This window comes from Candidatus Sarcina troglodytae (genome assembly GCF_015708635.1).
Taxonomy (GTDB): domain Bacteria; phylum Bacillota; class Clostridia; order Clostridiales; family Clostridiaceae; genus Sarcina; species Sarcina ventriculi.
The window spans coordinates 461,371-576,713 of record NZ_CP051754.1 but is presented as its reverse complement, the minus strand read 5'-3'; the positions used below and the strand labels follow the sequence as shown (position 1 = coordinate 576,713).

At 27.2% G+C, this 115,343-nt stretch carries 103 protein-coding genes, 1 pseudogene, 1 riboswitch and 2 other annotated features (1 of these 107 running past the window's edge); of the genes and pseudogenes, 17 read left to right on the top strand and 87 right to left on the bottom strand.

Features of this window, described 5'->3' with window-relative positions; genetic code table 11:
• The 4 genes from HH195_RS02550 to HH195_RS02535 form a co-directional block, all read right to left on the bottom strand.
• A protein-coding gene (locus HH195_RS02550) for an SMODS domain-containing nucleotidyltransferase (RefSeq protein ID WP_055258389.1) crosses the window boundary here: on the bottom strand, positions 1 to 556 show its 5' portion. The gene continues 317 nt to the left of window position 1, outside the view; the window shows 556 of its 873 coding nt (coding positions 1–556); it begins with the start codon at positions 554 to 556; its stop codon lies beyond the left edge, outside the window.
• Between the two features lie 177 nt (positions 557 to 733).
• A complete protein-coding gene (locus tag HH195_RS02545) occupies positions 734 to 2,041 on the bottom strand; it encodes an ABC transporter ATP-binding protein (RefSeq protein WP_196371464.1) in 1,308 nt (435 codons plus the stop codon).
• A gap of 15 nt (positions 2,042 to 2,056) precedes the next feature.
• Positions 2,057 to 3,784 carry an ABC transporter permease gene (locus HH195_RS02540; protein WP_196371463.1) on the bottom strand — a complete coding sequence of 576 codons (1,728 nt, stop codon included), beginning with the start codon at positions 3,782 to 3,784 and terminating at the stop codon, positions 2,057 to 2,059.
• A gap of 164 nt (positions 3,785 to 3,948) precedes the next feature.
• Positions 3,949 to 4,114, bottom strand: a riboswitch (M-box (ykoK) riboswitch).
• Positions 4,115 to 4,228: 114 nt separating this feature from the next.
• Positions 4,229 to 4,504: an iron-sulfur cluster biosynthesis family protein gene (locus HH195_RS02535; protein ID WP_195924109.1), complete on the bottom strand. Its 276-nt coding sequence runs from the start codon at positions 4,502 to 4,504 to the stop codon at positions 4,229 to 4,231.
• Positions 4,505 to 4,692: 188 nt separating this feature from the next.
• On the opposite strand from HH195_RS02535, the gene HH195_RS02530 reads away from it, so the two are divergent.
• Positions 4,693 to 5,784: a ribose-phosphate pyrophosphokinase gene (locus HH195_RS02530; protein WP_196371462.1), complete on the top strand. Its 1,092-nt coding sequence runs from the start codon at positions 4,693 to 4,695 to the stop codon at positions 5,782 to 5,784.
• A 72-nt stretch (positions 5,785 to 5,856) separates the two neighbouring features.
• Here the strand turns inward: HH195_RS02530 and pulA are convergent, their stop codons facing one another.
• The gene (gene pulA, locus HH195_RS02525; RefSeq protein ID WP_196371461.1) at positions 5,857 to 7,881 is read right to left on the bottom strand and encodes a type I pullulanase; all 2,025 of its coding nucleotides are present in this window, start codon (positions 7,879 to 7,881) and stop codon (positions 5,857 to 5,859) included.
• A gap of 305 nt (positions 7,882 to 8,186) precedes the next feature.
• Here pulA and HH195_RS02520 point away from each other — a divergent pair, with 305 nt between their 5' ends.
• From HH195_RS02520 to yjeM (HH195_RS02500), 5 genes are all read left to right on the top strand, one after another.
• Entirely contained in the window at positions 8,187 to 9,542 is a 1,356-nt protein-coding gene (locus HH195_RS02520) for an APC family permease (RefSeq protein WP_055258376.1), read from the top strand.
• 238 nt (positions 9,543 to 9,780) lie between these two features.
• On the top strand, positions 9,781 to 10,278 hold the full coding sequence (locus HH195_RS02515; RefSeq protein WP_055258374.1) for a DedA family protein: 498 nt from the start codon (positions 9,781 to 9,783) through the stop codon (positions 10,276 to 10,278).
• 773 nt (positions 10,279 to 11,051) lie between these two features.
• Positions 11,052 to 12,233: an SAM-dependent methyltransferase gene (locus tag HH195_RS02510; RefSeq protein WP_196371460.1), complete on the top strand. Its 1,182-nt coding sequence runs from the start codon at positions 11,052 to 11,054 to the stop codon at positions 12,231 to 12,233.
• A 348-nt stretch (positions 12,234 to 12,581) separates the two neighbouring features.
• Positions 12,582 to 14,093 (top strand): glutamate/gamma-aminobutyrate family transporter YjeM, encoded by a 1,512-nt coding sequence (gene yjeM / locus HH195_RS02505; protein ID WP_196371459.1) that lies wholly within the window; start codon positions 12,582 to 12,584, stop codon positions 14,091 to 14,093.
• Positions 14,094 to 14,469: 376 nt separating this feature from the next.
• The gene (yjeM, locus tag HH195_RS02500; RefSeq protein WP_196371458.1) at positions 14,470 to 16,023 is read left to right on the top strand and encodes a glutamate/gamma-aminobutyrate family transporter YjeM; all 1,554 of its coding nucleotides are present in this window, start codon (positions 14,470 to 14,472) and stop codon (positions 16,021 to 16,023) included.
• 155 nt (positions 16,024 to 16,178) lie between these two features.
• Here yjeM (HH195_RS02500) and HH195_RS02495 read toward each other — a convergent pair whose 3' ends face one another.
• The 3 genes from HH195_RS02495 to HH195_RS02485 form a co-directional block, all read right to left on the bottom strand.
• Positions 16,179 to 16,736 carry a TetR/AcrR family transcriptional regulator gene (locus tag HH195_RS02495; protein ID WP_058992883.1) on the bottom strand — a complete coding sequence of 186 codons (558 nt, stop codon included), beginning with the start codon at positions 16,734 to 16,736 and terminating at the stop codon, positions 16,179 to 16,181.
• Between the two features lie 257 nt (positions 16,737 to 16,993).
• Positions 16,994 to 18,751 (bottom strand): helicase-related protein, encoded by a 1,758-nt coding sequence (locus HH195_RS02490; RefSeq protein ID WP_196371457.1) that lies wholly within the window; start codon positions 18,749 to 18,751, stop codon positions 16,994 to 16,996.
• Between the two features lie 165 nt (positions 18,752 to 18,916).
• On the bottom strand, positions 18,917 to 19,276 hold the full coding sequence (locus HH195_RS02485; RefSeq protein ID WP_055258361.1) for a DUF2164 family protein: 360 nt from the start codon (positions 19,274 to 19,276) through the stop codon (positions 18,917 to 18,919).
• Between the two features lie 263 nt (positions 19,277 to 19,539).
• Here HH195_RS02485 and HH195_RS02480 point away from each other — a divergent pair, with 263 nt between their 5' ends.
• Positions 19,540 to 19,842 carry a hypothetical protein gene (locus tag HH195_RS02480; protein WP_055258358.1) on the top strand — a complete coding sequence of 101 codons (303 nt, stop codon included), beginning with the start codon at positions 19,540 to 19,542 and terminating at the stop codon, positions 19,840 to 19,842.
• A gap of 33 nt (positions 19,843 to 19,875) precedes the next feature.
• Here the strand turns inward: HH195_RS02480 and ybaK are convergent, their stop codons facing one another.
• The 14 genes from ybaK to aroF form a co-directional block, all read right to left on the bottom strand.
• Positions 19,876 to 20,361, bottom strand: a complete 486-nt coding sequence (gene ybaK, locus HH195_RS02475) for a Cys-tRNA(Pro) deacylase (RefSeq protein WP_371811668.1) — start codon at positions 20,359 to 20,361, stop codon at positions 19,876 to 19,878.
• 14 nt (positions 20,362 to 20,375) lie between these two features.
• On the bottom strand, positions 20,376 to 20,885 hold the full coding sequence (locus tag HH195_RS02470) for a hypothetical protein (protein ID WP_055258354.1): 510 nt from the start codon (positions 20,883 to 20,885) through the stop codon (positions 20,376 to 20,378).
• Positions 20,886 to 21,056: 171 nt separating this feature from the next.
• Positions 21,057 to 21,902 (bottom strand): polyamine aminopropyltransferase, encoded by an 846-nt coding sequence (gene speE / locus HH195_RS02465; RefSeq protein WP_058992878.1) that lies wholly within the window; start codon positions 21,900 to 21,902, stop codon positions 21,057 to 21,059.
• Positions 21,903 to 21,929: 27 nt separating this feature from the next.
• Entirely contained in the window at positions 21,930 to 22,343 is a 414-nt protein-coding gene (speD, locus tag HH195_RS02460; protein ID WP_055258351.1) for an adenosylmethionine decarboxylase, read from the bottom strand.
• A 212-nt stretch (positions 22,344 to 22,555) separates the two neighbouring features.
• Positions 22,556 to 23,824, bottom strand: a complete 1,269-nt coding sequence (locus tag HH195_RS02455) for a murein hydrolase activator EnvC family protein (protein ID WP_196371456.1) — start codon at positions 23,822 to 23,824, stop codon at positions 22,556 to 22,558.
• A gap of 605 nt (positions 23,825 to 24,429) precedes the next feature.
• Positions 24,430 to 25,005 carry a manganese efflux pump MntP gene (locus HH195_RS02450; protein WP_196371455.1) on the bottom strand — a complete coding sequence of 192 codons (576 nt, stop codon included), beginning with the start codon at positions 25,003 to 25,005 and terminating at the stop codon, positions 24,430 to 24,432.
• 292 nt (positions 25,006 to 25,297) lie between these two features.
• Complete coding sequence (locus HH195_RS02445) at positions 25,298 to 26,590, bottom strand: alpha-amylase family glycosyl hydrolase (protein ID WP_196371454.1); 1,293 nt, start codon at positions 26,588 to 26,590, stop codon at positions 25,298 to 25,300.
• A gap of 234 nt (positions 26,591 to 26,824) precedes the next feature.
• The gene (locus HH195_RS02440) at positions 26,825 to 27,316 is read right to left on the bottom strand and encodes a shikimate kinase (protein WP_243278533.1); all 492 of its coding nucleotides are present in this window, start codon (positions 27,314 to 27,316) and stop codon (positions 26,825 to 26,827) included.
• 5 nt (positions 27,317 to 27,321) lie between these two features.
• A complete protein-coding gene (gene aroE / locus HH195_RS02435; RefSeq protein ID WP_196371453.1) occupies positions 27,322 to 28,149 on the bottom strand; it encodes a shikimate dehydrogenase in 828 nt (275 codons plus the stop codon).
• A 3-nt stretch (positions 28,150 to 28,152) separates the two neighbouring features.
• A complete protein-coding gene (locus tag HH195_RS02430) occupies positions 28,153 to 28,434 on the bottom strand; it encodes a chorismate mutase (RefSeq protein WP_196371452.1) in 282 nt (93 codons plus the stop codon).
• 22 nt (positions 28,435 to 28,456) lie between these two features.
• Entirely contained in the window at positions 28,457 to 29,527 is a 1,071-nt protein-coding gene (aroC, locus tag HH195_RS02425; RefSeq protein ID WP_196371451.1) for a chorismate synthase, read from the bottom strand.
• The gene (gene aroA / locus HH195_RS02420) at positions 29,524 to 30,801 is read right to left on the bottom strand and encodes a 3-phosphoshikimate 1-carboxyvinyltransferase (RefSeq protein WP_196371450.1); all 1,278 of its coding nucleotides are present in this window, start codon (positions 30,799 to 30,801) and stop codon (positions 29,524 to 29,526) included. The genes aroC and aroA overlap by 4 nt, the downstream gene beginning before the upstream one ends.
• A gap of 16 nt (positions 30,802 to 30,817) precedes the next feature.
• Entirely contained in the window at positions 30,818 to 31,885 is a 1,068-nt protein-coding gene (gene aroB, locus HH195_RS02415) for a 3-dehydroquinate synthase (RefSeq protein ID WP_058992863.1), read from the bottom strand.
• A 19-nt stretch (positions 31,886 to 31,904) separates the two neighbouring features.
• Complete coding sequence (gene aroF / locus HH195_RS02410; protein WP_196371449.1) at positions 31,905 to 32,918, bottom strand: 3-deoxy-7-phosphoheptulonate synthase; 1,014 nt, start codon at positions 32,916 to 32,918, stop codon at positions 31,905 to 31,907.
• A 359-nt stretch (positions 32,919 to 33,277) separates the two neighbouring features.
• On the opposite strand from aroF, the gene HH195_RS02405 reads away from it, so the two are divergent.
• The gene (locus HH195_RS02405) at positions 33,278 to 35,032 is read left to right on the top strand and encodes a 1-deoxy-D-xylulose-5-phosphate synthase (RefSeq protein WP_196371448.1); all 1,755 of its coding nucleotides are present in this window, start codon (positions 33,278 to 33,280) and stop codon (positions 35,030 to 35,032) included.
• Between the two features lie 93 nt (positions 35,033 to 35,125).
• On the opposite strand, the gene HH195_RS02400 is transcribed toward HH195_RS02405, so the two are convergent.
• The 15 genes and pseudogenes from HH195_RS02400 to HH195_RS02330 all read right to left on the bottom strand — a co-directional run bounded on the left by HH195_RS02400 (position 35,126) and on the right by HH195_RS02330 (position 45,777).
• Positions 35,126 to 35,425 carry a hypothetical protein gene (locus HH195_RS02400; protein WP_196371447.1) on the bottom strand — a complete coding sequence of 100 codons (300 nt, stop codon included), beginning with the start codon at positions 35,423 to 35,425 and terminating at the stop codon, positions 35,126 to 35,128.
• Positions 35,422 to 35,991 (bottom strand): nitrogenase component 1, encoded by a 570-nt coding sequence (locus HH195_RS12625; RefSeq protein WP_196371446.1) that lies wholly within the window; start codon positions 35,989 to 35,991, stop codon positions 35,422 to 35,424. Before HH195_RS12625 ends, HH195_RS02400 begins: the two co-directional genes overlap by 4 nt.
• Complete coding sequence (locus HH195_RS12620; protein WP_196371445.1) at positions 35,952 to 36,458, bottom strand: nitrogenase component 1; 507 nt, start codon at positions 36,456 to 36,458, stop codon at positions 35,952 to 35,954. The genes HH195_RS12625 and HH195_RS12620 overlap by 40 nt, the downstream gene beginning before the upstream one ends.
• Positions 36,459 to 36,483: 25 nt before the next feature.
• Complete coding sequence (locus HH195_RS02385) at positions 36,484 to 36,696, bottom strand: hypothetical protein (RefSeq protein WP_196371444.1); 213 nt, start codon at positions 36,694 to 36,696, stop codon at positions 36,484 to 36,486.
• 5 nt (positions 36,697 to 36,701) lie between these two features.
• Positions 36,702 to 36,896 (bottom strand): ATP-binding cassette domain-containing protein, encoded by a 195-nt coding sequence (locus tag HH195_RS02380; RefSeq protein WP_196371443.1) that lies wholly within the window; start codon positions 36,894 to 36,896, stop codon positions 36,702 to 36,704.
• Positions 36,897 to 36,912: 16 nt separating this feature from the next.
• A pseudogene (locus HH195_RS02375) lies at positions 36,913 to 37,824 on the bottom strand (FecCD family ABC transporter permease).
• Positions 37,825 to 37,924: 100 nt separating this feature from the next.
• Positions 37,925 to 38,398 (bottom strand): ABC transporter substrate-binding protein, encoded by a 474-nt coding sequence (locus HH195_RS02370; protein ID WP_196371442.1) that lies wholly within the window; start codon positions 38,396 to 38,398, stop codon positions 37,925 to 37,927.
• Positions 38,388 to 38,672, bottom strand: a complete 285-nt coding sequence (locus HH195_RS02365; protein ID WP_256437752.1) for a hypothetical protein — start codon at positions 38,670 to 38,672, stop codon at positions 38,388 to 38,390. Before HH195_RS02365 ends, HH195_RS02370 begins: the two co-directional genes overlap by 11 nt.
• A gap of 141 nt (positions 38,673 to 38,813) precedes the next feature.
• The gene (locus tag HH195_RS02360; protein WP_196371441.1) at positions 38,814 to 40,391 is read right to left on the bottom strand and encodes a catalase; all 1,578 of its coding nucleotides are present in this window, start codon (positions 40,389 to 40,391) and stop codon (positions 38,814 to 38,816) included.
• A gap of 150 nt (positions 40,392 to 40,541) precedes the next feature.
• Complete coding sequence (locus HH195_RS02355; RefSeq protein WP_195924068.1) at positions 40,542 to 40,772, bottom strand: hypothetical protein; 231 nt, start codon at positions 40,770 to 40,772, stop codon at positions 40,542 to 40,544.
• A 115-nt stretch (positions 40,773 to 40,887) separates the two neighbouring features.
• Positions 40,888 to 41,112, bottom strand: a complete 225-nt coding sequence (locus HH195_RS02350; RefSeq protein WP_196371440.1) for a hypothetical protein — start codon at positions 41,110 to 41,112, stop codon at positions 40,888 to 40,890.
• A gap of 15 nt (positions 41,113 to 41,127) precedes the next feature.
• Positions 41,128 to 42,741 (bottom strand): glycoside hydrolase family 16 protein, encoded by a 1,614-nt coding sequence (locus tag HH195_RS02345; RefSeq protein WP_196371439.1) that lies wholly within the window; start codon positions 42,739 to 42,741, stop codon positions 41,128 to 41,130.
• Between the two features lie 551 nt (positions 42,742 to 43,292).
• On the bottom strand, positions 43,293 to 43,793 hold the full coding sequence (locus HH195_RS02340; RefSeq protein ID WP_196371438.1) for a hypothetical protein: 501 nt from the start codon (positions 43,791 to 43,793) through the stop codon (positions 43,293 to 43,295).
• An 18-nt stretch (positions 43,794 to 43,811) separates the two neighbouring features.
• Positions 43,812 to 44,960: an IS3 family transposase gene (locus HH195_RS02335; RefSeq protein ID WP_196371437.1), complete on the bottom strand. Its 1,149-nt coding sequence runs from the start codon at positions 44,958 to 44,960 to the stop codon at positions 43,812 to 43,814.
• A gap of 226 nt (positions 44,961 to 45,186) precedes the next feature.
• A complete protein-coding gene (locus HH195_RS02330) occupies positions 45,187 to 45,777 on the bottom strand; it encodes an IS3 family transposase (protein WP_196371436.1) in 591 nt (196 codons plus the stop codon).
• A 118-nt stretch (positions 45,778 to 45,895) separates the two neighbouring features.
• Positions 45,896 to 46,111 (top strand) — a binding site (T-box leader).
• 51 nt (positions 46,112 to 46,162) lie between these two features.
• Between HH195_RS02330 and leuS the strand changes: the two genes are divergently transcribed.
• A complete protein-coding gene (gene leuS, locus HH195_RS02325) occupies positions 46,163 to 48,613 on the top strand; it encodes a leucine--tRNA ligase (RefSeq protein WP_196371435.1) in 2,451 nt (816 codons plus the stop codon).
• 110 nt (positions 48,614 to 48,723) lie between these two features.
• On the opposite strand, the gene HH195_RS02320 is transcribed toward leuS, so the two are convergent.
• From HH195_RS02320 to HH195_RS02265, 12 genes are all read right to left on the bottom strand, one after another.
• Positions 48,724 to 49,197, bottom strand: coding sequence for a nucleoside deaminase (locus tag HH195_RS02320; protein WP_058992843.1), 474 nt, complete (start codon positions 49,195 to 49,197; stop codon positions 48,724 to 48,726).
• A 22-nt stretch (positions 49,198 to 49,219) separates the two neighbouring features.
• The gene (locus tag HH195_RS02315; RefSeq protein WP_196371434.1) at positions 49,220 to 52,723 is read right to left on the bottom strand and encodes an SbcC/MukB-like Walker B domain-containing protein; all 3,504 of its coding nucleotides are present in this window, start codon (positions 52,721 to 52,723) and stop codon (positions 49,220 to 49,222) included.
• A complete protein-coding gene (locus HH195_RS02310; protein WP_196371433.1) occupies positions 52,710 to 53,936 on the bottom strand; it encodes an exonuclease SbcCD subunit D in 1,227 nt (408 codons plus the stop codon). Before HH195_RS02310 ends, HH195_RS02315 begins: the two co-directional genes overlap by 14 nt.
• Before the next feature lie 196 nt (positions 53,937 to 54,132).
• Complete coding sequence (locus tag HH195_RS02305) at positions 54,133 to 55,548, bottom strand: DHA2 family efflux MFS transporter permease subunit (RefSeq protein WP_196371432.1); 1,416 nt, start codon at positions 55,546 to 55,548, stop codon at positions 54,133 to 54,135.
• A gap of 98 nt (positions 55,549 to 55,646) precedes the next feature.
• Positions 55,647 to 56,216 carry a TetR/AcrR family transcriptional regulator gene (locus HH195_RS02300; RefSeq protein ID WP_196371431.1) on the bottom strand — a complete coding sequence of 190 codons (570 nt, stop codon included), beginning with the start codon at positions 56,214 to 56,216 and terminating at the stop codon, positions 55,647 to 55,649.
• A gap of 229 nt (positions 56,217 to 56,445) precedes the next feature.
• Positions 56,446 to 57,291 carry a prephenate dehydrogenase gene (locus HH195_RS02295; RefSeq protein WP_196371430.1) on the bottom strand — a complete coding sequence of 282 codons (846 nt, stop codon included), beginning with the start codon at positions 57,289 to 57,291 and terminating at the stop codon, positions 56,446 to 56,448.
• 157 nt (positions 57,292 to 57,448) lie between these two features.
• Positions 57,449 to 58,333, bottom strand: coding sequence for a hypothetical protein (locus HH195_RS02290; protein WP_196371429.1), 885 nt, complete (start codon positions 58,331 to 58,333; stop codon positions 57,449 to 57,451).
• A gap of 181 nt (positions 58,334 to 58,514) precedes the next feature.
• Entirely contained in the window at positions 58,515 to 59,168 is a 654-nt protein-coding gene (gene phoU / locus HH195_RS02285; protein ID WP_196371428.1) for a phosphate signaling complex protein PhoU, read from the bottom strand.
• 28 nt (positions 59,169 to 59,196) lie between these two features.
• Positions 59,197 to 59,958: a phosphate ABC transporter ATP-binding protein PstB gene (gene pstB / locus HH195_RS02280; RefSeq protein WP_196371427.1), complete on the bottom strand. Its 762-nt coding sequence runs from the start codon at positions 59,956 to 59,958 to the stop codon at positions 59,197 to 59,199.
• Positions 59,959 to 59,979: 21 nt separating this feature from the next.
• Complete coding sequence (gene pstA, locus HH195_RS02275) at positions 59,980 to 60,804, bottom strand: phosphate ABC transporter permease PstA (RefSeq protein ID WP_196371426.1); 825 nt, start codon at positions 60,802 to 60,804, stop codon at positions 59,980 to 59,982.
• A 1-nt stretch (position 60,805) separates the two neighbouring features.
• Positions 60,806 to 61,744, bottom strand: a complete 939-nt coding sequence (pstC, locus tag HH195_RS02270) for a phosphate ABC transporter permease subunit PstC (protein WP_082412320.1) — start codon at positions 61,742 to 61,744, stop codon at positions 60,806 to 60,808.
• A 98-nt stretch (positions 61,745 to 61,842) separates the two neighbouring features.
• Positions 61,843 to 62,679: a phosphate ABC transporter substrate-binding protein gene (locus HH195_RS02265; RefSeq protein ID WP_196371425.1), complete on the bottom strand. Its 837-nt coding sequence runs from the start codon at positions 62,677 to 62,679 to the stop codon at positions 61,843 to 61,845.
• Positions 62,680 to 62,915: 236 nt separating this feature from the next.
• Between HH195_RS02265 and HH195_RS02260 the strand changes: the two genes are divergently transcribed.
• Entirely contained in the window at positions 62,916 to 63,305 is a 390-nt protein-coding gene (locus tag HH195_RS02260; protein WP_195924051.1) for a hypothetical protein, read from the top strand.
• Between the two features lie 54 nt (positions 63,306 to 63,359).
• Here the strand turns inward: HH195_RS02260 and HH195_RS02255 are convergent, their stop codons facing one another.
• Positions 63,360 to 64,088 carry a spermidine synthase family protein gene (locus HH195_RS02255; RefSeq protein ID WP_196371424.1) on the bottom strand — a complete coding sequence of 243 codons (729 nt, stop codon included), beginning with the start codon at positions 64,086 to 64,088 and terminating at the stop codon, positions 63,360 to 63,362.
• 349 nt (positions 64,089 to 64,437) lie between these two features.
• Here HH195_RS02255 and HH195_RS02250 point away from each other — a divergent pair, with 349 nt between their 5' ends.
• Positions 64,438 to 64,791, top strand: coding sequence for a HesB-like protein (locus HH195_RS02250; RefSeq protein WP_196371423.1), 354 nt, complete (start codon positions 64,438 to 64,440; stop codon positions 64,789 to 64,791).
• A 78-nt stretch (positions 64,792 to 64,869) separates the two neighbouring features.
• Here HH195_RS02250 and phoU (HH195_RS02245) read toward each other — a convergent pair whose 3' ends face one another.
• The 5 genes from phoU (HH195_RS02245) to HH195_RS02225 form a co-directional block, all read right to left on the bottom strand.
• A complete protein-coding gene (gene phoU, locus HH195_RS02245; protein ID WP_196371422.1) occupies positions 64,870 to 65,526 on the bottom strand; it encodes a phosphate signaling complex protein PhoU in 657 nt (218 codons plus the stop codon).
• Between the two features lie 62 nt (positions 65,527 to 65,588).
• Positions 65,589 to 66,338, bottom strand: coding sequence for a phosphate ABC transporter ATP-binding protein PstB (pstB, locus tag HH195_RS02240; protein WP_055258279.1), 750 nt, complete (start codon positions 66,336 to 66,338; stop codon positions 65,589 to 65,591).
• A 15-nt stretch (positions 66,339 to 66,353) separates the two neighbouring features.
• Complete coding sequence (gene pstA / locus HH195_RS02235; protein ID WP_196371421.1) at positions 66,354 to 67,256, bottom strand: phosphate ABC transporter permease PstA; 903 nt, start codon at positions 67,254 to 67,256, stop codon at positions 66,354 to 66,356.
• A gap of 2 nt (positions 67,257 to 67,258) precedes the next feature.
• Positions 67,259 to 68,146 (bottom strand): phosphate ABC transporter permease subunit PstC, encoded by an 888-nt coding sequence (gene pstC, locus HH195_RS02230; RefSeq protein ID WP_055258274.1) that lies wholly within the window; start codon positions 68,144 to 68,146, stop codon positions 67,259 to 67,261.
• A gap of 54 nt (positions 68,147 to 68,200) precedes the next feature.
• A complete protein-coding gene (locus tag HH195_RS02225; protein WP_196371420.1) occupies positions 68,201 to 69,097 on the bottom strand; it encodes a phosphate ABC transporter substrate-binding protein PstS family protein in 897 nt (298 codons plus the stop codon).
• 367 nt (positions 69,098 to 69,464) lie between these two features.
• Here HH195_RS02225 and HH195_RS02220 point away from each other — a divergent pair, with 367 nt between their 5' ends.
• A complete protein-coding gene (locus tag HH195_RS02220) occupies positions 69,465 to 69,884 on the top strand; it encodes a discoidin domain-containing protein (RefSeq protein ID WP_055258270.1) in 420 nt (139 codons plus the stop codon).
• 92 nt (positions 69,885 to 69,976) lie between these two features.
• Here the strand turns inward: HH195_RS02220 and HH195_RS02215 are convergent, their stop codons facing one another.
• The 6 genes from HH195_RS02215 to HH195_RS02190 form a co-directional block, all read right to left on the bottom strand.
• Positions 69,977 to 70,582: a lysozyme inhibitor LprI family protein gene (locus HH195_RS02215; RefSeq protein WP_196371419.1), complete on the bottom strand. Its 606-nt coding sequence runs from the start codon at positions 70,580 to 70,582 to the stop codon at positions 69,977 to 69,979.
• Between the two features lie 87 nt (positions 70,583 to 70,669).
• Entirely contained in the window at positions 70,670 to 72,049 is a 1,380-nt protein-coding gene (locus tag HH195_RS02210) for a vWA domain-containing protein (RefSeq protein ID WP_243278532.1), read from the bottom strand.
• Entirely contained in the window at positions 72,024 to 73,133 is a 1,110-nt protein-coding gene (locus HH195_RS02205; protein WP_196371418.1) for an AAA family ATPase, read from the bottom strand. The genes HH195_RS02210 and HH195_RS02205 overlap by 26 nt, the downstream gene beginning before the upstream one ends.
• Positions 73,134 to 73,150: 17 nt before the next feature.
• Entirely contained in the window at positions 73,151 to 73,930 is a 780-nt protein-coding gene (locus HH195_RS02200; RefSeq protein WP_196371877.1) for a DUF4116 domain-containing protein, read from the bottom strand.
• Between the two features lie 225 nt (positions 73,931 to 74,155).
• A complete protein-coding gene (yjbM, locus tag HH195_RS02195; RefSeq protein WP_196371417.1) occupies positions 74,156 to 74,947 on the bottom strand; it encodes a GTP diphosphokinase in 792 nt (263 codons plus the stop codon).
• 413 nt (positions 74,948 to 75,360) lie between these two features.
• The gene (locus HH195_RS02190; RefSeq protein WP_196371416.1) at positions 75,361 to 76,533 is read right to left on the bottom strand and encodes an IS256 family transposase; all 1,173 of its coding nucleotides are present in this window, start codon (positions 76,531 to 76,533) and stop codon (positions 75,361 to 75,363) included.
• A gap of 133 nt (positions 76,534 to 76,666) precedes the next feature.
• Between HH195_RS02190 and HH195_RS02185 the strand changes: the two genes are divergently transcribed.
• Complete coding sequence (locus HH195_RS02185; RefSeq protein WP_196371415.1) at positions 76,667 to 77,545, top strand: hypothetical protein; 879 nt, start codon at positions 76,667 to 76,669, stop codon at positions 77,543 to 77,545.
• Positions 77,546 to 77,651: 106 nt separating this feature from the next.
• On the opposite strand, the gene HH195_RS02180 is transcribed toward HH195_RS02185, so the two are convergent.
• The 6 genes from HH195_RS02180 to HH195_RS02155 all read right to left on the bottom strand — a co-directional run bounded on the left by HH195_RS02180 (position 77,652) and on the right by HH195_RS02155 (position 84,489).
• Entirely contained in the window at positions 77,652 to 78,344 is a 693-nt protein-coding gene (locus HH195_RS02180; protein WP_196371876.1) for a metallophosphoesterase, read from the bottom strand.
• A 173-nt stretch (positions 78,345 to 78,517) separates the two neighbouring features.
• Positions 78,518 to 79,492: a LacI family DNA-binding transcriptional regulator gene (locus HH195_RS02175; protein WP_235804571.1), complete on the bottom strand. Its 975-nt coding sequence runs from the start codon at positions 79,490 to 79,492 to the stop codon at positions 78,518 to 78,520.
• A 257-nt stretch (positions 79,493 to 79,749) separates the two neighbouring features.
• Positions 79,750 to 80,970 (bottom strand): tyrosine--tRNA ligase, encoded by a 1,221-nt coding sequence (tyrS, locus tag HH195_RS02170; RefSeq protein ID WP_112365118.1) that lies wholly within the window; start codon positions 80,968 to 80,970, stop codon positions 79,750 to 79,752.
• 54 nt (positions 80,971 to 81,024) lie between these two features.
• Positions 81,025 to 81,282 (bottom strand) — a binding site (T-box leader).
• A gap of 130 nt (positions 81,283 to 81,412) precedes the next feature.
• Positions 81,413 to 81,826, bottom strand: a complete 414-nt coding sequence (locus HH195_RS02165) for an ATP-binding protein (RefSeq protein ID WP_196371414.1) — start codon at positions 81,824 to 81,826, stop codon at positions 81,413 to 81,415.
• A 127-nt stretch (positions 81,827 to 81,953) separates the two neighbouring features.
• Positions 81,954 to 83,090 carry a Ger(x)C family spore germination protein gene (locus HH195_RS02160; RefSeq protein WP_196371413.1) on the bottom strand — a complete coding sequence of 379 codons (1,137 nt, stop codon included), beginning with the start codon at positions 83,088 to 83,090 and terminating at the stop codon, positions 81,954 to 81,956.
• Positions 83,071 to 84,489 carry a spore germination protein gene (locus HH195_RS02155; protein ID WP_055258252.1) on the bottom strand — a complete coding sequence of 473 codons (1,419 nt, stop codon included), beginning with the start codon at positions 84,487 to 84,489 and terminating at the stop codon, positions 83,071 to 83,073. The genes HH195_RS02160 and HH195_RS02155 overlap by 20 nt, the downstream gene beginning before the upstream one ends.
• A gap of 214 nt (positions 84,490 to 84,703) precedes the next feature.
• On the opposite strand from HH195_RS02155, the gene HH195_RS02150 reads away from it, so the two are divergent.
• Entirely contained in the window at positions 84,704 to 85,756 is a 1,053-nt protein-coding gene (locus HH195_RS02150; protein WP_243278556.1) for a GerAB/ArcD/ProY family transporter, read from the top strand.
• A gap of 204 nt (positions 85,757 to 85,960) precedes the next feature.
• Positions 85,961 to 87,616: a glutamine--tRNA ligase/YqeY domain fusion protein gene (locus tag HH195_RS02145; protein WP_196371411.1), complete on the top strand. Its 1,656-nt coding sequence runs from the start codon at positions 85,961 to 85,963 to the stop codon at positions 87,614 to 87,616.
• A 150-nt stretch (positions 87,617 to 87,766) separates the two neighbouring features.
• Here HH195_RS02145 and HH195_RS02140 read toward each other — a convergent pair whose 3' ends face one another.
• The 4 genes from HH195_RS02140 to galU (HH195_RS02125) form a co-directional block, all read right to left on the bottom strand.
• Positions 87,767 to 88,465, bottom strand: a complete 699-nt coding sequence (locus HH195_RS02140) for a response regulator transcription factor (protein WP_196371410.1) — start codon at positions 88,463 to 88,465, stop codon at positions 87,767 to 87,769.
• A gap of 146 nt (positions 88,466 to 88,611) precedes the next feature.
• Positions 88,612 to 89,610: a tryptophan--tRNA ligase gene (gene trpS, locus HH195_RS02135; protein WP_058992815.1), complete on the bottom strand. Its 999-nt coding sequence runs from the start codon at positions 89,608 to 89,610 to the stop codon at positions 88,612 to 88,614.
• A gap of 551 nt (positions 89,611 to 90,161) precedes the next feature.
• Positions 90,162 to 92,141: an amylo-alpha-1,6-glucosidase gene (locus HH195_RS02130; protein ID WP_196371409.1), complete on the bottom strand. Its 1,980-nt coding sequence runs from the start codon at positions 92,139 to 92,141 to the stop codon at positions 90,162 to 90,164.
• A 220-nt stretch (positions 92,142 to 92,361) separates the two neighbouring features.
• Positions 92,362 to 93,237, bottom strand: a complete 876-nt coding sequence (galU, locus tag HH195_RS02125; protein WP_055258239.1) for a UTP--glucose-1-phosphate uridylyltransferase GalU — start codon at positions 93,235 to 93,237, stop codon at positions 92,362 to 92,364.
• 560 nt (positions 93,238 to 93,797) lie between these two features.
• Between galU (HH195_RS02125) and HH195_RS02120 the strand changes: the two genes are divergently transcribed.
• The gene (locus HH195_RS02120; protein ID WP_058992811.1) at positions 93,798 to 95,129 is read left to right on the top strand and encodes an FAD-dependent oxidoreductase; all 1,332 of its coding nucleotides are present in this window, start codon (positions 93,798 to 93,800) and stop codon (positions 95,127 to 95,129) included.
• 71 nt (positions 95,130 to 95,200) lie between these two features.
• Here HH195_RS02120 and HH195_RS02115 read toward each other — a convergent pair whose 3' ends face one another.
• Together HH195_RS02115 and HH195_RS02110 are read right to left on the bottom strand one after the other, a co-directional pair.
• Positions 95,201 to 97,105, bottom strand: coding sequence for a hypothetical protein (locus HH195_RS02115; RefSeq protein WP_196371408.1), 1,905 nt, complete (start codon positions 97,103 to 97,105; stop codon positions 95,201 to 95,203).
• Positions 97,106 to 97,296: 191 nt separating this feature from the next.
• Entirely contained in the window at positions 97,297 to 98,406 is a 1,110-nt protein-coding gene (locus HH195_RS02110; protein ID WP_196371407.1) for a glycosyltransferase family protein, read from the bottom strand.
• A gap of 394 nt (positions 98,407 to 98,800) precedes the next feature.
• Between HH195_RS02110 and hcp the strand changes: the two genes are divergently transcribed.
• The gene (gene hcp / locus HH195_RS02105; RefSeq protein WP_243278555.1) at positions 98,801 to 100,438 is read left to right on the top strand and encodes a hydroxylamine reductase; all 1,638 of its coding nucleotides are present in this window, start codon (positions 98,801 to 98,803) and stop codon (positions 100,436 to 100,438) included.
• 203 nt (positions 100,439 to 100,641) lie between these two features.
• Here hcp and HH195_RS02100 read toward each other — a convergent pair whose 3' ends face one another.
• The 14 genes from HH195_RS02100 to HH195_RS02035 all read right to left on the bottom strand — a co-directional run bounded on the left by HH195_RS02100 (position 100,642) and on the right by HH195_RS02035 (position 115,338).
• Positions 100,642 to 101,238, bottom strand: a complete 597-nt coding sequence (locus tag HH195_RS02100) for a VanZ family protein (protein WP_196371405.1) — start codon at positions 101,236 to 101,238, stop codon at positions 100,642 to 100,644.
• An 88-nt stretch (positions 101,239 to 101,326) separates the two neighbouring features.
• Positions 101,327 to 101,992 carry a hypothetical protein gene (locus HH195_RS02095; protein ID WP_196371404.1) on the bottom strand — a complete coding sequence of 222 codons (666 nt, stop codon included), beginning with the start codon at positions 101,990 to 101,992 and terminating at the stop codon, positions 101,327 to 101,329.
• Positions 101,993 to 102,068: 76 nt separating this feature from the next.
• Entirely contained in the window at positions 102,069 to 102,821 is a 753-nt protein-coding gene (locus tag HH195_RS02090; protein WP_196371403.1) for a BsaA family SipW-dependent biofilm matrix protein, read from the bottom strand.
• Between the two features lie 102 nt (positions 102,822 to 102,923).
• Positions 102,924 to 103,649 (bottom strand): BsaA family SipW-dependent biofilm matrix protein, encoded by a 726-nt coding sequence (locus tag HH195_RS02085; RefSeq protein ID WP_196371402.1) that lies wholly within the window; start codon positions 103,647 to 103,649, stop codon positions 102,924 to 102,926.
• A 55-nt stretch (positions 103,650 to 103,704) separates the two neighbouring features.
• Positions 103,705 to 104,238: a signal peptidase I gene (locus tag HH195_RS02080; RefSeq protein ID WP_196371401.1), complete on the bottom strand. Its 534-nt coding sequence runs from the start codon at positions 104,236 to 104,238 to the stop codon at positions 103,705 to 103,707.
• Between the two features lie 31 nt (positions 104,239 to 104,269).
• Positions 104,270 to 104,941 carry a BsaA family SipW-dependent biofilm matrix protein gene (locus tag HH195_RS02075; protein WP_196371400.1) on the bottom strand — a complete coding sequence of 224 codons (672 nt, stop codon included), beginning with the start codon at positions 104,939 to 104,941 and terminating at the stop codon, positions 104,270 to 104,272.
• A 10-nt stretch (positions 104,942 to 104,951) separates the two neighbouring features.
• The gene (locus tag HH195_RS02070) at positions 104,952 to 107,360 is read right to left on the bottom strand and encodes a fibro-slime domain-containing protein (protein WP_196371399.1); all 2,409 of its coding nucleotides are present in this window, start codon (positions 107,358 to 107,360) and stop codon (positions 104,952 to 104,954) included.
• Positions 107,361 to 107,724: 364 nt separating this feature from the next.
• Entirely contained in the window at positions 107,725 to 108,594 is an 870-nt protein-coding gene (gene galU, locus HH195_RS02065; RefSeq protein WP_055258221.1) for a UTP--glucose-1-phosphate uridylyltransferase GalU, read from the bottom strand.
• A gap of 109 nt (positions 108,595 to 108,703) precedes the next feature.
• Positions 108,704 to 109,720 (bottom strand): UDP-glucose 4-epimerase GalE, encoded by a 1,017-nt coding sequence (gene galE / locus HH195_RS02060; RefSeq protein ID WP_196371398.1) that lies wholly within the window; start codon positions 109,718 to 109,720, stop codon positions 108,704 to 108,706.
• Between the two features lie 167 nt (positions 109,721 to 109,887).
• Positions 109,888 to 112,386 (bottom strand): vWA domain-containing protein, encoded by a 2,499-nt coding sequence (locus HH195_RS02055; protein ID WP_196371397.1) that lies wholly within the window; start codon positions 112,384 to 112,386, stop codon positions 109,888 to 109,890.
• Positions 112,387 to 112,398: 12 nt separating this feature from the next.
• The gene (locus HH195_RS02050; protein ID WP_196371396.1) at positions 112,399 to 113,190 is read right to left on the bottom strand and encodes an LPXTG cell wall anchor domain-containing protein; all 792 of its coding nucleotides are present in this window, start codon (positions 113,188 to 113,190) and stop codon (positions 112,399 to 112,401) included.
• 58 nt (positions 113,191 to 113,248) lie between these two features.
• Entirely contained in the window at positions 113,249 to 114,046 is a 798-nt protein-coding gene (locus tag HH195_RS02045) for a BsaA family SipW-dependent biofilm matrix protein (RefSeq protein WP_196371395.1), read from the bottom strand.
• A 65-nt stretch (positions 114,047 to 114,111) separates the two neighbouring features.
• Positions 114,112 to 114,678 (bottom strand): signal peptidase I, encoded by a 567-nt coding sequence (locus tag HH195_RS02040; protein ID WP_196371394.1) that lies wholly within the window; start codon positions 114,676 to 114,678, stop codon positions 114,112 to 114,114.
• Between the two features lie 42 nt (positions 114,679 to 114,720).
• A complete protein-coding gene (locus HH195_RS02035) occupies positions 114,721 to 115,338 on the bottom strand; it encodes a BsaA family SipW-dependent biofilm matrix protein (RefSeq protein ID WP_196371393.1) in 618 nt (205 codons plus the stop codon).
• Positions 115,339 to 115,343: the final 5 nt, after the last annotated feature.

Sequence of the window (115,343 nt, the reverse complement as noted above, 5' to 3'; positions counted from 1 at the left end):
CTTTACTCCAAACTTTTATCATTTTAGACAAATTCATTAGATTTCCATTACATAACTCATCTAACTTATTAAACTCCTCAATTTCTAAAATAAATTTAGTTACCTCCCATCGTCCACTACCGCTTATAACAGGATAAGTATAACTCCCATTCTCGTTAACAAAAGTAGGTATAACTTTTAATTTTATATTTTTTCTTTGATTTATATCCATGGTAATACCATCTATATCGTAAATTAAAGGAATATCTGGATATTCCTTTTGAAGCACATCTTTTATTTCATCTATCAATCCTAATTGTCCATTACCTATAAATCTATTATATTTTTCATAATAAAAATAAGGCAATCTAAAATACAAAACATCTCCCATATAATTTCCAGTGTAAGAAATTGGTTGTTTTATACCAGCATAAATCCTATGTTTTACTGGCGATATAGAATTCCAAAAATGCCTATTTAGACAAAGAGTTACATCTATATATATATCAGCCATCATACCTTCATCTCTCATGTCTATATTTTTACAAAACTTATAAAACATTTCGCTAATACTCATAAATACCTCCATAAAAAATAAAATATATGTTTAAATACCAATTAATACCATTTTATTAATTATATATTATCATAAATTGTAATTTTTAGGAATATTAATTTAAAAATTGTTTTAAAATTTCTACAATAAAATAACTAAAAAAGAGATGTCAGATTAATCAATCCGACATCTCCTTTTTTATTCATCTTCACGTTCTAAATATAATTCTTCTGAGTCATGATCATAATAGAAAAGTTCTGCATATCTTCCCCAGTCTATTATTATATCCATCATTTTTTCAATTTCATCTGCTTGGAAATATTTTTTAAATAACTCCTTAAAAAACTCTTCTTTCATTGTATGATTGCTTTTATTGTTTAAAACATTCATTATAACTTTAAACGTTGATATTTGTTCAATTTGTTTTTTAAACAGCTCTTTACTCTCGTCTTTATCAAGCTCAACAAGTTCTTTTCCAAGAGAGGTTATAAAAATATCCCCTTCCTTAACTGTAGCAAATCCTAACATTGAAATCCCTTCTATATTAGGGAATAAATCATCTATCTCCATCATTAAGTTTCCACCTAATTGATATATATCCATCTTGCCGCCATTATCATCAATTAATTCTAAAAGCCCTTCCATTACTCCAACATGAGAAAAAGGAATAGGAACTGGTTTTTGTGGAACTTGCGATTTTGATACGGCTTTACTTTTATCAACTTTATCTTCTGTATTTTCAAGTTTTCCTTCAATTAAGAGTTTATAAACGCTATCTACTAATTTTTCAAATTCAGGTGATTTTCTATTTCTTGGATGTGGTAAATCTATTTTTATTTCTCCTGCTACATGAGTTGGCTTTTTACTAAGCATTATTATTTTATCTGCCATAAGCACAGCTTCTTCTATACCATGTGTTATCATTATAATTCCTTTAATAGGCATTCTTTTTTCTTGCCAAAGGTCTACAAGCTCTGTTCTTAGATTTTCAGCAGTTAAAAAATCTAAAGCTGAAAATGGCTCATCTAAGCATAAAAGTTTTGGTTCAACAGCTAAAGCTCTTGCAAAACCTACCCTTTGTCTCATACCACCTGATAGTTCTTTTGGATATGCTTCTTCAAATCCATCAAGCCCTATTAAACTTATAAGTTCTTCCGCCTTTCTTCTTGTATAATCTTTCGGAAATCCTTTCACCTTCAAACCAATTTCAACATTTTCACGCACTGTCATCCATGGATACAAAGCAAAGGTTTGAAAAACTATCGCAGCTTCTGAACTTACATCAGTAACTTTTCTTCCGTCTAAAATTACTTCGCCTTCATCAGGACTTATAAGACCTGTCATTGTCCTAAGAAGTGTAGATTTACCTGAACCAGATGGTCCAAGTATTGCTACAAATTCACCCTCATGCACTGTTAAATTAATATGATCTAATGTAGGTTTTTCTGCTCCCCCAAAATATTTTACTATATTATTAACTTTTATAAATTCCTTTGTGTTTTTCATGCTTACCACCCCTTTTTACAACTCTATTCTAAATTTTTCTTCCGCAAGTCTATACAATCTATTCCAAACTAATTTATTTAAAACAACAACCATGATTATCATAGCTAATGTTGAAGCTAAAAGCATAGCATAATTTCCATTTGCTGTTGATTCTGTAATTAAAGCTCCAAGTCCAATTGTAGTTACTGTTTTTCCTCCAAATGTTATATATTCAGCAATTATACTTGCATTCCAGCAACCACCTGCTGCTGTTATAAGTCCTGTAACTAAATATGGGAATATTGCTGGTATTATTAATACCCTCCATTTTTTTATTCCTGTTATTCCAAATGTTTTTGCTGCGGCTTTTAAATCTTCCGGTATTGCCATAGCACCTGCTATAACATTAAATAAAATATACCATTGAGTTCCTAAAAGCATAAGTATTACTGCTGCTATATTTAATCCACCTATATAGTTTATAAGGAACAAAATAAGCACTGGAAATAATGCTGTTGCTGGTACTGATGCCGCAATTTGAACTATTGGTTGTAGTATTCTAGCTAATTTCTTATTTAAACCTATCGCAACCCCTACTGGAACTGTCCATACTACTGCAATAAGCTGTGCAACTGTTACTCTTAGAAGAGTTGCACCCGCAGCTGGGAAAATTCCTAATAATTCATTTACTGAAAGTTGCATTATAAGTTTACTTGCATCAAAAGCTAGATAAACAAACACTATAATTGCTATTATTCTTATTGCCCATTTAATTACTGATCCGTTATTTTTTTTGTTTACAACTTTCGCCTTATTAACAGTTCTTCTATCAACTAGTTTGTCTATTCTACTACCAACAACTGTAATTACTGGAGCAAAAACTTTATCCACTAAAAAACCAACTACAACTGATCTTCTAAGCATAGTAAGTACATATGAGTGTGGTACATCTGTTTGAGTAAGTTCCATTTTAAATTTATCTGCCCATACATTTAATGGCTTCCAAACAAGTTGATCTAGTAATACTATAACTATAATTAATGATATAATTCCCCAAATTAAGGCATTTATATTATCTTGGTTTGCTGCAACTTGCAAATAAGATCCAATCCCTTGAAGAACATATGTCTTTCCATTTAAAGTGAACATTTCACAAGTCATTAAAAAAAACCATCCTCCTGCCCAAGACATCATACTGTTCCATACAAGCCCCATCATTGAAAATGGAACTTCTAATTTTTTAAATTTTTGCCATTTATTCAATCTGAACACATCAGATGCTTCTATTAAATCATTTGGTATTTGTTTTATAGAATTATAAAAGCTAAAAGTCATATTCCAAGCTTGACTTGTAAATATAAGAATTATACTTGCAAGTTCAACACCTATATTATCCATTGGGAAAAGAGCCATAAGACCCAATAATACCGCTGGTAAAAATGATAATACTGGTATTGATTGAAGTATATCAAGTATTGGAATCATTATTCTTTCTGCTCTCTTATTATGAGCTGCTATGTATCCATAGATTAGTGTGAAAATTATTGAAAGTATATATGCCGCTGTCATTCTACCTACAGATTTTAACATATAGAAAGGTATGTTACTTATATTAGTTGATATCGTACTTCCAACATCTGTTGGTTTTACATATCCATTTATAGCTGGTGTTAACGCTAAATATAATAATACTGCAATAGCTAAGAAAATGACTATATCAATTATTCCAAACTTTCTATTTACTATTGTTTTTTCCATATTCATAATTAAATCTTCTCCTTTATATTTCCTTTATCGATAACTACACCCCTCTTCCGTGTCCATAAAACCACTCCTCCGTTCTTATTTTTATCAAATAATTATATATTATAATGTCTATAAAAAAATAAAGAGTCTTTAGAGAAACTCTAAAAACTCAAAATATACGCAATAAAACCTTGTACCATGGTTTTAGCACTATATAGCTTTGAGCTTAACTCAGCTACGTTAAGTAAAGCCTTAACTCGGCAATACCTGTTGACCCATTGGCATCTTTCGATGTTTCTGAGCAGTAGCATTTATCTAATATAGGAGCCTCCCCTTAAATATTTATTTTTTTAAATCACACATTGATTATAGATTTTAAATATTGCTGTGTCAATACATATTAACAAATTATAAATATTATTTTTAATTTGTTAATACTAAAATATAATTTAAAATTGCATTTTAGTATATCTTAAATTCCCATCCTACCATTGTTTGTTTATATTCTATGATTGCATCTGAAAACATATTTTTAATATTTCTATCTAATATTATTTTTATTCCACTCTTATCTGTTATAACATAATCATCATTTTCATTTATATTATCTGGAAAAATTTCAAAATTAACTCCACTACAAGAAGAACCGTTTGCCTTTACTCTAAGCCCTTGTTTTTCGCTATTTTTAATAATTTCCGTTGCCTTTTTTATTGTATTTTCATGGATTTTTATACACATACTATTTTCTCCTTTAAATAACTTTATTTTCATATTATAATACATTGTTGTATACATTTTGTAAATTAAATTTAATTTTTTCTACAAGTAACTTTATTAATATGTATTATTAGTATATAATATTATTGTTTGAATTTGAAAAAATCAGACAAAAAACACAGGAATTAAATAGAGGAGATACATAAACTATGAATGAATTAACTCACGAGTTAGGAATAATAGCTTTACAAAGTGCTAAAGATTTAGGAGAAAAAATAGACAATTCAATAAAAGCTAGAAGAAATACTACTGATTCTTTTTTAATACCAATCAATGAAGTTAGATTTTCTAATGGTGAAGGAAAAGCTAAACTTTCAGATTCAGTAAGAGGTAAAGATATATACTTATTATGCGATATAGGAAATTATAGTTGTACTTATAAAATGTTTGGTTTTATACACAATATGGGACCTGATGAACATTTCCAAGATATAAAAAGAGCTGTATCTGCTATAAGAGGAAAAGCTAGTAGAATAACTGTTATTATGCCACTTCTTTATGAATCTAGACAACATAGACGTAAGGGTAGAGAATCTCTTGATTGTGCTTTAGCTCTTCAAGAATTAGAAAGATTAGGTGTTGATGAAATATTAACATTTGATGTTCATGACCCTAATGTTCAAAATGCAATTCCATTATTATCTTTTGAAAATATATATCCAACTTATGATATAGTTAAATCTCTTATAACAAATGAAAAAACATTAGAAAGAGATAAAGATAAGTTATTAGTTATAAGTCCTGATACTGGAGCTATGGATAGAGCTATTTATTACTCTAGTGTACTTGGTGTTGATGTTGGATTATTCTATAAAAGAAGAGACCATTCTTTAGTTGTTAATGGTAAAAATCCTATAGTTAATCACGAATACATGGGTAGAGATGTAGAAGGAAAAGATGTTTTAATAGTTGATGATATGATAGCTTCTGGTGAATCTGTTTTAGATATCGCACTAGAACTTAAAAAGAGAAACGCTAAAAATGTTTATGTAGCAACTACATTTGCATTCTTCACAGAAGGTCTTGAAAAATTCAACAAATACTATAATGATGGAATAATATCAAGAGTATATTCAACTAATTTAACTTATGCTCCACAAGAGTTACTTGATTCTGAATGGTTTATGTCAGTTGATTTATCAGATTTCTTATCTAAAATAATTAACAGATTAAATAAAGGAAAATCAATATCTCCACTTATGGATGCTACAGCTGTGATACGTGATTTATTAGTAAAATAATATTAAAATAAATTTGGATATATCAAATAACATTGATATATCCTTTTATTTTTTTATATAACTAAAATAATTTTATTTATTTTCAAAACTTTTCTTATCAACAAGAACATAAGATGTATTTTTAGGCACTATAACCTTATCTCCATTTATTTCACCTAAATTCTTAATTCCAGCACCTTCTCTATTAACTACAATCACCCAATCTTTTTTAGGAATTGTTACTTGAACTTTTTCATTATTTGCATTAAATATTACCACAATACTCTTCCAAGCATCGTTTACAACATTCCCATCTATTGTGTAAGCAACTACATTATCACTTGTAAAATTTATACCCTTTTCTAAAAAATTAATTCCTTTTTGAATATTCGTATCAGAATTCATTCTAAATGCTTTATGTGACTTCCTAAGTTTTATTAATCCTTTATAATAATTAAATACATCACTATAAGTTTCTTTTCTCTTCCAATCTATTGCATTTATACTATCAGGTTTATTATAACTATTTTCCTCAAAGCTTCCATCACTATATTGCTTTGTTCTTAAAATTTCTTCTCCACCTTGAAAAAATGGAATTCCTTGAGAGGTTAAAACTATAGCTGCTGACATTTTATTCATGGCTTTTAAATCATCTTCTTCTTGATGTTTATTAGTAGTTTGAAGCTTGTCCCATAAAGTTAAATTATCATGGGCTGATGCATAATTTATAGTTTGATACGGTTTATTTGCCCAAAATGTTACTGAATATCCTTCATAAGGTGATGGATTTATTCCATATTTAATTTGATCATGTTTTACCGAAGCCACTATTCCAAATTTTATCATTTCTTCAACACCTTTATATCCATTCACAAACCCCGGAACACTATTTTCAAAAACATGTCCTCTTATACCATCTCGCATTTCATCACTAAAAGCTGCTATTTGTAAATCTCCATATTTTATTGTATTTAGCTTAGTAGATTTTTCAGAATCCAAAAGTGGTGAATCTCCACCTGTCCATCCCTCGCCATAAATTATTATAGATTTATCTATTTTATTTAACTCTTCCCTTATTTTTGTCATAGTTGTTATATCATGAAGCCCCATAAGATCAAATCTAAAACCATCTATATGATATTCACTAGCCCAAAATATCACAGAATCAACAATCATTTTTCTAACCATAGAACGCTCTGAAGCTAGTTCATTTCCACAACCTGACCCATTTGAAAAACACCCTTCTGAATTTTGTCTATAATAATAATTAGGAACTGCTAAATTCAAATTTGAATTATCTGTTGCTGCTGTATGATTATATACTACGTCCATAACTACCCTTATTCCAACCTTATGGAGTTGCATAATCATTTTCTTAAATTCTTCTATTCTTATTTTTGCTTCATAAGGATTAGTTGAGTAAGATCCTTCTGGAACATTATAATTTTGCGGGTCATATCCCCAATTATACTGTGGATTGTCTAATTTTGTTTCATCTATCGACATATAATCAAATGTTGGAAGTAAATGAAGATGTGTTATCCCAAGTTCAACAAGGTGATCTACCCCTGTTTTTATATCTCCATTTCCAAATAAAGTAGTGCCCCTTTGCCAAACTCCATTATATTTACCCTTAATATCTAATGAAATTCCAGATGATTCATCAATTGTAAAATCTCTAATATGCATTTCATATATTATCGAATCTATCACATCAATAAGCTCTGGCTTAATATCTTTTTCCCATCCTTTTGGATTAGTTTCATTTAAATCTATTACCATAGCTCTTCTTCCATTTACTCCAACAGCTTTAGCATAAGGATCTGTAACTTCTTTTTCATTGCCAATATTATTCACCAAATAAGTATAATAAGTTCCATTTAGATTAACATTTGTCTCATAATACCAAGTTCCCTTCTCACCTTTAATCATACTTATAACTTCCTTGGGATATTTTTCTAAATTGTAATCTCCTGTATCAAACAGAGCAAGCTTTACACCTTTAGCTGTTGGGCTCCATAAAACAAATTTAGTCGAATCTTTACTACATATACTACCTAACTGCCCATCATAATGATAAAGATTTTTAAAGCTTTCACTTCCTAAAGTAACTTGCATAGCCTAAAATTCCTCCCTTTTACCATCTATTTTATTTTAAAACCAACAAATTCCTTAACTTTAATTAAATATATTTCTACAAAAATTTCCTTTTTTCCTTCTTTAATTATTTTTAAAAGAAAAATATTTTTACATAACTCATAAAATTTAATATATTACATAATACTAACTTATAATATATAATTAAAATTTTTATATTAATAATAAATTATCTTAAATCTGTTTACAATATTACTTTAGCGTGTTAAACTGATATAGTAATTAATTTTGAAATATTTATTTTTATATAAAGGACGGAAATACATATGGAAAATAAAAATTTAAAAAAGGATATCGGACTTTTTATAGCAACAGCTTTAGTCGCTGGAAATATGATGGGTTCTGGAATATTTATGTTACCGGCAACTTTAGCTGGAACATCTGGTCCTGGTTCCACTCTTTTAGCTTGGATAATAACTGGTATAGGTTCGATTTTTTTAGCTTTATCTTTTGCTAAATTAGGTTCTAAAATTCCAAAAACAGGTGGACCTTATGAATATTCAAAACTTGCTTTTGGAGATTTCATGGGATTTATGAATGCGTGGCTTTATTGGAATGGTTGTTGGATAGCAAACGCCGCCGTTATAATAACAGTTACAAGTTATTCAACCGTAATATTCCCAATTTTAGGTGTTAATCACTTTTACTCATTCTTATTTAGCTCAGCAATACTTTGGGGCGCAACTCTTCTTAATATATTAGGAGTTAAAAAAGCAGGACAAACTCAAAGTATTATAACAGTAGTTGAAATTTTACTTTTTATATTTTTTATAATAATTGCTTCTATGCACTTTAATTCAGCAAATATTACTCCAATATTTCCAAAAAATAAAGGCATTAGCACATTATCATCAGCTGCAACTTTAACTCTTTGGGCATTTATAGGTCTTGAATCAGCTTCTGTTAATGCAGGTGAAATCAAAAACCCTGAAAAAAATGTTAAAAGAAGTACTATCTTAGGTATAATAATAGCTCTTATTTTATATCTTTTAGTAAACTTTTTTGCAATGGGTGCAATGAGCCAAAGTGCGTTAGCACAAAGTTCATCACCAATTTCTGATATACTTTCTAAATACTTAGGTAGTAATGTTACAACAATTATTACAATTATAGCTATAGTTAGTGTAATTGGAACAGCTGTTGGTTGGATTTTATCAACTGCTAGAATATCTTTTGCTGCTGCACAAGATAAAGTATTCCCTGAAGTATTTGCTAAAGTACATCCAAAATATAAAACACCATATATGTCTCTTATAATAAGCGGAGTTTTAGTTAATATACTTCTTTTAATGAATTATACAAAATCATTTAATTCAGCATTTAATTTTGTAGTAGTTCTTGCGACATTATCATATTTGCCTGTATATGCATCAACTGCTGCCGCTGAAATAATGCTTTTAACTAAGCGTGATAAAAACTTTAATATTGGTAGATTTATAAAATCATCAATAATACCTCTTTTAGGATTTGTTTATGCTGCTTGGACAATATATGGTTCTGGTGCAACTGATGTCCTTTGGGGATTTATGCTAATCCTTGCTGGAGTACCTTTTTATCTATATATGAAACATAAAAATCCTGAAAAAATGATAAAAATTAGAGAAGAAAATCAATTAAATTAATATAAGCAAACAAAAATAGATGGTTACATTGGTTAATCATCTATTTTTTATTTATTTTGCTATATAATTTTATCCATAAAATTGACTATTTTATGGATAAAATGTAAAATATATTTAATATAATATTTTATATATTTTTTAATAAATTAGACATAATAAAAGTATATATGATTTTAAAATTATATCTTCATAAAAATAAGCCTTTGCTAAAAATAAAAGCTTCATTTAGGTGATAATCATGAATTTACAATTTGTTATGAACTATCTATCAGAATATGGTATGTGGTTTCTGTTTATAATAGTTTTTTTAGAATATCTAAATTTACCAGGTTTTCCATCTGGGATAATCATGCCTGCTACTGGTATATTAATAGCTACAAATAATTTAAATTTCATTTTAGCCCTTATCATCTCAGTCTTAGCTGGGCTTTTAGGAAGCTTAGTTTTATACTTCTTAGGTTATTTGCTTGGCAAACCTTTTGTTGAAAAAATTTATATTAAATTTCCTAGATTTCAAAAATCTATAGATAAAACATTCTCTTATGTAAATAAATATGGAGCTAAAGCAAGCTTTATATCTAGGCTTATTCCTGTAGCTCGTACATTAATTTCTCTCGTCAATGGAATAGCCAAAACTAATATTTTGAAATTTATTTTATTTTCAGTATTTGGCATAACAATTTGGAATTTTGCCTTTATCTATGCTGGATATGCATTTAATCATCTTTTTTTATAAATGTGCACAATATTAAATAAAAGAAACTACTAGTTAAATCAAGTAGTTTCCTTTGATAATTTTACCATTATGAAACTCTACAAATTAACTTACTAAAAATTCCCCTATAGCACTTCCTTAATTTTTCCCTGTTCTAAGTTTAATATACGCAAATAAATTTTCGCAATATCTATTATATTATCTATTAACCTTATAAAGCTATAACAATTTTTATCCATTATGCTTAACTTATCTAAAATATCATCCATTTTTATGAAAATTATTTCCCTTATATTTTAAAAGTTAATTAGCTAATGTAGTGAATATAATATGAGCAAAACTATAATTTCTATCAACTCTATTATAGTTAATGCAATAGAAAAAATTACATCTTTTTTGTATTTTTTTAAAAACTACATTATTTTATTTTCTATTTGTAGAGTTTTATAGCAAAATATTCTACTTATAAATAATATATTATCAATATTAGTTTAAATTTTGAAAAAAATCAAAATATATATAAATTTAAATCTAAAAAGCATAAATTTATTAACTTTACTTTATATACATTAAGTATTTTTGGTATTATATTCATATTTATTACATCTCATTATGTTGAAAGTAATTTTTTTCCTTTAATTTTGTAATAAAGAATAATATTTATAAATATTAATAAATTATTGGTGAAAAAATTAATTTAATTTGATATAATATTTTAGTGATATATATTCAAATAAAATGGTTATAATCAAAAATAACTTTCATTTTATAATATTAATTAAAGGAGAACTAATATGGATTTAGATAAAATGTTTTTAAAAACCTTTTTAAAGAATTTTAATGACATACCATTTACTATAAGATTTGCAGATGGTGAAGAAATAGTACTTGGAACAGAACCTTCAAAATTTAAACTTATATTAAATGCACCACTTAGAAAAAAAGAATTATTAGCAAGTACATCTTTAGCTTTCTGTGAAGCTTATATGAGAAAAGATATAGAAATCGAAGGAAATATTTATGAAGCTCTTGATTTATTTTTAAGCCATAGAAATAACTTCAAAACAGATTTTAAAGGCTTACCAAAAATATTCCATAAAGCTAGCTCTAAATCAAAACAAAAAGAAGAAGTATCTTCTCACTACGATATCGGAAATGATTTTTACAGCTTATGGCTTGATAAAACTATGAGTTATTCTTGTGCATATTTTAAAAAACCTACTGATACTCTTTATGATGCCCAAATGAATAAAATTCATCACATATTAAAAAAACTTAATTTAAAAGAAGGTCAAAGCCTTTTAGATATAGGTTGTGGTTGGGGCTTCCTTCTTATAGAAGCTGCTAAACTTTATAAAGTTAAAGGTTTAGGAATAACTTTAAGTGAAGAACAATACAAAAAGTTTAAAGAGAGAATAGCTGAAGAACATTTAGAAGATTATTTAGATGTTAAACTTATGGATTACAGAGATCTTGAAAAATCTGGTTTAGAATTTGATAGAGTTGTAAGCGTTGGTATGCTTGAACACGTTGGTAGAGAAAACTATGAATTATTTATGCAAAACGTATCAGCAGTTTTAAAGAAAAAAGGATTATTCCTTCTACATTACATAAGTGGCTTAAAAGAATCTCAAGGAGATGCATTTATAAGAAAATACATATTCCCAGGTGGAGTTATTCCAAGCTTAAGAGAAATTATAAATATTGCATCAGATATGAAATTCTATACAATTGATGTTGAAAGTTTAAGACGTCATTATATGATGACTCTTTTAGAATGGCATAAAAATTACCATGCAAACATGGATAAAATAGAACCTATGTTTGATGAAGAATTTAGAAGAATGTGGGATTTATACTTATCTTCTTGTGCTGCCGTATTTAAAAATGGTATAACAGATCTTCATCAAATATTATTTACTAAAGGCGTTAATAATGATATTCCTCTTACAAGAGAATATTTATATGAAGAATAATTAAAACAATAATAAAAAGGCATCAGTAATTCAAGTAATTATTGATGCTTTTTTTATTGATATTTACAAGTTCACAATTTTGCTATCTTTCCATTGATAAATTGCAAAACTAATTAATTAATTGAATTTTCTATTAATATTTTTTAAATATTTTATTGCTTTTTTATTTATATTATGATAAATTTATTGAAAAATATTCATTTTAATGATAATATATTAATATATTATGTTAGCGTTATAACTTTTCATGAATAAAATTTATTATATTTATTCAGTTTTATTCACATTTTATTTATTTTCCTGATTAAAAATAATATTTAACTTAATAACGAAAGGATGATTCTTTAAATGAAAGATTCAGGCACAAAAGGTGCGGTTTATAAGATATCCCTTTTAGGTTTAATTGCAATGATATTTCCTACACTATACGGTATAGGTAATCCTCAACAAGCTTACTATCAAATGGGATATGCTTCAATAATTTATATGATAATAGGTGCTATTTTCTTCTTTATTCCATATTCGTTTATGGTATCTGAAATGGGTTCGGCTTTTAAAGATAACGAAGGTGGTATTTTTACATGGATGAAACATTCTGTTGGTGAAAAGTATTCTATGATAGTTTCTATGATATGGTATGCTGCCCAACTTTTATGGTTCGTTTCTGTCGCTACTACTACTTGGGTAACAATTTCAACTGCAATATTTGGTACTGACACCACATCAACTTGGCATTTATTTGGGTTAAACAGTAGTAAAACCCTTGCTATATTAGGTATCTTACTAATAATTGGACTAGCAATTATATGCGGTCGCGGTCTTAAAAATTTAACATTTTTATCAACAGTGGCTCTTATTAGTATGATAGTTATACATATTGTTGTAATTGGCGGAGCTATTTTAGTATTTATAATGGCTGGAGGTCACTTTGCACAACCTATGATACATAGTGTAAAAGGAGTTTTTGTAGGTCCAAATCCTAATTATTCAACTCCCCTTGAAGTTGTAGCTTTCTTTGTTTTCATAGTATTTGATTACGGCGGAATGGAAGTTATAGCTGGACTTGCTGATAAAGTTAAAAATCCTCATAAAAATGTTCCAAAAGGTATTATCATATCCACTATAATAATAACTGGCCTTATGATTGGAATAGTTATATTCCTTGGAATGTACGCTAATTGGGATAAAGTTCTAGGTGGTTCTGGAGTAAACCTTGCTAACTATTCAGTTTATTTAACTGATAATTTAGGTGTTAAAATAGGTAATGCTTTAGGGATGAATGCTGCAGCTTCTGCTGCTTTAGGACTTTGGCTTAATAGAATACTTTCTTGGTCAGCTGCTGTCGGTTTAGCAATTTTACCACTTAGAGTATTCTCTCCTATTCAACAATTATTTAGAGGCGTACCAAAAGGAGTTTTCCCTGAAAAATTAGCTAAAGAAAATAAGCATGGTGTTGCAATGAACGCTGTTTGGCTTCAAACTGCTATTGTATGCTTTATTGTATTCTTATTAGGATTCACAACTTCAGGAAGTTCATCAAGCCTTTACAATACTGTTGTACTTATAATGACAGTTGCTATGACTGTACCATACTTCTTTATAGTTGTAACTTATATTAAATTTAAAAAGAATAAAAATATTAAAAAATCTTATGAATTTTATAGCGTTAAATCTGGTCTTTTCTGGGGATTTATAGCTGCTGCTGTATTAGGTTTTGCAAATTTATTTGCTATAATACAACCTGCTCTTAGCGGAAATATCTCAAGCTCAATTTGGCTTGCATCAGGTCCTGTAATATTTGGATTTATAGGCTGGATTTTATATTCTAGATATAAACGTAAAATGTCTAATTCAAAATAAAATAAAAGATATTTAAATAAAAATATCAAGTAAAGAAATCTAAAATTTAAAATTTTAGATTTCTTTTTTATTTATGAATATTAATTGTGTTCATATTTCATTTTTATTTGCAACAGTTCCATCTCCCTACTTTATATTATCATAATTTTTTTCTATTTTTATTAACATTTTATTAAATAATTATTAATTTTTTATGTTAAAAATTAATAATTACATTGATTTTTTATATTTTTTATGATAAATTATTAAATATAATACAAGTTTATAATTCTTATATAAAAATTATTATATGCATATTATCTTTTTAAAAATTCATTTTAGTTTTTAAGATATTTTAAACTGTGTTACTCTATATTTCTATGAAAGGATGATTAAATTGGAAAAACCAAATTTAAAAAATAATGTATATAAAATTTCCCTTTTAGGATTCATAGCAATGATTTTCCCTAATCTTTATGGTATCGCTAACCCACAGCAAGCTTTTTATCAAATGGGGTACGCAGCAATAATATATATGATAGTGGGCGCAATACTTTTCTTCATTCCATATTCTTTTATGGTGTCTGAAATGGGTTCTGCCTTTAAAGATAAACAAGGCGGTATTTTTATCTGGATGAAAGAATCTATGGGAGAAAAATATTCTCTTATAGTCACTATGATATGGTATGGCTCTCAAGTTTTATGGTTCGTTACAACAGCAACAATAACTTGGGTTGTAGTATCAACTGCTATTTTCGGTAAAGATATGACATCTACTTGGACATTTTTAGGACTTAACAATTCACAAACTCTAGCAATTTTAGGAGTTATCTTAATAGTAGTTATAGCTCTTGCTTCTGGCTTTGGAGTAAAAAATCTAACATTCTTATCAACAGTAGCATTAGTTAGTATGATAGTTATACATATACTTATAATTGGCGGCTCTTTAATAATATTTGCATCGTCAGGGTTTCACTTTTCTCAACCTATGATTTCATCTTTTAAAGGAGTATTCATTGGACCTAATCCAAACTATTCTACCCCTCTTGCTGCTACAGGATTTTTTGTTTTTGTAGTATTTATGTATGGTGGTATGGAGATAATAGCAGGGCTTGCTGACCAAGTTAAAAATCCTACAAAAAACGTTCCAAAAGGAATTATTTTTTCAACAATTATAATAACTGGTCTTATGGTAGGTATAGTATTATTAATTGGTATGTATATAAATTGGAAACAAGTTTTAAATGGACAAGACGTTAGCCTTGGTAATTTCTCAGTTTACGAAGTACAAGCTATGGGTATTAAACTTGGTCATGTTTTTGGGCTTAATCAAGCTGCTTCCATAAATCTTGGACTATGGCTTAATAGAATACTTTCATGGTCAACAGCTATTGCACTTGCAGTTTTACCACTTAAAGTTTATGCTCCTATCAAACAATTATTTAAAGGAGTTCCTAAAGGACTTTTACCAGAAAAACTAACCAGAGAAAATAAAAATGGTATTCCCATGAATGCTGTTTGGCTTCAAACTATTATAGTAAGTGCTTTTTTAATAGCTATAGGATTTAGCGGGGGTAGTACATCAACTGCTCTTTACAATAAAGTTGTACTTATAATGACAGTTGCCATGACTGTACCATATTTCTTTATTGTTATTGCTTACATAAAATTTAAGAAAAATAAAAATATTAAAAAATCTTATGAGTTCTTTAGCGTAAAATCTGGTGTTGTTTGGGGAATAATTACAGCAGCTACACTATTATTTGCTAATATATTCTCTATCATACAACCTATTTTAGAAGGTGAAACAAATGCACTTTCAAATACTTTATGGCTTGCAGCAGGCCCTATAATTTTTGCAGCTGTAGGTTGGATTTTATATAAAAGATATGAAATTAAAAAGAAAAGATTAGTTAATGAAAATTCAGATAATAATAATTTAACCGCCTAATATTAATAAAGAATACTTTTCTTTATTAATTTAGATATATAAAATTTTCCTTAAATATTAAGTTACACTTTAATCAGGAAAAAGAGATTACAATTAGTAATCTCTTTTTATTTTTACAAAACTATTTATATGTACAACTAATAAACAACATTTTTTTAATCATTCATTTTTATGCTGAAATTTAAAGATAAATAAAATTCATCAAAACTTATGCTATTATCCTTACATATAAAAATTATGTTATTTAAAATAAGCTTTGACAATTTTTCATCTTCAATTGTATAACTTATATCACCCTTATTTTTATGAAATACTAAAATTTCTTTTAAAATATTTTCATAAGGAACAAGTATTTTATCATTTCTATATCTATGCTCTCTAGCTCCGTTTGAAATCATCACCATAAATGTATCTAAATAATTCTTTAAAAATTCATTAACTCCATCATACATAATATACATTTTTTCTTTAAAATTTAAGTCTTGATTCTTCATTTTAGCAGCAGTTGATGCAATTATTTTTTCCCAATCAGCCTTTATAATTGCGTTAACAATTTCATCTTTATTTTTATAATAATTATAAAATGTACCTATTGCAATATCACATTCTTTAACTAAATCTCTAATATTTAAAGAATTATATCCTTTAAATATTAATATTTCCCTGCCTTTAACCATCAATTTTTCTCTCAAATTATTTATAATTTTAGGCATATCTCTTCCTCCTTGTGAACTATGTTCAGTATAAAATAGCTTTATACACCATTTAGTATATTAACTTTATACTAAATATAATTTATAACTGTAAAAATATTAACCAAAAATAACCTACTCCTTTAATTATCTTACTAAAATCCTACAAAATCAATAGAAATATTTTATTTATAGAAATTTATATTTTATTTATATTTAAAATTGCTAATTTTAGATTTTTAGCCTAAAATCAACAATTTTAAACACACTAAAATATTCTAAATTCCAACTAATATTTCATTTATTTCATCGCTAACTCTTCTTCTCTCCTTATAAACCCATTCTACATCAAATTTTAAATTAAATATTTTAGAAAAAGAATAGTACATACTTATTTTTTGATAATAATTCTCTAACTCCTCTAAGTTGCCACTAAAACATTCTGGCTTTGTCAAACTTTTTAATTTAGCGACAAAAAGTTCATCTACATATTCCAAAAATTTATCCATAAGATCTTCATTTGAAACATCAAAAGGTACTTTTAAAAGATTCCATTGTATATCTTCACGTAACCTATATCTTTTTATTTTATCTAAAATTATTAAATATTCACTTATATCCATTTTCCTATAATAACTAACTTTTTCTTCTCTACTACTCCAAAGAGCTAATTTTTCATTAAGAGGCAATGTTTTTATATTTAATATTGCATCAGAAGGACCAACCACAGCCTTTTCAATAAAATCATCAGTAGCTTCTATTTTTTCTTTTATAAAATCTTGTGTATCTCCTACTGATGCTACATAACCTATATCATAAATTCCTTTTCTCCCTGCTCTTCCCGCAACCTGCTTAACTTCTTGAGATGTTAATTCACGAACATCATCTCCATCAAATTTCTTAATTGACATAAATACAATTCTTTTTATTGGAAGATTTACCCCCATACCTATTGCATCTGTTGAAACTAAGACATTGGCTTCTTTATTTATAAATTGATTATACTGCATCTTTCTAACTTCTGGAGGAAGAGCTCCATAAATTATGCTAGTTTTAATTCCATTATCAGCATATTGCTTTGCTATTTCTAAAACCCTCTTTTTAGAAAATACAATTAAAGCATCTCCATCATTTACATCTTTATAATTAAAACTTTTATATTGAACCTCTAGTGGCGTATTTCTTTTATATTCTTTTATTTCATATTCATCACCACAATCCTCAATTATAGTTTTTAATATATCTTTTGAGTTCAAAGCTCCACATATATGAATTTCTCTACATTTTAATCCTAATAGAGCTCTAGTCCAAGCATTACCTCTTTGTGAGTCATTTATCATTTGAATTTCATCTATAACTACAATATCATAATCTTGCTTCAAATTCGCTTTTTCTATAGTACAAGACATATGAGTCGCACCAAGCTTTATAACCTCCTCTTCTCCTGTTGATAAATCACAAATAACGTTATCGTTATTTAATCTCTCAAATATTTCTAAAGCTAAAATTCTAAGAGGGGATAGGTACAATCCTTTTTTAGCACTTTTTAATTTCTTAATAGCATTATAAGTTTTTCCCGTATTTGTATCTCCTAAATGAATATAAAATTTTCTTTTAATTCTTCTAGCTAATGGATACTCATCTTTTGGATTATCAGGAAAATTTTCATCAAATTCCTTTGCAATCATTTTAGGTATATGATTTTTAGTTAAAACAGTAATTATTCCAGAATTTAAAAATACATTATAATTTCCTCTTAAAACCTCATAAAAATCAAAATCTGTTCCATTTCTTTTATTATAAGCTTCTAATATTTTTTTCCCTGTTTCTTCTAAAAGAGATTCGTACCTTTCATAAATATCATTAAAATCCTTAAAAGTTTCCTTCTTCATTGATTTTAATTGAATAAGCTTTTTTCTTATGGTTGCTTCATGCTCAAACAAAGCATTACCTTTCGAATTATGTACAATTTCTTCTATCTGCTTTATTTGATTTTTTAATTTTTTAAATTCTCTTTGTTCTGCATTTCCCTTCATACTTCTTCCTTTCTCCCTACTTCCAAAATCTTATAATATTAATATTAGTATACACCATATTTTTTAATAATTTCACAATTTAAAACTAATTTTATATTAATTATCTAGCATATATCCACAAATAAAAAAACCCCTCTAAAAATATCAGAGAGGTATACACTATAATTATTCCCTAACTTCTAAAAGCGATTCTATCTTTTCAATTACGTAAATATAAGCATCTACTATGCCTTCATTATATATCTCTGGCATAACCTTTTCCACAAAAAAATCTAAAAATATACCAAAATCCTCATCTTTTAATTCTTTATTACTTCTTTCATTAAAATACTCTTTAATATCCTTCTCTAACTTAGCCCTTTTTTCAGCTGTTAAATTTAACTTTATATTCTTATTTTCCAACCCTTTATTTTTAAAGAAACTATTACAAATAAAATTATAGCAATTCCCATCTGCATCATAATAATCTTCTTTACTTCCGTAATAACCATCTTGTTTACTATAATCATATGAATTATCACTCAAGGCATCTCACTCCTTTTCAACTATTTAGGCTATATATTTTATTCATCTAAAGCAACCATAGTTACCATAAATAAAAGTAAAAGCTATAATATATTTTATTAGTTTTTATTATGTTTTGTTCTTAATTTTGAGTTAAAAAGTTAATTTAATAATATTTATGTTTATATCATAAAAAATTGCTAATAATATATAAGAACATTTTATTTATATAGAAATGTCAAAAAGAAAGGATGGTGACTACCCTATAATTTATAGGTAAAAATATGAGCTTAAACATTGGTATAAATAACAAAAAAACACTAAAAAATCTTAGAAAAATGACTAAAATCCCTAAAAAATCTTACAACAATTATTACTCTTATAAACACAATATTGAACCTTCTTACAATAATTATGAACATGATAAAACAACAAAGCATAAGCTTTTTAATCATGATTTTCTAGGAAATAATAAATGTTGCTTAAAAGAAATGATGGAAAGTAATAAATGTAAAACCCTTGCAATTGCAGGAGCTGGAATTTCTTTAGGTCTTTTAGGCGTATACATGTTAAAAAAAAGATATTAAAAATTTAGGCTGTATTTAAATACAGCCTAAATTCTATCTTGATATATCAGCAAATTCTCCAGAGGTAACTTTAATTAAATCGTCAGGTTTTAATTGGACTTGAACTCCTATTTTTCCAGCACTAACTACGATAATATCTAAATCCTTTGCTGAAGTATCTATAAATGTCTTATACATTTTTTTCATTCCTATTGGAGAACATCCTCCTCTAATATACCCTGTATGTTTATTTATATCTTTAACAGGTATCATTTCAACATTTTTTTCTTTCGCAACTTTAGCAGCTTTTTTTAAATCAAGCTCACTCTCAACTGGAATAACAAAAACAAAAAGCTCTCTATCGCTTCCTTGTGTTACTAATGTTTTAAAAACCTCTTTAGGATTTTTATTTATTTTTTGTGCTACTGACACTCCATCTATTTTTCCATCTTTATTATCATATGTACTAACAATATACTCGATTTTCTTTGAATCTAATATACGCATAGCATTAGTCTTAACATTTCCCATTTTCATCACACCATTTCTATATTTTATAATTTTAAATAAAGCATATTTATTTTTACTATAATATTATATAATGTCTTTCCCACAAATAACATTATAAAAAAATTACCTATCATATGGATAATATCAAAAACAATTCCACTAATCCAGTATACAAAGGCTAAACTAGCACCACCAACAAAAATATATGGTATAGCATAAAATGCTCCAAATAAGAAACCAAATGTAGCAGAAAACAATGAAAGTATGAAATAATTTTCTTTTAAATATTTACTTAAAATAATAGTCATCACACATAAAAGCGGCCATATTATCAAATATCCTAAAATCCATAGACCAAATCCATAAAAAATTCCCATTAACATAATAAATAGCGTTATACTATACAAAGTTTTGTATCTGTAAATAAGAGAAAAAATTATAATAAATAAACTTACAACCTCAATGTTTGGAATAAACTGAAATATATATTGACCTAAAAACATAAGTGAACCTAACATTGATAAAGTAACCAATTCCTTAACTGTGATTTTCATGATTTTCAAATTAGAACTTTAAAATTCTAATAACCTTTCTATTTAAATATATAAAAAATAAAATAGGTACATTAATGTTGTACCTATTTTTATTATATACAAAGTTAAACTATTTATTTAAAAACAAAAATAGATTATAAGCTAAACAAAACTTATAATCTATTTAGTAATTTATTTATTAAGTAATTTTTTAACATAATTAGGTAAAGCAAACGCACCTAAATGTAAATCTGTATTATAATACTTAGTCTCTAAATTTAATGAGTTCCAATAAGTTGCATTAAAATCCTTTGTTGGATGTAATACTTTTGATGCAAATCCAAACATCCAATGTCCTGATGCATAAGTTGGCATATTATATTGATAAGCCTCTGATATTGGGAATATCTCTCTTATCTTAGAGAAACTTCTTTGCATTTCTCTTGCATTATTGCTATAATAAGGACTTTCTCCTTGATTCACAAGAATACCTTTTTCAGTTAAAGCATTGTAGCAATCAGTATAGAACTCCTTAGTAAATAACCCTTCCCCAGGTCCTATTGGATCTGTTGAATCAACTATTATTAAATCATATTCGTTAACTTTTCCTTTAACAAACTCTAAACCATCTTGGAAATATAAATTAACTCTTGGATCATCTAATTTACATGCTGTAAATGGTAAAAATTCTTGAGAAGCCCTAACAACAACCTCATCAATTTCTACCATATCTATTTTCTCTATTGTAGAATATCTAGTTAATTCTCTAACAGTACCACCATCACCTGCTCCTATTACCAAAACATTTTTTATATCTTTATTTACTGACATAGGAACATGTACTATCATTTCATGATATATAAATTCATCTTTCTCTGTTATCATTGTCCATCCATCGATAACTAGAACTCTTCCAAGTTCATATGTATCAATTATGTCAATTTGTTGAAAGTCACTTTTCTTTGAATAGACTGTTTCTTTTACTCTTGCTGAAAATTTTATATTTTCAGTTTGATTTTCTGTATACCAAAGTTCCATAGCTCTTCCTCCTTAGAAATATAACTTTTAAGCCATTGGCTTATGAACTATAATCTCATCTTCCACATTTGAAAATCTTCTTATTTTTTCAACCATACCTCTAGCTATTTCAGTTGATTCACTTCTTTCTGCTCTTAAAACATCTTCTAAATAATCAAATCCATCCCATGGATTAACTGTATCTCCACAAGTATATAAATCTACTGAAGCATATCCATATTCTGGCCATGTATGAATTGTTAAGTGAGATTCTTGTATTATAACAGCACCACTTACCCCCCAAGGATTAAATCTATGAAAACAGCTTGTAACTATTGTAGCATTAGCTCTTTCAGCAGCTTCACACATAAATTTTTCAATCAATTCATGATCCTTTAGTATCTCTCTATCACAATTATAATATTCTATTAGTATATGTCTACCTAATTGCTCAACCTTCATTTGCAAATAACCTCCGAATATGATATTAGTATTTTTTATAAATCTAAAGTATAGTATTACTAAACTTAATATCCATTTATATTAAACATTGATTTTTATTATATACTATTTAATGTAAATGTCAACACCTATATTGTGTTTATTTAGCTTATTTCCACCATTTGTTTTGTATAACATAAATGTAGGAGTGGGGTTATACCACTCCTACATTATTATTGAAGATACGGTAAAGGATTTACATGCTGCCCATTTATCCTAATTTCAAAATGTAAATGTGGTCCCGTACTATATCCTGTCGAACCTACATAAGCTATTGTTTGTCCTTGACTCACACTTTGTCCAACAGATACTGCAAAACTTGATGCATGAGCATAAAGAGTGCTTGTACCATCTCCATGATCTATAATAATCATATTTCCATAAGCAGTATTATATGTAGCTGTCGTAACTACACCTGCCTTAGCTGCCACAATAGGTGAACCATAAGAAGCACCAAAATCAACTCCCGTATGAATACTATTAACTCCTGTTACAGGATGTATTCTTGGTCCATATGGGCAAGTAACTCCTCCACCAGAAGGTTTAATAAATCCACTACTACTACCTCCAACATTGCTTATAGCTGCTGTATTATCACCACTATATCTTGCAACTGATGTAGTGCTAGTTGTATTGCTAAAATATTGCTCTAAATTTGCATTATCCTCTTTATACTTATTTATCTCATCTTGTATGGTTCTTTCTTCATCAGTCAATTTTGCCATTTCTGCACTTTGTTCTTCTTCTAAACCTTTAAGTTCATTTACCTGATTTTCATATTGCTTAGTAACTTCACTAAGTTCTGATTTTGCACTTTCTAAATCAGTTTTATCTTTTTCTACTTGAGATTTTCTATCTTCAAGATTAACCTTTTGATTTTGTAAATCTTCTTTCATTTCAGCTATTTGATTTATAAGGTCATTATCTGTTTGAACTAAAACCTTAACATTTGAAAGAACACTTATAATATCACCTAAATTATCGGCACTTAAAACAAGATTTAGAATTTCGCTTCCGATACTACTTTTATAAACTCCTCTTAATCTTTGTCCTAATATTTCTTCTCTCTCAGCAATCTCATTTTCTTTTATTGTTATGTCGTTTTCTATATTTTCTATTTCACTATTAAAATTATTTATCTGATTTTCTAAGTCACTTATTTTACTATTTAATTCATTTACCTTGTTTTGAGATTCATTAAGTAGTACATTTTTTTCATCTAATTGAGATTTTATTTCATTTAACTTTTCTTGAACCTCACTTTTTTGCCCTACAATCTCTTGTTTCTCTTCATCTAAACTATTTATTTTATTCTCATTTTCTTTAATTTCTTGTCTAACTTCCTCTGCCGTCTGTGCTTGTACTTGAATACCAGTTGGTAATAAAACTGTATTACCTACTACTAAGCTTAATACCAATGCTGTTATTCTTGTCCTTTTCATTATTAAATCACCCACCATTTTATTTTTCCATGGCTATCTACATATATTACACAGTACATTTTATCTACACAATTACTTTCAATACTTATGAAATATTCGCATTCAATATAGGATTAACTTTTTATCCTAAAAATAGATAACCATGAATCCTCATTTCATAAAATACTCAATCTTAATAACATATTTAAGATTATTTAATTGCTTTGATAAAACTATATAATTTTTGCACTTTATTTTATAACATATTATAGCATAATATATTTTTTAATACAAATTTTCATTTTTATAGGTTTTTTATATAATTAACTTAAATTTGTTATCGTTATCCTTGTGTAAATTTTTTTAGATATTTTTATTTTATAAAACTACTTTAAACCCTTTTATAATGGTAAATAACGTAAACTATAATTATTATGATTTTATTGTTTTATATCCCATAAAAATTAAACTTATTTCTAAAAAAAGTTGTGAATCCTTTGAATTATTTACAAAAAATTCACAACTTTTAAATTAAATCTATTTTTATGCAGCTTTTATTTCAAAGCTCAAATTTTAACCGTTATCTACAAATTAATATCTTTTTAAACATTATTTACAGAACTAATTTACAAAATTATATTTTGAATAAGTATATTAAGAGCCATAAGAATTAATATAACCCCACCAGCAATTTCTGCATATTTTTGAAAAAAACTTCCTATTTTCTTTCCTAAAATAACTGCTATAAAACAAATAACAAAAGTTGTTAAACCTATTATTATAGCTGCTGAACTTATAGATACGTTTAAGAATGCAAAACTTACACCAACAGCTAATGCGTCTATACTAGTTGCAATAGCTAATGCTATTATTTGCTTATGCTTTAAATCAGATTTTACCTCTTCTTCATCACCACCCTTAAGTGAATCGTAAAGCATTTTTCCTCCAACAAGTAACAAGAGAGCAAAAGCTATATAATCATCAAAAGATAATATGTATTTCTCAAAATATCTACCTAATATCCATCCTATAATTGGCATTATAGCCTGAAAAGCTCCAAAATATGCTGCTAATTTTACTGCAAGCTTTATATGCTTTTTATCACCACTTCCTCCTTTCAATGCCATACCTTGAGTTAAAGATACAACAAAGGCATCCATAGCAAGACCTACTCCAGTTAAAAAAATTGTTAAAAAACTCATTAAAATAATTCCTCCTATATAATAATTCAAAATAAAAGACCTATGGGTAGTATGTTAATACTACCCATAGGTCTCGTTATTTAATATTAAGCCAGATTTTAAAAATCAAGATGTTGACTTAATAACTCTTATCTAAAATTGAGCTAACTACTCCCCTACGGCTTTAAACCTTAGGTTATTTAATTTACTAAATTATATTAACAAACACTTGCTATTATTGCAAGTATTTTATTTTATTAAAAAAATTTAAATACCTATCTAAACACATTTTACAATAAAAATTTTATAAATCTCAAATTATCTTTATAAAAGCACTGTCAAAGCTCTTTAAGTTAATTTGTCCTTGAACCCTTGCTCCATCTAAAAGATTTTCTCCATTTACCCACTTTAAATTTATAGTATATGGTTTATCATCTATATTAACAGCAAAAACTACTTTTTCCCCATTATATTCCCTTAAAAAAGCAAATTGATTATTAGTTTGAAAAATAGTTTTATAACTTCCAATTTGTAATGCTTTACTATTTTTTCTTATTTGACATAATTTTTTGATATAATCTGATAAATAATTTTTAATAGGTTTTTCTAAACTTGGTCTTAAAACACTATCTCCTTTAGATTTTTCTCCCTCTATTGCCCATTCTGAACCGTAATATATAGAAGGTATTCCTGGCATTGCAAACATTAATGCATATCCTAAAGGAATATGGGCTTTTTCTTTTATTATAGTAGCAAATCTCGTTACATCATGATTATCTACAAAAGTATATAAAAGTTTATTTTTATATAAAGACCACCCTTCTTCTCCAAATTGTCTGTTTAAAGAATATCCAATTTCAAACATATTTCTTGAATTGAAACTTGAGTAAATTCCCTTATAACACTCATAATTTGTAACTGAATCCATCATGGTATCATTCATAATTGAATTATAATCACCATGAATCATTTCACCCATAAGCCAAAAATCTCTACCACTTTTCTTTGTCATATTGTGAACTTCTTTTATAAAGTCATGATTTAAAGAATAAGCCACATCAAATCTTATACCATCTATTAAAAATTCATCTATCCAAAATTTAATAACACTTAATAAATAATCTCTAACTTCTTTATTAAATAAGTTAAGTTTTACAAGTTCATAATGACCTTCCCAACCTTCATACCAAAATCCATCATTATAAGGACTATTTCCTGCTAAATTGATATTAAACCATTCTTTATGAGAACGATTTTTTAAAAATTCAGAAAACGCCCAAAAATTTCTTCCCACATGATTAAAAACACCATCTAAGACAATTCTAATTCCAAGACTATGCAAAATTTTACAAACCTCTTTAAAATCCTCGTTAGTTCCAAGTCTTCTATCTATTTTTAAATAATTGGCTGTATCATAACCGTGACTACTTGATTCAAATACAGGGCCTAAAAACACTGTATTAACCCCTAAATCTTTTAAATATTGTGCCCACTCTCCGACTTTTTTTATCCTGTTTATAGGTTTCATTTTAAAATCGTTAAACTGTTGTGCATTACAAAAGCCTAAAGGATAAATATGATAAATAATTGCATTTTCATACCACATATAAACTCATCTCCATTCTTCAATTCTTAAAATACCTTGCGTCTTAATAGAATTAAACATAATATTTAAAATAATTATCTCTCCATATATTTTATGTTTTTAAAATTTAATGTTTAATCCTATAAATTAAAATAATCCCACAGTACTTAATTATTTCATACTGTGAGATTCTATATTCTTCAAACTTAAATTATATTTTTAATTTACGATTAATATTTAAATTATATTGCTAGTTTAATAAATGATAGCTTCCTTTAATCGCTCTATTGCAACATCTATTGTAGAATCATTTAATATGTGTTTTTCTCCAAATGTCTTATATAAATTTATTCTTTCATTATATAAGTCATACAATCGGTCTTTTTTATCCTTTAAAAGTGGTCTATTTTCTATGTCTATATCACTTACTATTAAATCTAACGATCTATTTATAAATATAATTGTAAAATTTTTAAAATAATCAATATTTTGTTTTCTCGTTACAATTCCACCGCCTGATGATATTACAACTCCTTTTAATTTTCCCAGTTTTTCAGATGTAGTGGTTTCTATATCTCTAAAATTCTTTTCTCCACTTTTAAAAATTTCTACTATACTCTTTCCCGTTTTTTCTTCTATAAACCTATCCATATCAACAAAATCATATCCTATGCTTTTTGCTAATTTTTCACCTAAAGTTGTCTTGCCACAACCTGGCATACCAATTAATAAAACACTTTTCCCCAAGCAGTTTACACCTCTTTATTATTTAGAATATTCTTTAATCTTTCATATATTATATCTAGTATCTCATTATCTATTTTTATATCATTCCAAATCTCCTCTGCTTTCACGCCTTGTCCAACTAGCATATACAATCCATCAATACATTTTAACCCTGAATCTTTAGCTATCTTTAAGAATTTAGTTTCTAATGGATTATAAACTATATCTACGGCAACATTAAAATTAATTATTACTTTCTTGTCAACTGGTGAAAAATCTATTTTAGGATACATTCCAACTGGAGTTGTATTTATTATGCAATATCCTTTTTTCTTTTTTAAATCATCATAATCAATGACATTTACATCAAAGCCACTAAAACTTTCTTTTGCATTTTTTTTATTTCTTGAAACTAAATTTATTGATTCTGCCCCATTATCTTCAAGATAAGCAACAACAGCTTTTGCTGCTCCTCCAGAACCTAAAACATAAAAATCTTTTCCTTTTATAGAAATACTTCCTTTAGATAACATATATCCAAAACCATAATAATCCGTATTATATCCAAAAACTTTATTATCTATAATTTTAACAGTATTTATAGCACCAATTCTTTTAGCCTCACAAGATATAAATTCAATTTGCTTTATAATATCTTCTTTATAAGGAATTGTTACATTAACTCCTTGTATATTTAAAGTTTTGACACTATCTAAAGCCTTACAAAAATTCTCTTTTTTTATTTCAAATAAAGCATATGTTCCTTCTATATTTAACTTTTTAAAAATTATCCTATGTATTTCAGGAGATAAACTATGACCTAACTTCTCCCCTAATAATCCAAAATTCCTCATTTGTTACCTCTTATCCTTATCACTTAAAGCTCTTTGATAGTCTTTACTTAAATCCATAAGACAATGAAGCATTTTTTCTCCATATTTCTTTATATCTTTATTTTTTATTTTAGATAAATTTTTTTCTATAACTTGCTTTTCTCTTTCCTTATTAAATATAGGTAAATTATTTTTTATCTTATAGTCCGCCACGCTTGTAGCTATTTCCATTCTTTCTTCAAAAAGCGCTATAAGTGTACCATCTATTTCGTCTATTCTTTTTCTGCACTCATTTAAATCTTTCAAAAAATCACCTCTTTCATATAAATTATAAAAGTTCTAATACAGCTAACGCCGCTATTGCCTCTATTACAACAACAACCCTTTGAACAATACAAGGATCGTGTCGCCCTTCTATCTTTAATATTCCCTCTTCCATTGTTTTTATATTTACAGTTCTTTGTTCTTTACTTATAGATGGAGTCGGTTTTATTGCAACTCTAAAAACAACTGGCATTCCATTTGTTATCCCTCCAACTATTCCACCATTATTATTTGTATATGTCCTAATCTTACCATTTTTAATGTGATATTCATCATTTACTTTTGATGCATTTTCTTTTGCAAAGTCAAATCCTAATCCAAACTCTATTCCTTTTACTGCTGGAACTGAAAAAGCTAAATGAGCTATTACACTTTCTAAAGAATCAAAAAATGGATTACCAATACCAGGGTTTATTCCTATCAAACTACATTCTATGGCTCCCCCCACAGAATCTCCATTTTGTCTTGCATTTAGTATCTCTCTCTTTATTTCATCTATTTTCTCGTTATTTAACAAAGGCAACTCTTTGACTAATATAGAATCTAAAACTTCTTTATTTAAATTAACTCTATCAAAGCTATCATCCTCAACTTTTCCAACCCTTTGTATATGAGCACCTACATAAATTCCTTTTGATTCTAATATTTGTTTTGCTAAAGCCCCAGCAAACACTAAAGGAGCTGTTATCCTTCCTGAAAAATGACCTCCACCCCTATAATCATTAAACCCATTATATTTAACAAAACCAGAAAAATCTCCATGACTTGGTCTCACTAAATCCTTTATCTTTGAATAATCTTTAGATTTTATATCATTATTTTTAATTATTACAGAAAGTGGGGTTGCAGTTGTATATCCCTCAAAAAAACCACTTAAAATTTCAAAATTATCTCCTTCTTTTCTTTGAGTGGACAAAGTATTTCTTCCAGGAGCACGCCTTGCCATATCTTTTTTTATTTTCTCTAAATCTATCTTTATGCCAGGTTCGATACCATTTATAACAATACCAATAGCCTTGCCATGAGATTCACCAAAAATAGATAAATTTATCTTTTTTCCAAAATTCCCACTCATTCTATTTTTCCTCCTAAACTTTCGAAATCACTCCAAAAATTCGGATAAGATTTTTTAACACATTCTCCATTATCTATAACCACATTCCCTATACATACAGTAGATGCAATAGCTAAACTCATAGCTATTCTATGATCATTATGACTTGAAACTTTTCCACCCTTAAGATTTTTTACACCATTTATTATAAGACCATCATCAGTTTCTTTAATATCTGCACCTAAAGTTTTAAGTTCTGTAGCTATTGCACTTAATCTATCACATTCCTTTATTCTAAGCCTTTCTCCATTAATTATTCTTGTTTCGCCCTTCGCTACCGAAGCAACAACAGCTATAATAGGAATTATATCAGGACATTGTGATGCATCAATTACACTTGCCTTTAAATCTTTACTAACAATACTTAATCCTATTTTTTTATCTTCCTTAAATTCTTTTATTAAAGTATTGCCCATATTCTCTAAAATATCCAAAACTTCTTTATCACCTTGTTTTGATTTTTCTTCCAAATCATAACATGCAATGTTATTTCCTAATGCTCCAGCCGCAAAAAAGAAAGCTCCTTGAGAATAATCTCCTTCAACCCTATAATTAAAAGGCTTATAACTTTGATTCCCTTTAATCCTAAATTCTTTATAATTTAAATTTTCTATTTTAATTCCAAACTTATCTAACATAAATAAAGTTAAATCAATATATCCCTTAGACTCAAGATTAGTTGTTATGACTATTTTTGAATCACCATCTAAAAGAGGAAGCGCAAATAAAAGTCCGCTTATAAATTGAGAACTTATATTACCCTCTACCCTAAATTCATCAGCTTTTAAATTTCCCTTAACAAAAGTATTTAAAATACCCTCATCATAGGTATAGGCAATCCCTTGCTTTTTAAAAATATCATAATATGTTTTTAAAGGTCTTTTTCCTAAGTTACCTTCACCTAAAAACCTTGATTCTCCTTTTTTTATCAAAGCTATAGGCATTAAAAATCTTAAAGTTGACCCAGACTCATTACAATCTATAACCCTTGAATCATTACTAAATATATTTTCTCCATTTATTATAAGTCTATCTTTATCCTCAATTATATTTACTCCTAAAGCCCTCATAGCATTTATGGTTGCTATAATATCATTAGAATACTCAATATTTTCTATGATGCTATTTCCCTTGCTAAGACCTGCACATATAATAGCCCTGTGAGCCATGCTTTTTGAAGGCGGTATCTTCAAAAAACCACCTAACCTTTTAGGAATTATAGTTACTTCTTTCATTTTTCCTCCATTTTACTTAACATTCTAAACCATTAAAAAAACTAATATCTGTTTTATAAATAAAACTCTCTCCTATATCTTTTAGTAATATAACATTTAAATTACCTTCTAAATTTTTTTTATCACTCAATATAGACCTTTTAATTTCCTCGTTGTTTACTCTCTTACAAGTTTCAAAAGGAAGATTATATTTTATCAATAAATTTTTTATTTTCTCTGCTGTTTTAGGTTTTGTTAAAGCTAAACTTTCACTTATTTTAGTTATTAAATACATTCCAATGCCAACACCCTCACCATGAGTATAGCGTTCAAAACCATAGTTAACCTCTATACTATGACCTAATGTATGACCAAAGTTTAATATCATTCTTTCTCCAGTATCTTTTTCATCATTTTCAACCACTTGCCTTTTTATATCACAACAAGTATATATTATCTCATCTATATTTTCTAAAAACTCTATCTTATCTCTAAAAATACTTAATCTCTCAAAAAGACTTTTATCTTTTATACATCCATATTTTATTACCTCTCCCATACCATCATTTAAAAATTTTTCTGGAAGAGTTTCTAACATTTTAGTATCAATTAAAACAAGACTTGGTTGATAAAAAGCACCTACTAAATTTTTCCCCCTATCAATATCAATTCCAACTTTCCCTCCAACACTTGAATCTACTTGAGCTAAAAGTGATGTTGGTATTTGAATAAATTTTACTCCTCTTAAAAAAGTAGCAGCTATAAATCCTGCTAAATCTCCCACAACTCCTCCACCAAAAGCAACTATTAAGTCACTCCTTGTTAAATTAAAATCTAAAAGTTTATCATATATTGGAATAACGGTGTTAAAATTTTTGCTCTTTTCACCTGGAGTTATTGAAACTACATTAACTAAAAAGCCTTCACTTTTTAGTACATCACTTAAAAAATCTCCATATAAACTATTTAAATTATCATCAGTTATTACACATATCTTTTTTCCATTAAAAACTTCTTTTATAAGTTTTCCAAAATCTTTTTTCAAATTTTTATCTATTAAAATATTATAACTTCTATCTTTAAGATTAACCTTTAATTTTTTCAATATAAGTCAACTCTTTTCTTTAAATTTCTCTATCTACTGCATTTGCTATTTTCTTTAGTTTTTCAACCAATATTTTATATTCTTCAGGAGTTATTGATTGTTGCCCATCACAAAGAGCATTTTTAGGGTCATTATGAACCTCTATTATAAGTCCATCCGCTCCTGCTGCTATGGCAGCTTTAGATAAAGGCTCTACCATCCATGATTTACCCGTTGCATGACTTGGGTCTATTATAATTGGAAGATGACTTAATTTTTTAATTACAGGAATCGCACTTAAATCTAAAGTATTTCTTGTATAATTTTCAAAAGTTCTTACACCTCTTTCACAAAGAATGACTTGCTCATTACCCCCAGCCATTATATATTCAGCTGACATTAATAATTCCTCTATAGTTGCTGATAATCCTCTTTTTAAAAGTATTGGCTTTTTTATTTTTCCAAGTTCTTTTAAAAGGTCAAAATTTTGCATATTTCTTGCTCCAACTTGTATTATATCTACCTCTTCATTAAATTTTTCAATCATACTTGTTGACATTATTTCAGTAACTATGGGTAGTCCAGTTTTCTTTTTAGCTAATTTTAAAAGTTCTAGTCCTTGAAGTTCTAATCCTTGAAAACTATATGGTGAAGTTCTTGGCTTAAACGCCCCACCTCTTAGAAATCCTGCTCCACACATTTTAACACTAGAAGCAATATTAGTTATTTGTTCTGCACTTTCTACTGAACATGGACCTGCAATTAACGCAATCTTTTCACCACCAATTTTTTCTCCTAATACATCATATACTGAATTTAAAGGATGAAACATTCTATTTGCCTTTTTAAACGGCTCTTGAACTTTAGTTATTTTCTCAACTATTTTATTACCCTCTAATTTTTTCTCATCTATTAGAGTAGTATCCCCAACTAAACCTATTACTGATTTTTCAAATCCTTCAATTAAGGAAGCACTTACACCTAAGTCTTCTACCTCTTTTATTAATCTTTCAATATCTTCACTTTTTGTTTTGGGATTTAATTTTACTATCATTTTTGCTCTCCTTAAATTGTATTTGTATCTTTATTATTATGGTTTTATATGTACAAAATTCTATTTTTATTTTAAATAATTATTTTTTAATCATCGCAACACCCTCTCCTAATTATATTATATGTAAAATTCATTAAAATTTTAAAATCTAATAAAAAACTCTTGACTTAGAGTTAACTTTAAGTATTAAAATAAATTTAAGTTACGATGTTGAAGTAACTTTAACATAAAAGAATAAATAAGGCAATAAAACTTCATACTAAAATACTAGGTAAACAAAGTTATACCAAATGTATTTAGATTAAAAATTTATGATAAAAATAAATTTTTCAAAATATTTATAAATTGGAGGAAAAGATATGTATTTAGAAAAAATTAATGGTCCAGAAGATATTAAAAAATTAAAAAAAGAACAACTTCAAACATTAGCAGACGAAACTAGAAACGCTCTAATTAATAAAATAAGTAATGTTGGTGGACACAGCGGACCTAATCTTGGAGTAGTAGAATTAACTATTGCTATGCACTATGTATTTGATTCACCAAAAGATAAGATAGTATTTGATGTATCTCACCAATCTTACCCTCACAAAATTCTTACTGGAAGAAAACAAGCATTTATGGATTCAAATCATTTTGGTGATGTAACTGGTTATACAAATCCATTAGAAAGTGAACATGATTTATTTACAATAGGACACACTTCAACGTCTGTATCTCTTGCTTTAGGTCTTGCAAAAGGTAGAGATTTGAAAAAAACTAATGAAAATGTTATTGCAATCATTGGTGATGGTTCACTTTCAGGTGGTGAGGCTTTAGAAGCACTTGATTATGCTGGAGAATATAAAAATAATTTAATTATTATAGTTAACGATAACGACCAAAGCATAGCTGAAAACCATGGTGGTATCTATAAAACATTAAAAGAATTAAGAGAAAATAATGGTGAAAGTAACCACAATATGTTTAAAGCCTTTGGTTTAGAATATAAATATTTAGATGATGGACACAATATAGAAAAATTAATAGAACTTTTTGAAAGCGTAAAAGGAATTGATCATCCTGTTGTTCTTCATATTCATACTATAAAAGGTAAGGGACTTTCATATGCAGAAGCAAACCGTGAGTTATGGCATGCTGGAGGCCCATTTAACATAGAAGACGGTTCATCAAAAGGTGCTGGCTTCAATCTTGATCCAACAGTATTTGAATCTCTAAAACAACTGCTTGACACCAACGATAAAGCTGTAGTATTAAATGCTGGAACACCTATGGGACTTGGATTTGTAAAAGGTGTTAGAGAAGAATATGTTAAAAGAGGGCAATTTATAGATGTCGGAATTGCAGAGGAAAATGCAGTTGCTATGAGTAGCGGTATTGCTAAAAATGGTGGTACAGCTGTATTTGGTACATTTGCTCCATTCTTCCAAAGAACTTATGATCAAATATCTCATGACCTTTGCCTAAACGATAACCCTGCAACTATGCTAGTACTATTATCAGGTGTATATGGTATGAATACAAATACTCATATTGCATTATGTGATATTCAAATGTTTGCTCATATTCCAAACCTTATTTACCTTGCTCCAACAAGCAAAGAAGAATATCAACAAATGTTTAAATTTGCAACAACACAAAAAGAACATCCTGTTGCAATTAGAATACCAGCTGTATTTACACAATCTGGAATAGAAGATACAACAGATTATTCTATATATAATAAAAATAAAGTAGAAATTAAAGGTTCTAAAGTTGCAATCTTTGCTGTAGGTGTTATGTTACCAATGGCATTAGAAACTGCAAAAAAAGTAAAAGAAGAAACAGGTCTTGAAATTACTGTAGTTAATCCTAAATTCTTAACAGGATTAGATGAAGAATTATTAACCGAATTAAAAGAAAACCATCAATTAATCATCACCTTAGAAGATGGAGAATTAATTGGTGGTTATGGTCAAACAATAGCTTCATTCTATGGTGACATGGATATAAAAGTAAAGAACTATGGAATCTCAAAAGCTTTCCATACAGACTTTAAAGCAGATGAATTATTAGCTGAAAATGGAATGTCCGTAGAACAATTAACTGCTTATATTAAAAAATCTGTTCATTAATAAAAAAACAGATTTTAAATGTTATAAGCATAAACATTAAAATATTTATAGAGTAGGTAAAAGTATAACCTACTCTATTATTTTTATATTCAATTAAACTTCTTTAATCGATAATATTTTTTCTATAAAATATATAGTTCCTCTAAAACCAATAAATGTATGATATGGATTTAGCTTTACCTCTTCAAAATTAGGATTATTTATTTGTATATCAAGACTACTTTTATGTTTCATCTTTAAAGTTCCACCATCTGCTAATAACATAGCTAGTGTTTCATTTTCTAAATATTTTAATCTGTTTAATTCTCCGCTATCTACAATTACGCCTTCATCATCTACTTTGCAATTATGAATAATTTCAGCTCTATGAACATTAAAATTTAATTCTTTCATAAATTCCTTGTTACATACGGATTATATCCTTTATCTACTATATACTTTTTCCACTTTAAATCTACATTATATAATTCCCTTAATTGAATAAGTTTTAGTATCATCCCTAAATCAATTAAAAAAGATGAAGTTTCACAAGGCATCATAGGAGTATTCCCATATATAAAAGACTTTCCAAAAGTAATTTTTTTAATTTTTTCTAAACACTCATCATATTCTTTTTCCATACTCTCTAAATGTTTAATTAAATCTATACTTAACAATTCACTTATCATTTTATAATTATTATTTATTATTTTTTTCTCCATATTTTTATCAAAAAATACATAAGGAATATCAAAATTTTTCTTCATATTTTCAGCTAATTCTAAAGCTATCATATCAGTAACTATATTTAACTTAGTTTTAGGTGCTGTTTTTATTGTTTCTATCGTACACTTTGATGGTATTATAACATTCACTTTAATACCTTTAGAAGTTAATACTTTAAAAAGTTCTGTATTCTCAATGCCACCTTGTCTATGTCCTAATATATTAACCCCATCCAAATCATCTTGCTTTTGCATAATATTACAATATGACTACTACATTTATAATGCTCTGTTTGTACAACAAATATAGGTATTCCAAAATTATTTTCACTACTCTCTAAATCTTTATAATCTTCTCCTATTAATTCTGGTACACAAGTTGTTACAACCATTATTCCCGAAGGTTTTTCATATTCTATAATATGTTCTATTGCCATTTTTACTTGCTCATAAGCCCCAAAAACCACTTCTTTTTCTTTCATTACAAGAGAATAAACCTTATCCAGTCCTTTTTGTCTATTATTACTAAAAACCTTAGTATAATAACTACATTCACTTGTTCCAACAACTAACATAGCCATATCTTTAACACAGGACGCAGTTAATGCAACTCCAAATAGTGGACAATGTGTACGTGGGAAAATAGCTGAACTTAACGCTTTAATATCCTTGTCCTCTTTAATATCTTTTAATTTATTTAAAACACTTAAACTACAATTCAAAATTATTACACCTTTCATCATTTTATTAATAAGAAACTTCTAAAGGATATATATGAAGTTTATTGCTTACAGGCTCCTTATTATTAACTATTTCTTCATCCTCTTCATTCTTCATCTCATACCATCTTTTATGAGGTATTCTCCCATAATAAACTAAATCCCTAACCTTTATATCATCTGGAGAAGAATTATGTTGTGAGAGTGTAGACATTATTTTTGCTATATCACTAATCTTCATAATATCTACGTTTTTTTATCTATAAATACCTCTCCACTATTTTTTCTTAAAAATTTTCCTAAAGATTTTAATAGAGTAGATTTCCCAGACCCATTAGGACCTATTATAGAAACTATTTCTCCTTCTTTTATATTTACTGATAAATTCTTTATTATTTCTTTATTTTCATAACCTGAATTTAAATTATTTACACTTATCACTATTTTTCTCCCCTTTTTAAAAGATACAAGAAAAATGGTCCACCAAGTATAGACATAACAACTCCAACAGGAAGTTATCCCCTAGTATCGTTCTTGATATTGTATCTGCTATAAGCAAAACACCACCTCCCAATACCATAGAAAATGGTATTAAATATTTGCGATTCGAAGCAATTATCATTCTTCCTATATGAGGAACTATTAATCCTACAAAACTTATCACTCCAACAATTGCCGTACAAGTTCCAGCCAAAAATACAGATATAGCGGATAATATAATTCTTGTTTTTGCCACATTAAATCCCAAGTTAATCGCAGTATCATCACCTAGACTTAATACATTTGCTCCTCTTATACAAAATAAAGACAATATAAGTCCTATTAATGAATAAATTGCAATTATTTTAATGTCATTCCATGTTTTTGATGCAAGACTTCCACAAAGCACTTTGTATTCTATCGCTATACATTGTAGTTAACAATGATATAGCTCCTCCAAGTATTGAATTTATAGCAACACCTGCTAAAACAACTCTCATTGGATTTAATCCATTCTTCCACGCCATTAAATATACTAATATACACGCAAATACTCCTCCTAAAAAGCTATCATAGGCAATATTACAGTATATTTAGGAAATAACAAAAGTATAAATATTGCAAAAACATTAGCCCCTGAAGATACCCCAGTTATTCCTGGATCTGCTAATGGATTTTTTATTACTGCTTGTAAAAGACATCCTGATACAGCTAAACTTGCTCCAACTAAAACAGCTAATATATTCCTTGGCAATCTCATATGATAAACAATTGTTATAACCACCTTATTATCATTTTTTATCAGAGCTAAAATTATTTCATTAAAACTTAAATTTACACTTCCAACAGTTGAAAAAATAAATATAAACAGTATTAAAATTACGCTCATTACGCAAATAATTGCTACCTTTTTATTATTACTAATTTTTTCTTTAAAACTTTGTCCACCTTTTTCTTAAGTAGCATATTTTTGTTACTCTCCATTATTATTAATCTGAATTAATGTCTAAAACTTGTTCCATACTAAAGTTTACATAAGCTGAATCTGCCTCCAATTCATCTGTTATATTAAAAATTCCAATAGAATTTAATAAATCTCCAACATAAGATTTATCAGTAGCTAACATATAGCTCTCACCTTTTCCAAAAACTATTGCAACTTTAATATTATTATTATTTGCTTTTTGTAAAACCTCATCCACAGAAGATTGTAAATCTTCAGTTAATTCCTTTGCTTTACTTTCCTTATTGCCTAATTCACCAAATTCTAATATACTATTTTTAAAATTTTCAAAGGTAGTTGTGTTAAAATAAAAAGTATTTATTCCATATTGTTTAACTTGCTCATCTAATTTTTCTTTAAAATTACTATCAAGAACTAATAAATCGCTTTCTAATGAAACTACAACTTCTAAATTAGGTGAAAATGCTTGCCCTATTTGCGTTATTGCGTTAGCCCTCATATCTTTTTGGTAATTCAGTACTTATTTGAGATACTCCAACTAACTCCATTTCTAATTTATCCATAACTTGTGTTGCAGCTACTGTTCCAGATGCTATCTTTAATTCCTGAACTTCTCCTACAGTATTATTTACTTCTTTAGTACGATTATTATCACTTCCACATCCTATTGCTAATACTGACATACTTGCCAATATGGCTATATTTGATATAGCAGCTGATAAATTTGATACTGTTGTAGATTTTTCAATTCCATATTTACCATAAACATCAATTTTTTTATTTTTATTTCTAATTGTAATTTTTTATATTATAAATAGTTAATAATTAAAAATATAAATAAAAAAATAGTTAGTAATATAAATAATGTTTTATATACTAACTATTTTGTATTAATAAATTATTTCATTGTATTATTATTTAAATTTATACTTATTTATAGATTTTTTACTTTTTAAATTTAAACCTTCAGCTATTCTATCTCCAAATTCCTCATCACATCTTGTAAAATATTCTATCAGCTTTCTTTGAATTTTTTCTGGCACTTGCCAAAGCTCTGATAATATATTATCTACTAAAGCAGTTTTTTCATTTTCATTAAGCCCTCTGTATCTTTCACCAGCTTGAGTAAAATCATCAGTCTTCTTTATAGATTCTTTAGTTATATTTCCCTCTACATAAACACATTCAACTCTTTCTTCTGGTGCTTCTATTGGCTTATTTCCATTTAGTGAATTGGGTTTATAATTTACACTTCCTTTTTTGTAATCATATCTCATTAAGCCATCTTGGTTATTATTATCTACTGGACATTTTGCTTTATTTATTGGAAGTTGAGTGAAATTTATACCTAATCTATATCTTTGAGTATCTGAATATGAAAATATTCTTCCTTGAAGCATTTTATCGTCTGAAAATTCTATACCTCTTACTATATTCGCTGGACAAAATGCAGACTGTTCAACTTCAGCGAAAAAATTTTCCGGATTTTTATTTAAAGTCATCATACCAACTCTTTTTAAAGGAAACCTATCTTCTGGCCAAGTTTTAGTATCATCTAAAGGATTAAATGGTAAATTTTCAGCTTCTTCTATATCCATAAGTTGAACATAAAGTTCATATTTAGGATATTTACCACATTCTATCGCTTCGTGTAAATCTCTAACTGCAATATCTGGGTCTAAACCTGCAAGTATCTCAGCTTCATGTCTATCTATAGTTTCTACACCTTGCATTGTCTTCCAATGGTATTTCACATACCTTCTTTTTCCCCTAGAATTTACCCAAACATAAGTATTTACACCAAATCCATCTATATGCCTATAACTTTTTATAGTTCCCCTATCTGAATAAAGCCATGTTATCATATGCATTGCTTCTGGACTATTTGAAATAAAATCCCAAAATCTGCTTACATCTTTTAAATTAGTATCTGGAGAAGGTTTAAGCGAATGTATCACATCTGGAAATTTTATTGAATCTCTTATAAAAAATACTGGAATATCATTTCCAACTATATCATAATTTCCTTCACTTGTATAAAATTTTACTGCAAACCCTCTAGGATCCCTTACAGTATCTGCTGACCCCTTAGAGCCTATAACTGTTGAAAATCTAACAAAAACAGGTATTTTTGCTTTAGGTACTTGTAAAAAATCGGCACAAGTATATTCTTCCATGCATCTATAAACTTCAAAATATCCATGTGCTCCTGCACCTTTTGCATGAACTACTCTTTCTGGAATTCTTTCTCTATCAAAATGAGCCATCTTATCTATTAAATGAACGTCTTGAATAAGTACAGGTCCATTTGAGCCAACAGTTTCTGAATTAGTATCATTAGAAACTAAAGAACCTGTATTAGTTGTTAAATATGATGTACAGCAATCATTATTTATATCTTCATTTTCTTTATTTACAACATCATATTCTTCTATATCTTTATTTTCTTTGTTCCTACTTAAATTCTTCTTTGACTTATTTTTACTTCCCATAACTATTCTTTCCTAAAAATTCATTTACTTATATTATATATTTTCAAGTTAAAAATTGTTAATAAATTTAATAAATCTACATTATAGTAATAATAAAAATATTTTAAAGGCAAATTAATTTTTAATTAATTTACCTTTAAATTTATTTTTTTATTTAATGATATTTTCTAAATCATCTATACCATTTTCTATTAAAGAAACAATACTATTATTAGCTGGAATCTCTTTTGCTGCTTTACTACAATCTAATATTATATCTTTTAAAACTCCATTTATTTTTTTCAATCCTTTCCTTGTAATACCGATATGCAAACTATTCAAAATAATTAAAATTGCCATTATAGATGATGTAATTATTAAATTAATAAGTTGTAAATTCATAAAAATCTCTCCTTTAATAAACTATAAATTCTATTACTGTTTACTTTTCTTTTTACGTTTATATATTTATTGTTGATTTTAGATAAAATTTATCTAAAATCAACAAAGCTTAAATTTACTTTATATGAATTTCTATTATGAAGATAATTAAACTTAAAGCAGCTCCTAGTCCTGTCACAGACATCCACCTTAAAACTGCAAATATGCTTTGGATTTTTTCAGTAAGCCTATTTACCTTTTCATTTATTTTTAAGTTTTCAACATACAAATTACTTAATTTATCTTCATATTCTTGCAATTTATCTTCCTGTCTATATACATATTCTGTTAGCTCATCCATAATTAACACCTACGCTTAATCTTTTTTCTCAATTGATATACTACTTACTGATATTGTATGAGGTTCTAAAGTTCCTTGAGCTGAACCCATATAAACTATTATACTTATATCATCATTAACTGTTTGTTTTTGTGTATATACACCACTTATAACTGTTTTTTCATTAGCTGTAAGCTTTTGCTCATTTAAGAAATAAGGGCTTCCTACACTTGTATCTTGTATTCCAACATATACTATTCTATCTATTGTTGATGTTAAAGTTACATTGTAAGTATATTCTTGTCCACCTTCTAAAGTTAAATCAGAATAATATAGTTGAATATTCCAATTTGCATCTCCTGCATTATCTATTATAGTATCCATTGTTTTTGTTTCTGTATTAAATATAACATTTGCACTAGCTGTTGGTGTATCTATATAACTTTGACATCCTATAACATCTAAATTTTGAAAATCTGATTGTAGAACTACTTGACTATCTGATACTGGTGTAACATATGTGCTTACTGGATTTGCATTTAAAGAAAAGTTTTCTAATCCTAAATCATAAACCTTTATAGAATTTATAACCATTGATTGTGGAAGTGCTGATGTGTCTATTGTGCTTCCTCCCATTGAGCCACCAACAGCTACATTTAACATAAGATGGAATGCTTGAACAAAAGGAAATTCTTTAGTATCTAAAGGTTGTGCTAAATCTCTTTGTGATTTAAAATACTCTATTCCATCTACAAGAATTGTAATATATTCTGGAGTCCACACTAATCCATAAGTATGAAATTCACTGTAATCATCTAATATTTCTATTTGAGCTGTTTGATCTCCAGCTGCAGCTTTAAAGTTTCTAGCTTCTGTTTGAAGTGAACCATGTATATAATTTTGAGTTTTTCCTGTACATTCCATAACATCTATCTCACCACTATTTGGCCATGCCCCATAACAATCATCTGTTGGTAAAAGCCATATAGCTGGCCAAAGTCCTTCGCCCTTTGGAAGTTTTGCACTTACTTCAAACTTACCATAAGTCCATGATTTCAAACTCTTAAGTCTTCCTGATGTATAATTAAATCCATCCATAACTTGATTTTTAACTGTTATTGATAATTCTCCATCTTTTACTGATACATTATCTAAACTATTAGTATAATATTCAAGTTCTCCATTTCCCCATCCATCATTATTTCCAATATCATAACCCCAAACTTCACTGTTTGGTACTCCTTCATAATCAAAACTATCACTAAAACTTAATGTCATAGCATTCGTGTCATAAATTGGTGCATTTAAAAGTGCTATAAAGAATACACCACATGCCTTTATATTAAAAGTTATATTATAATCTTGGTTTACATTTGCTACACCTATACATTTAAATGTACTAGCTACTTTATCAAAGCTATATACTTTTACATTTTGATTTAAAAATTTACTATTTCCTTCTAATGTTGCTGAAACTTCTATAGTATTATCTGTTAAACTTTCTAATCCTTCAATTTCAAATCCATACACGGGACCTTCATAACCTTGTGATTTCATAGAATTTTCTATATTAGTTAAAATAGAATCATCTAATACTCCTACTTCTAATTCAATGCTTTCACCATTATTTAATTTTGTTGATATTATCATTTTTATACACTCCTTGTTATTTGTAATTTTTATTTGGGATTTATTTTATTTAGATTTGATGCATCAATGAATTAATTGAATTAGTAAGATCCTACTTTTTTAGAAAAGCTTATTTCTGACTTGATTTTTAAAACAGACCATTATTTAATTATGTTTTAAAACTACAATATCCATTTAAATTAATCGGGAATTCTCTTAAGAAATTTTATAAATTTAGACATTAATCTCATTGAATCTAATTTTAGACCAATTAAACTAACAAAAAGAAATTTTAATTATATTAATAATTTAAAATAGTATTAGAAATATCTTTAATTGATTTCCGTGAAATTTTTAAGAATTTATTATTTAATAATCGAAATGTTTTAAAATTTTAGTATTTGAACGTTCTATACTGATTTGCTTTCCATGTTTTTATAATACACCATTCATCGACAATAGTCAAGCATATTTTTATATTTTTTTATAATTAAATTATATAAAAGAGCATATCTAAAATTTAGCCATACTCCTTTATTTATATCAAAATTATCTTTTATAGGTAATTTTTATTATACTCTATAAAAATTACATATTTCCATATCATCTGGTAAAGTCCACACATTCTTTTCCCCTTCAACTGTAATACATGTATATTTATTATAAATTTTTTTATTTAATATCGTTACCATCTTACCCTTTTCATTTTCATAATCCTCTATTAAAGGTTGTAATATTATTTTTTCCCCTACCTTTAGTTTACCCAAATCCCTCTTTTGTATTATCTTATTTCTCTTCTTTTTCATTTCAAAATTTATTATTTCTAAATTTCTCTTAATCTTATAATTTTTTAATTTTTTATATTTTTTTTCATCAAAAAATCTCATTTGCTTCAATATGTATAAACATATTTCTACATCAACCATTTTTTCTATGAATTCATCTATTTCTCTTTCATATATGCATTTACTCAACTCTTGAAGTTTTTTTTCTGCTTGTACTAAAAAATACTCTTCTCCATAATACTTTAAAACCATTTCACACGCTTTTACATTACACATATTTTTTGCCATCTTCAATTCCTCCATAAATTAACAGTTATTACTTTTTATCAAATTCTCAAGTTCATGTGGTGTCATATAATTTATTGATGAATGTATTCTTTTTTTATTGTACCAATTTTCTATAAATTTATATAAGTTCATACACACTTCTCTAAAAGTACTATAATTTTTTAAATAAACCTCTTCTTTTTTTAAAATTGAATGAAAAGCTTCCATGGGAGCGTTATCATAAGGGCAACCTTTTTTACTATACGACTGTATTATTCCCATCTTATCGCAATATTCTTTAAATTTATGGCTTGTATATTGACTTCCTAAATCACTATGAAATATTAATCCATTTAAAGACTTTTTACCTCTACAAGCTCTTTCTAAAGATTTTATCGCTAAATCTGTAGTCATATTTTTTCCTATACTATATCCTATTATTTTTCTTGTATGTAATTCCAAGACTGAAGCCAAATAACACCATCCTCTATTTTTTATATAAATATATGTTATATCCCCTAACCACTTCTCATTTATATTATTAGTTTTAAAATTTCTATTTAATATATTAGGAAATTCTTTATTATAACACTTTTTTCTAGAATATTTATATGTTTTTCTCTTGTACAAATAAAGTTTCATTTTCTCGATAAATTTTTTAACTTTTTTTAAGCTTATATTATATCCTTTTTTAGATAATATATTTTTTATCTCTATTACTGCATACTTCTTTTTATTTTTTCCACAAATATTATATATTGTTTTCTCTAATATTTTATTTTGTTTTTCTCTCTTTGTTTGTTTTCTATTAATATTTTTATAAAACGTACTTCTATTTATATTAAGTATTCTACACATGGTTTTTATAGAGTATACCGTTTTATTTTTATTTATAAATTTGATTTTTTTTTTATTAATATGTTTATTATTTAAAATGTGCTCATGAGCTTTTTTTAATATTTTATTCTTTCTTTTTTCTAGAATTATATTTTCCTTCAATCTATTAATTTCAGCTATTGTAATTACTTCACTTTTATTTAGTTTAATTCTCCTAAACCTTTTTACCCAAAGTCTTAATGTTTGTACTTCAATCTTATAACGTTTGCTAAGTTTAATTAAGGATACCCCTGCATTATATAATGCTATTATTTGTTCTTTCTCACATTTTGTATACCTTTTGCCCCGCATTGCTTAGACACTCCATTATTTTTATTATTAATTTTATTTTAAATTAGTTTATATTATCGTGTCTACAAATTCATCTTATCATAAAAGTTATTTAAATCCTTTCAAATACCCTTTTCATCGTTATTTATCTATTGAATTTTCCTAGTGTATGTATATCAATAAAAAATATTATTTTTTATATCAAATATTTTTTATATCAAATATTTTTGACTTAAATATAACAAAGTTACATAGTTACATTGCTATGTTTTTTTAGTGTAATTGGGTATAATCTTAACTCTCTCATTATCTTTTGAACTCTTTTCTTACCTATATGTACACCTTTTTTTCTTAATGCGAAATACATTTTATTAACACCATATATCCCTTTATTTTCCATATAAACCTCTTTTACTATTTGATTTATCCATTTTTCTTTATTACTCTTATCTAACATTTTATTTGCTAAATAATTATAATAAGTGCTAACACTTATATTTAACATATCACAAAGACTTTTTATATTATAATCTTCTTTATTGTCACTTATAAACTTTACCTTCCTTTCTATATCTTTTTTTTCATAAATATCATCTAAATCTATTAAAATACTATTCTCTTCTATAAGCTTTTGTAATTCTTTCTTTAAGTCAATTATTTCTTTTACCGTTATATTTTCTTTATTGTTTATTTGTATTTCTTGGAATTTCTTGCTCCATGCAATTATATTTGATTTTGGAATATTATAATTCTCACTTATTTTTTTCACACTATTTCCATTTTTATATAACTTAACTATATTTTTTTTAAACTCTTCAGAATATTTTCTATTTGCCACAATTACCACCACCCTAATTCTCTATTATAATTTCACTTTCTATGTTTTTCTACAATTATAACATTTTATATTTTATTGTTGACTTGGGATTTATAAATACTATATAATATTTTATACAATATTAGCTTTGAGTAGGAGTAGTAATTCAAAGATTAAATTTTAGAGAGCTATGAATTTGGTGCAACATAGTATTTGTCTTTTTATGAACTTGCCTAGGAGCAATATATGTTAAAAGCATATACGTTTTATCTTCGTTATCAGATAATTAAAGTGAGAAAGACATTTTATCTTTCTAAGTAGAGTGGTACCGCGAAATTATCCTTTCGTCTCTTCAAGTTTAGAGATGGAAGGTTTTTTTATATTTAAATAAAAAGGAGGAACTTTAATGGGAAATTACAGTACTGCCATAGATAAAAAGTGGCAAAAAATATGGGAAGAAAAAGATTTATATAAATTTAATCCAAATAGCGATAAGGAAAAACTTTATGTTTTAGAAATGTTCTCTTATCCATCAGGTAGCCAACTTCATGCAGGTCATTGGTTTAATTATGGACCAGTAGATTCTTGGGCTAGATTTAAAAGAATGAAGGGATATAATGTTTTCCAACCAATGGGGTTTGATGCCTTTGGTCTTCCAGCTGAAAACTTTGCTATAAAAACTGGAATACATCCACAAGATTCAACAGTTAAAAATATAAAAACTATGGAAACACAACTAAAATCTATGGGCGCAATGTTTAACTGGGATAATGAAGTTGTAACTTGTATGCCAGACTACTATAAATGGACTCAATGGTTATTCTTAAAACTTTATGAAAAAGGATTAGCATATAGAAAAAAAGCTCCAGTAAATTGGTGCCCTTCTTGTAATACAGTTTTAGCTAATGAACAAGTTTTGGCAGATGGTACTTGTGAAAGATGTTCAACTGAAGTTACTAAAAAAGATTTAACTCAATGGTTCTTTAAAATAACAGATTATGCTGATGAACTTTTAGAAAAACTAGATGGATTAGATTGGCCAGAAAAAACTGTTGCTATGCAAAAGCATTGGATTGGAAAATCAACTGGTGCAGAAGTTAACTTTAAAATAAAAGATTCAGACCTTGATTTTAATGTATTTACTACAAGAGTGGATACACTTCTTGGAGTTAGCTATGTTGTTTTAGCACCTGAAAATCCATTAGTTGATAAAATAGTTACAGATGCTCAAAGAGAAGCTGTTGAAAACTATAAAGAAGAAGCTAAAAAGCAATCTGATATAGAGAGACAATCAATTTCTAGAGAAAAAACAGGAGTGTTTAGTGGTGCTTATGCTATTCATCCTCTAAACGGAAAAGAAGTTCCAATATGGGTTGGAGATTATGTTCTAGCAACTTATGGTACTGGTGCAGTTATGGCAGTTCCTGCTCATGATGAACGTGATTTTGCTTTTGCTACAAAATTTAATCTTCCAATTAATAGAGTAATAAATTCTAAAAAGGGTGAAGAAGAACTTCCATATTGTGAACATGGAATTTTAGTTAACTCTGGAGAATTTGATGGATTAACTACATCTGAAGCTAAAGTTAAAATAGTTGAAAAATTAGCTGAAAATAACTTAGGTGAACAAAAGGTTAATTATAGATTAAGAGATTGGTTAGTTTCAAGACAAAGATATTGGGGAGCTCCAATTCCTGTTGTTTACTGTGAAGATTGCGGAATAGTTCCTGTTCCTGAAAATCAGTTGCCAGTTGAACTTCCTTATGATGTTGAATTTACTCCTGATGGAAAATCACCACTTTCAAAATCTGAAAGCTTTGTAAATACAACTTGTCCTCATTGTGGAAAACCAGCAAAAAGAGAAACTGACACTTTAGATACATTTGTTTGTTCTTCTTGGTACTATTTAAGATACCCGGATAACAAAAATACAGATGCACCATTTAATCCTGATATTATAAATAAAATGCTTCCTGTTGATAAATATGTTGGTGGTCCTGAACATGCTTGTATGCATCTTTTATATGCTAGATTTATAACTAAAGCATTAAGAGATATGGGATATTTAAACTTTGATGAACCATTTAAATCATTAACTCACCAAGGTTTAATCTTAGGACCAGATGGGCTTAAAATGAGTAAATCTAAAGGAAATACAATATCTCCTGATGATTATATAAAAGAATATGGTGCTGACGTATTTAGAATGTATCTAATGTTTGGATTTGGATATGTTGAAGGCGGTGCTTGGAGTGATGATGGAATAAAATCTGTAAATAGATTTGTTGAAAGAATTGAAAGAACTTTAGATTCTGCTAGAGAAGCTATAAGCTCTAATAAAAACAACAAAAATTCATTAGATTCTGCAGAAAAAGAACTTAATTTTTGGAGACATAATACTATAAAGTCTGTTACTTCCGACACAGATAGACTTCAATTTAACACTGCTATAGCTAGAATGATGGAACTATTAAATGCTCTTCATAAATATATTCAAGAAGACACTAAAAACTTAAATTTCTTAAAAGAAACTTGTGAAGACTATATAAAACTTTTAGCCCCATTTGCACCACATTTCTCTGAGGAACAATGGAATCTTCTTGGAAATGTAGATTCAGTATTTAATGAAGGCTACCCTGTATTTGATGAAAAAGCTTTAGTTAAAGATGAAGTTGAAATAGCTATACAAATTAACGGAAAAATTAAAAATAAAATAATGGTTGCATCTTCTTTAGATGAAGAAGGCATAAAATCCGCCTCTCTTGCTGATGAAAAAATAAAAGCAAGTATTGGTGACAAAATTGTAGTTAAAGTCATTGTTATCAAGGGAAGACTTGTTAATATAGTTGTAAAATAGAGCTAATAATATTTCTAATAAACTTAAAATAAGCGAAGATTAAAAAATTCTTCGCTTATTTTGCTATAAAATCACTAAAAATAATTCTATAAAAGAAAACTTAATAAATTCTAATAATTTGTCTTTGAAACATCATTTTTCCAAAACTCAAAGGCTTTTAAAGCCTCCGTTTTATCAATAGCTTCTAAATCTAATATTTTTTTATCATTACAATCATTTTTAAGGAAATTTAATATATGCTCATCCCTAAATCCTATATCCCTCGCATCTTGTACAGTACACCCATAATATACTTTTGATATATTAGCCCATATTATAGCTGACATGCACATGGGACATGGTTCAGAAGTTGTATATAGCTCACACCCTGATAAATCAAAAGTATTTAACTTTTTACAGGCTTCTCTTATAGCATTTACCTCTCCATGAGCTGTTGGATCGTTTGTTTTAATTACAGTATTATGAGCAACAGCTATAACTTCTCCATCCTTTACTATAGCACAACCAAAAGGGCCTCCCTCATGATTTTTCATTCCATCAATACAACTTTCAACACATAATTTCATTATTTCATTTTTATTCATAATTTCCATCTCTCCTATATTATTAATTTCTTTCTATTTTAACCTTACTTCCACCCATACCTGATTCTGCTGGTGTTACAATAAGTTTTACTGGTACTCTGTTTTTAATAGATTCAACATGACTTATTATTCCTATTTTTAATTTTTCATGTTGTATTTTCTCTAAAGAACTTATTACAGTTTCTAATAAATCATCATCTAACGTTCCAAAACCTTCATCTAGGAAAAAAAGTTCTAAAGGTACTGCTTTTTTCAGCTGAAGTCCGCTAGATAATGCCAATGACAAAACTAAAGATGTTAAAAAAGTTTCTCCTCCAGATAAAGTTGAAACATCTCTTATACAACCTCCATTTTTAAAATCTCTCATTATAAACATTCCGTCTTTATTTATTTCCAAAGAATAATTATTGTTAGTTATTTCCTTAAGTCTTTTTGAAGCCTCTAAAGCCACATATTTAAGCCTTTCTGTTGCAATATAGTCAACAAATTTTCTTCCACTAAACAACTTTCTCAAATCATTTATTATTATTTCATCATGTTTTATTTTTTTCTTTTCACTCATTATTGTTTTAAACTTTTCTATTTTTTCTTTTAAATTTTTAATTTCTTGCTTTAATATTAAATTGACATCCTTTAGAGAATCTAATTCACATTGTACCTTCTCTTTATTTATTTTTATACTTTCTAATTCTTCATTGCAAATATCCCTATTCTTTAACTTTTTTAATACATTATCTATATTAACCTCTAAAACTTTCATCTTATCATCATAATTTTTTACATAATCCTTTAATTCCTTTAAAGTATGCTTTTCCTTTAAAATTTCCTCAACCTCATCTACATTAGTGAAATTTTCTTTCTGTAAATTAAACTCTAACTCTTCTTTTATTGATTTTTCTTTATCTTCTAAAGCTTTAACCTTTAAACTTTCTTTATTTAATTTATTATTGATTTCTTCAAATTTTTCTTCTATACAATTTTTTTCATCAATATATTTTTCAAAATACTCATTTATATTCTTTATCTCCTCATTAGTCTGTATTAAAATTTTCTCTATATTATTTATATTTTCTAATTGAGTAAATTCTTGATTTAAGTTATTTTTTATATTATTCTTTTGATTTTCTTTTTCTTTTAAAGCAGCTTCATTACTAGCTAAACTATTAATTATCTCCTCCTTTTCTTTATTTTTTATCTCTCTTTCACTTTCTTTTTTTTCTTTAAAAGCCCTTTTATCTTTTATACAACTCTCTAATTCTTCTCTTTTATTTTCTTTTTCTATTAAATCCTTATAATATTCTTTAAAATCATCTATTTTTAAAGTGCTTCTTTTCTCTTCAATCAAATTATTTAAAGAATTAAATTTTTCTAAGCTTATTTTTCTTTTCTGTATCTTATCATCTAAATTATTTCTATTATTTTCTAGATTTACATTTAATATTTTTATATCATTATTTAAATCTCTATCTATATCCTTAATATCATTTAGTCTATTTTCGAGGTTCAATTTTTCTTCTTTATACCTTTTTATATCATTTTCTAAAATATAAATCTCTTTTTGCAGTTCGCAAATTATATTTTCACTAAAATCTTTCCCTAAAGATTTTATTTCATCTTCAAAGTTTTTACTCTCGTTATTTATAGCTATTATTCTTTCCTCTAGCTTTGCTATCTCTCTTTCTTTTTCAAGCAATTCATCTTTATTTCCTAAAAGCTTAGAATTTTTACTTTCTAATAAACTTAAATCTAACTTTTGAAAAATTTCTATATCGTGATGAGTAGAACCACAAACAGGGCATATATCACCTTCTATTAGTTTTTCTCTAATCTTTAACGCCAAAGATTGAATTTTAAAATCATCTACTTCTTTTTCTAATAAATCTATAAATTTTTTTAAATTATGCTTTTCCTTATTTAATTCACTTAGCTTATCATTTATTTCTAAAATTTTATTATTATTTAAATCTATTTTTTTTTTACAATCACTAAATTTCTCTTGTTTTATTTTAATACTCTCTAATAAACCCTCTTTATTTAATAAATCTTTCTCTTCTCCTGGATAATTTTTATTTAAACTTTCTAATAAAAATTCATATTCCCTTAAATCTTCTAAATTTTTATCCCTATCATTTTGTAAACTTATTTTCTTGTCCTCACATAATTTTATACTCTTTTCCAAAGATTCTATGTCTTTTAGAGATTCATCAATATCTTTACCCAAGCTCAAATAATCCTCTTCAAGTCTTAAAGCTTCTTCAATTTCTTTTTTTAAATTTCTATCAACCTTTAAAGAGTCATATTTTTTTTCCAAACTTTTTATATTTAAATTTATATCATCTATCTCATTTATCGTTTTATTTACTTGAGTTATACTTTTTTCCTTATCTATCTTAAGGAACTCAATAATCTCATTTAACCTATTTATTTCTTCCTCTAATACTCTTAAAGCTTTTCTATTTTTTAACTCACTATCTAATCTTTCAGCTTTTATCTTTAACTTTGGCACACTCTCTTGCTTTTTTTCTAAAAATTCATTATAAACTTTTAGAATATTATTCTTTTTATTTTTTATGTTCTCAAATTCAAGATTATAGTCTTCTAAATTTTTATTTTTCTCATTTAACTCGTTTAACACCATATTATAATTTTCTATAAAATTTAATATTCTTAATGACTTTTCTATGTTATCTATTTTCCCCCTTTTATTTTCAATATCTTTTGCCTCTATACTTATTATATTTCTTTCATTTTCATAAGAATTTAGTTCACTCTTTAATTGAAAAATTTCTTTTGCTTCCTCATAAGTTTCATTTATTTCTAAAAACTCTGAACTCTTTTGTTTTATATTTTTTTCATTATTTTTAAATTCGTTTTCTTTTATTTCTAAATCGTCTAAATTAATATCTTCATAACTGCTTAATTTTCCTTTTATAATATCTAATTTCTTTTCTATCACTTTACTTTTTGCTGATAATTTTTTTTCTAAATTCTCACCATATTCTTGAAGATTAAAAAGCCTTTCTAACATTTCTCTTCTGTCTTTGCCACTTATCTTTAAAAATTCACTAAAACTTCCTTGAGGAAGAACCACAGTTTTTGTAAAATCATTCATACCAAGACCAATAATATTCTCGCATGTCCTTGTAACTTCCTTTACAGATTCTGCTAAAATTATAGGATTAACCTGTGTTATATCCAAAACTTTGCATTTTCCACTTTTAGGTCTACCTGTTTTTTTATCGGTTTTAAATTCCCTTTCAACTCTATAAGTTTTAGTCTTTCCATCTGATATAGAAAACTCAAAACTTACATTTAAACTATTGCAATTCATATTTATATAATTCGTGCTCTTTCTTGGCAAATCACCATAAAGAGCCAAAGTTATACCATCTAATATAGTGGATTTGCCACTTCCAGTTGGACCAAAAATTCCAAATAGTCCTCTTTCAGTAAGCTTATTAAAATCTATTTCTTGTTCATCTATAAAACTATTTAATCCTTTTATTTTAAGCCTAATTGGTCTCATTTTCCCCATTCTCCTCTTCATAAACTAAATTCAAAAACAAATCTATAATTTCCTTATCTGGCTCTCCCATTCTTTCTTTTTTATAAAAATCAATAAATAATTCCTCAAAACTTTTTTCTGACAAACTAATAGCACTTTCATCATCTCTATGAATATTCTCTATTATTGGAGTAATCTCTAAAATATCCTTTTTCAACTCTTTTAATTTTTTTATCTCATCCTCTCTCATATATCTATCTACCTTTATCTCTAAGTAAACCCAACACTCTCTATCCTTATTTTCTTCACATTTTAATAGTGCATCATCAAAATTTTCACATTTCCATATTTCTATAGGCTTATAAACTTTAAAATAAACCTCTTTAACATTAGCCTCCTCATTTGCTTTAACATCTACAACAAAACATTTTTTATTATAAGAAACTTCTTTTTTATTATAATGAATTGGCGAACCAGAATATCTAGCTTTTTTATTCGTTCCTGGAACTAATTGTGGTTTATGAACATGACCTAAAGCTATATACTGAGCTTCTTTAGGAAAACAGTCGCAATTTACTATATAACTTCCACCAAGCTGAATACTTCTCTCAGATCCCCCCTCTTCACTTCCCATAGCATAAAGATGCGAAACTAATAAATTTATCGTATCTTCCCTATAATTATCCTTAAGAGAATCAAAAAGTGAAAACACTCTATCACTATATGATTTTATCCTCTCCTCATCACTATCCATATCCTTATATAAAACTTCATTCAACCTTTTCTCACTTAAATAAGGAACTGTCAAAATAATAGCTTTCTCTCCATTTATCTCTATTTCAATAAAGCCTTCACCAGAATTTATAATTTTATGCCTACCATAATTTCCAGTATCAATTATAGTTTTTAATGTTCCAATCATTATAATTCCATGTTCCTTAGCTAAAGGTGCTGATGCTACAAGTCTTTCAGGATTATCATGATTTCCTGCTATAATTAAAATTAATCTTTTTCCATTATCAGATATTTTCTTTAAGGTATCATAAAACATTTTTTCGGCAATAGCAGGCGGATTACTAGAATCATAAATATCCCCCGCAATAATAACTAAATCTATATTATTTTCTTTAGCAATTTCTATAAAATCATCTAAAAAATTTTTTTGTTCATCTATTCTACTTCTCTTTTCTAAACTCTTTCCCAAATGCCAATCTGCTGTGTGTAATATTCTCAAAAATTCTCCCTCCAAGTCATTTAAATATAATTGTAAATTTTATCACCTATATAAATATTATACTTTTTCTTTATCCTTTATTTGATATTATAACATCTAACTTAACTTCATTAATTAATTTAATATTTATAAAAATAAAAAAATAAAGATTAGAGCATAACAAACCTCTAATCTTTAATTCAAAACAATAAAATTACTATTTTTTATCTTTAGAATTTTTATTAAATACACCAATAAAAACTATTGACGCTATAAGTCCAACAATTACTATAACAAAAGCAACTAGAATCGCAGCTGAAAAACCTTGAGCTACTGCATTTTCTGAAACTACTCCAAGTAATAATTTTTTTTGCTCAACAAATGACATAACACCAACAAATAATGATGAGCCTATACAAGCTGCAATTTGTTGAAATGTATTCATAATTGCTACACCATGAGTATAAATATCTCTTGGTAAATATCTTAATCCACTTGTTTGAGATGGTGACATTGTAAGTCCAACCCCAATTTGAATAAATATATAAATAATAGCAATTGTCATAACTTGTGTTGATGCATTTACCATTGACATAATAAATACTGATACTGCTATCAACAAAAATCCTCCTGGAATTAAAATTTTAATTCCATATTTATCGAGTATTTTTCCTCCACAAGTTGCCGCCACAGCATTACATAATATTGCAGGAAGTAATACAATACCAGCAACAAAACTTGATGTATGCAATGCTCCTTCTAAATATAATGGTATAATTACATTCATTGTAAAACATATCATCATAATTACCATAACCATAAGAACCCCAAAATCAAAAGGAACAAACCTAAATGGATTTAAATTAAGCATAGGCTCCTTTAATTTTGTTTGACGTTTAGCAAAAATAGCAGTTAAAATTATTCCTATTACAAAACATATTATTGCTACATTAAATGTATTAAATATACTACTAATTCCATAAATGATTGCTACAAGACCAGCCATAGATAAAACAACAGATAAATAATCTAATTTTGGTTTCCTTAAATCTGATGCATTTTCTATAAAGATAGCTCCTAAAATTATTGCTATAATAACAATTGGTATTAAAATAATAAAAAGCATATTCCAACTTAAAAATTGTAATATTATTCCTGATATTGTTGGTCCAAATGCAGGTCCAAGAGTTACAGCTGATACACATATTGCCATAGATATACCTATTTTTTCTTTAGGTGACACCAATAAAACTGTACTCATCATAATAGGAATCAACATTCCTGCTCCTATAGCCTGTACCATTCTACCTAATATAAGTATTAATAGTGATGTAGAACCAGCACAAATAACAGTTCCTATAAGTAAAAATAGCATTGCTATTATATATAATTTTTTTGTTTTAAAACTTTCATAAAGAAACGCAGTTATCGGTACCATTACAGATGTTACTAACATATATGCTGTAATTATCCATTGAGCTGTTCCTGAATCAATATGAAAATCATTCATTATTGGATTTAATGCTACATTTAATATAGTTTCATTAAACGTTCCAATAAATGCACTAAAGACCAAAACAGCTATAATGAGCTTAGTATTAATTTTCTTATTATTTTGTTTAATATTAGTCATGTTTTTTCTCCTTTGTTTTATTAATTATATAGACCAGTTGTTATATTATACATATTAAAATCTCATATCACTTTTCTGTATATGAGATTAATTACTATTTATTGCATTACTAAATATTTAATATTTTTAGCAGCTATTCTAAGAGGAGTTCCTTCTCCAGCTGTAAGACTTAAAGTTATAGCCCCCTCAGTTAAAGACTCTATAAGTGTTGCAATTTCTAAAGCTTTTTTCTTATTTAAGCCTGATTTAACTAGCTCTTCTATGTAAAAATTAATAATAGTTTCAAACACTAAGTGACATTCTTTCCTTAAATTAGGGCTTGAACTATAAGTTTCTAAAGCTATTAAACCAATTGAAATATCCCTAAGTTTCTTTTCCGTATCTACCAAATCAGCCATACACAACAAATTTTTTTCTAAACCTTCAATAAAACTACCACATTGCATAAAAGTATCTTTAATATGGTTTATAATTTTCATTTTAGCATATCTAATAGATTCAATAGCTAATTCTTCTTTACCATTTGGGAAATAATAATAAAGAGAACCTTTTGGTGCTTTACTTTCTCTTAAAATTTCATTAATTCCAACTGCATAATATCCCTTTTCTTCAAATAATTTAGAAGCTGTAATTATAAATTGTTCCTTTATGCCTTTATCCTGTCTCATACATTATCTCCTTGATTATATAGACTGGTCTATTTAATTATAAAACTTTTAAATTTATTGTCAAGTTATAGACCACTCCTTTTTTATGTATTATTTTATCATTATTTTTTTCTTATAGTAATATTTTAATTCACAAGTATTATTTAACATAAAAACGATATAGACTCTAGATTACATACCCTGGCGCCTATATCATCTTATTTTTTATACTTATCTTTATCTATATAAATTATAATAATTTTTCTCTTCTTCTTGTTGCCTCCCTAAATATTTCTTTAAGTGTTTCATCATCACCTTTTAGTAAACATTGTCTTATCTTTAAAAGTTCTTTTTCAAAATTTTCTATTCTACGAAGTAAATTTTCTTTATTCTCTAAAAATAATTCCGTCCACAACTCCTCATTTATATTAGCAATTCTAGTTAACTCTCTATAACTATCGCCAATAAAACTTCCTGTATCAAATGTTAAATCATCACTATTTATTAAAGATACAGCAAGAACATGAGGAAGCTGACTTGTAAATGATATTATACAATCATGCTCCCTTGGTGATACTTTATTAATATTTAAAAATCCCATTTGTTTTGCTAAATCTTCAACAACCTCAATATTTCTTTCTTTATTTTTCTTTGTCGGCGTTATTATAAAATTGGCTTCTTTAAAAACATCAGCACTTGCATAATCAATTCCCTTTTTTTCTCTTCCTGCCATCGGATGGGCAAAAATAAAATCTACATGATTTGGAAGTATCAACTCTAATTCAGAAACTAACCCCTCTTTTACGCCTGTAACATCTGTTATTATAAGTTCTTCACTAAAGTAACTCTTATAAACCTCTATAAATTCCTTTATTTTTCTAGGATATATACTAATAATTAAAACATCACTTCTAGAAATTATATCCTTTGACTCTATACTATTATAAATAAAGCCATCCTTTATTATATTCATATTTTTAGCCTTTTTTAAAACTTTATAATCTATATCAATGCCATATACCTCTATATTCTTATCTTTAAGAGCTAACCCGTAAGATGCACCTACAACTCCAAGCCCAACTATTGTTATTATCATTCTCAAATCCCCACTTTTATTTATCATACTTTATAACTTAGATTATATTAAATTATGATATTATATATGTATCTTGTAACACCATTGCTTCTTTTTTATATAATAATATTAAAAGTAGTTCAATGCTTATATTTTATACGTTGAACTACTTTTATCTTTAATTTAAAGGCAATTTAAAATACTCATAACAAAAAACCGTTTCCAAAAGATTTAATTTGTTTTCAACAGCCTTTATTATTGAGCCACTTTTAAAATTATTCTTTATATGAACTTGTGTATCTATTGATTGTTTACCAAATATCGTTAATGATGCTGCTCTTCCGACAGATTCCAAACCAGTTTTAAAGCTTTTAATTTTTATATTTTTACATACAACACCAGCACTTTCGACTCTAATCGCTGAACTTTTACTTTCACTACCTTTTATATATATTTTATTAAGTTCCACACCAAAGCACTGTGAAATTTTAATCCCATTATTTCCATTAGTCTGAATCTTTATATTTATAAGTTTTGTATTATCGCCTAAAATACTTATAACATCTATTGCTCTTTTTTTATTTTTGTTATCACAATTCACTTTTATTGTTATATTTTTCAACAATATTCCTTTACCTTTTAATGTTAATAAACTCTGTGATAATATCTCATTTCGTTCGGATAAAATTATACAATTACCGTTCCCATTTATGGTCAAACCATCTATATCTATTATTCTATCTTTTATGTTAAATCTAGACAAATCCAAATCTTTAGCTAATTTTATATTTTTTACTTCTGTGTTTCTTAATAGCCATAATAACTCTTTTTCATCATTTATAACTCTTTCTCTCAGCAAAGCTTTATAATTATCTATAGAAATTACCTTATCTTCTCTATATTTTAGCCCTTTTATAAAATTATTTTTACCAAAATCATATTTGCTATTATAAGATTCTAATATTTTAAATTTCCTAGATTCTTTTTTTCTTGTCATTGCTGTAGAGATATTGTTAGTTGCTGTACTATCAGAAATTGTATTTAATAATTCATTATTAATCAATTACATCACCTCTACCCAATTATTGTATCGTTTTCATGAATATATATAAACATATAATGAATAAATATATTGATTTTAGTATAATATTTTCTCCTATTTTTGTCAACACATATTACTAGTAAATTAAAAACACAATGTACTTTTAACTAAAAGTACATTGTGCTAAATAATATTAATATCATTATCCTATTTCAACAACATCTCCATTTACAGCATATATAACATTTTCACAAATATTGGTTATATGGTCACCAATTCTCTCTAAGTATCTAGCTATAAAAAGGGTTCTTACTCCCTTGTCTATATTTTGATCATCTTTATGCATATTTTTAACTATTTCTTTATACGCCCTTTTATAAAGCTCATCTAAAACATCATCATGATTTGCTGAACTGTAAGCCGCTTTAGCATCATTTCCTTTTAAAGCTTTCTCAACTTCATAAAGCATAGATATGCACATATCTCTCATCCTTACTATATCTCCTAATGGTTCAATATCATCTTCTTTAACAAGTTTTAATGATTTTTCAGCTATATTTACTGAATAATCACCAATTCTCTCTAAATCTAAAGCCATATATCCTAAAGAATATATAAGCCTTAAATCTCTAGCAACTGGTTGCTTAAGTGCTATAAGTCTTACACTTTTATCTATTATATAAACTCTAAGATTATCTACTTCATCATCTAAATCTATAACCTTTTTAGCAAGTTCTACATCTCTATTTATTATAGAAACCAAAGACATATCTATAAGTTTTGCACACTGCTCCATCATATCAATTATATCATTTTTTAAGTTTTCGATACTAACCACTAGATTTTTATTAACCATTAATCCTCCCCCTAAATTTTAATAGTTTTTAACCAAAACGTCCTGTTATATAATCTTCTGTTCTCTTATCCTTTGGATTTGTAAAAATAGTATTTGTATCGCTAACTTCTATAAGTTCTCCACTTAAGAAAAAAGCTGTTTTATCTGATATACGAGCTGCTTGTTGCATATTGTGAGTTACTATTACTATGGTATACTTCTCTTTAAGTTGCTCTATAAGTTCTTCTACTTTTAAAGTAGATATTGGATCTAGTGCTGATGTAGGTTCGTCCATAAGAATAACTTCTGGATTCATAGCTATCGCCCTTGCTATACAAATACGTTGTTGTTGTCCACCAGACAAACCTAATGCTGACGACTTTAACCTATCCTTAACATCATCCCATATAGCAGCCCCTTTTAAACTTTCCTCAACTATCTTATCTAGTGTTTTCTTATCCCTTATCCCCTGAATCTTAGGTCCATAAACTACATTTTCATAAATGCTCATAGGAAATAAATTCGGCTTTTGAAATACCATTCCAACTTTTGTTCTTAAAGATATAACATCATCTGTTTCATATATATCTTGATTATCAACTTCAATATTCCCCTTAATTTTAACTATATCAATTAAATCATTCATTCTATTTAAAGTCCTTAAAAAGGTTGATTTACCACAGCCAGAAGGTCCTATAAGAGCAGTTACTTCATTTTCTTTTATATCTATGTTTATATTTTTAAGTGCTTGGTTTTGAGCATAAAATAAATCTAAATTCCTAACTCTTATTTTAGTTTTTTTCTCTACCATACTAATTCATCCTTTCTAAACTTAACCTTTTGCTTTATTTAGCTTTTTAGTTATTAATTTTGTTGAAATATTTAAAACCAATACTATTATTATTAATACAATTCCAACCGCTGCTGCTGTTTGAATATCTCCACTTTCATTTGCTGTTAAATAGGAGTGAACAGTTAAAGTTCTTGCACTTGAAAATATCCCCTTTGGCATTTTAGCAACTGTTCCTGCTGTCAAAAGTATTGCAGCAGATTCTCCAACTATACGCCCAACTGATAATATTATCCCAGATATTATTCCTGAAAGGCAGCTTGGAAGTATTACTTTATAAAGTGTTTGAAACTTTGTTGCTCCAAGTCCAAGTGACGCTTCTCTATAAGATTGAGGAACTGTTTTTAAAGCTTCTTCTGTTGTTCTTATTATTGTTGGAAGAATTATTATCGCAACTGTTAAAGAACCTGCTAAAATTGAATATCCCATTTTTAAACTTACAACAAAGAATATTCCTCCAAAAAGCCCATAAACTATTGATGGAATACCAGCTAAGCTTTCTGTTGCAAATCTTATAAATTTAACTATTTTACCTTGTTTTGCATATTCTTGAAGATATACAGCTGCTAAAACACCAATTGGTGTTGCAAATAAAAGTGATAATCCCACTGTATAAAGTGTTGCAACTACCATTGGAAGAATTCCTCCATCTCCCTTAGCAGAATAATTGCTAATTAAAAAGTTTAAATTTATTTTTCCTATTCCCTTTATAAATATGAAACCAATTATGGCTATTAATATTCCTACTGTAAATATAGCTGATGCCCATACTAATATATTGAATAAAAGTTCTTTAGCTCTTCTCATATTATTTCCCTGCCTTATTTGCAATTTTATTTATAACCAAATTAAGTATTAATATGAAACTAAATAATACAACTCCTGTTGCAAATAGCATTTCTTGATGAACACCTGATGCATATCCCATCTCTAATGCTATATTAGTTGTAAGTGGTCTAACACTACTAAATATAGAATCTGGTATAATTGCAGAATTTCCAACTACCATTATTACTGCCATAGTTTCTCCAAGTGCTCTTCCTATTCCTAAAATAACACCTGTAAGTATTCCTGATTTTGCAGCTGGTATTACAACTTTAAATATAGTTTCTGTTTTTGAAGCTCCAAGTGCTAACGACCCCTCTTTATACGTATTTGGAACTGCCTTTAAAGCTGTTACTGATACTGATATTATAGTTGGAAGCATCATAATTGCTAAAACCAAAATAGCTGCTAATAAGCTTTGTCCCTTTGGTTGATTAAAAATAACTTTTATTCCTGGAACTATTATAGCTAAACCAAATAATCCATATAAAACTGATGGTATTCCTGCTAAAAGTTCAACTGCAGTTGAAATAACTTTAGCAACTTTTTTTGGTGCTATTTCAGCTATAAATACTGCTGCTAATATTCCTATTGGAACTCCTATAACAACTGCTCCTAATGTTATTCCTAAAGATGCAATTATCATTGGTAAAATCTGAAAAACATCAGAAGTTGGATACCAATTTGTTCCTGTAATAAAACTAATAAACGAATACCCTTTTGCTATAAAAGGAGTTAATCCCTTATAAAAAACAAATCCTATTATAAGAATTAAACTTACAACCGCAACCCATGCACTTATCATAAATACCTTTTCTGATATAGCCTCAGCTAAATATTTACCAGCATTAGATTTTTTAAATTTATTTTTTTTATCTATACTTTGCTTTTGTTTTTGAACAAGTTTCTCATTAATTAACATATTACCTCCGAATATTTTATATAAACATTTCAAAATACTTATAATGTTTCTATATTAAAATAATTTTTTAATTTTAGGTTTTAAATTTTAACAATATCTTAATCAACAGTAACTAAATTCTCTTCCGCTACGATTGCTTGTCCCTTATCGCTTAATATAAAATCTATAAACTCTTGTCCTTCTTCTGATAAAGCACCTTCTTTATACACAAGTAAAAATGGTCTTTGTATCTTATATTCTCCTGATTTTACATTGTCAGCTGTAGCCTCTACTCCATCTACATTAACTGATGCTATGGAGTCATCAATATACCCAATTGACATATATCCTATAGCATTATCATTTTCTTCTACCATTACTTTAGTAGCCCCAGTTGAATTATTTACTATAGCATTCTTAACTGTATCTTCTGTTGAATAATTTAATATTTCCTGAAAAGCTGTCCTAGTTCCAGAACCTTCTTCTCTAGATACAACAACTATCTCCTTATCTTCTCCACCAACTTCACTCCAGTTAGTTATTTTTCCTGTAAAAATATCTTTAATCTGCTCTAAAGTTAAATTTTTTACTGGATTATTTTTATTTACAACAACGCCAATTCCATCTACTGCTATTGTTACTTCTTTTAAATTTTTTGATTCTTCATTAGTTAATTCTCTAGAGGACATTCCAATTTCTGTTGTTCCACTTATTGTATCCTTTATACCAGAAGATGAGCCTGTTTGATTAATTTCAATAGTTACACCTTGATTATTAGCTTCAAATTCTTCTTCCTCAAGTTCAACTAAAGGTCCTACAGAAGTTGATCCTGATATTGCAATTGTCGTATCATTTACTTTTTTAGATATAGTTGTATCACTTGATCCACATCCTATTATTAATGAACTTGCAACAATCACTACTGATACTGCAGCTATTAATCTTTTTCTTAACATCTATTAATCCCCCTAAATAACAATACATTATTTATCTTCTATTTTTTTATTTCTTTTCCTATTAAAGATATATTAATACACTTATGTTAAAAAAGTGTTATACATTTGTTAATTATATGTTAATTATTCTTTGTATTTCTTATTATTGAAATTTATTTTTTATATTCATTTTATTTAATATTATTACTTTATTTTACATATATTATGTTAATAATATTTATAAAGGGGTGTAATAAATGAGTAAACTATCTAAAGAACCTTTTTACGATAAATTGACATCTAAAACCATACGAGAAGTTCAAGCCATTTTAAAATTTAGAAAAATTATATACATGTTCAAGTTTATAGAATATATAGTTTATACTTTATCTGTAATTCTATTAGCTATTACCCTCCCAGCATTTTTTAACGATTTTTCTATAAATGACTTATTTAATCTTTTAATTCTTTTTACTATTTTATATTTTGTGTTACCTGTAATAAAATCACCACAAAACGATTTTATTTCAATGAAAGATGATTTAAGAGATTCTTTAAGAGAATACACTTGTACATGCACAAAACCTTGTTCATGCAAAAATGATTTAAAGCTTTACCTTAAAAAAAGAGGTGTTAAACTTTTATAATATAAAAACAAGGTTATGTCTTAACAAAATTTTATTAAAACATAACCTTATTTTTTATAAAATTTTTTTAAATTCTAATAATATCTTCATAACTTTTGCTTCAGCTATCGGTACAAAATCATTTATATATCCATTATCCATAAGCTGTCTATACACTCTTTCTAACGCTTCTGTCCAATACTCTGGAACATATACAAATGCTATCTCAGATGTTGGGCAACTTAATAAAAAATGTTCAAATCCAAAAAAATAATACTCATCTATTTTATGTAATTCATTTAACTTCTTATAATCTAACACTACTCTATCTTCAAGATTATAACTATAAATATCAACAATAAAACTATCAAAACTATCACTTTTACCTTTAAATCCATCTTGATTTAAAACTTCAAGTTTACTATTTTCGCCAAAGTTTTTATAATATAAATCAATTATATCTTTATTTTCTTCATACACTACAACTTTAGAAACTGACTCTTTTTTTAATATTTCATTAGTTAAATAACCAAGTCCAAGACCTATAATCCCTACTTTACCTTTAGCATTTTTAATAATTTGAAAAGCCCCTTGAAGTTCTCTTGGAGATATTTCCATGGACAATTTATTATCTATAAAAAGCTCTATATCTGTGGTATTGTATTTTTCTTTTTTATTGTATAAATATCCACTTAAATTTTTATTTTCTCCGTATTTAACCTCTATATTATTTATTTTTATTGGCTTTATGTATTTTTTATATTCTTCTATCTTTTTATTAACTTCTTCTGCTTTATATACCATACTTTATCCCTTCCTAGTTTAAAACTATCTATTTTATATTTAATTATACTTCATTCTATTATTTTATAAACTAAGTAATTATATCATAAATAAGTATTACAAATAAATTTAAATTATTAATACTTTCTTTACTTAAATAGCATATTGTAAATCTCAACTATATTTAAGTAAATTATTAATATTAAACTTTTTATTTCTTTTATTTAATTTTATGTAATTTTTTCATTAAATTTATTTTATATTATTATATTTTAATTTACTTTCTATAAAAACTTTATTGCTTTATTCATACTAAAGTAGTATAATTTAATTAATAATTATTGTTAATTAATTCTTACGAGGTGTAATTATGAATAAGATGACAATGAGCGATGATGCTTATAATGAATTTATAAATTTTTTAAACGAAAATAATGTTAGCGAACGCACTATGAGAGTTCATTTTGTTGGAATGTCTTGTCACGGCACTGCTTTTAATATAAGTGTTGGTGAGGCTAAAGAAGATGATATTTTAGCTACAGTTAATGATTTAACTTTTGTTATGGAACCAAGCCTTATTGATAACTTTGGCGGATTTATATTCCTATCAAGCGAAGAGAATGAAGGACAAGGTTTAGCATTAAAACCTCTTTTAACTCCAATTATTGAAGAAGATGGCTGTGATGGTTCTTGTTGTAGCTCTTGTGGTGGTGGATGCCACTAAATATCTAAAAAACTATTCTAACGTAATGTTAGAATAGTTTTTTTATTATGCAAGTTATTTAATTTTAAATAAATAAAATTATTCATTTAAATCAACATATGTTCCATCTACTAAATATATTGTCCATTCACATATATTAGTTACATGGTCCCCTATTCTTTCTAAATTTTTAGCTACAAACATAAATCTTCCCGCTTGTGTTGCAAGTGAATTATCTTCAACCATTATATTAAAAAGTTCTTCCAATATTTCTTTATATAGACTATCTATTTCATCATCCATTTTACATATTTCATAAGCTTTTTTTGAATCACCTTTAACATAAGCATCTATTGCTAAACTAATTATATTTAATACTTTTTCAGCAAGTTCTGGAATTTGTATCAACTCTTTTATATATTCATCACCTTTAAGATGTATTGTTATTTTAGCTATATCAACAGCATAATCTGCCATTCTCTCTAGGTCTGTAACAACCTTAATAGTTGTAAATATTTCTCTTAAATCTTTTGCAAGGGGTTGTTCTGTTGCTATAACTCGTACACATCTGTCTTCTATTTCTTTATTAAAGTTATCTATAATATCATCATCTTTAATAACTTGTTTCGCAAGTTCTATATCTTTATTTACTAAGGATTTTATTGAAAGTCTTATTTGTTTTTTTACCTCTTCACACATTCTCAGCAAATCATTATTTAAATTTTTTAAAGCTAAATCAAATAATACTCTTGACATAGTTTCCCACCTCTTGTGTTTATTTATATGTTATTAATTTCTTAATATTTTATATAATAATTTTAACCAAATCTTCCTGTTATATAATCTTCTGTTCTCTTATCCTTTGGTTTGTAGAATATATCTTCTGTCTTGCCATATTCAACAAGTTCTCCACTTAAGAAAAATGCAGTTTTATCAGCTATTCTTCCTGCTTGTTGCATATTATGTGTAACTATTACAACCGTATATTTCTCCTTAATCTCAGCTATAAGTTCTTCAACTTTGTTTGTTGATATCGGATCAAGAGCTGATGTTGGCTCATCCATAAGTATAACCTCTGGCTCAATAGCTAATGTTCTTGCAATACAAAGCCTTTGTTGTTGTCCACCTGACATACCTAATGCACTTTTATTTAATCTATCCTTAACCTCATCCCAAAGTGCAGCTCCTCTTAATGACCTTTCTACAATTTCATCTAATTTCTTTTTATTAGTTATTCCATGAATTCTAGGACCAAAAGCTATATTATCATATATTGGCATAGCAAATGGATTAGGTCTTTGGAAAACCATTCCCACCCTTTTTCTTAATTGTATTTCATCATAATCCTTATAAATATCTTTTCCTTCAAAAAATATTTGACCTTCAATTCTAACTATATCTATTAAATCATTCATTCTATTTAAGGTTCTTAAAAAAGTTGACTTACCACACCCTGATGGACCTATTAAAGCAGTAACTTTATTTTTTTCTATCTCCATATTTATATTTTTAAGAGCATGATTTGCTGCATAATAAAGATTTAAATTTTTAGATTCTATTATTGCCATGAAAGTTCCTCCTAATTACTTCTCACCTGTATAACGCTTGTGTATATAATTTCCTAAGAATCTTGCACCAAAATTAAATATTAATACAAGTATTATCAAAACCGCAGCAGTACCATTTATTATTTTTGTCGTATCCGATACTATACTTTCTGCATTTAATGAATATATATATACCGCCAATGTTTCCGCAGGTCTAAAAAGATTAAACGCCGACATTTGGGCTGATGGACTTTGAGAAAATAAATTAAACAAATAATAATGTACTCTTGGTGCTGTCATACCAGCTGTATACAAAAGTGATGCCGCTTCCCCAAAAATTCTACCTGATGCTAATATAAGCCCTGTTAAAAGGTCTGGAAAAGCTGCTGGTAATATTATGTAAATGACAGTTTGCCATCTTGTTGCCCCAAGACCTAAACTTGCTTCTTTTATATTTTTAGATGCTGCCCTTATGGCATTTTCACTTATTCTTGTGATATATGGGAGATTTAATATTCCAACTGAAAGCGCTCCAGCTATAATTGAATATCTCCATCCAGCATAAGTTACAAACACTAAAAGTCCAAATAGACCTACAACTATTGATGGTAATGATGACATTGTTTCTATACATAATCTTATTATCTCAACAATTTTACCATTCCCAGCATACTCTGCTAAATATATTCCTGCTCCAACTCCTATTGGAACTGTTATAACTAAAGAAATTATTAATAAATATATAGTATTAAATAACTGTGGTCCAATTCCTCCACCATCTCCACCTAAAACATTGTTTCCAAATATAAAACTAAAATTTAATGACTCTCTTCCTTCATATAGAAGGTATATTATAAATGCTGCAAGAAGAACTACTATTGCCCCTGCTATAATATACAAGACGGCAGTTGCTATTTTATCTGCTGTTTTAGCTTTCATTATTAATTACCTCTTCTCCCTATTATTCTTATGATTATTATAAATATAAACGAAATTACTAGTAATATAAGCGCTAAAGACCAAAGAGCATTATTCCACATTGACCCAAATGATGTATTAGCTATATCTGATGTTAAAATACTAGTTAAAGTTGTTGTTGGACTTAATAATGATGATGCCATCTTTAAAGTATTACCTATAACCATTTGAACAGCTAGTGCTTCTCCAAAAGCTCTTCCAAGTCCTAAAACAACTCCAGTTAAAATTCCATTTTTTGCAGCTGGAACAATTACTTTATAAATTGTTTGCCATCTTGTTGCTCCAAGCCCATAAGAAGCTTCCATGTAATCTCTAGGCAATGCTTTAATAGCATCTGTTGCTATTGTTGCTATCGTTGGAAGTATCATTATACTTAAAACAAGTATTGCTGCTAAAACACTAAATCCTGTCCCACCAAAAATCAATCTAATATGTGGAACTAAAACAGTTATACCAATCCATCCATAAACAACTGATGGTATCCCAACAAATATTTCTAATGCTGGTTGCAAAACTTTTTTACCAAATTTAGGTGAAATCATATTTATAAATACTGCAAGAGCAATAGCTATGGGGGCACTAATAATTACAGCTCCTGCCGCTGCAACCGTAGACCCTACTATAAATATAAGAGCACCATAAGATGGAGTTGACCCTTGTGGATCCCATGTAGTTCCAAAAATAAAATCAAATACATTATAATGATCGGTTGTAAATGTTTGAATACCCTTTGAAACTAGGAAAAATATTATAGCAAATGTTACTACTACTAAAAATATTCCGCAACAATATGCAAATCCTCTTCCTATGTATTCACTTTTAAATTTACGTAAAGTATTTTTATTACTCATATTTCTCCCTCAAAATTTAGTTTTCTTTGTAAGTAAGATTTAAATAAACCCTACTTACTTTCCATCTGTTACTTTCATTAAAGATATAGGTATATATCCTAAAGATTGTATATTTGAATTGTTATCTGGACTCTTTACATAATCTATAAATGCTTGAGTAACCTTATTTGGTTCTCCATAAGTATACATATGACCATAAGACCAGAATACGTATTTTCCTGTCTCTATATTTTCATCTGAAGATGAATATCCATTTATTGAAATTACTTTAAGTGAGCCTCTCTCTTCTGCTGATTTAGCGTATGATAAAGCTAAATATCCTATCGCACCTGGAGTAGACTTAACTGTTGTTTCTACGTTACCATTTGAATCAGCAGTTATTCCGATACTATTATCTTCTAAATTTTTATTTCCTCCCATAATTGTATTTGCAAATGTTGTTCTTGTACCTGATGATGAAGGTCTATGTACTACAACGATTGGTAAATTAGGGCCTCCGACTTCATCCCAATTAGTTACTTTTCCTGAGAATATTTCTTGTAATTGCTTAGTTGACAAATTAGTAAGCTTTACGTCATCGCTAACAACAACTGCGAAAGGTTCTACAACAACGTTATGATTTACTAGTTTATTTGATTGAGCATCTGTTAGCATATCTTCTGCATAGACATCTGAATCTCCAATTGTTATTGCACCTTGATAAACTTGTGTTAAACCAGTACCTGAGCCACCACCTTGAACAGTTATACTAACATCTTGATATTTATCCATAAAGGAATTAGAACTTTTTGTTATTAAAGGTTGCATGGCTGTCGACCCTGCAATTGTAATAGCACCTACTAAGCCATCTGAATTTACATTTTCTTCAACAGGCATAAATCCAGCGATAACTAATGCAATGAAAAGCGCTATCACAATTCCACCAATAATTTTAAACTTTTTAGATAACATTACTCATCCTCCAAAATTTTCAAGTTATAAATTTACAAAGTAGGTTTAATAATAACAATTTTATAATAATGTTATGAAGTTAAGACTGTATTAAATAAATGTTAACTATTATTACAGAAATGTTAAGAAAATTTAACATTAAAATGTATTTTTTAAATTTTTTCTTAAATTAGTATTTGCACAACAACAATTATTATTCAAATTATAAAAATATAGCTTATTATATGTCATAAATTTACCTTCCTATTAATATAAATCTTTATATAAAATTAAAATTAAAAAACTTAAAAACATTGCTTTATATTTAAAATTTATAAGGCAAATATTAATTTTTATATAAAAATAAGGATAAAGGAGTAATATATCTATGGGAAATTTCACAATAAATAAAAAAAATATAAGAGATTTAGCTAAGGAAGCTAACATTATTGCTACTAATGACTCTCATAGCAATAGTAAAAACTTAATAGATGGAAATTTTTTAACATATTGGACTTCTCCTAAATGTAATGCTTTAACTTCCTATATAGAACTTAAATTTAATAATGAAGAAGAATTTAATACTGTAGAAATTCAAGAATACACTCCTCTTGGAGAAAACGTAAATGAATTTGATATATACGCATATAAAAACAATGAATGGTCTAAGTTGTATTCTGGTACAACCATAGGATTTAAACACCTAGCAAAATTTCCAACTGTAAAAGCTTCTAAATTAAAAATTTCTTTTTTAAATTATAAAGATCAACTAGCAATAAATAATTTAAGCGTTTATAACGAAATTTAATTTTTCTTTTTCTAATAAAATTTTTATTTATTATTAAAAACATTAAAATAAAAACAACCTAAAAATAATAATTATAGGTTGTTTTTATTTCACTATACTTTTATGTAATTATTGACCAAATAATAACATCTTTCTTTGGTTAAATTTGCTAACTTAATATTTAAAGCAGAATCATAAACGCTTCCTCCCTCATAGTTTATTGAATCTTTCTTTATAATTTTTTCTTTATAAATAATCCAATTTATCTCTTCTTTTTGCAACTTAAGCATTTCTTCACTTGTAAGAGTAGTTTTTAAATTAGAATAAATTTTATTTAATTCATTATTCCAAAGATTATAAGCTTGCACAGATGATTGATTAATTTCATATTGTGTGTCATCTATATTTCCATTTATAAGCGCATTAGCTTTTTCATTTATTTTACTTAATTCATTCAAGTAATTTCTCTTCATAGCACTTACTTGAGTTTCTAAATTAGGATTAGAAATCGAATTTTTATCTATTTTATTATCATTAGCATTTTGCTTTATTTCCTTTTGTGCCAATATGGTTTTATTATTTAAATTATTACTTGAAAAATTGTTGTGAGTTGATAAAATTATCCCTCCCATGCTAATCAAAAAAAGTATTAAAATAGCTATGAATATTCTATTTTTTAATGACGATATAAAAAATAAAATCATATCTCTTTTTTTCATTATCACACTCTCCTTTACTAAATTTCACAATCAAATGTAATTCCTATATTTTCTTAATTTAAATAATTAAATAAAACTAGCAATAAGTTATCTTGGCCAATCATGAATACTATCCCTTAGTTCTTCAAGACCATAAGTTGTTCCATATATTTCTTTTTTCTCTCTTTCCAATTTAACAACTTTTCCATAAGGCTTTTCCAAGCTAAGAACAGAATTTCCTGTTAAAACCCATAAATTTTTATCATTTATTGGTTTTGTACTTAATACCTTTTCTCCAATACCATCTGTAAAATATATTAAAATATAATCTTTTAAATTATTAATCTTTATATATTCAAACACAGGCGAAAATTTAGTTGAACCATTTTTCTTACTCCTTGGCTTTATATCTTTTATACCATGCAGTTGATAAACCCTTCTAATAACATCATCACATTCAATCACTTTAATTTTGCACTTATTATTTTTTGCAATCTCCAATACCTCAACTAAAATATTTTCTATATCTTTATCACTCATTGAAGCTGAAATATCAATAGCTATTAAAATATTTGATTGCCTATTTGGAAGTTTCCCCTTCAAATCTAACCTATCTGGAAATCTTCTATCTAATCTTGTTGTAGTTTTTTTATAGCCACTCTTAGCCTTTGGAATCATATTCTTTAAAATCTCATTCCATTTAAGCCTCGGTTTTTCAGTCATAAGTTCTACTATTTTTTTTATATGCTTTGGTGCTTCCTTTTTACTTGAATTTATAGCTATTTTTTTCACGCTTTCATTTATACTATCATAAGAAACATCTATTTCTTCCCATATATCATGAGATTTTTCTTGAGTTATATTGTTATTAAAGCTGTCTTTATTATCTTTATATTTAGATGTATTTCTAGAATTTTTATAATCTATCGCTTGTTGTATTTTTTTTGCATACATCTCCATAGTCATATCTTCAGTCAAATTTATATTATATTCCAAACTCACAGCATTCATTTTTTTTGAATAGCTCGGTAAATTCTTTATATACTGATTTATTGCTATATCCATAGCTATGCTTATAGCTTCCTTTGAATATTTCTCCTTTAAAAGCAAACTTCTTTCATAATGTTTCATCATTATATGATAAACCTCATGCTTTAAAAGACCTTGTATCTCTTTTTTATTGCACTCTAAAATCATAATAGGATTAAAATACATTATAAATCCATCAGAAATTGGCTTTGTTGCAATTGGCCAAAATATATCTAACCTTATATCCCTTTTAATTTGAATTAAAAAATGTCCAAAGAAAGAATTTTCCCTATCATATAAAGATATTATTACATTTTCTAAAAGGCTCCAAAAATCTTTCTTTGTTTGTACATCTATTTTTCCTAACCTTTCTTCCTCTAAAAACTTATTATAAAGTCGTCTTCTCTCCTCTTCAAAAGCCATCAAATCACCTCTAACTATATATGTTAAAGAAAGCATCTATAAATTTATCATTGTCTAAAATTCTATTATACAATTCTTTATTTACATCGCTTTTAATCTCTTTCATTATCCCAAGCCTTAAATCTTTAGGATATAAATCTAAAATATCAGAAAAAAGATCTATTGCTTTTTTGCTACTATCATTATCTAAAATTCTTAATGCATTTTTGGCTAATATATATAATCTTGAATGATTCTCACTTCTTATAATTTCTTTTTTATCAAAAGTTAATATTCCATCTTCTAATATATCTTTAAAATTAATTAAAGGGTTATTCATATTTTTTATGTATGACATAAAATCTTGTGTAATAGAAATTCCAACATTACCTTTAACTACATTGCATAAAATATCAGAATTAAACACCTTAGATTTTTCATATACTTTATAAGCTTTTGAAACTCTTTCCCAACTTCTTGGTGTTGCACGAACACTATCTTCACCTTCAGTAACATTTAAATATTCTGGAAAAGCCGATAAAAATTCAATTACACTACTATGAATATTTCCATTTCCCATAGCCCAATTAAGCCACTGCTTTAAATCTGACTCCATTTTAATCCAAACAAATCTATTTTCTTGTGCAGGGTCCATATCTACTACTTGATAATTACTTTCCTCATACCCTTCATATCTATTTGATGGATTCATTGCTGCTATTATATATACTTTATCAGACAGTTTATACCCATTTATTTCTCTATTTAAAACTAAATTCATAAGTTCTTGCTGTACAGCATGGTCACACCTATTAAGCTCATCTACAAAAAGTAAAACATTTCTCTCCTTCTCAATTGCTAAATCTACTTCTATAAGTTTGTTATGAATTGCATATGTTGTTATTTTTCTCTTACTTATGTTATTTCCATTTTTAATTTCCATATCTGCTACTATAGGCAACCCTCCAATTTCACCTTCTTTTAAAAGGTTAGCATCTATAGTAACTATTTCATAATCTAATTCTTTAGCTATTTCCATAACCAATGAAGTTTTACCTATACCACTTTCACCAATCAAAAGAGGAACTTCTCCTGTCATAATAACCAATTTTGCTGTATCTAATGCTTCTCTAAAATTCAAATTAAATCCCAACCTTCCTAATTTAAAATATAATCAACCAAAAGCTTTTTAGTATTTTTACTTCCCCATTCCTTGATAAACTCAATTTTATCCATATCTAAAATTTCTAAGTTATAAAAATTTACAATATATTCTCTATCTATATTTTCACTAGAAAATTTTTCTTTTAAAACATTTAATACGACATCTATATCAATACTCTCATAAATATATTTTAAAGAATTTATATTATCATAAATAAAATATTTCATATCATCATAATCATAACCATTAATAAAATTTATTGCCTCTGCTTCTCTTTTCACCGCTTCTCTCATCACCAAAATACTAGGATTTTTTATATATTTTATTGCTCCCCAATACTGTTTAACAGCTCTCATTTGCACATCTTCTGATGGATTTTCTATATATTGTATAGCATCATAATCCCTTGAAACAGCAATAACACAAAGTTCTTCAGTTTTTTTATCTATAAATTGCAAAGCCCATCCCTTAGATTTAACAGCTTCCTTTAAAACATTATAAGTTGGATTTTTTATATTTTTTAATGCATTCCATAAAAGTCTAACAGCTAAAATGCAGATATCCTCAGATGGATTTTCAATATATTCTATAACTAAAGGGTTTAACTTTACGGCTTCCTCCTGTATCTTCTTAGATTTATTCCTTATATATTTTATAACTGAAGGATTTTTTCTAATTGCTTTTAAAATCAATTCTTCACTTGGATTTTCTATTTCTCTTATATATAACGGATTATTCATTACCTTATTTTCTAATTCATTATTTTCTATCATCATTTCACATCCCATCTAAATTTACATTACTATATTAAATTATTTGATTCTATTTAATAAAAATACACTAAGAATCAAAACTATATTTTGTTCAATTTAATTATATCACACTTTAATAAATAATAAATATTATTATTAAATATTTATTATTTATTAATATATAGTATTAAACTATTTCTCATTAATTTTTAAACATAAAAATAAAAGCCTAGATATTCTAGGCTTTTATTCTTTGAATTTTTCTAAATCTTTATTTAAAATTTGAAGAAGATTATTAAATTCCCATACTTCTCCTTCTTCAATCAGTTTATTTAAAGACATCTGATATCTTGACGCTTCTGGGATTTTCCCTATTGCTATTAGGTTTAAAATTCCATTCATTATTGTTGTAATTATATCTGATTTAACTTCAAATAATTTTTGTGCATCCATAATTTCATCCTTTATCTCTAACATTTCCTCGTCTAAAGTAAAAGCTGCATCTGCCGCACTTTTTAATTTTAATTTAATTTCATTTGGCAAATTTTTTTTATATTTATAATTTAAAGAATGTTCAATAGTTGCCCAAAAATTCATAGCTAACGTTCTTATTTGGAACTCTGCTAAAATTTCCACCTTTCCCTTAGCCATATAAACAGGATATCTTATAACCATGTGATAGCTTCTATATCCACTTGGTTTAACATTTTTAACATAATCTTTCTCGTAAAGGATTTGCATATCTTCTCGTTCTCTAATTATTTCAACAACTCTATCTATATCATCAACAAACTGGCACATAATTCTTATACCAGCTATGTCCTCCATTTCATATTTTACCCTACCAACTGGTATTGCATATTTGTTAGCCTTTTCTAATATGCTAGAAACTTCTTTTACTCTTCCAGTTACAAATTCTATAGGGGAATACTCATTTCTTTTTCTATATTCTTTTCTAATACTTTTAAGTTTAACCTTTAACTCCTCTACCGCTTGATCATAAGGAGCTAAAAACTCTTTCCAACTCTTTATCGTCATAGTGTCACCTATCTTTTCGTGTTAGTTTAGTGCCTTAATCATTATAACAAAATTTTCAAAAAAACTAAATACATATACAGTAGAAAACTATTATATTTTACAAATATATGTATATAAATTTACATACTTTATATCAAACTTTTATTAATTTAATTTAATATTGTTTATTAATTAATTTTATTATATAATAATAATTTGAAATTACATATAGTTATTTTTTATTATTTTATTAAAAATACAATTATATCAAAATAAATACGATATATTTTAATTATTGACAAAAAGAACATTTAATTGTAAAATCTTTCTGTAAATATTTACAGAATTTTCTTGTATAGTATTTTGCCCAATTTTAAAATTATATTATAAAGTTAAAAAGGAGTTATATACTTTTGTAGCTCCTTTTTAAGTGTCTATAATACTTGCCTATCCACCCTAGATTTAAAAATCATTGACAATTTAGATAATACCTCAACCCATCCTCTAATAGGTTGTTTCCATTTATACGTTAATCCAATTACTTCACAATATATCTTTTCGCTAATTTCCCCATTACTAGACGTTTCATAAGTATCTTTAATTATTTTTTTTAATTTATTATTATATTTCTCTAAAGTATTTGTGGCATATAAAATTCTTCTTATCTCTTCAGGATACTTGTATATTAAAGATAAACTATTTAAATTGCTATCCCAAGCTTTTAATGCTATCGGATATTTGTCCCTCCACTTTCTATCTAACTCATCATATTCTTTTAATGCTATTTCTTCTGTAGATGCTAAATATATTTTCTTCAAATCAGTATTAAATGGTTTCAAATCTTTATAATATACATATTTATTGCACATCCTTATCTCATCAGTTATGCTAAATTCAATTTTAGCTTTAGGATATACACTTAAAATACCTTTTTTTAATTCACTAATTAAAGGAATAGATATTATTAGAATATCTCTTACACCTCTATCTTTTAATTCATCAAAAACATCAACCCAACATTTAACCGATTCCTCATTAAAAACCCAAATGCCTAATATATCTCTTTTTCCTTTTATATCTATTCCTATAACAGAATAAATATATTTAAACATTACTTTTTCTTCTTTTTTTATTTTAAATTTATACACATCAGTAAATATAACAGAATAAACTTTTTCTAACTCTCTGTCTATCCATATATCAAAATCCACAACCTTTATATTATTAACATTGTTATCTTTTATACTATCTTCGTGTTTGTATATATCTTTTTGCTTATACTTATCTAATATTTGTTCTTCTAAATTTTTTAATCCTACTTCTTTTTGTATAAGCTGTAACTCTAAATCCTTAATAACATTTTTTCTTTGTAAAATATCTATTTTTAAATCTTTAAGAATTCCTTCTTGTTCTAAAATATCATCTTTTAAATCTTCTAATTTTTTTTCTTTTTCTGCAATAACTTTGTTAAGTTTATTTAATTTACTCTCAGCCTTAGAGTAATCTTCTTGACTATATTTTTCTGTGTGAGTTTCTTCTTGCTTTTTTTCATTGTAAGAAATATCTGAATCATTACCTATATTCCCAGTAAAACTTATAAGAGCCATAAAAATTACCTCTCTATTATTAATAATATAAAATATTCATAAAAACATAAAATTGATACTAGATATTTTGTCGCACTTTTTAACTAAAGTGAATACACTTATATTAAAAGAAATAATTTATAAGGTGATATTTGTGGATAAAGATAAAAATATTTTTGATGGAACATTAGAAGATTCTGAAGAATTATTAGCTTCTGATTTAGCTGGACATCATTGCGATAATGATCCTGACGATCCTGATGATGCACTTTTAACTTATAGTGATAAAGTATTATTTGACGATAGTCCAATTTTTTGTATAGATTCTGATGATTTGTGCCAAAAAATAAGAGTTAGACCAGATATAAAAATATTCGCTAAAAAATTTATGCACTCTGAAGCTGATTGCTTTGGTTGCAAACACGGCTTACCATTTTATCCAACTGAAGGAGACGCTATAGGCTTTACATTAGTACTTGGAAATCTTGGTAGCAAAGATTATAATGCTAGTTCTGGTTCAGTAACTTTAGAAGACGAATTAAAAATTAGCAGAGGCTTAACTTTAAAATTAGTTGACCTTTGTGTACCTGAAGGATACGAATTAGTTCGTATGAGTAGAGGTGGAAGAGCTATTCCTTTAAAACCTTGTCCAAAACACGATTATCATGACGAAGATGATGACAACAGACGTCCTAATAATCCTGATAATAATGGACATCATCATGGAAGTCGTGAATCTTGTATATTTAAAGGTACTAGAGAACCTATAATTTTAAGATTGAGAAAACTTTCTGGAAGAAGAAGCAATTATGATTTAGATATTCCTGCATATTCTATATTCTGTATCTGTATGTTATTCCAAATAGTTGACTCTGATTCTGATTTTGATTCAGACCCTGGAAATTGTGGAAATGGAAATAATGGTGGAAATATTGGAAACGGAAACAATGGCCCTAATGATGGAAATGACAATAATGGTTCTAATGGTCATCATCATGGTTCTGGAAAATCTAAATTTAGAGACGAGGATTAATAATTAATAAAGAATTTGTTTTTTTACTCTATCTTAAATTTTCTAAGATAGAGTTTTCTATATAATAGCATTAAAACAATAACAGCTTAAATATCATTATAAGCAATTAATCTAAAATTTTAATCGGATTAAAATCTATATAATCACAACTTGTTAAAATATACTCAACCCCATTGTGATTTCCTTCTAACATTCTATCTTTTAAAATATTCCCATGAAGATGACCATATACAACTTTTTCAACATTAAACTCCTCAAGTATAGATGTAAAAACTGAATTCTCTAACTTCTCATTAGTTGGAGGATAATGTAACATACAAATAATCTTTTCATATCCTGCCCTTTTTGCCTCTTCTAATGACAATCTAAGCCTTATTTCTTCTCTTAGATAAATTTTTTCATCTTTTCCTGAAAATCTCTCTGAACCTTTGCAAATCCATCCTCTTGTTCCACAAATAGCATAATCTTTATATGTAAAAAAATTATTTTGAATAAACTTAGTATTTTTATACATAGCATTTAATTTTGATATACTACACCACCAATAATCATGATTTCCTTTAGATATTATTTTTTTTCCAGGTAAATCATCCACCCAATCTAAATCTTTTTTACTATCATCATGCTTCATTGACCAAGATATATCTCCCGCAATTAAAACTGTATCTGTATCCTTTATTTTTTCTATCCAATTATTTCTAATTTTTTCATCATGACCAATCCATTTTTCTCCAAATATATCCATAGGTTTATCTGTACTCAAAGCAAGATGTAAATCTGAAATAGCATATAATGCCATAATTCCTACCTTTCTAAACACATCTTATCACCCTATCTCATATTAGAATGAAAGATATATTTTTGTGTTGCTTTCAATAAAATTAAGGTGGAGAATTCTCCACCCTAATTACTTTTTTATTACATTATATCATAAACACTATCACAACTTAAAGAAATTAATTATTTAAGTTTTTATAACGCTAAATTTAAATCTTTACCCAATAATGATGTACATCCGCTTGTTTTACTCTCTATGATTTGTGGTTCTAACAATACTCTTTCAATTTCTTTTGATCTATTATTTATTCTATTTATTAATATTTCAGCCAAACGTTCTCCAACATTATATATCGGTTGTTTAACAGTTGTAAGTGGTACAACTTCATTTGCAAGCCCATCAAAGCCAACTACAGATATATCTTTAGGAATAACAATATTTTTTTCTTTTAAAGCTCTATAAGCACCTATTGCTGATAAATCAGTTGAGCAAAAAAGAGCAGTAGCTTTTTCAATTTTTTCGCTATATCTTATAGCTAAATATGCTAATTGTTCTTGATTTTCATCTATATCTATTACTAAAGACTCTTTAAATTTTATATCGCTATCTAAAAGAGCATCCTTGTACCCTCTAAAACGTTCATTGAATCTTATATTTTCATTGTTTATTTTTAAAAATAATATGTCCTTATGTCCTTTTGATATTAAATACTTAGTCATATCATAAGAACCCTTATAATTATTAACATCTACGTGATCAACATTTAAATTGCTTCTTCCAAACACAACATACGGAACTCTAATTTTACTGTCCATGTCTTCTTCTAAACCATTTCTACCTATAATTATCATTCCATCACATTTTTGTGGAAGTTCAAAGTTTCTTGTGATTTGAAGTGAATATTGCTTTTCACTTAAGTGTGCCATTATTCCAGATATTAAATTCATATTTACAAGTTCATCTAAACTTGATTCCTTAGGAATATATAAATAAATAACCCTTGTTTTATTTTCAGCTAAAGCTTTAGCTGTATAATTTGGAACAAATTTAAGTTCTTTTATTGCCTCTTCTACTCTAGCCTTTGTTTCATCTTTTACAAGTTCTGGTGCATTTAACACTCTTGAAACCGTTATTAATGATACTCCAGCCATTTCAGCAACATCTTTCATTCTAACCAAAAACTTTTCCCCCTTAGTTTTTAATAAATTTTTCTTTATTTGTAAACTTTATTTAAAAACACTAAATATACTTGTTATTTCAATTATATAGATAAATGTTAGCTTTTTCATTCTTTTTAGCTAAATTTAATAAAAAATTAACATTTTATGTATTAATCATATTTTAAACTTCCTTATACAGGATAAATAACAAAATTACTGCAATAAAAAACTATATCAAAATAGAAATTTTGATATAGTTATATATATTATTCTATGATTATTTTATTGAAATTTTTCTTTCCTCTTTTAATAAGAGCTACCCCATCTTCAAAATCCTCTTTATTTAAAGTTCTTTTAATATCTGTAACCTTTTCACCATTTAAACTTAAGCCACCTTGTTGTACAAGTCTTTTTCCTTCTGCTTTAGATGGTATTATCTTACCTGCTACTAATATATCTAATAAAAGTGATCCAACTTGTTCATTCTCTATTTTAACCGTAGGAACATTATCCATGTTTCCACCAGCTCCAAATAAACTTTCGGCAGCACTTTGAGCCTTTTTAGCTTCTTCTTCTCCATGTATAAGTTTAGTAACTTCAAAAGCTAAAACCTTTTTAGCCTCATTTATAGCAGCTCCCTCTAAAGCAGCAAGTTTTTTAATTTCATCCATAGGAACAAATGTTAATAATCTCAAGCATTTTTCAACATCTGCATCATCAACATTTCTCCAATATTGATAAAAGTCATATGGTGATGTTTTCTTTGGATCAAGCCATAACGCTCCGCCAACTGTTTTACCCATCTTTTGACCTTGGCTATTTGTTAATAATGTGCATGTCATAGCCATTGCTTGACCTTGTGCTTTTCTTCTAACAAGTTCAACCCCAGCTATCATATTAGACCATTGGTCATCTCCACCAAGTTCCATTTTACAATTATATTTTTGATTTAAAACATAAAAATCATATCCTTGCATTAACATATAATTAAATTCTAAGAAAGATAATCCCTTTTCTAATCTTTGCTTAAAACACTCAGCAGTCAACATTCTGTTTACTGAAAAATGAACTCCAACTTCTCTTAAAAAGTCAACATAATTAAGTTTTAAAAGCCAATCTGCATTATTAGCTAGTATAGCTTTATCATCTGAAAAATCTATAAATTTTTCCATTTGTTTCTTTATTGATGCAACATTATTCTCTATTTCTTCTTTTGTAAGCATCTTTCTCATATCAGTTTTACCACTTGGATCTCCAACCATAGCAGTTCCACCACCAATTAAAGCTATTGGTCTATGACCTGCCCTTTGCATATGAGCCATAAACATCATTGTTATAAAATGACCTACATGTAAGCTATCTGCTGTTGGATCAAAACCTATATAAAAAGTTATTTTTTCCTTTTCTAATAATTCTCTTGTTTCTTCTTCGTGAGTAAATTGCTTAATATACCCACGCTCTAATAAAGTATCCAATACATTTGACATTTAACTTTCCTCCAAATTTTTATAAAAATAAAAAACCGCCCTTTATACAAAAATATAAAGGACGGGATATAATCACGCGATACCACCTTAATTCTTTATTACGTCACCATAATAAACTCATCAAGTACTCTAAAAACTTAGTTATACTCTAGCACTGTAACGTGTGCACTTACGACATCTTCCTACTGGTTGTTATCTTTTGGGAGTGCTGCTCTGAGATGTATTCTATTTAATTCGTTTTCCCTTTTACACCAAACAAGGGCTCTCTTTAAAACTAAAATTAAATTTACTCCTTCTCGTCAACGCTTTTTCTAATTTTCTTGCTTAAAATTATATTATTGTTTTTTATAGTTGTCAACCAGATTTATTTTTATAAAAACGTGTTTTAAAATTTCCGAAAATTAAATTAATCCTTAATAAAAATATTTTTCACTTAAATTGCCTAAGATACATATTTTTTCATAAAATCAGGTACCTCAAAATCTGAACAATGCATATTTATATATACGTTTACATTGAAATTTTTGCTGAATTTTTCAATCATACAAAAGTGCTGTTTTACCTGTTCTATATTGCTAATATTTAATAAATTGCTAAGCCCATCAATAAATATACTTTCCACATCATAATCCTTTGCTTTTATCCCGCAAAGAAGCCCATAAAATTGATCTGCCCCTTCAACATTTAATTCATCTAATGTTATTAACCTTATTTGACTTTGAAGTTGTAACATATGCTTTTTATCATCATCAATATAAACAACACTTCCCTTACAATTTTTAACTTCATTATTAGCTAAACCAATTAAATTTTTGCTTTTTCCAGCACCTCTATGATCAAAAAAAACTTGAATCATATTTTCCCACTCCTCTACATAAAATTTAAGTGAAAATCATTTATTTTAATTTTTAATGCCTTTATCTATCTTTATATATACTATTCTGACTTCCACTTAAATATGATAAAGAAGTGATATTTATTCCTTAAAAGGTATCTGCTACTTTACTAGTTCCATTTATTTTTATATCAATATCCAAATCTAAATCCGTTATAGTTAATGGATCTACACTTAAAGTTATATTTGGATACTCCTGCTCAAATAGTGTTGCCACATTTGCTATATCTAAATTATCATTTTTAAACTTTGTAAATAATATTTGTATGTACTGACTTAACATACTTTCCTCTTCATACTTTATTATATTTAAAACGTCTTTATCTACCATGAGTCTACTTTGCGAATCTGCTAAATAACAATCTATGACTATTTTTTTATAAAGTTTAATTCTTTCGCCATCATAATTTATTGATGTTGTTGTTTTAGAATTTTGTATTTCTAAAGTTACAAAACTATTTGTATCTTGAGGATTTATGGCCTCCAATGTTCCACTTCTAACTCTACCAGTTAAAAAATTATAACTCATTCCCTCACTAGTGCTTATCTTCCTTACCATAACCTCATCTTTAAAAAGAGCTCCTCCACTTAAATCTAAACTCTTTTTTCCATTATTATTTTCAATAGTTAAAGCACCTAATACTGCTATATTATTATAACTTGTTCTAGCTGCTAAATAATTATTAGCATTTATTGCTATAACTTTAGGGTTTTCGTTCATTTTTTTTACAAGTTGATTTAAATAAATTCCTAAATATTCCTCATCCCCTGTGACTTGATTTAAAAGTTCACTAGGACTTCCAAATAAAACAAACATATATGGTCTTATCATAAACTCTTGATTTCTATTTATTGCATCCATAAATTTTTTTATACCTTCTTTTGAAACCTGTTCAGTAAAAATATATGCTTTGCATTGACTAAAACTTATTTGTCCACTAGCTTGTAAATTTATAGCCTTTATAGCTTCTCCAACAGTTCTCCCTGTTCCTTGATAAACCTCTCTCTCTCCCTTATCAGATGACTCGTTAGCGCTTCTATAAGGTTTTACAGTATCTAAATAAAGTTCTACATCTCCTATTTCATTTTCATCAAATATTATAGTTGTAACAAATATTCCATTATTAATATCTTCATAAGAATAACAGCCTTGCATACTACCTAAAAAAATAAAGAGAAGGATTAAAGAAAATAGTTTTAATAATCTACTTTTTAGATTTTCCATTTTTCTCATGTACCTCCTTTACTATATGCCCAGAAATTTTCTCCAAACTTCCTCTTGACAATAAATCTTGAAATTTATGTTCTCCTAAAGTTCCTACTGGAAATAAATAAGGATGTTCACATGTGTATAAATTAGATAAATGTGCTAATATAATAAGCCCTATAAATATTATTCCTGGGAAACCATATAATGCTCCAAATATAGCCACCACAAAGCTCCAAAGAGACACTGCTGCATATAGTCTTGGAATTAAGAAGTAACAAACCGCTGCTATACAGACAACTATTATAGTTATTGTTGATGCTACTCCAGCCGCTACTGCAGAACTTCCAAGTACAAATGAAGCAACCAAACTCATAGACGTTCCTATGGGTTGTGGTAATCTAAGTCCAGCCTCCTTAATAAGCTGAAATAGAAACATAATTATTAAAACCTCTGCAATTGTAGGAAAAGGGACTCCAACCCTAGATACAGCAAGCCTAAATATAAATGTTGTAGGTAATACTGAAAAATGATGAGTGGTTACCGCAACATAAAGCCCTGGTAAAAATAAGGCTATAAAGAAGGCTATCCACCTTAAAGTTCTTGTAAATGTTGCAAAATATCTGTTCAAATAAAAATCATCAGGCACTTGAAAATTTTCTATAAAATATGACGGTACTGTTATAACAAATGGTGTTCCATCTACTATAACTGCAACTCTCCCTTCTAAAATTTTAGCTGTTGCATCATCAGCCTTTTCCGTGTATCCAACGGTATCAAAAAGTGTTCTCTTTGCTCTAAGTTTTGCCTCGATATAATTTGAATCTAATACAAAGTTATAATCTAATGTTTTTAATGTTTTCCTAACACTATCTACTATTTCTTTTGGAGCAACACCTTCTATATAAGTTAAAGTCACAACTGTTTGCGTTTCTTTTCCCACATAAATCGCTTCAAACTTTAATGCTGCATTTTTTACCCTTCTTCTAATTAAAGTTACATTATCTACAAAAGCCTCAGTAAACCCTTCTCTAGGCCCCTTTAACCCAGCTTCTGTAACAGGTATACTAACACTTCTTCTTGTATATCCCTTTACCTCACAAAATATTGATTTTTCTTTATCATGAAAAATGATAACAACATCTCCTGATAAAACATGTAAAATAGCATCATTATCATCTTTAACATAATCTGCTGAGTTTATATTTAAAACCCGTTTTATTATATCGTCTTCTGTTTTTATTCCATCCATAACAATAGTTAAAGGCTTTATAATATACTCACTTATAAATTGTGTAGAACATAAGGTATCAGTAAACATTAAAGTTGCAGGCCCTAAAGCCGTTTCTATTTCTCTCTTTTTTACATCAAAACTATTTTTAAATTTATCTGATAAGAAATCTAACTGTTTTTTCATAATTTTATCACCCAAAATATTGTTTGTATAAACAATGTTTAATATTCATTTAATTGCAAATAATAATTAAAGCACTGATTATTACTTAGCTATGTTCATAACTTATTAGGTTTGAAATATGCCTTAAATACTAAAAATTATAAATAAACTCAAAAAAGTTAAAACAAAATTAAATGAGGTGAATATATTGGAAAAGATAACATCTAAACACTTTATGTTTTTTATTGTTGCACCACTTGCTGCAACGCTTTTTAATTACCCCTCTACATTTATAAGATTGGGGGGTAGGAATACTTGGATATTTTCAATAATATCTAGTTTAATTTTTTTATTGTTTACTTGGATAATTCTCTCTATAATCTCAAAAAAAAATGCTTATGACTTTAAACAGGTTTGTTATAAATCACTTGGTAAATATTTAGGAAATTTATTTTTATTCATATTTTCTCTATGCCTTGTACTAGCATGCATAGAATGTGCAACCGTAAGCTCTAGCTCAATACATACAAACATATTCATAAAAACTCCTATTTGGTACTCGCTATTATTTTTTATAGGTACAGCTTTATTTATATCTAAAAATGGATTTAGAAGTGTTTTAATAACTACTATAATTAGCGTTAGTATACTATCAGTACTATCAATAGTAATAATATTATTATCAATAAAATATACTAATTTACGCCACCTTCTACCAATATTAAAAAATGTTTCTATAAACACATGGGCTACATCTATAATAAGTCAACTTGGTTCATTTTCATCATTTTTTATATTGCTTCCTTTTTTGAATAGAATTAATGATAAAAAAAATCTAAAAAAAACATCATTTATAACAATTCCTCTAGTTTTATCTTGCTTAATATTTTTTATAGTCAATTTAATTTCATCTATCGGTGCTGAAAGAAGTGGTAATATTTTTTATCCAGAGTTTATACAGACACAACTTATTTCCTTCGGTGGCTTTATAGAAAATGGAGATATATTAACTATGGTAATTTCTATTTTTCTTTGGACAATAAAGTATGTAATATCTATTTTTTCACTATATACCATTTGGAAGAATAAATTCAAAAACAAATTAATATTTTTATCTGTAATTTCCTTAATAGTTTATATATCATCTTTATATTTAGGTAACAATGTATATACTCTTTTTTCTATATTACCTTATTATCAATATATAAACTTTGTAGTATTTTTTGTTTTCCCTATAATAATATATGGGATTTACGCTGTAAGAAAAAAAGCTAAAGTACATAAATAAGCAGTAGATAGGTTTTTTGTTTTATGGTAATATAATTTTATGTATTATAGGAAAATAATAAGCTTTAAGCTTATTTTTAAATGCTATCACCTCTAATTATTTACTACATAATGTTCTAACAAAGAATATTAAACTTTAAACAAAAATAAATAAATTATTAGAAATGGTAGACATGAAATAAAATTAAAGAAAAGGAATGATAATATGTCAAATACTCAAAGTTCATCTAACTTTATAAGAAATATAGTTATAGATGATTTAAATAGTGGTAAACACGAAAAAATAATCACCCGTTTTCCACCAGAACCAAATGGATATCTTCATATAGGTCATGCTAAATCTATAGTTTTAAATTTTGAACTTGCTGATGAATTTAAAGGAAAAACTAACTTAAGATTTGATGATACAAACCCTGTAAAAGAAGATACAGAATACGTAGAATCTATTAAAGAAGATGTTAACTGGTTAGGATTTAATTGGGATAATTTATTCTTTGCTTCTAACTATTTTGATACTATGTATGAAAAAGCAATTCTTTTAATAAAAAAAGGATTAGCTTATGTTTGTGATTTAACTCCTGAAGATATAAAAGCTTATAGAGGAACTCTAACAGAACCTGGTAAGGAAAGTCCTTATAGAAACAGAAGCGTTGAGGAAAACTTAAGCCTTTTTGAAAAAATGAAAAATGGAGAATTTGAAGATGGTTCAAAAGTTTTAAGAGCTAAAATAGATATGTCATCTCCAAATATAAATATGAGAGATCCTATAATTTATAGAATTTCTCACACAAAACACCATAATACAGGAAGCAAATGGTGTGTATACCCAATGTACGACTTTGCCCATCCTTTAGAAGATGCAATAGAGGGCATAACTCATTCAATCTGTACTCTTGAATTTGAAGACCATAGACCTTTATATGATTGGGTTGTTGAAAATTGTGAAATGAGTTCAACTCCTAGACAAATAGAATTTGCAAGACTTAACATTACAAATACTGTTATGAGTAAGAGAAAACTTAAAATGTTAGTTGATGAAGGTGTAGTTGATGGATGGGATGACCCTAGAATGCCAACTATCGCAGGTCTTAGAAGACGTGGATATACACCTGAATCAATCAGAAATTTCTGCAGAGAAATTGGTGTTGCAAAAGCTAGCTCAACAGTTGATTCACAAATGCTAGAACATTTTATAAGAGAAGATTTAAACACTAAAGCACCAAGAGCTATGGCTGTTATAAATCCTCTAAAACTTGTAATAACTAATTATCCTGAAGGACAATCAGAAGTATTAGAAGTTGAAAATAATCCTAATGATGAAACTGCTGGAAAAAGAACTATAACATTCTCTAGAGAACTTTATATAGAAAGAGAAGATTTCATGGAAAACCCTCCAAAAAAATATTATAGATTTTTCCCAGGAAATGAAGTTAGACTTATGGGGGCTTATTTTGTTAAATGTACAGACGTTATAAAAGATAAAGATGGAAATGTTGTTGAAATTCATGGAACTTATGATGTTGAAACAAAAAGTGGCTCTGGATTTACAGGAAGAAAAGTTAAATCAACAATTCATTGGGTAGATGCAAATAATTCATTACCTTGTGAATTTAGATTATACGAACCATTAATTCTAGACTCAGAGAGTGAAGAAAACAAACATTTCTTAGAACAAATAAATCCAAATTCACTAACTGTAACTCAAGGATTTATCGAAACAAATATTAAAAATTCTAGAGGAAATGATAAGTTCCAACTTGTTAGAAATGGATATTTTAACATTGATCCTGTTTATAGTGATGATAATAAATTAATATTTAATAGAATTGTATCTCTTAAGAGTTCATTCAAAATTAAATAGTTTTTTACTCATCTTTAATAATATGATTTTAGATAGATTTAGAGATTTATCTAAAATCATATTTATTATATGTAAAATACTTTAGTAAACGTTTTATTTATGTTTATTTTTAAGCAAATATACAAATATTTGCTCATAATAGATATAAAATTATAGCACATCACCTATAAATTTATACCCTACACCTCTTATGGTTTGAATATATATTGGTTTTTTATCATCTTCCTCTATTTTTTTTCTAATATGCCTTATATGAACATCGACAGTTCTAGTTTCTCCAACATATTCATATCCCCATATCTTATCTAATAATATTTCTCTAGTTAATATTTTTCCCTTATTTTGAATTAATAGCTTTAATACTTCAAACTCTTTCAAAGTAAAATCTAATTTTTTTCCATGTTTTAAAACTTCTCTTGTCTGCAAATTTAAAGTTATGTTACCAAATCTTAAAATTTCATTATCGTATTTTACATTGCTTCTTCTTAAAAGTGCCTTAATTCTAGCAGATAGTTCTCTTATGGAAAATGGCTTTGTTATATAATCATCAGCTCCTAATTCTAAACCTAAAATTTTATCTATTTCTTCACTTTTTGCTGTAAGCATTATGATAGGCACATTAGATATTATGTTATCCCTACGTATTTCTTTACATACTTCAAATCCATCCATACCAGGTAGCATTAAATCCAATAAAATTAAATCAACTTGCTTTTCTCTTGCAAGCTTCAATCCATTTAGCCCATCATTTGCCACATATACAACGTATCCATTTTTTTCTAGGTTGAATTTCAAAAGCTCTCTTATATGATCTTCATCATCTACAATTAGAATTTTTTTTTCAGCCATTTTTATCCCCCTAACTTTTGATTATTAAAAAAACATTTATGTATATTATATTATCCATATAATATTATTACATATATTTTGAATAAATTCTATAAAAAGAAGAACTAATGCATTAAACTTCGCACCAATTCTTCTTATTTCTATAATTATCTTGGGATTAAACCTATTTTCTTTTGAACTTTTCTTAATGTTTTATTAGCCATATAATTTGCCTTATCAGCACCAGCTTTATATATAGTTTCCAAAGATTTTTTATCTTTTAAAAACTCATTAACTTTATCTTGAAGTGGCTTAAGTTCTTCAATTATAGCCTCAGCTACATCATTTTTAAATTCTGAATATCCCTTATCCTTATACATAGCAACTATTTCATCTGAAGTATATCCTTTAATAGCAGATAATATATTTATCAAATTTTTAATTCCAGGTTGCTCATCAGTATAATTTACAACCCCTATGCTGTCTGTTACAGCTCTTGATATTTTTCTTCTTATAACATCTGGTGGATCCATAATTAAAATAAATCCATTGACATTTTCATCTGATTTTGACATCTTTTTAGTTGGTTCTTGAAGACTCATTATTTTAGCTCCAACTGGTGGAATATATGGTTCTGGAATTTTAAACGTTTGACTATAAGCACTATTAAATCTTCCACCTAAATCTCTTGCAAGTTCTAAATGTTGCTTTTGGTCTACTCCAACTGGCACTAAATCTGTTTGATATAAAAGTATGTCGGCAGCCATTAGTACAGGATATGTAAATAATCCTGTTGGAACAGATTCTCCATGCTTTTTAGACTTATCTTTAAATTGAGTCATACGACTAAGCTCGCCCATATATGAGTTACAAGTTAAAAGCCAAGCAGCCTCTGAATGTGCTGGAACATGTGATTGTATAAATAGGGTATTTTTTTCTGGATTAATTCCAGCTGCAATATAAATTGCCAAAACCTCTAAAGTTCTTCTTCTTAAATCTGCTGATTTTTGCTTAACTGTTATAGCATGTAAATCAACTACACAAAAATAACAATCATACTCGTCTTGAAGCTTAACCCAGTTTTTTAAAGCTCCTAAATAATTTCCTAAAGTAAGTTCACCAGATGGCTGAATTCCACTAAATATTATTTTTTTGTTCTCTTCCATACCTTTCACCTTCCTTTATGTTTATAGTTAGTATTTTTATTAAATTTAAAACAAAAAAATTTACACTTACAATAATATTTCATAAGCTAAATTTCATTTTTTACTAATATAATATAATGATATAAATATTTTTTGTAAAATAACAAATCCGCCCTATAAAAATAGGGCGGAATATTTTAATCCGTGATACCACCTAAATTGCAATAAAAAATTCAAAAATTTTATTGCCACTCATTAGATATTTTAAATATCTTATACTATAACGTGTATAAAACGATATCCACTAATCTCTTAAAACAACTTAAAATTTCATTTTATTTCTCAAAGGCCCATTCACTAAAACCCTTTCTTGCCAATATTACACCCTCTATTAGCTCTCTTTATTGAACCTAAGCTTAGCTACTTTTCCTTATCATCGAATTTTTAATTATTATTTTCAAACTTAGTATAACATTAAACTTTTAATAACACAATGTCAACAAGTTATAAACATATTTTTCTACTTAATTTATCAAATACAAAACATATTTTAATTATATACGTTTAAACTCTTATTTTACATCTTCAATATAAGCTCGTAAAACTTCTCCAACTCCCCATGCTTGTGCATATGCACCTCTTGGATTATATGGGTTCTTTCCATCAAAAATTTCTGATATTCCCAAAACACAACTATCATTCAAATGATTTTTAAATGGTTCTATCATTTTTTCACATAACCTAATATCGTTTAAATATCTTTTAGTTGCCGTTATTATTGGACCAATAAGCCACGACCATACACTCCCTTGATGATAACTCATATCTCTCTCATATAAGTTCCCTTTGTACTCTCCCCTAAATTCAACATCTAAATTACTTAAACTTCTAAGTCCGTAAGGTGTGTATAACTGCTTAAAAACTGTTTCTAAAGCTTTTTTCCCTATTTCTTTGTTAACTAAAGAATATGGTAGACTTAAAGCTATCACACCATTTGCTCTTATTTGCTTATTCTTTTCTTCACCATAAATGTAATCATAAAAATAATTCGTTTCTTTACACCAAAATGTTTTTATAAATGTTTTTTCTATTTTTTCTTTTATTTTTTCATACGCATAATATTCTATGTTAAACTTTTTATTCAAATCTATCATAAAACAGATTGCATTATACCAAAGAGCATTTATTTCAATTGCTTTTCCATACCTTGGGGTTACAGCATGTCCTGCAACTTTCACATCCATCCATGTAAGTTGAGTATTTTCATCTCCTCCCATTAAAAGCCCATCGCCATCCATTTTTATAGAATAATAAGTTCCTTTAATGTGATTATTTATTATATCATTTAAGTTATCAATTAAATTTTCATAAATAAAATCATAATCATTAGTATATTCTAAATATTTATAAACAGCATTAAAATACCAAAGAGTACCATCTATTGTGTTATATAAAGGGTTCATTCCGCTATCTGGAAACATATTAGGAATAAGTCCATTTTTTATATATTTTTTAAAACTTATTAGAATTTCTCTAGCATCATCAAATCTATTGGTACACAATGTTAATCCAATCATTGCAATCATGGTATCTCGTCCCCAATCGCTAAACCATGGATATCCCGCTATAATAGTTTTTAAACCAGTAGATTTTCTAGAAACTATAAAATTATCACTAGATAAAACTAATTTATCTATAAATTCATCTCTATTTTTTATTTTTTTCAAAAGATTATTTTTTCTCTCAATTTCTTTGTTTATATAATAATCCCCATTTAAACTTACATCTTCCTCGGTAGTAGCTATTATACTAAATTCAACCCTTGAAAATTTCTGTACATTTATATTAAAATACCCAGGAGTAAAATGATAATCTATACCTAAATTTCCTCTCTCAATTTCAATAAAATAAGGTGTGTCACAAATCCAATTTTCATCCTTAAAAAACTTACATTTATCTGACAATAAATTTAACTTTATATCATTTATATCAAAAGTTAAACTTACTCCATTTTTATTATTTTTTTGTATGCATAAAAAATCATTCTTCATTGTTACATCATGATGGTTTCTATTATTTATCAAAGGCATTATCTCTAATTCTATATCATTAGCTGTTGTTTGAATTGTATATTTTATGACTGTTGTATTATGTCCATAATCCATTACAATCTCTTTATCTATAAAAGTTTCATTCACATAATAACTATATTTCGGATAAATATTAAATTCAAAACTCTCTTGCATAGAAATTTCATTCGATGATGTAACATAAAGATTTTTAAAATTTTTTTTATTTCTATCACTTAAATGAATGATATTATCATTTCTTTGTCTAGTTTCATCTTTTATTGAAATTCTTTCTCTTAAATCTGAAAGTAAAAGCCTTCTTTCAACTGGTGGATTCAAAGAAGCAATCAATAATCCACTATATATTCTAGAACTTAAATTATTTACTGTTCTTGACGCATATCCACCTAAACCATTTGTTATTAAAAATTCTTTATTTTTAGCTACATTAAAATCACTTAAAGTTTGTTTTTCAATTCTCATAAAAATTACTGCACATCCTTTGCACAGTTCCCTCCTAACTTACAAATAAATTTTAGGAAACGATTACTATTTTATGATACTATATATAGAAATTTTTGTAAATTAAGAAGGGTTAATTTACATTAAAAAAGCTATATAAAAGAATTATAAATTTCTCTTATATAGCTTATATTTAAATTTACACGTAATTTAAAGTATTTAAATGACAAATAAAATATTACTATTTTTGTAATACAGTGTTTAAGTATTTTGTAAATCCATCTTTAAGTTCTGGTTTTCTAAGTGCATATTCAACTGTTGCTTCTAAGAAACCTAATTTATCTCCAACATCATATCTTCTACCTTCGAAGTTATAAGCATACATAGCTTCATTATTTATAAGTTCTAAAAGTGCATCAGTTAATTGTATTTCTCCACCTTTACCAGGTTTTGTATTTTCTAATATTTCAAATATTTTTGGTGTTACTATGTATCTACCTAATATAGCTATATTAGTAGGTGCATCTTCTACTGATGGTTTTTCAACTAAATCTCTAACTTTATATACTCTATCTTCTATGTGAACGCCATCAACTATTCCATATTTATCTACATCTTCTTTCGCTACTGTTTGAACACCAAGTACGCTTGTTCTATATTCTGAATAACAGTCAATAAGTTGTTTTAAACATGGTTTTTCATCATTATAAACTATATCATCTCCAAGTAATATTGCGAATGGTTCATCCCCAACAAAACTTTTTGCACAGCTTATAGCATGTCCTAATCCTTTAGGTTCTTTTTGTCTTATAAAATATATATCAGCCATATTAGATATGTCTCTTACCATTTCTAACATAGCATTTTTCCCCTTCTTTTCAAGTTCAAGTTCTAATTCAACTGATCTATCAAAATGGTCTTCTATACTTTTTTTATTTCTTCCTGTTATTATAAGTATTTCTTCTATTCCTGAAGCTATAGCTTCTTCTATTATATATTGTAATGTTGGTTTATCAACAATTGGAAGCATTTCTTTTGGTTGCGCTTTCGTAGCAGGCAAAAATCTAGTTCCAAGACCTGCTGCTGGTATTATCGCTTTTCTTATTCTTTTTTCCATTTATTATTACCTCTCTTTTTTTGCAAATTAAATTATATGAACAACTTTTTATCTTACCTTATATCAAACAATTATACTACTTATTATAAAAATTACAATAGGAAATTTTTTATCTGTATAATCTTATTCATAATTTATATTATTAAAATGTAAATATTTATAAAAAAAATTTTTTAATTAATAGTTTTATTTTTAAGATGATAAAATTTTATAAAAATTTTTCGTCTTATCTTAATATATAAATAATTGAAAATATTTTTTAGTAAAGATTAATTTTAAGATTTAAGCATAAACTAGATTATATTTCCTCTTTACATATATATATAAGAATGATATAGTAACGATTAAATAATAAATATTATTATTTAATTTGTAATATTATAAAGTTTTTTTATTTGTTTTGTCTAATTTTCAATTTTCAGACATTTCTAAAAAAAATGAAAATTATATTTACAAAGCAAAAAAAATATGATAGTATTTATTACAAGATAATAATTATTAAATAATAAATTTAAAAAGATAATTTACATATATAAACGTATTTTTAGGAGGATTTTAAAATGAAAGTAATAGTTGTTGGATGTACACATGCAGGTACAGCTGCCATAGTAAATTTAAAGGAAATTCACCCAAATAGTGATGTAACAGTTTATGAAAAAAATGATAATATATCATTCTTATCATGTGGTATAGCTTTAAGCGTAAATAAAGTTGTTACTGAACCTGAAAAATTATTCTATAACTCACCAGAGGGATTAGCTAAAATAGGAGTTAACACTAAAATGAAACATGAAGTTACTGATATAGACTTTGACAATAAAAAAGTTAAAGTTAAAGATTTAACTTCTGGAAAAGAATTTGAAGATAACTACGATAAATTAGTTCTTACTTTAGGTTCATGGCCAATCGTTCCAAGATTCGAAGGTGGAAATTTAGAAAACATAGAATTATGTAAAAACTATGATCACGCTAAAACTATAATAGCTAAAAGCTCAAATGCTAAAAATGTTGTTATAATTGGAGCTGGTTATATCGGAGTTGAACTTGTTGAAGCATTTGAAGACTTAGGAAAGAAAGTTACTTTAATAGATGCTGAAGACAGAATAATGAGCAAATATTTAGATAAAGATTTTACTGATATTGCAGAAAAAGAATTCTCAAGTCGTGGAGTTAACCTTGTTTTAGGAGAAAAAGTTCAAAAATTTGAAGGTGCTAACGGAAAAGTTACTAAAGTTGTTACTGAAAATGGAAGCTATGATGGAGATTTAGTTGTTCTTTGTATAGGATTTGCTCCAAATACAAAACTTATTAAAGATAAATTAGAAACTCTTCCAAATGGAGCTATAATAATTGATGAATATATGAGAACAAGCAAAAAAGATGTTTTCGCTGCTGGAGACTGTTGTGTTGTTAAATACAATCCAGCTGGAGATGAAAGATATATTCCTCTAGCTACAAACGCTGTAAGAATGGGTACTTTAGTTGCTAAAAATATAGTTGAACCAACTCTTAAATATTTAGGAACTCAAGGTACTTCAGGAATAAAAATATACGAACAAAACATTGCATCAACTGGTTTAACTGAAGAAGTTGCTAAGAAAACAACTAAATTCAACGTAGGTTCTGTAATATTAACAGACAATTATAGACCAGAATTTATGCCAACTTTTGAACCTGCTACTATAAAATTAGTATATGATAAAGATACTAGAGTAATAATAGGTGGTCAAATAGTATCTAAGATAGATTTAACTCAATTCATGAATACTCTATCTGTAGTAATACAAAACAAAATGACTTTAGAAGATTTAGCTGTTACAGACTTCTTCTTCCAACCTCACTATAACAAACCATGGAGTTTATTAAACGCAGTAGCTTTAAAAGCTCTATAATATAAAAATTTTAAAGTTAAAAACACTCTCAAAAAAAATTGAGAGTGTTTTTATTTACAATTAATAAATATTTATTCACTTAAAATATTATCTGTTGAACTTTCTACCGAATTTACACTTTCAGTATTCTGAGCGTTATTAATTTTATTTTGTGATGTCTGTTCCCCTATATCTCCCCCTCCATTACTATTTTCATTACTACTTCCTCCACCTATATTATTTATAGCGTTGCTACTATTTTGTGAATTATTATTGTTATTATTTAAAGCATCCCCTCCATTATCTATATTGTTTACAGAATTATTTAGATTATTATTCGAATTATTCCCTCCCATATTTATTTCATTATTTTCATTACTATTTATTTCGTTATTACCACTTCCCCATATATTTTGATTATTATTTTCTGTGATACCATCTCCTAAATTATTATTGTTATTATAAATATTATTTTCTAAAATATTACCTCCATTTTGCTGATTTTTATTTTCTTTATTATTAAGAACATCATTACTATTTTCAGTATTACCTTGCTTATTTTCAATAATTGACTCATTATTAACTTCAGGTATATGATTGTTTTTTGATTCATTTTTTTTCACTTTGCTAGAAGCATTTTGAGATGATGAATTCTTATTTTCACTCTTTTTAATCGGAGTTTCTATTTTTTGTTTTTCCTTGTTTTCTTCATTTGTTTCTTTTTTAGCATTTTCATATAGTGAATCATCTTTTATTTGCCCATTATAACTGCCTGTATTTCTAGCTAAAATATTGTTTAACCCCTCTACCTCCTTAGAATCTGTATTATTTCCACTTGTTATAACTCCAAGTAACGTTACATCTCCTCCATCATTATTTACAACCTTTACCTCATTTACTCCACTTAAATTACTAGATATTAATATATATTTTAAGTCTTCATTATCTGATTTAGTATCTATTCTTCTATATAAAATCCTATTTACATAAATCTCAATTATTCCACCATTTTTGCTAGTTTCGTACCCTAAACCTATAATGTTTCCATCAACTTTATACCTTATATAATCATTTTTAGTACTACTTTTAACCTTATTTTGAGAAACTGAAAATCCCTTCTTTTTTTCTCCTTTAAGAGTTACCTTATAAGGTTCAAAAAGAGTGGTTACCCCATAGTAAGCATCTTTATATTGGGTACTTATTTCTTTTTTATTATTCACATTATTCTCTATAATATTAGTTAAACTTTTGCAATAACTTTCCCTAAAATCCTCTATCCCCTCTCCTTCTATATTATTTTTTATTACATCTTCGTTTACCTTAGCCAAATCCAAACCATAATACGTTGCTAACCCATTTATACTTTGATAACAAGCATCACTAATCAAAGTTTCATGTTTTACAATTGGTATAATATCCACCGAAGTGTTGTTATATTTTAAATCTCTTAAAATACTTTCATATATTCCACTAAAATTAATTTCACTAATTTCTTTCTCATCATTATTTTCAAAACATAAAAAAACTAAATCAAACTCTCTATTTTTTATATTTATATATTTATTTAATTGCTCATAAATAGTAGCATCATCTTCTGACAAATTTGTTAATTTAACCTTTGAATTATAAGTGTTTTCTATAAATGATGTTATATCTTCTTTTAAAATAACATCACCTAAATAATTTTCATCACCTAAAATAAGTACATTAATATCTTTTCCGTTAATAAGTTTATCATAGGCAGTAACAGTCTTTACCTCTTCTGCTTTATTAGTAATTTCTAAAGATTTATATATTTCTCTATTTGATGCTAAAGCACTTTTACTTTGAAAATACCATACACACGAAAAACTCAAAACCGATACTATAACGCCACTTACTATAACTCTTTTTCTACTGTTCTTCTTAACCATATTATTAAAACTATTTAATAAATTCTTTTTTACACTTTTTCTTTTGTTACCTCTCTCGCTCCCTAATTTCCCCCTTTTCATCATAAAAATTCTCCTTAAATATTAAATTTTCTTTATAAACCAAATAAAAATTTAGCCTATATAATACAATAAATTATAATATATATTGGTTATTTTTTCCATAAAAATAGTTAAAAATATACACTTTTATAAAAGAGTATTTAAGCAATAATTTAATGTTTAAATTTTTTAATTTACACAATTTATAATTTATATTAATCAATATTTTTATGCTCTCTCAAGTAAAAATTTTCTAAAATTTTAGCCTCCCTTTTTAAGTCATAACCTTGTTTATTCATTTTATATTTTATATAATCTTGATTTACACTATTTCTTAATAAAGATTTTTCTAATATATTTTTAGCTATAATTTGTTCATTTTCATTATAATTAAATCTATATACCAAGTCTAAATTTAAATCCAAACCATCATCCATGTTTCCTAAAACTATGCAAGGCAAATCATTTTCTTGAGCCTTTATTATAAAATTTTCTATTTCATCTTGGTCTAGAAATACCATTACATCAAAAACTTGTATAATATCTTGCTTCAAAAACTTGCTCTCTTCTAATAAAACTATATTATTACCATCTAAATTTAATTTTTTTATCTCATTATTTATCTTTTCTTTACAAATATCATTAGCAATCAAAATAAGCTTTGAGTTTTTATGATAATTTTTTATTTCTTTAAAAAGTGACAGCATTTTTTTATTCTTTTCTTCCTTGTTAGATTTATTTATAAATCCAATAACTTTTTCATTATTTAATTTTAAAAGCTTTTTAATGTTTTTTTGAGTTTCTCCATTATAAGAAAACTCATCTAAATCAATAACATTTTTTAAAAGAGTGAATTTCTCAAATTCTCCAAAAAATAAATTTCCCTCCTCTTTTGAATAAGCAAACTTGTAATTTGAATTTCTATTGATAGAAAATCTAAAATATCCATTTCTATTAAACTTAGGAATATTGTTATACATATGTGCAATTCTAATTGCCACACCAGCCTTTTTAGTCTCTGACAATATTACTCCTGAAAAATCATCTAGATAACAATGAACTATATCATATTTATGAGTTTTAAAAAAATCTCTAGCAAGTTTTCTGTATTTATATGCTCCTATTTCTTTTAAACATTGTATCTTAAATATATTTCCACCTAAAGACTCTATCTCTTCATTAAAAATTCCTTCATATTCTCCTTGAAACAAAAAATCAAATTGAACATTTTTTCTATCTATATTTCTATACATATTCATAATAAAAACCTGAGCTTTTTTGCAATTATTTTTAGGTAAAATATTTAAAATTCTAATAGGATTCATAAAATCAACTCCACCTAATAAATATTAGTTATTTAATAAATCTTATGTTTAACCTCAATTATTAATTCTAATATTTAAAATTATATTTCTCATTAATTATTAAAAAACTTAATAATAAAAAAATTATAAATATAAAATAATACACGTAACATGAGTTACATACTTTGAATTTAAATTTATGTATACTACTAACTGTAGCAAGGAGCTACACATTAAAACATAAAAAACATATTATTTAAATTGAAATTTGAAAAATTAATTATATACCAATAAATATACATATAAAGGAGTAATTAAAATGGAGTTATTTTTTAAAAAACGTAATGAAGAAAAAGCAAGAAAAGAAAAAGAAAAAGAAATAGTTGTAGAAGTTCCTGAAAAGAAAGCCCCTGAAATGTTCTGTTATCAATGTCAAGAAACAGCTGGATGTTCTGGTTGTACTGTAAAAGGTGTTTGTGGAAAACCTGCTGATGTTGCTAGACTTCAAGACCTTTTAATATACGTTGTTAAAGGATTATCTGCTGTTGCTGTAAGAGGTAGAGAAGTTGGAATAAACAATAGAGAAGTTAATAAGTTCGTTGCTGAATCATTATTCACAACTATAACAAATGCTAACTTTAATGATGAAGTATTTGTAGCAAGAGTAAGAACTGGTCTTGCATTAAGAGAATACTTAAAGAAAGAAATTGAAGCTTTAAAAGGAAACTTAGAAAATCTTCCAGAAGCTGCATTATGGTCTGGTGATAGCGTTGAAGAAATGCAAGAAAAAGCTAGAACTGTTGGAGTATTAGCTACTGAAAATGAAGATATAAGAAGTTTAAGAGAACTTATAATATATGGAGCTAAAGGTCTTTCAGCTTACCTTAAACATGCTAGAGTTTTAGGATACTACAATGATGATGTAGATGCATTCATGCAAAGTGCTTTAGCTAAAACATTAGATGATTCATTAGATATTTATGCTTTAGTTGCTTTAACTGTTGAAATGGGTAAATATGGAGTTGACGGAATGGCTTTACTTGATAAGGCTAATACTGAAACATATGGTCACCCTGAAATAACTAAAGTAAATATAGGTGTTAGAAACAATCCTGCTATCTTAATAAGTGGACATGACTTAAAAGATATGGAAGAATTATTAAAACAAACAGAAGGAACTGGAGTAGATGTTTATACTCACGGTGAAATGCTTCCAGCTAACTACTATCCAGCATTTAAGAAATATGATCACTTTGTAGGAAACTATGGAAATGCTTGGTGGAAACAAACTACTGAATTTGAAAGCTTTAATGGTCCAATACTTATGACTACAAACTGCTTAGTACCACCTAAAGATAGCTACAAAGACAGAGTTTATACAACTGGTACTGTAGGATTTAAGGGATTAAAACATATAAACAATAAATTAGATGGAACAAAAGATTTTTCAGAAATAATAGAACATGCTAAAAAATGTGCTTCTCCAACAGAAATCGAAAAAGGAGAAATCATAGGTGGATTTGCTCATAACCAAGTAATGCAATTATCAAACAAAATAGTTAACGCTGTAAAAACTGGAGCAATAAAACACTTCTTCGTTATGGGAGGATGTGATGGTAGAGCTAAATCAAGAAACTACTACACTGAATTTGCTGAAAAATTACCAAAAGATGCAGTTATATTAACAGCAGGATGTGCTAAATATAAATATAACAAATTAAACTTAGGTGATATAAACGGAATCCCAAGAGTTTTAGATGCTGGACAATGTAATGACTCATATTCATTAGTTTTAATAGCTCAAAAACTTGCTGAAGTATTCGGTCTTGAAAGCTTAAATGATTTACCAATACACTACAATATAGCATGGTATGAACAAAAAGCTGTAATAGTATTATTATCATTATTACACTTAGGAGTTAAAAATATTCACTTAGGACCAACACTTCCAGCTTTCCTTTCACCAAATGTTGTTAAAGTATTAGTAGACAACTTTGGAATAGGTGAAATAACTAACGTTGATGATGATATGAAGATGTTCTTAGAAGCATAATCTATTCATTAAAATCAACTAAACATAAAAGGATGTAAAATTAATTAGATTAAATAAAATTCCCAAAACAACCCTCATTAATATAAAATTTTAAGGCTGTATTTTAGAGTAAATTCACTCTAAAATACAGCCTTTTTATGCTTAGAATTTGTTTTACTTAATTTATATTAAAACTTTAATACCTTATCTATTAATTTCTGATTTTACACTTTATTAAGCTTAGCTTTTTTAATAGTTTTTTTCTTATTTCTGCTTCTTTTAATTAACAAACTTAAACTTTCAACAAAATTTCTAATAATATTAAAAACAATAACTGAAATTATGCCTCCTGTAAAATCAATTAAAACATCTCCTACACTAGAACTTCTTCCTTGTATATACATTTGAAAGTATTCATCAAAAACTGCACAAAGAAGAACTGTAAATAGAGTATAAATTATTGCTTCTCTTCTTGTAACATTAGTCTTAACAAAGATTAAAGACACAATAAAAGCTAATATAAAAAACTCAAATCCGTGTGCACACTTTCTAAAAATATAATAAATTTTATCACTTCTTGTCTTATTTTTCCAATCATTTATATTATCCTTAAGCGTTTGTAATATGCTTTTTAAACTCAACTTTACACTATCTTTATCAACACCATAACTTATACTATCAATTTCCTCCCCCTTCATTACGCTCTTTACATTGCTTATAAAAGAGTCAGTAGTATTGCTTGACTCAATACCTACTTGACTTGAATTATAAAATATAAATCCAATCCAAATCACACATAAAAACACAATTATCTTTTTCATATTTTTTACCTTTTAATTCAGTTTATTTTTATAAAAATTATACCTTAATAGTTTTTAAATATAAATTATGTATTAAATTATAATTGAACTAATTCTTAAATTTCTTTTTATCATTTTTAGAACTTAGTAAAAGAATTCCAATTGCAATAAAACCTACTGCAAAATAAATCCCCCTAATTATTTCCCCTGTACGTGGTAAATTTGTTTTATTATTATTTTTTATATTATTACCTAAATTTATTTGATTGCTACTAGTTATACTATTGCCATCATCCCCCTCTGCTATAAATAACCAATCAACCCTTGCATATTTATCTTTATATTCATCTCCTATACCATCCCTTAATGTTGCCACTGCTTTAAACGTTTTACTACTATTAGGATCAAATACACCTAAAAGAATTTTTTCTTCACTCTTCTCATTTATAATTGGGCCTTTATAAATAACTTCATCCCCAAAACTGACTTCCAAATCAATAACTTTAAGCAAATCATATTCTTCTTCATTAGTTATTCTTTTTGCACTCATATAAAGACTATAAGCAAAATCATAATTATTCTCTATAATAAGAGTATTTTCTATCTCATCTCCAGGATTCATATTCAAATTTTCTAAAAATACTTTTTCTTCATTTATATTCATATTATTATTCATGTCTATTTTTATAATACTATTATTAACACCTAAAACATCTACTCCTCTAAAGCATAGAAAACAACATGATATTATTAAAACTTTTAAATATCCCTTCATAAAATTCCCCTTTAAATTTATACATCAAAATACATATAAAATTTTATATTCCAAAATTAAACTTACTGTTATTATTTTATATTTGATACTTTATCATAGCATTTTTTACAAGAGATGGTATATCACCCCAAACATCATCCAAAGCACTATTGGCATCTTGTACACTTTCCGCTGTCACTACTACATCAAAAGCTAAACTTTTATATATAATACTTGCATCTAGTGATAAAGTAACCGAATCTAAAAGAAGATTTGTTTCACCATTAGGTACAACTCTAGCAATATAGTAAAACCATCCATTATCTTCACCTAAATTTTTAACATTCGTCCATTTATCTTTCATATTATTTATATTATTAAGATTATCTTTATTAAAATTTAAAACTATCAAAGATTCATCTAAAGGAATTGCTTTTTTATTACTTGAAGCTTGTTCCTTTGTTAGATACTCATATTTTTTAACTTCTTTATCATTTCCCTGTTCATCTTCTTGTTTCTCTATTTTTTCAATATAATGCGTAACTATCTCACCTTTATATTTCCATACTTTATCTATTTTCACTCTTATAAATTGATTGTAATTCGCTGTATTTTTTATTTTAACTTCTTTTTTCTTTGTAGCACCAGGAATCATGTTCTTAGCACCTTCTCTATCAAAATTTTCTTCGATTTTTACTCCACTTTCTATATTATTTGCTTCACCAGAATTCACAGTTTCAAAAGCATTAGTTATACTATCTTTTGATGTAAACCACGCAAAGCTACCACCAATTAACCCAATAGCTAAAATTCCACCTATAAAAAGAGATACTATTTTCTTTTTACTCATTCTAAATCCCCTTACCCTTTTAAATATTAAAAAATCTATTTATTTTTCTTATAACCTTAAGCTATGTTTTAAAATTAAAACATAGCTTTTTAATTACATTTACTATTCACCTAAATTTTTTATTGCTTCTGGTGCAGTTTCCCAAGTTGCACTTACAGCTCCATTAGATGCTTGTACACTTTCTGCTGTAACTATTACATCAAACTTTAAATTTTTATATATATTATCTGCTTCACCTGATAATGTAACTGATTTTAATAATTGAGATGTAGATTGGTTTGGTTTAACTACACTATTATAATAGTAATATCCTACATCAGCCCCTAATTCAGTATCACTATTATTTATCCATTTATCCTTATCAAGATTTAATATTATTAAATTTTTATCTAATGATTGAGCTCCATCAGTACTAGATGCTTCTTCTTCAGTTAAATTTAAATATCGTATAGTTTGAGTTGTAACATCATTCCCTTGTTTATCTTGAGCCTTTCCTTCACTTATTATATAGTGAGTAACTACATTACCTTCAGAATTTTTCCATACCTTCTCTATTTTAGCCCTTATTAATTGATTATAACTTGCAGTATTAGTAACACTTACTTCCTTTTTTACTTTATCTCCTGGAGTCATATTTTCAGCATCACTTTTTTCAAAATCTTCCTTAATTTCTATACCACCATCTGTATTTCCTGGATTATTAGTACTTCCTGTTTGAAATGCATTAGTTACACTATCTTGTGATGTAAACCATGCAAGAGTTCCACCTATTGCCCCTATCGATAATATTCCTGCTATTAATAATGCTGACACTTTCTTTTTATTCATTTTAATTTCCCCCTAAATTTATAAATATTATTTATTTTTTTATATATCAAATACACTAATCAACTATCTTTAATTTTTTATTTTTAGTTTGCACCTTTGTTATTAGCATAAAAATAATGAATATTATAATTAATCCACCTATCATCAAAAGCATATTTTTTTGTATAAACATAGCTACTGCTCCCAGATAGGGTATAAATTTAACTACCTTACCTACTAAAAAACTCGAATCTACAGGATTTGAATCCTGCACATTATTTGCATCTCCCTTTGTTACAAACTTTATCCCATTAGCATTTTCTATATCTATCACTCTGTGAGTTGTTACATTATCTGTACTTGAACTTCTAAAAGTTATTACATCACCTTCTTGAATATTTTGAGGTGATACCTCTTTTACAATTATCAAACCACCTACTTTTATAGTAGGACTCATACTACCTGTTAAAACATTGTAAACTTTATACCCTAAAAAAGAAGGTGCTTGCCCTGTTTTACTCGCTCTTCCCATAATCAAAGTAATCAATAAAAGAAAAATAAGCACAGTATAAAACATTATGTTAGCCAACATGTTTATAAGTTTTTTCATAATCTAAGCACTTTCACCTCTAACTTTCTTTCTATCCCTTTATAATTTTATCTAATAATTGGCGTATGTTTTCGTCAGTAACAGTATCTTTATCATTAATATCTATATTCCAAAGTTTTTTACAAGCCTCTTCTGATACTTGAATAGCCTCTGATTTAACGTCTACCTGCAAATATTTATCTTTATATAAACCTACAAAATTTTCTCCTACTGTACTTTCATCAACTGCAGCTTGCACAGATTCTAAAAGTTCATTTGTAGTCTCTCCAGCATTTAAAATTGATGTATAATAATAATACCCATCATTTCCTTTAATCCACTTTCCTGAAATATTTCCATTAATACTTGTAATTAAATTTCCTTTTTTTAAATTGAGCTTTACAACATCTTCACTAACATTTCCCATTGAAAAAGGTGAATTTCCTTCTTTATCAATTGACCAACTAGGTGTTATATTAACTCTTACAAGAACGGGTATGATAGATTCATTTTTCACTTGAACTTTTTTATTTATTTTCTGCCCAGACCATCCCTCGCTAGGAGGTTTGAAGTCTGGTTCTTCAACCTCAATATCTATATCCCCATTTTGAAAATTATTTGTAACCTTATCCTCTGATATAAAATAAGCTGATGTTGTCCCCACCCTTATTCCAACTAGAAGGAAAGCTATTGCAACTAATGATATAAATATTCTCTTTTTCATAACTTTCCTCCTAATTAGTTATACTTACTGTTGCATCATACTTTATTGTATTTTTCTTATTGCTACTATCATAAAACAAATTACTATTTTTAAATCTATTTGTAATAACTCCGATATAATTATTGGTTAATGTGGTCATCTTTATAGTTTTTAAGCTTTTTGTACTAGACAATTCATCTTTAAAACAATTACTAACCAATTCATAATTCATTGGAACTACTTCAAATAATTCATAAGTTAGACCATAAGTTAAATTAGTAAATTCATATTCTTTATCAGGTATAGCCTCTACATTAATTTGTTCTTTTATCTCACCATTTTCATTTTTTCCTATCAACTTCAAAGTAAACGCAGTATCGTTTAAAACAGCATTCTCTACAACTTTTTTAACTTTTAATGATAATGGAGCTAACTTCATTTCCACAGAAGCATCACTAATTTTTTTAAAATTATCTCCAACATTTTTAAATAAAGTAACTGTGTTAGTTTCATCTTTAATCAACTCACCATTACTGTCACACTTCAATTTACTAGGAACCGTCCACCCTTTTGCTCTAATCTTCATAGTTTTTCCTTTATCTATACAAAAATTATCCGCATTTATTTTTTCCTCTTGTCCATCATCATTTATTAAATAAAACTCCCAATCATCATTATTTATCTTGTAATTTGTAAGTTCATCTTTTAAACTAAGATTTTCAACTGCTACCGCGGTTCCATTAGGAGTAATAGTATTATTTGTTATCTCAAATAAAAACTCCACTTTATCCCCCGAATACAAATCACCTGTAAATCTTTCTCCATTTTGTTTTTTAAATATAATTTCTTCTTCCCTAGTTACTTTTTCAATATCTTTAGTTATATTTATATTGATTTTATTATCACTTTCATCTGGTGTAATTGGCATATCTTTAATCTGCACTTTAACACTTGCCTGTCCATCATTTCTAAGACTTGTTTCACTTTCTTTATGAGTTGCACTTGAAATAACTGTATTCTCTACTACACCATTTGTCGCATCACTATCGCTTACTAAATATTTCAACAATTCTTTGCTCTGTACAACTATAATTTCATCTACATCTAAAGATTCTAAAGCACTTAGTCCACTTCCAATTACATTATCTTTATTTTTCTTAATAATTTCTAAATCAGAATCTTGAATTTTATTATCGTCTTTATAAACACCATCTTTATTTATTTTTATGCCAAGCATTTCATCAACAAATTCAATATCCGTAAGAGATACATTTCCATTATTTTCTAATAAAAATTCATAATAAATAGTTTCACCTGGATATGCAAACTTATCATTTGTCAATCTTATCTTTTCGTTATTATCATTTACCAAATAAGCATTTTTACTTACTGACATTTTAGGGATAAATTTCATATTTGTTTCTATTTTCAAATTAGACTCAGTTGTATGCCTTTCCATATAAAAAAAGTCAAAATTATATAATTTATTTATCTCAATTTTAAAATTTTTACTTTTATTTCCTAACCTATAAGAAACTATCCCGTACCCTTTATCACTTTCATCTTTTTTTATTGTAAAACTAGCACCTTGTTTAGCATGTACTCCTCCTAAATCAATAACAAGTTTACCATCTAAATAAACCCATACATCATCATCACCACTAAAATTAAAAGTTAGTTCATCTTCCCCATTAAAAGAAAAACTACTATGCGATTCTAAAGTAAAATGAAAATTATGAGTTTTTCCAAATTCTTCATTTGAAAATCCTTTATTATCTAGAGGGAAAAACCCGTTTTTACCACTATCAAAAGCATATTTTCCCTCACTTTGTTTTTTCAATTCTAAAAATCTTGTATCATTATCTTGGATATTCAAATCTTCAGAACCATTAACATCTTTAAACCAACTGTTCATTATATAATAAACATATTCGTAACAAGTATTAATACTAGATATACTTAATTGATTGCTATCATATAATGCTTTCGCTACTTCATATGTACCCAATCTTTCATTTTTTTCTCTTTCATTTCCTTGTTCATTTTTTAATATTCTCCCAAATACATTTGTATAATATTGATTTTTCTTATTTTTATTTTTTTCATATATTTCTTTTAAATTTTCATTTAAACTTTCAGCTACTTGCTTTATCGAATTTTGAGTGAATATAGGTTTTTTATTATTATCTAAGTTCTCTGCTACCATTCCTGCCCCCAACCACGGAATTTTATTTGAATCTCCTTCAAACAATACATAATCCATTCTAAAATCTCTTATAGTCACTGGAAATTCTATTACATTCGATTCATCTGATACACTCCACACACTTAAATCATCCTCTTGAGTAGCTTGTACAATTTGAACTCCTAAAGTTGATATAATATATATAATATTTGTTATTAATAATGAAATTATTGTGAACATCCGTAGCCTTTTCATTTCATCCCCCTTAATTATATTTTAAAAAATAAAATTTTTCTAAATTATTTTTTAGACATTATTCTATTTAATGTTTTTAATTTTTAGAACCTATATCTTATTTCCAATAATAATTTTACATATTTTTTACTATTATGTAAATATGTTTTAAAAAAATTAAGAATTTTTTACAATAAAATAATTTTAACAATAATTTATTCTATAAATACATCTAATAATATTAGTTTAGATTTTAAATTCTAATATGAAAACGATTATTTTTAATATTATAATAAATTTTATTAACATTACTTTTATTACAATACAAAAAAGCTATATCCTAGCTTAATTAACTAAAATATAGCTTTAATTATAATTTACACTATTATAATATGCTTTTTAAATATTCTATAAACGCATCTTTAAGTTCTGGCTTTCTAAGTGCGTATTCAACTGTTGCTTCTAAGAAACCTAATTTATCCCCAACATCGTATCTTCTACCTTCAAAATTATAAGCATAAATAGCTTCCTCACTCATAAGTTCTAAAAGAGCATCTGTAAGCTGAATTTCTCCACCTTTTCCTGGCTTTGTTCTTTCTAATATTTCAAATATACTAGGTGTTATTATGTATCTACCTAATATAGCCATATTACTTGGTGCTTCATCAACTGATGGTTTTTCAACCAATCCTTTAACCTTCGTAACATTTCCTTCTATTTTTAATCCATCAACTATTCCATATTTATCAACATCTCCATCTGGAACAGTTTGAACTCCTAAAACACTTGTTTTGTATTCATCATAACAGTCCATAAGTTGTCTTAAACAAGGTTTTCCCTCATTATAAACTATGTCATCTCCAAGCATAACTGCAAAAGGTTCGTTTCCAACAAAGCTTTTTGCACAATAAATTGCATGACCTAATCCTTTTGGTTCCTTTTGTCTTATAAAATGAATATCTACCATATTAGAAATGCTTTTAACCATTTCTAACATTTCTACTTTTCCTTTATGTTCAAGTTCAAGTTCAAGTTCAACTGACCTATCAAAATGGTCTTCTATACTTTTTTTATTTCTTCCTGTTATTATAAGTATTTCCTCAATTCCAGATTCTATTGCCTCTTCTATAATATATTGAAGAGTTGGCTTATCAACTATTGGAAGCATCTCTTTTGGTTGAGCCTTTGTTGCAGGTAAAAATCTAGTTCCAAGACCTGCTGCTGGTATAATTGCTTTTCTTATCTTTTTATCCATACTACTACTCTCCTAAAATATAATATTATGTTTTAATATATTCTATTATTTATTATACAATCTATTTTTACATAATAAAACCATACTTATATAACATTATCCTTTTACCTTAAACCAAAACAACTTCTTTTAAATTAGATTCTTGCCATCTCCAAGAATCCCTACACATATCATTAATATTTTTTGTTGCCATCCAATTAAGTTCTTTATTTGCTTTAGTTGGATCTGCATAACAAACTCCAATATCTCCTGCTCTCCTTTTAACTATTTCATAAGGCACTTTTCTTCCACTTTCCTTTTCAAAAGCTTCTATAACTTCTAAAACGCTATACCCCTTTCCCGTACCTAAATTATAAGTAAAAATTCCTGAATCCTTTTTTAATTTTTCTAATGCTTTTAAATGACCTTTAGCTAAATCAACTACATGAATATAATCTCTAACACCTGTACCGTCCTTTGTATTATAATCATTTCCAAAAACATTAAGTTTTGAAAGCTTACCTATTGCAACTTGTGTAATGTATGGCATCAAATTATTAGGAATACCATTTGGATTTTCTCCAATCAAACCACTTTCATGAGCCCCTACTGGGTTAAAATACCTCAAAATTGCTATATTAAAATTCTTATCAGCATTATATAAATCTCTTAAAATATCTTCTATAATAAGCTTACTCCTTCCATAAGGATTTGTAGCTGAAAGTTCAAAATCTTCTAATATAGGCATAGTTTTAGCCTCACCATAAACAGTTGCAGATGAACTAAACACAAAATTCTTAACATTATACTGCTTCATAGCTCTTAAAACATTTAATGTACTTATTAAATTATTTTCATAGTATTCTAAAGGTTTAGAAACTGATTCACCAACAGCTTTAAGAGCAGCAAAATGAATAACTGAATCTATCTTATTTTCTCTAAAAATTCTATAAACCTCATTTAAATTTATTAAATCTTCTCCATAAAATTTAAAAGTTTTGCCTGTTATAGTTTCAATTTTTTCCTTAACTTCTATTTTACTATTAACTAAGTTATCCACCACTATAACATTATCTCCTGCATTTAAAAGCTCAACTACAGTATGGCTTCCTATATATCCCATACCTCCTGTAACTAAAACATTCATAAATCTACCCCCATCAATTTATTAATTCCCTTAATAAAACTTTATAACATTTATTTTCTATATTCAACAATTTATTGTTATTTAATAAAATTTTAATAATATTACTTTAATCATAAAAAATCCTCTGCTTTTATACAGAGGATTTAAAAAACTAAAATATATATAAATTAATAAATAGATGTATCTGGTTTTTGTTGAGTTTTTGGATTATAGTATCTAAATTGATTTTCCACATCAGCTTTATCAAACCAATAACCTTTATTCACTAAAGTATTTCTAACTATAATTGTTATATCATTATTGTCTTTATCAATCGTAAATGTTTTTGTTTCTCTATTATAATTTTCCCAATCTTCCAATTTAACTATCTTGCCTCCACTTTCTACATAAACACCTACTTGCTCATAATTCATAGGAAGCAATTCCTCTATTTTGTACTGTCCTACTGTAAGATAACCAAGACTAGTATCATCATTTTTAGATATATCTGTATCTTTATCTTTCAAATAAAACTTTAATGTTTCCTCACTATTTTCGGTTAAATTAACAGTATATTTTTCATTTCCAACTACCGATATTGAAAATTTATCATCTTTGTTAACTTCATCATCAGAAACTTTATTCAATCGACCTAAAATTCCTTTTTCAACTATTTCTTTTTTTATTGTTATTGTTCCCTGTTTTAAAGGAATATTAACCTTTGGAATATTAAATACTTGCTCCTGTCCATTATTATAAGTTATCTTAGCTGAACTATTTGTTGGTATATTTTTTCCACCAAAATAAGTATCTTTTACTTTTACCTTAAATTTAACTATTACTCCAGCTTTACTTTCTCCCTCTTCTACTTCTATATTTCCTATTTCAAATTTTATATTATTTTTATCAACATCAACTTTCGGTTGTATATTTATAGGATTTCCTTTCAAATCAGTAAACGTCCAACTATTTTCTACAATATTAAAATAATCAGTTACACTATCTTCAATAAATACACTAGTGGCTACTGTATTATTAATATTATCTTTAATATCCTTACTGATATCAGTAAATATACTATTTATATTATCATTACTTAAATCTTGAGTATAATATTTTTCTCCGAATTTATCGGGGTCTATAACATTTTGTATTGTTTTTAAGAAATCAATAGCTCGTTTCTTTTCATTAGCACTAGCTTTTGTAAAAACACCTACACTATAAAATTTAGCATCTGGATAAGTAACACTACTAGATGTTTGATTCCAACTTGTAAAATATTTATTATATTCTTTTTTTGCAGCGTCTATATGCTTATCGCTAATAAAAATATTGACACTAGAATTAGACATTGTCGGAAATCCATCTGTAAAAAATACTACATATTTTTTAGCACCTTTTCTAGCCCCATAGTTAGTATCTCCTAATATTTTACCTGCCATCTCAATTCCAGCCTGTGTATTGGTTCCTATCTTCATCTCTGTATCACTATTTATATAATTTTTTTTTATATCTGTAATATTATCAAAGAATTTAGAGCTTTTTGCTGAAGAATTATAAGTAACTATCGCTATCTTTACATCTGAACCTTTAGTATTTGATAATATATTCTCAGCAAAATTTTTCGCTGCTTCATTAACACCAACAATTTTATCTTCCATACTCTTTGATTTATCTATAACCATAACAATATCAGCCTTAACATCTGTTTTAGTTGGCTCTCCTTCAGCCTTTAGCGTTATTTCAACTGTTTCATTGTCCACTAATTCAGCTGTTTTATTTATAGTTAATCCACTTGAAGTTGTTGTAGAATTATTTTCATTATTTTCGTTGTTTTCATTTTCTATTATGCTTCCATTAGCTACAACAACCTCATCTTCAGCTATATCATTATCAATATTTTCTTCAGCACCATTAATAGTATCTTCACTATTCGTATCATCAATAGCATCTTCTTGTACTGTATCATCTGCAACTTCATTTTCTATATTTTCTTTAGCTTCTTTTTCATTTTCTTCTGTTTTTTCATCTTCCTTTGTTATATCTTCTATAATTTCATTTTCTACATTCTCCTCTGTTGCTTCTTTTTCTGCTACAATACTTTCTAAGCTTACATATAGTTTTGGAAAATCAATTTCTGTATTTTCTTGATTATCTTCTTTATTTTCTAAAAGAGTATAAACAAGCTTTGTTTCTAATGTAACCTCTATATTTTCTTCAGCCTTTACCCCATCTTTTACTTTTACTAAAAATGAAACTTCAACTTCCTTTGTATCAATATCTCCAAATTCAATATTTGTTTTTTCTCCTTCAGTAGTTACTTTTACACTTTCTTTCTTATCCTCATCAATTCCTACCACATTAATGCTATTTTCAACTACTTCAAAACCGCTATTTAATGTATATTTTATACTAGCATTATAAATATTTATGTTTTCCTCATTATTTCCTTTTATTTTTAAGCTTACTTTTAATTCATCATCTGAAATCTTTTCTCCAGTCTTACTTAAAATAAGTTTTCCATCATCTGATACAATTTCATCATTATTTAATACATCTTTTATCCTTACAGATTTAGTGTCCTCAGCCTTTACAATAGATACTGGATTTATTAACCCTACTACCATTGTTATAACTAAAGTCATTATTACTGTTAATGATGCTATCTTTTTATTTTTATTCTTCATTTCAAATTAAACTCACTCCTTATATGATTTTGATTTTTTATTTATAATCACACCAATTACAATCAAAACTACACCAATTAAAGCAATATATTTTAAGAAATTTATTTGTCCTGTATATGGTAAACTAGTAGATGATTTTTGTGCATTTGAAACTGCACTATTAGTTGAAGTACTGTTGCTTATTGAATTTCCTCTATTAGTTGTAGTTCCACTACCTGTTGAACTTCCCCCATTCGTTGTATGCTTATTGCTACTTGGCTTATTGCTTGGCTTATCTGTTGAAGTATTATCATTAGAATCTTTTCTTACTGCTGTAAAAATCCAATTGACTTGAGCAAATTTATTTTTATACTCATTTCCAGTGCTTGGTCCATCCAATTCCACCTTAGCAAATAATGTTGCTTCTTCCCCCGGTTTAAACGTTCCTAAGCTTATATTATCCGTTATCTTATATTCACCACTAGTTGGACCTACATATATAACCTTGTCATCAAAAGTTATCTTTAAATCTAGCTTATCTAATAAATCATATTCTTCCTTTTCACTTACTCTTTCTGCCCTTAAAAAAAGCTCATAACTATCCTCATACTGATTCTTTATTTCTAAAGTTCTTTCAACACTATCCCCCGGTAACATGTTGTATCTATAAAGAAACATATCCTCAGTATTTGATATATGAACCAATCCATCCGCATTTCCTAATAATTGAACATTAGGGGGAGTCAACGTACTTGCCTCCCCCTTTATGCTAATTATTAAAAGAAGTGAAAGGGTTATTAAAACTGTTTTTATAAAACCCTTCATGTTCTCACTCCTTACTTGATTTCTGTTTTATTGACCAATTTAATCAATTTATTACATTTTATTGATTTATTCCACTTCCTCCACCTGCTCCATTTTCCGTATTTCCTCCTTCCGTATTTCCTCCTTCCGTATTTCCTCCTTCTGTATTTCCTCCTTCCGTATTTCCTCCTTCCGTATTTCCTCCATTCGCTTTAACTGGTGTTGCTGCAGTACCAGCATTATTCTCATTTCCTATAGCATCTAGTTTTACACACTCAGCTAATGCTTTTTTAACTTTATCACTTACATTTTCCCACTCTTTATATGCACCATTATCTGCTTGAATAGAATCAGCTTTAACTTCTACTTGATACTTTTGATTTTTATATTTATTTCCTGCTTCTGTTGATAATGTAACACTTTCTAATAAAGTATTAGTAAAGGTACCTCCAGAAACTTTTCCTATATAGTAGTAATAATCACCGTCTTTAAACCATTGTCCTTGTCTATCTCCTAAATTAGATTTAACAAAATTTAATTTTAAATAATCTAATTCTCTTTCTCCTGTCTCTTCTTTTTTATTTAATTTTCCATCTTCCCATTTAGGTGTTATTTTAACTCTTATAAACTGATCATAGGTACTTGTATTTTTAACTTGTACTAACTTGTCAGTTGTTGTTCCTGGAACAACATTTGTTGGTTCTTCGAATTTTTCCCATATATCAATTCCTGCATTTGAATCATCATCATTAGTTCCTCCAGTAGCAAATTTGTTTGTTACAGTATCTTGAGATGTAAACCACGCAAATGTTCCTCCAACGACTCCTGCTGTTAATGTTCCTGCCAACAACAAAGCACTTAATTTTTTCTTATTCATTTTGGTCCCCCTAATTAATTTTTAATTTATATCCTAAGACTATGTCAAAACACATTTTTATATAACTATACTTTATTGAAATTTTTATTTTTTTCTTCCTCATCTATAGATTTTAATCTTTTTCTAAGTCCTGCCCCTATAACAAATAACGCCATTAAAGCCATTACAAACACTATTATTTTTGTTAAATTATTTTTCATCCAAGCCATGACAGCCCCAACTTTAGGCACAAATTTTACAACTTTCCCTATTAAAACATCTGATTGTACTGGTGATGGATCTTCTACGTTATTCGCATCCCCTTGGGTAACATATTTTATAGCATTGTTTTCATTAATTATCTCCTTTACCCTATGCGTCGTTATATTATCAGAATTTGTACTACCAAATGTTATAATATCATTAACCTCTATCTCCTCTGGCTTTACTTCTTTGACTATCACCAAATCATTAATATTTATAGTAGGACTCATACTTCCCGTTAATACTGTAAAAAATTTATATCCAAAAAAGCTAGGCTGTACACCCTTTCTTACAGAATTTAACGAAAATCCTGAAATAGCAATTAACGTTATTAGAACTACATAAAATATGATATTGCCTAATAACTTCCAAACTTTATTTTTAGTCATTTTTCTCCCTCAACATAATTTAAAATTACTTTAAATATTTCATTATTTATTACATAAATTATTTAACATTGTTTTTATACTATTATTACTAATATTAGACCATGTTTTTTCATAAGCTTCCTTTGTTGCTTGTACAGCTTCTGCTTTTACATCTACTATTAATTTTTTTCCAGTATATCTATCTTGTAATTCCTTTGGTATATCGGCACTTACACTCTCTAATAAAATTTCAGTACTTCCATCTTTAGGAACTAAAGTATTATAATAATAATATCCGTCTCCACCATCTATCCATTTGTTTGATTCAGATGTACTTGCATCTGCTATATTTGCACTAGCCCAGTTCAACTTTATAATATTGGTATCTCCTGCCCATGCCTTTCCATTTTCATCTACCCATCTTGGAACTATTGCAACTCTTATAAGTGTATTTACATTACCGTTATTTTTAACCTTCACCTTTTTATCATAACTTTCCCCCTTCCAATTTTCTGGAGGGTCAAATTCTTCATCTACCTCTATATCAACATCCCCAGATACAAAGGCATTTGTGACCTCATCCTTAGACGAAAAATACGCATTAGTTCCAACAACAATCCCTACAATACTAACTAACATAGCAGTCAATATTATACTTAACTTGATATTCTTTTTTGTCATACTTG

Excerpts from the sequence above, each read along its gene's own strand:
- HH195_RS02545 (WP_196371464.1), bottom strand. The coding sequence starts at position 2,041 with ATGAAAAACACAAAGGAATTTATAAAAGTTAATAATATAGTAAAATAT.
- HH195_RS02540 (WP_196371463.1), bottom strand. The coding sequence starts at position 3,784 with ATGAATATGGAAAAAACAATAGTAAATAGAAAGTTTGGAATAATTGAT.
- HH195_RS02535 (WP_195924109.1), bottom strand. The coding sequence starts at position 4,504 with ATGTGTATAAAAATCCATGAAAATACAATAAAAAAGGCAACGGAAATT.
- HH195_RS02530 (WP_196371462.1), top strand. The coding sequence starts at position 4,693 with ATGAATGAATTAACTCACGAGTTAGGAATAATAGCTTTACAAAGTGCT.
- pulA (WP_196371461.1), bottom strand. The coding sequence starts at position 7,881 with ATGCAAGTTACTTTAGGAAGTGAAAGCTTTAAAAATCTTTATCATTAT.
- HH195_RS02520 (WP_055258376.1), top strand. The coding sequence starts at position 8,187 with ATGGAAAATAAAAATTTAAAAAAGGATATCGGACTTTTTATAGCAACA.
- HH195_RS02515 (WP_055258374.1), top strand. The coding sequence starts at position 9,781 with ATGAATTTACAATTTGTTATGAACTATCTATCAGAATATGGTATGTGG.
- HH195_RS02510 (WP_196371460.1), top strand. The coding sequence starts at position 11,052 with ATGGATTTAGATAAAATGTTTTTAAAAACCTTTTTAAAGAATTTTAAT.
- yjeM (WP_196371459.1), top strand. The coding sequence starts at position 12,582 with ATGAAAGATTCAGGCACAAAAGGTGCGGTTTATAAGATATCCCTTTTA.
- HH195_RS02495 (WP_058992883.1), bottom strand. The coding sequence starts at position 16,736 with ATGCCTAAAATTATAAATAATTTGAGAGAAAAATTGATGGTTAAAGGC.
- HH195_RS02490 (WP_196371457.1), bottom strand. The coding sequence starts at position 18,751 with ATGAAGGGAAATGCAGAACAAAGAGAATTTAAAAAATTAAAAAATCAA.
- HH195_RS02480 (WP_055258358.1), top strand. The coding sequence starts at position 19,540 with ATGAGCTTAAACATTGGTATAAATAACAAAAAAACACTAAAAAATCTT.
- HH195_RS02470 (WP_055258354.1), bottom strand. The coding sequence starts at position 20,885 with ATGAAAATCACAGTTAAGGAATTGGTTACTTTATCAATGTTAGGTTCA.
- speE (WP_058992878.1), bottom strand. The coding sequence starts at position 21,902 with ATGGAACTTTGGTATACAGAAAATCAAACTGAAAATATAAAATTTTCA.
- speD (WP_055258351.1), bottom strand. The coding sequence starts at position 22,343 with ATGAAGGTTGAGCAATTAGGTAGACATATACTAATAGAATATTATAAT.
- HH195_RS02455 (WP_196371456.1), bottom strand. The coding sequence starts at position 23,824 with ATGAAAAGGACAAGAATAACAGCATTGGTATTAAGCTTAGTAGTAGGT.
- HH195_RS02450 (WP_196371455.1), bottom strand. The coding sequence starts at position 25,005 with ATGAGTTTTTTAACAATTTTTTTAACTGGAGTAGGTCTTGCTATGGAT.
- HH195_RS02445 (WP_196371454.1), bottom strand. The coding sequence starts at position 26,590 with ATGTGGTATGAAAATGCAATTATTTATCATATTTATCCTTTAGGCTTT.
- aroE (WP_196371453.1), bottom strand. The coding sequence starts at position 28,149 with ATGAGGAATTTTGGATTATTAGGGGAGAAGTTAGGTCATAGTTTATCT.
- aroC (WP_196371451.1), bottom strand. The coding sequence starts at position 29,527 with ATGAGTGGGAATTTTGGAAAAAAGATAAATTTATCTATTTTTGGTGAA.
- aroA (WP_196371450.1), bottom strand. The coding sequence starts at position 30,801 with ATGAAAGAAGTAACTATAATTCCTAAAAGGTTAGGTGGTTTTTTGAAG.
- aroF (WP_196371449.1), bottom strand. The coding sequence starts at position 32,918 with ATGATAGTAAAATTAAATCCCAAAACAAAAAGTGAAGATATTGAAAGA.
- HH195_RS02405 (WP_196371448.1), top strand. The coding sequence starts at position 33,278 with ATGTATTTAGAAAAAATTAATGGTCCAGAAGATATTAAAAAATTAAAA.
- HH195_RS02400 (WP_196371447.1), bottom strand. The coding sequence starts at position 35,425 with ATGAAAGAATTAAATTTTAATGTTCATAGAGCTGAAATTATTCATAAT.
- HH195_RS12625 (WP_196371446.1), bottom strand. The coding sequence starts at position 35,991 with ATGCAAAAGCAAGATGATTTGGATGGGGTTAATATATTAGGACATAGA.
- HH195_RS02385 (WP_196371444.1), bottom strand. The coding sequence starts at position 36,696 with ATGAAGATTAGTGATATAGCAAAAATAATGTCTACACTCTCACAACAT.
- HH195_RS02370 (WP_196371442.1), bottom strand. The coding sequence starts at position 38,398 with ATGAGGGCTAACGCAATAACGCAAATAGGGCAAGCATTTTCACCTAAT.
- HH195_RS02360 (WP_196371441.1), bottom strand. The coding sequence starts at position 40,391 with ATGGGAAGTAAAAATAAGTCAAAGAAGAATTTAAGTAGGAACAAAGAA.
- HH195_RS02355 (WP_195924068.1), bottom strand. The coding sequence starts at position 40,772 with ATGAATTTACAACTTATTAATTTAATAATTACATCATCTATAATGGCA.
- HH195_RS02350 (WP_196371440.1), bottom strand. The coding sequence starts at position 41,112 with ATGGATGAGCTAACAGAATATGTATATAGACAGGAAGATAAATTGCAA.
- HH195_RS02345 (WP_196371439.1), bottom strand. The coding sequence starts at position 42,741 with ATGATAATATCAACAAAATTAAATAATGGTGAAAGCATTGAATTAGAA.
- HH195_RS02340 (WP_196371438.1), bottom strand. The coding sequence starts at position 43,793 with ATGGCAAAAAATATGTGTAATGTAAAAGCGTGTGAAATGGTTTTAAAG.
- HH195_RS02335 (WP_196371437.1), bottom strand. The coding sequence starts at position 44,960 with ATGCGGGGCAAAAGGTATACAAAATGTGAGAAAGAACAAATAATAGCA.
- leuS (WP_196371435.1), top strand. The coding sequence starts at position 46,163 with ATGGGAAATTACAGTACTGCCATAGATAAAAAGTGGCAAAAAATATGG.
- HH195_RS02320 (WP_058992843.1), bottom strand. The coding sequence starts at position 49,197 with ATGAATAAAAATGAAATAATGAAATTATGTGTTGAAAGTTGTATTGAT.
- HH195_RS02315 (WP_196371434.1), bottom strand. The coding sequence starts at position 52,723 with ATGAGACCAATTAGGCTTAAAATAAAAGGATTAAATAGTTTTATAGAT.
- HH195_RS02305 (WP_196371432.1), bottom strand. The coding sequence starts at position 55,548 with ATGACTAATATTAAACAAAATAATAAGAAAATTAATACTAAGCTCATT.
- HH195_RS02300 (WP_196371431.1), bottom strand. The coding sequence starts at position 56,216 with ATGAGACAGGATAAAGGCATAAAGGAACAATTTATAATTACAGCTTCT.
- HH195_RS02295 (WP_196371430.1), bottom strand. The coding sequence starts at position 57,291 with ATGATAATAACAATAGTTGGGCTTGGAGTTGTAGGTGCATCTTACGGG.
- phoU (WP_196371428.1), bottom strand. The coding sequence starts at position 59,168 with ATGGTTAATAAAAATCTAGTGGTTAGTATCGAAAACTTAAAAAATGAT.
- pstB (WP_196371427.1), bottom strand. The coding sequence starts at position 59,958 with ATGGTAGAGAAAAAAACTAAAATAAGAGTTAGGAATTTAGATTTATTT.
- pstA (WP_196371426.1), bottom strand. The coding sequence starts at position 60,804 with ATGAGAAGAGCTAAAGAACTTTTATTCAATATATTAGTATGGGCATCA.
- pstC (WP_082412320.1), bottom strand. The coding sequence starts at position 61,744 with ATGTTAATTAATGAGAAACTTGTTCAAAAACAAAAGCAAAGTATAGAT.
- HH195_RS02265 (WP_196371425.1), bottom strand. The coding sequence starts at position 62,679 with ATGTTAAGAAAAAGATTAATAGCTGCAGTATCAGTAGTGATTGTTGCA.
- HH195_RS02260 (WP_195924051.1), top strand. The coding sequence starts at position 62,916 with ATGAGTAAACTATCTAAAGAACCTTTTTACGATAAATTGACATCTAAA.
- HH195_RS02255 (WP_196371424.1), bottom strand. The coding sequence starts at position 64,088 with ATGGTATATAAAGCAGAAGAAGTTAATAAAAAGATAGAAGAATATAAA.
- HH195_RS02250 (WP_196371423.1), top strand. The coding sequence starts at position 64,438 with ATGAATAAGATGACAATGAGCGATGATGCTTATAATGAATTTATAAAT.
- phoU (WP_196371422.1), bottom strand. The coding sequence starts at position 65,526 with ATGTCAAGAGTATTATTTGATTTAGCTTTAAAAAATTTAAATAATGAT.
- pstB (WP_055258279.1), bottom strand. The coding sequence starts at position 66,338 with ATGGCAATAATAGAATCTAAAAATTTAAATCTTTATTATGCAGCAAAT.
- pstA (WP_196371421.1), bottom strand. The coding sequence starts at position 67,256 with ATGAAAGCTAAAACAGCAGATAAAATAGCAACTGCCGTCTTGTATATT.
- pstC (WP_055258274.1), bottom strand. The coding sequence starts at position 68,146 with ATGAGTAATAAAAATACTTTACGTAAATTTAAAAGTGAATACATAGGA.
- HH195_RS02225 (WP_196371420.1), bottom strand. The coding sequence starts at position 69,097 with ATGTTATCTAAAAAGTTTAAAATTATTGGTGGAATTGTGATAGCGCTT.
- HH195_RS02220 (WP_055258270.1), top strand. The coding sequence starts at position 69,465 with ATGGGAAATTTCACAATAAATAAAAAAAATATAAGAGATTTAGCTAAG.
- HH195_RS02215 (WP_196371419.1), bottom strand. The coding sequence starts at position 70,582 with ATGAAAAAAAGAGATATGATTTTATTTTTTATATCGTCATTAAAAAAT.
- HH195_RS02210 (WP_243278532.1), bottom strand. The coding sequence starts at position 72,049 with ATGCTTTCTTTAACATATATAGTTAGAGGTGATTTGATGGCTTTTGAA.
- HH195_RS02200 (WP_196371877.1), bottom strand. The coding sequence starts at position 73,930 with ATGATAGAAAATAATGAATTAGAAAATAAGGTAATGAATAATCCGTTA.
- yjbM (WP_196371417.1), bottom strand. The coding sequence starts at position 74,947 with ATGACGATAAAGAGTTGGAAAGAGTTTTTAGCTCCTTATGATCAAGCG.
- HH195_RS02190 (WP_196371416.1), bottom strand. The coding sequence starts at position 76,533 with ATGGCTCTTATAAGTTTTACTGGGAATATAGGTAATGATTCAGATATT.
- HH195_RS02180 (WP_196371876.1), bottom strand. The coding sequence starts at position 78,344 with ATGGCATTATATGCTATTTCAGATTTACATCTTGCTTTGAGTACAGAT.
- HH195_RS02175 (WP_235804571.1), bottom strand. The coding sequence starts at position 79,492 with ATGAAAGATGTTGCTGAAATGGCTGGAGTATCATTAATAACGGTTTCA.
- tyrS (WP_112365118.1), bottom strand. The coding sequence starts at position 80,970 with ATGTCAAATGTATTGGATACTTTATTAGAGCGTGGGTATATTAAGCAA.
- HH195_RS02165 (WP_196371414.1), bottom strand. The coding sequence starts at position 81,826 with ATGATTCAAGTTTTTTTTGATCATAGAGGTGCTGGAAAAAGCAAAAAT.
- HH195_RS02160 (WP_196371413.1), bottom strand. The coding sequence starts at position 83,090 with ATGGAAAATCTAAAAAGTAGATTATTAAAACTATTTTCTTTAATCCTT.
- HH195_RS02155 (WP_055258252.1), bottom strand. The coding sequence starts at position 84,489 with ATGAAAAAACAGTTAGATTTCTTATCAGATAAATTTAAAAATAGTTTT.
- HH195_RS02150 (WP_243278556.1), top strand. The coding sequence starts at position 84,704 with ATGTTTTTTATTGTTGCACCACTTGCTGCAACGCTTTTTAATTACCCC.
- HH195_RS02145 (WP_196371411.1), top strand. The coding sequence starts at position 85,961 with ATGTCAAATACTCAAAGTTCATCTAACTTTATAAGAAATATAGTTATA.
- HH195_RS02140 (WP_196371410.1), bottom strand. The coding sequence starts at position 88,465 with ATGGCTGAAAAAAAAATTCTAATTGTAGATGATGAAGATCATATAAGA.
- trpS (WP_058992815.1), bottom strand. The coding sequence starts at position 89,610 with ATGGAAGAGAACAAAAAAATAATATTTAGTGGAATTCAGCCATCTGGT.
- HH195_RS02130 (WP_196371409.1), bottom strand. The coding sequence starts at position 92,141 with ATGAGAATTGAAAAACAAACTTTAAGTGATTTTAATGTAGCTAAAAAT.
- galU (WP_055258239.1), bottom strand. The coding sequence starts at position 93,237 with ATGGAAAAAAGAATAAGAAAAGCGATAATACCAGCAGCAGGTCTTGGA.
- HH195_RS02120 (WP_058992811.1), top strand. The coding sequence starts at position 93,798 with ATGAAAGTAATAGTTGTTGGATGTACACATGCAGGTACAGCTGCCATA.
- HH195_RS02115 (WP_196371408.1), bottom strand. The coding sequence starts at position 97,105 with ATGATGAAAAGGGGGAAATTAGGGAGCGAGAGAGGTAACAAAAGAAAA.
- HH195_RS02110 (WP_196371407.1), bottom strand. The coding sequence starts at position 98,406 with ATGAATCCTATTAGAATTTTAAATATTTTACCTAAAAATAATTGCAAA.
- hcp (WP_243278555.1), top strand. The coding sequence starts at position 98,801 with ATGTTCTGTTATCAATGTCAAGAAACAGCTGGATGTTCTGGTTGTACT.
- HH195_RS02100 (WP_196371405.1), bottom strand. The coding sequence starts at position 101,238 with ATGAAAAAGATAATTGTGTTTTTATGTGTGATTTGGATTGGATTTATA.
- HH195_RS02095 (WP_196371404.1), bottom strand. The coding sequence starts at position 101,992 with ATGAAGGGATATTTAAAAGTTTTAATAATATCATGTTGTTTTCTATGC.
- HH195_RS02090 (WP_196371403.1), bottom strand. The coding sequence starts at position 102,821 with ATGAGTAAAAAGAAAATAGTATCTCTTTTTATAGGTGGAATTTTAGCT.
- HH195_RS02085 (WP_196371402.1), bottom strand. The coding sequence starts at position 103,649 with ATGAATAAAAAGAAAGTGTCAGCATTATTAATAGCAGGAATATTATCG.
- HH195_RS02080 (WP_196371401.1), bottom strand. The coding sequence starts at position 104,238 with ATGAAAAAACTTATAAACATGTTGGCTAACATAATGTTTTATACTGTG.
- HH195_RS02075 (WP_196371400.1), bottom strand. The coding sequence starts at position 104,941 with ATGAAAAAGAGAATATTTATATCATTAGTTGCAATAGCTTTCCTTCTA.
- HH195_RS02070 (WP_196371399.1), bottom strand. The coding sequence starts at position 107,360 with ATGAAAAGGCTACGGATGTTCACAATAATTTCATTATTAATAACAAAT.
- galU (WP_055258221.1), bottom strand. The coding sequence starts at position 108,594 with ATGGATAAAAAGATAAGAAAAGCAATTATACCAGCAGCAGGTCTTGGA.
- galE (WP_196371398.1), bottom strand. The coding sequence starts at position 109,720 with ATGAATGTTTTAGTTACAGGAGGTATGGGATATATAGGAAGCCATACT.
- HH195_RS02055 (WP_196371397.1), bottom strand. The coding sequence starts at position 112,386 with ATGAAGAATAAAAATAAAAAGATAGCATCATTAACAGTAATAATGACT.
- HH195_RS02050 (WP_196371396.1), bottom strand. The coding sequence starts at position 113,190 with ATGAAGGGTTTTATAAAAACAGTTTTAATAACCCTTTCACTTCTTTTA.
- HH195_RS02045 (WP_196371395.1), bottom strand. The coding sequence starts at position 114,046 with ATGAATAAGAAAAAATTAAGTGCTTTGTTGTTGGCAGGAACATTAACA.
- HH195_RS02040 (WP_196371394.1), bottom strand. The coding sequence starts at position 114,678 with ATGACTAAAAATAAAGTTTGGAAGTTATTAGGCAATATCATATTTTAT.
- HH195_RS02035 (WP_196371393.1), bottom strand. The coding sequence starts at position 115,338 with ATGACAAAAAAGAATATCAAGTTAAGTATAATATTGACTGCTATGTTA.